The organism is Pseudoalteromonas rubra (genome assembly GCF_001482385.1).
In the GTDB taxonomy this organism is placed as follows: Bacteria; Pseudomonadota; Gammaproteobacteria; order Enterobacterales; family Alteromonadaceae; genus Pseudoalteromonas; species Pseudoalteromonas ardens.
Map to the genome: position 1 here is coordinate 3,741,354 of NZ_CP013611.1, position 115,343 is coordinate 3,856,696.

Sequence of the window (115,343 nt, forward strand, 5' to 3'; positions counted from 1 at the left end):
CTGAAACGCCTCCGTACTCATCAATGACAATGGCCATGTGGTAGCGCTTTTGCCGAAACTCATTGAGCAGTGCATCAACACGTTTACTTTCAGGAACCACAACCGCCGGACGCAGGTACTCGCGGATAGTTGGTAATTCACTGTCACGCTGAACAATCAGGGGTAACAGATCTTTGGCCAGCAAAATGCCTTCGACATGATCTTTGTCTTCGCAAATGACCGGGAAACGCGAATGGCTTGATTCAACCATTGCGGGTAACTGCGACTCCAGGTCCTGATCAATATCCAGCGTCACCATTTGTGAACGCGGGATCATGATGTCGCGGACTTTTAACTCAGAGACACTGAGTACGCCTTCCATCATGTCTTTGGTTTCAGGATCGATCAGGGCTCTTTCCTGTGCGTCGGCAATTACCTCTACCAACTCTTCTTTGTTTTGGGGTTCCCCTTGCAGCATCTGTGTGATGCGTCCCAGCCAGGTCTTGCTAGAAGAACCCTGACTACTTTGCGAGTTTTCGTCGCTCATTGCGGTGTGTTACTCCAGTCGGTTAAACGTCATCTCGATATGGGTCAGCAATACCCAGATCGGCTAAGAATTCTTTTTCAAGACTTTCCATTTCATCGGCGTCCTGTTCATTTATATGGTCAAAGCCCAACAAATGCAAGCACCCGTGTACCACCATATGGGCAAAATGATCGTGGAAAGTTTTTTCCTGTTCTTCGGCCTCTCGAAAAACAACCTGAGGACAAATAATTAGGTCGCCAACCAGTGGCAACTCAATCCCAGGCGGTGCTTCGAAAGGGAATGACAGCACATTAGTGGGCTTGTCTTTGCCACGATATTGGCTGTTCAGCTCCTGGCTTTCCGCTTCATCTGCAATGCGGATAGTGACTTCGGCCTCTTCCTTATACGCAAGCAATGCTTTTTCAGCCCATAGCTGAAACTGCTCAGCAGAGGGTAAGTTGGTGAATTCACAGGCGACCTGTAGATCTACCTCAAGCGACATTAGGTGCGCTCCTCATTGTTGGCATCTGATTGCGCATTGGCAGGCGCGGAATTGGCCTGTGCCTGTAATCTTGCCTGTTGTTTATTAAACTTTTCCTTTCGCTCGGCTTCTTCTTTTTTCTCGTAGGCTTCAACAATGCGCGCCACAACGGGGTGACGTACGACATCGTGAGATTTAAAGAAGTTAAACGAAATCTCGTCGACCTCACCGAGTACATCAATGGCATGACGAAGTCCGGAACGTGCGCCGCGAGGCAAATCCACCTGGGTGATGTCTCCGGTGATCACGGCTTTCGAGTTAAAGCCAATCCGGGTCAGGAACATCTTCATCTGCTCTGTGGTGGTATTCTGACTTTCATCCAGAATAATAAAGGCATCGTTTAGTGTTCGGCCACGCATGTACGCCAACGGTGCAACTTCTATCACGTTCTTTTCGATCAGACGCTCGACCTTTTCAAAGCCCAACATCTCAAACAGAGCATCGTAAAGCGGACGTAAGTAAGGGTCTATTTTTTGTGTCAGGTCGCCAGGTAAGAAACCCAGCTTTTCACCCGCTTCAACAGCTGGACGAGTCAATAGAATACGACGAATTTCCTGACGTTCCAGGGCATCTACCGCCGCCGCTACTGCCAGGTAGGTTTTACCTGTACCTGCCGGACCGATACCAAAACAGATGTCATGGGTCAGAATATTGGCCACATACTGACTCTGGTTGGGGTTACGGGGTTTGACCACACCACGGCGTGTTTTGATAAAGACTTCTTTTTCCCACACATCAGGGGCTTCTTGCTCCAGGCAGTTGGCCTCAGTGATAGCCAAATGAACCTGGTCTGGCTCAATATCGACAAACTTGCCGCGTACGGGCTGAGTTTCTACATACAGGGATTTCAAAATGTCGACCGCAGCCTTAGCCACAACCGGTTGACCGGTGACTTTGAACCAGTTATCTCTGTGGGTAATTTCAATGCCCAGACGACGTTCGATTTGCTTCAGGTTGTCATCAAAAGGCCCGCATAAAGAAGATAGGCGGTGATTGTCGGAGGGTTCCAGATAAAATTCGATATTCTTGACTTGGTTACTCAAAACAACTTCCTAATAACAAGACGCCAGCATCAGCTGGCGTCGAAATTCCAAGACTAAGGTGTAAAGGTCGCAACACCCAGTTCATTGGCTTCTGGTTCTGCTGGTGCACGATTTAAGATATCCGAAGGTGCAACATCCCGGCGTAGGTCCATCTCAGCTTCGGTTCTGATCAGTTCACCACGCAATGAATTGGGCAGCGCCTCAGTGATACGTACGTCAACGAACTGACCGATCACTGAGTGTGGACCTTCAAAATTCACAACCCGGTTATTCTCGGTGCGGCCACGTAATTCCATTGGGTTCTTTTTCGAAGGGCCTTCAACCAGGATGCGTTGCTCAGTATCATGCATTTTACGGCTGATGTCCTGTGCCATCTGATTGATGCGATTTTGCAGCAAGTACAAACGCTCTTTCTTTTCTTGCTCGGTTACATCATCAGGCAGATCCGATGCTGGTGTACCAGGACGGGCTGAATAGATAAAGCTGAAGCTCATATCAAAGCCAATGTCGTTGATCAGGTTCATGGTCGCTTCGAAATCCGCTTTGCTTTCTCCCGGGAAGCCAATGATGAAGTCTGAACTCATGCTGAGGTTCGGGCGGATCTTACGCAGTTTACGGATCGTAGACTTGTATTCCAGCGCCGTATGGCCACGCTTCATCAGGTTCAGAATGCGATCTGAGCCACTTTGAACCGGCAAGTGCAGGTGATCTACCAGTTCTGGTACGTCTGCGTATGCATCGATGATATCAGGTGTAAACTCAACCGGATGTGAGGTGGTGTAACGAATGCGATCGATGCCATCGATCGCCGCGACAAAGCGCAGTAGATCGGAGAAATAGCAAATTTCGCCATCATGCATTTCACCGCGATAGGCATTTACGTTTTGACCCAGCAGGTTCACTTCACGCACACCTTGCTCTGCCAGTTGAGCAACTTCAAGTAAAACATCATCAAGAGGACGGCTCACTTCCTCACCACGCGTGTAAGGTACAACGCAGAAAGTACAGTATTTAGAGCAGCCTTCCATTATGGATACGAACGCACTCGGGCCTTCTGCTTTTGGCTCTGGCAGGCGATCGAACTTTTCGATTTCCGGGAATGAAATATCGACCACAGAGCCTTGCTTGCTTTGGACCTGTTTAATCATTTCAGGCAGGCGGTGCAAAGTTTGCGGGCCGAAAACGATATCGACAAATGGCGCACGTTGGCGGATTGTGTCGCCTTCCTGGGAGGCCACACAGCCACCGACACCAATGACCAGATCCGGGTTATCGTCTTTTAGCAACTTCCAGCGACCCAGTTGGTGAAATACTTTTTCCTGTGCTTTTTCACGAATTGAACAGGTATTGAGTAGGATCACATCCGCTTGTTCAGCTTCTTCTGTTAGCTGATAGCCATTGGTGGAGTCAAGCAGATCCGCCATTTTCTGGGAGTCATACTCGTTCATCTGACAGCCCCAGGTTTTGATATGCAACTTTTTACTCATTGAAATAATGCCTCGTTTTCAACTCGGTGAATAGCACGATGTGCGACGCTAAAACAACTAATGCCACTAAGCCGACCCGCTCATCTCCTGAATCAATACAGAGCATAGTCTGTATCCTTGCCAGGATCTTGTGTGAAATTAGTTTAAAGGACGCGTATTTTATATGACCTAATGACACTAGCCAAGTATAGTTTTTAACTTTAAAAACCAAGATCAAGGCATCTTGTATTTGCTCAGCTACAATATGCAGGGCAATAAACCTTTCAGAACGAATTGGGTTACAATAGCGGGATATAACTTAGCAAGCTGAACTAAGGAAAAAGGGTATGAAAAACAAAGTGCTGATAGTCGGTGGTGGCATGGTTGGCGCAGCAGCTGCTGTGAAGCTCGCGCAGCAAGGTCTGGCAGTCACAGTGCTCGAAACGCACCCATTGGATGCCATGCAGGCACTGACAGACGACACCATTGATATTCGAGTCTCTGCCATTAATCGCTTTTCAGAAGCCTTGCTGGATGAGCTACAGGCAATGCCGATGCTTCGCAATGCCAGGCTGGCACCGTATCAACAGCTCGAAGCGTATGAGCAGGAAAATAACAGCCTGTTATTTGATTGCGAGGAGCTGGCTGCAACGCATTTAGGCCACATTGTCGAAAATCGTCTTATTCAGGCCAGTTTATGGGCACAATTCGAACGCCTTGGCATTCAGGTCGAGCAGGTTTCTGGCACGCCTCAGGCAATCAAGCAAGATACTGATTCGGTTGAGTTGATTTACCCGGAGCAAAGCTATCAGGCCGATTTACTCTTAGCAGCTGACGGAGGGCGCTCTGTGGTACGCAAACTGGCTGGCATTGGGGTGACCGGTTGGCAATATCAGCAGCATTGTATGGGTGTGCTGATCAAACTGGATGCACCGCAGCAGGTAAAAACCTGGCAGCAGTTTAAGCCGTCCGGACCGATTGCCTTTTTGCCTATGCAATACCCGTACGCCAATCTGATCTGGTATCACCATGGCAATGAGTTGGCGCAGATGAAGACGTTATCGAATGCACAGTTAAAGGAGGAGATACAAAATCACTTCTTCGATTTACCCGGTGAGTTTGAGGTGTTGCAAAGCGCGGTATTTCCGTTAGCCAGACAACATGCTAATCAATACCATCAGGGGCGCGTTGTCTTGATTGGCGACTCAGCACATACCATCAATCCACTGGCTGGGCAGGGGGTTAATTTAGGATTCAAGGATGTGGCTGCGCTGGCAAGCGTACTGGAAGGCGCTGACGACATTGGTAACGCCACCTTGCTGCGCCGCTATGAGCGGAGCCGTCGTAACGACAATCTGATGATGATGAGCATGATGGATGCGTGTTATTTTGGCTTCTCTAACGAAATCGCACCATTAAAGCATTTACGCAACCTGGTGTTAAAAGTGGCTAATCATGCCGGTCCAATTAAACGTGAAGTATTGAAACATGCAATGGGTGGCGTCGTTTAGACGTCATTCATAATAGGAACAACAGATAGCAAGGCAATAAAACTAAATGAAAATTATAGTGAAAATGAAAAAATAATTGGGATGTTTCTGAGGAATGAAAATGGAATTTTGGATGTATTAGAACTAAATGGTGCGGAAAGAGAGACTTGAACTCTCACAACCGAAGTTACAGAAACCTGAATCCTGCGCGTCTACCAATTCCGCCACTTCCGCATCGTATATTTAGCTTACTAATGAAAAAGAAACCTGAATCCTGCGTCTTAATCGACAACAACCAATTCTGCTACTTTCGCATCGAGTATTTAGTTTTAAAAAAGAAAAGTTTCAAGATAAGAGTTAAATGGTGCGGAAAGAGAGACTTGAACTCTCACAACCGAAGTTACAGAAACCTGAATCCTGCGCGTCTACCAATTCCGCCACTTCCGCATCGTATATTTAACTGAATTTTCATCTTGTGAAGAGATGGCTGGAGTACCAGGATTTGAACCTGGGAATGGCGGGATCAAAACCCGCTGCCTTACCGCTTGGCGATACTCCAGCAATAATTCAAATCTTGAATCCAGATAAATCTAAATCGATAATATCCTTCTTCTTAACGCTTGATACTACAGAAATAAAAAGCGTAATCAAGAGTTTTAGTTCTAACTTGAAGAACATGGTGCGGAAGGAGAGACTTGAACTCTCACATCCGAAGATACTGGAACCTAAATCCAGCGCGTCTACCAATTCCGCCACTTCCGCATATTTTTTCGCTTTGATATTGGAAACTAAACCCAGCGTCTAGTTCAAGACATCTGGCCAATCCCGCCACTTCCGCATTTTTATCTCGTAAGAGATGGCTGGAGTACCAGGATTTGAACCTGGGAATGGCGGGATCAAAACCCGCTGCCTTACCGCTTGGCGATACTCCAACGAAAACTCAAACCTAAATGTTGGTCCCAGGACTTTAATCTGGGGGTGGATGAGTGAGGGATCAAAACCTCTCTCTTCTGTCCTTACCGCTTGGCGATACTCCAACGAAAAGTTGATTATTTTAGTTCTTATCGAGAACATGGTGCGGAAGGAGAGACTTGAACTCTCACATCCGAAGATACTGGAACCTAAATCCAGCGCGTCTACCAATTCCGCCACTTCCGCATTTTTATCTCATAAGAGATGGCTGGAGTACCAGGATTTGAACCTGGGAATGGCGGGATCAAAACCCGCTGCCTTACCGCTTGGCGATACTCCAACGAAAACTCAAACCTAAATGTTGGTCCCAGGATTTGAATCTGGGGGTGGATGAGTGAGGGGTCAAAACCTCTCTCTTCTGTCCTTACCGCTTGGCGATACTCCAACGAAAAGTTGATTATTTTAGTTCTTATCGAGAACATGGTGCGGAAGGAGAGACTTGAACTCTCACATCCGAAGATACTGGAACCTAAATCCAGCGCGTCTACCAATTCCGCCACTTCCGCAACGTGGTGGCTATGCCCTGATTTGAACAGGGGACCCCATCATTATGAGTGATGTGCTCTAACCAGCTGAGCTACATAGCCATTGGCTGGAGTACCAGGATTTGAACCTGGGAATGGCGGGATCAAAACCCGCTGCCTTACCGCTTGGCGATACTCCAACGAAAATAAATCTGTTTTAGTTCTGACTTAAAAGAACATGGTGCGGAAGGAGAGACTTGAACTCTCACATCCTAAGATACTGGAACCTAAATCCAGCGCGTCTACCAATTCCGCCACTTCCGCGTCTTGCTAGCTAGATGAGTTTTGGTAGTAATTAAAGCATGGTGGCTATGCCCTGATTTGAACAGGGGACCCCATCATTATGAGTGATGTGCTCTAACCAGCTGAGCTACATAGCCATCTCTTTAATTTCTCATCATCGCTGATGCGGGGCGTATTATGCGTATATGGTCGTATGTCGTCAACACCTTTTTTGCAAAAAAATACCTAACATAGTTTGTTTGCAGATAAATTAAGCGAACCAGCGTGTTTTTAATGCAATTAGGCTAATAATTTCGCGTCCAGTGTAATAGAAAGACAAAAAAAGCGCCATGAGGCGCTTTTTGTTAGACAGGTTTTGCCTGTCAGTCTTGAGTGCGTTACTTAGACATTGAACAAGAAGTTCATCACATCGCCGTCTTTAACGATGTAATCTTTACCTTCCTGACGCATTTTACCTGCGTCTTTAGCACCGCTTTCGCCCTGGTATTCAATGTAATCATTAAAACCAATGGTTTGTGCACGAATAAAACCGCGCTCAAAGTCAGTGTGGATCTTACCTGCTGCTTGTGGCGCAGTTGCACCGACAGGAATGGTCCATGCACGTACTTCTTTTACACCAGCAGTAAAGTAGGTTTGCAGTTTTAGTAGCTCGTACCCACCGCGGATCACCAGGTTAAGCCCCGGCTCTTCCAGACCAAGGTCGGCCATAAACTCAAGCTTGTCTTCTTCTTCAAGTTCAGACAGCTCAGACTCAATCGCAGCACAGACTGGAATTACAACAGCGTCTTCCGCTGCGGCAATTTCACGTACTTTGTCTAAAAATGGATTATTTTCAAAACCATCTTCAGTGACGTTGGCGATATACATAGTCGGTTTGATCGTTAAGAAGTTCAGTGGCTTGATTGCAGCCAGCTCTTCTTTAGTCAGTTCCAATGAGCGCAGTGTTAAACCTTCATCAAGGTGTGCTTTGACTTTTTCCAAAACTTCGTTTTGGAATTTAGCGTCTTTATCGCCACCTTTGGCTTTTTTCGCATTGCGTTGCGCTGCGCGGTCGGCTGCTTCCATATCGGATAACACAAGCTCTGTGTTGATAACATCGATATCATCCGCCGGGTTTACCTGACCAGACACGTGTACGATGTTTTCATCTTCAAAGCAACGAACTACATGACCAATCGCATCGGTTTCGCGAATGTTTGCCAGGAATTGGTTACCAAGACCTTCACCTTTTGATGCGCCTTTTACCAGACCCGCAATATCAACAAATTCCATCGTTGTGGCAATGGTTTTTTGTGGATTAACAATCGCAGCCAGTTGATCCAGACGAGGATCCGGAACGGCAACAACGCCCGTGTTTGGTTCGATAGTACAAAAAGGGAAGTTCGCGGCTTCGATGCCCGCTTTGGTTAATGCATTGAATAGGGTTGACTTACCAACGTTAGGCAGGCCAACAATGCCACATTTAAAACCCATAGTTTAAAACCTTTAATTTGCTATCAATCGGACAAAATCCGGCATGGCCGGATTTTTATATCTTGCGACTGATATTAAGCGATCAATCACAGCAGTAACGGGACTTGTACGTCGGTGTTACGGCTTAAAAGAATGTAGTCTATTTTGTGCTTTTAACACACCGTCTTTGGCCAGGATTTCCATGCAACGTACGGCTTCATCCACCGCTGCATCTATTTTTTCCTGATCTGCCTGAGGCGCCTTGCCCAGTACCCAGCCTGTCACCTTATCTCGGTGCCCAGGATGGCCAATCCCAATGCGTAGACGCATAAACTCTTTGTTATTGCCCAGTTTGGCGATAATGTCTTTCAGACCATTGTGTCCGCCATGACCGCCGCCTTTTTTGAGTTTGGCGACACCGGGGTCCATATCCATTTCATCATGTGCAACCAGGATCTGCTCAGGCGGTATTTTATAAAAATTAGCCAGGCTACCTACAGCTTTACCGCTCAGGTTCATAAAAGTGGTTGGGATAAGAAGCTTAAATTCCTGATTGTTCAGGATCAGCTTGCCGCTAAGGCCATGATGTTTGGAGTCAGGTTTGAGAGGGACGTTGTAGCGCCTGGCCAGTTCTTCGATAAACCAAGCCCCGGCATTGTGACGGGTGTTTGCATATTCGGGGCCTGGATTTGCCAGGCCCACTAGCATTTGAATAGTATTCAAGGTGCTAACACCTTAAAAATTATTCAGCAGCTTCTTCAGCTGTTTCTTCAGCAGCGCCGCCTTTAGGTGCGTTTACAGTCACAACCGCTTGGTCGTGGTCTGCACCTTTAGCAAGCTCAACAGAAACTACACCAGCTGGAAGTGCGATGTCTGAAAGGTGTACAGTTGCGCCAACTTCGATAGCTGCTACGTCAACTTCTACGAACTCAGGAAGCTGAGCTGGCAGACATGTGATTTCGATTTCAGTTACGTGGTGAGCAATCGTGTTGCCGCCTTTAGTCGCTGCTTCTTCGTTGATGAAGTGAACAGGAACTTTAGTGTGAAGCTTTTGAGAAGCGTCAACGCGTTGGAAGTCAAGGTGAGTTACCTTAGGCTTGTACGGGTGACGTTGGATGTCTTTCAGGATAGCTTCAACAGACTCACCACCGATGTTCAGAGTCAGGATGTGCGTGTAGAAACCTTCGTCTTCTTGCATCTGGATAACTTTGTTGTGCTCAAGAGTAAGCGAAACAGCGTCTTTGCCTGCACCGTAAAGGATAGCAGGAACTTTCTCAGCGCGACGTAGGCGGCGGCTCGCACCAGTACCCAGAGTTTCGCGTACTTCAGCGTTTAATACGTATTGTGACATGAGTGTCTCCAATTATTTTAGTTAATACTTCGAAGGGCTCGCGACCAAGCCCTTCGGTAAATCACTGTACTCGCCTTGGTTGTATCCAAAGCAAGCCCAGTAAAAAGGCGCGCTAATATACCACTTACCAGCAGCCTTGCAAACCTTTGGACATAAAAAAAGCACCCTGAGGTGCTTTTTATTTGCGGATAAACACAGATTAGTGTTCAAACATCGCAGAGATAGACTCTTCATTGCTGATGCGGCGGATGGTTTCAGCCAGCATATCAGCCAGAGTCAATACTTTGATCTTGTCAACAGACTTCAGTTCGTCAGACAAGGTGATTGAGTCAGTGACAATCACTTCGTCGATCACTGAGTTACGCAGGTTTTCAGCTGCATTACCAGACAATACGGGGTGAGTTGCGTAAGCGAATACACGCTTAGCGCCATGCTCTTTTAGTGCCGCAGCAGCTTTACACAGTGTGCCACCGGTATCAATCATATCGTCAACGATGATACAGTCACGACCTTCTACGTCACCAATGATGTGCATGACCTGAGAAACGTTCGCTTGTGGGCGACGCTTGTCGATGATAGCCAGGTCTTTGTCATCCAGAAGTTTCGCGATTGCACGTGCACGAACTACACCACCGATATCCGGTGATACGACAACAACGTCGTCGAAGTCACGCTCTTTCATGTCTTCAAGTAGTACCGGGCTACCAAACACGTTATCAACAGGTACATCGAAGAAGCCCTGGATCTGCTCTGCGTGCAAATCAACGGTCAGTACGCGGTCAACCCCAACGCTTGACAAGAAGTCTGCGACAACTTTAGCAGTGATTGGTACACGAGCAGAACGTACACGACGGTCCTGACGGGCGTAGCCAAAATATGGGATAACAGCTGTAATACGACCTGCTGAAGCACGACGTAACGCATCCACCATAACAATGAGTTCCATCAGGTTGTCATTGGTTGGTGCGCAAGTGGACTGAACGATGAAGACATCAGAACCACGAACATTTTCATTAATTTGAACGCTGATTTCACCGTCGCTAAAACGGCCTACAACGGCATCACCTAATTCGATAAACAAACGTTTTGCAACTTTTTGAGCTAGCTCAGGTGTTGCGTTACCAGCGAAGAGCTTCATGTCGGGCACGGTAGGGTTCCTCAGGCACTGTAATATTATGTTATGCAATGACGTCGTCTGTGACAGTGTCAAAACAAGCTAACTTAAACTATTTTACTTCATCTTTACGCCATGCAGCCAATTGCCTATGGGCAATTGACTCGTAAGCGTTTTGGCTAATAAAGCCTGTCCAGGGAGAGGGGAGCTGTTCGAGGACACGCTGTGCGGCTTGCGCAGATTCAAATTCTGCAAAGCAACACCCTCCTGTCCCTGTCAATCTGGACGGCGCATATCTTAACAACCAGCTCAGGGTTTTATCAACCTCGGGGTGGAGCTTTTTAACTAATTCCTGACAGTCATTGTGTGTTTGCTCTAATGCCCAGTTAGCTGATAATTTGGGGGTTTTCCGGGGTAAATCCGGATGTGTAAAGACCTCTACGGTGCTGACGTGGACATTGGGAAATACCACCAGGTAGTATTTTTCGGCGATAGGGTATGGACTCAATTTCTCTCCAACCCCCTGAGCTAACGCGGTTTTCCCATGTACAAAGACAGGCACATCAGCCCCGAGCGTCAATCCAATATCGGCGAGCTGGGCGATTGACAGGTTACACTGCCACAAGGTGTTGAGGGCCAGTAATGTGGTGGCTGCATCCGATGAACCACCGCCAACACCGCCACCCATAGGCAGGTTTTTAGTCAAGTGAATACGAACCCCCTCAGTAGCGGATTTATACGGGCGCAGCGCGTCGGCAGCCCGAAAGATTAAATTATCCTGTAATGGGATATCCGCAACATCACCGTGGATCTCGATGGTATCTTGTTCCAGCGGGACGAAGGTTAATTGGTCGCCGTACTCCAGTAAGGTAAACAGGGTTTCCAGCTCGTGGTAGCCATCAGCACGGCGGCCATTGATGTGTAAAAACAGGTTGAGTTTTGCCGGAGCGGTTAATGTAAGTGTGTTCATAAGGTCTCAAAGTGCCAGTTACTGATACGGATTTTGATGGTGATGTCATTGTGCGTCAGTGTGAGTCGGGTCGGCAGTTCGAGTCCGTTGACGCGTTGATATGTCTGGTAGGCGACCTGCCAGCGCAAGCCCTGCTTATCTTGCCAGGTTGCCTGGATCAGTTGCTGTTTTTGATTATATTGGTTATCGGGGGCGTCTATTTGACCTGTTAACCATTGCGGCGCCTGTGATACCGGCAGTTGCCAACCACTTAGACGATATACCAGCTCACTACTGTCTTCGCTGGTGTAGGTTTTATCTTCGAGCGTGAGTGTGCTGTACTGGTCGCGTTCTTCTAATTTTAATACCTGGGTACCAATAAACGTATTCAGTGTCAGTGTTTGTTTTTGTTCGCGGTATTGCCAGTTAAAGTTGGCTGATTGGCGCTCCTCGGGAGAGATAAATGCGAGCTTACCCGTTGCCCGCCAGTTGTTGTAACTTTCGGGACGATTTTGCTGTGTACGCTCGTCAGGCGGCGTAATACGCTGTGCACATCCACCCAGAAACAATAAAAACATGAGCAAAATCAAATGAAACTGTTTCAAACTAAGTTCCTTACTTTCCATATTCGATTGATTTTTGGTAAAATTAGCGGCTTTAAAGCAGGGCTTGAGCAATACTGGCAGTTATGACCATCATCGCACTTGGGATCAATCACAAAACCGCGTCCGTCGAATTGAGGGAAAAAGTCGCTTTTTCTCCGCAACAACTAGCGGATGCGCTACAGCAGCTGTCTGAGTTACCGCAGTTTAATGAGTCCGTGATTGTTTCTACCTGCAATCGGACCGAAATCTATTGTAGCCTTGAGGACCCGAATTCCCAAGCGCTTCTGGGTTGGCTTGCGCAATTTCACCAGATAGAAGAGCACGAGCTGGCTGAGAATGTCTATGTGCACCACAATCAGGATGCCGTCAATCATCTGATGCGCGTGGCTTGTGGGTTGGATTCGCTGGTACTAGGTGAGCCACAGATCCTGGGGCAGATTAAGCAAGCGTATAACAGTGCAAAGGCACACAATGGCATTCAGCCTGTGTTTGAACGCTTATTTCAGAAAACTTTCTCTGTGGCCAAGCAAGTTCGCACCGAAACTGAAATTGGCGCCAGTGCGGTGTCTGTGGCGTATGCCGCCGTTAATCTGGCAAAGCACATCTATGGTCAGCTGGAAAAAACCAATGTGTTACTCATTGGTGCAGGTGAAACCATTGAGCTGGTTGCCAAGCATTTATCTCAACACAACCCTAAAGCCATCACTGTGGCCAATCGCACCATAGAGCGGGCGCAGCTGCTGGCTAATGAAATTAGCGCAAATGTCATTTCTTTGGCTCAGCTGCCGGAACAATTGCATCAGGCTGACATTGTGATCAGCTCCACGGCCAGTACTTTGCCTATCATAGGTAAAGGCGTGGTTGAGCAGGCACTGAAAAAGCGCAAACACAAGCCGATGCTATTTGTCGATATTGCGGTACCGCGTGATATCGAAAGTCAGGTGAATGACTTAGACGCTGCGTATTTATATACCGTTGATGATCTACAGGCGATTGTGAACGAAAACATGGCGTCGCGGGAGCAAGCAGCGCGTGAAGCACAGCAAATCATTGACGATAAAACGCATGAATTTGCGCAGTGGCAGCGTTCACTGACCTCTGTGGATGTGATCCGGGAATACCGTGAATCAGCACAGACGATTAAATTAGAGCTCGTGGAAAAGGCGTTAAATCAGCTACAATCGGGTAAGAATTCAGAAAAGGTCTTGTTAGAGTTGGCAAACAAGCTCACCAATCGGCTCACTCATGCACCGACCCGTGCCATTCAGGCGGCGGCAAAAGAGGGCGATATAGAGCGTATTGCGGTATTAAAACAAGCATTAGGTATTGAGCAGGAATAAAAGTTAAATGAAAGAGTCCGTCTATCGTAAATTGGAAACGCTGGTTGAGCGCCACGAAGAAGTGGAAGCCATGCTGGGGGATCCGGAAGTTATTGGCGATCAAAACCGTTTTCGCGCGTTATCAAAAGAATACTCAGAGCTGGAAGATGTCGTTAAGGCGTTCACTGCCTATCAGCAGGCCCAGGAAAACGTGGCTGCGGCTGAAGAAATGCTGAAAGACTCAGATCCTGACATGCGTGAAATGGCTCAGGAAGAATTCAAAGACGCAAAAGAACAAATTTCAGAGCTGGAAGAGCAACTCCAGATCCTGATGCTGCCAAAAGACCCGAAAGACGACAATAACGTATTCCTTGAAGTGCGAGCTGGTACCGGTGGTGATGAAGCCGCGATTTTCGCAGGTGATTTATTCCGTATGTACAGCCGCTATGCAGAAGCACAAAAATGGCAGGTCGAAGTCGTCAGTGCCAATGAAGGTGAGCACGGTGGCTACAAAGAGGTGATCGCCAACATCAAAGGGGATGGCGTTTACGGCAAGCTGAAGTTTGAGTCGGGCGCACACCGTGTACAACGTGTACCAGAAACAGAATCTCAGGGTCGTGTACATACCTCAGCGTGTACGGTTGCTGTGATGGCGGAAATTCCTGAAGCAGAAGCCATTGAAATTAACCCGTCGGACCTCAAGGTGGATACCTTCCGTGCATCTGGCGCCGGTGGTCAGCACGTTAACAAAACTGATTCTGCAATTCGTATTACTCACATTCCAACCGGAGTTGTGGTCGAGTGTCAGGATGAGCGTTCGCAGCATAAAAACCGTGCGAAAGCGTTGTCAGTACTGGGTGCCCGACTGCAACAGGCTGAAGATGAAAAGCGCCAGGCAGAAGAAGCCAGCGAGCGTCGTAACCTAGTTGGCAGTGGTGACCGCTCTGAACGTATCCGTACTTATAACTATCCGCAGGGACGTATTACGGACCACCGTATTAACCTTACGCTGTATCGCCTCAATGAAGTGGTGGCCGGTGACCTGGGTGCCGTTATCGATCCGTTAGTGTTGGAGTATCAGGCTGATCTATTAGCAGCCATGGGCGACGATTAATGGCGCAATATCCCAATCTTGCTCAGGCGATTGCCTGGGCGAGTTCGCAACTTCAAAGCAGCTCAGAGTCAGCGAAGCTCGATGCCGAAGTGCTGCTTTTACACATTCTTAAGAAGAACCGCAGTTACTTATTCGCGTGGCCAGAAGCCGAGCTGAATGCAGAGCAATATCAATTATTTGAATCACTCATTTTACGTCGAAAAGCGGGTGAACCAGTCGCCCACCTGACGGGGGAGCGTGAGTTCTGGAGTTTGCCTCTGTATGTCAATAACAGCACCCTCATTCCCCGACCAGATACGGAAACCCTGGTTGAGCATGCATTGACCCTACCCCTGCCAGCAGATGCCCGAGTCGTTGACCTGGGGACTGGGACGGGCGCAATAGTGCTGGCGTTGGCTTCGGAGCAGCCTGACTGGCAGCTTATCGGTGTAGACTACTCCCATGACGCGGTAGCCCTGGCAGAGAAAAACCGTCAACGGCTGGGTTTTGAGCATGTGCAGATCTGCCAGAGTGACTGGTTTTCAGCCTTGTCAGAGCAGCGTTTTGATTTGATTGTCAGTAACCCCCCGTATATATGTGAATCGGATGAACACCTGACTCAGGGGGATGTCCGTTTCGAACCTTTATCTGCCCTGGTGGCACCGGAAGAAGGTTATGCCGATATCCGTCATATTACTGAGCAGGCACTGCAATATCTGGCGCCGGATGGCTATCTGATGTTTGAACACGGGTATCAGCAAGCTGCTGGTGTTCAGCAGATTTTTGCACAAATGAACTATCGCAATATACTTACAATAAAAGATATGGCAGGCTGTGATAGGGTGACGATGGCGCAGAAGCCAAAATAATCGTTGCTGGTTATCTAAATTGCCTTGTGCAGGCATTAGGCATAGTGCATTGATACCGTATTGTGGTGAACAGCTCGGTTATCGCCAACCTGCTTCATGATCGTCAGCGCGCGCAATACTGGCGAGATACGAGTACAAAAAGAGTGTTAAGGACTCTCCAATGGATGATTTTTTGTTTTCAGATGAGCCAAGTGATTCGGAAGTACAGGAAAAAAGTGGCACCTGGAAGGTGATCATTGTTGATGATGAACCTGAAGTGCATGCGGTGACCAAGCTCGCGCTCAGCGACTTTGAGTTTCAGAAAAAGCGCCTGGAATTCCTCAGTGCCTATTCCGGCGAGGAAGCAAAAAAGGTGGTTATGGACCATCCCGACGCTGCGATTGTATTGCTTGACGTAGTGATGGAAACGGATGATGCAGGCCTGAGGGTCGCACAGTACATCCGCGAAACTGCCAAGAACAATAATATCCGCATTATTTTGCGTACGGGTCAGCCAGGCCAGGCACCGGAGCGTCAGGTTATTGTTAATTATGATATCAATGACTACAAATCTAAAACCGAACTGACGGCGCAAAAGCTGTTTACCGTGGTGATGTCGAGTTTGCGCTCTTATCGGGATATTTTGTCTATTGACCAGTCTCGTCAGGGGCTGGAAAAAATCATCACGGCATCTCGTAATATTTTTGCTTCTCATTCTATTGACCAGTTTATCGAGGGTGTTATTCAGCAGCTGACTTCTTTGCTGGGCACCGTGGATGAAGCGATTTATGCTACCTCTTTGGTGGCCAGTAATGATCCCAGCAATAGCAGTGATAAACTGGTGGTATTTACCGGCCGGGGTGAATTTGCCCGAAGTGAAGGCAAGCCCATAGAAGATGTACTAGATACTGAGCAAATGGTAGCGTGTCGGCAGGCATTGCAGGACCGAGGGATCGTATACAAGGACAACTATTTATTTGCCTATTGTTCAAGTGAATATAATCACGCCTCTATGCTGTTTGTTTCCGGGATCCCGGAGTTTCTGACTGACACGCAAAAACATCTGATCAAGATTTTCTCGCAAAACGTACAACTGGCGTATGAAAACGTTCAGTTGCAGGCTGAGATTGAAGACACTCAACAAGAACTGGTATACCGCCTGAGTGAAGCACTTGAACAGCGTTCTACTGAGTCGGGAAATCATGTAAAACGCGTTGCCACCATATGCTACGTAATGGCCAAGCACTATGGCCTGAGTTACCGTGAAGCTGAGCTGATCAGGCTGGCTTCGCCGTTGCACGATGTAGGGAATGTGGGTATTCCTGATGCAATTTTAAACAAACCTAACAAGCTTGCGCCAGAAGAATGGGACGTGATGAAATCTCATACTCAAAAAGGGTATCAGATCCTGCGCGACTCGCGTCGTGAAATCGTTAATGCCGGAGCGATGATTGCCCGAGACCACCATGAAAAGTGGGACGGCAGCGGTTATCCGAGCGGCAAAAAAGGCGAGGAAATCCATATTTTTGGTCGTATAGCAGCGATTGCCGATGTATACGACTCTATGCGTCATGAGCGCTGTTATCGCCCGGCATACAGTCTGGAAGAGGTGGTCGAAGAAATTAACAGCCAAAAAGGCAAACACTTTGACCCAAAATTGGTAGACGTATTTAATGAGGTTACAGACGAGCTGGAGCAGATCCTGACTCGCTTACAAGATTGATTTGAAAATTTAATAAGGGGCAATTTTGGATTACATGGCACTTAAACACACGCATGTGATGTTTGCAGTTTTAAGTATTATTTTGTTTTATACCCGCGCTATTTCGCGTCTGGCCAGTGGTAAACTGGCAGCCAATAAAGGGGTCTTCATTGCCAGCCACAGTGTTGATACTGTGCTATTGATTTCTGCGGTATCGCTGGCTGTGATGGCCAGTCTGAACCCGGCACAGCAACCCTGGTTGATGGAAAAAATTGTTTTAGTCATTGCATATATAGCGCTAGGTTTCGTGATTGCAAAATCCACAACAAAAGCCAAGCAGATTGGTGCACTGGTCATGGCAACAGGGACGCTGTTGGCCGTTGGTTACCTTGCCAGTGCTAAAAATGCGCTGATATTATGATAGACATGCGGGCAGCATCGTTGCCCGCTTTCCCTGCTCACTTCGTGAATTTTCCCCAAAATAAAAATCCCCTTGGGAATGTGTTGAAAAATGTTACACTAGCCCATTATGACTATAGACAGTAGAAAACAGTTCGTTATTTATGACTGATATCTGGTTCGATGAACACGACACAAGTACGGATCATTTTTCAACGCCTGCCTTGTTACGTTGTATCTGGGCTGAGCCGCACTGGGATGCTCAAGCAGATACTTCACACACGCTATGTTTGCTCGCTGAGCTGGAGCAGGCTGTTGACGCTATTTGCCATCAAAATGATGACAAACATAAGTGTGTAGATGCACTGCTTGATACGTTTTATACCCAGTGGTTGTTCAGCGGCACGGACCAAAAAGTGCCCGAACACCTGCTCAACAATGTGTGCTATGTGCTTAAAATGCACAGTGGCACCAGTATGGCACTGGCTCTTATTCTGGTGCATTTACTGGAGCGAGCTCGTCTGAACGCAAGCCTGGCCATTAATCAGGGTGATGTGCTGGTTCATATCGCGTTGAGTGATGAAGAGGGGTACATTATCGACCCAAGCTCCGGCCATCAGTCCTGGTATGTGATCCCGGAAAACGGCGACGACAAAGAGCAGGAACCCATGGAGTTGGTGTTTGGCGAGGAAGCGTTTAAGCTCTACCTGGCTCAACAAAAATGGTCCTTTATTGCAGCAGAGAAGTTTGGTCATGCACTGAGCTGTGTCGAGATGCTGATGGAGCTGCTGGGCGATGACCCCTATGAGCGCCGTGACCGTGGCTACCTGCTGAACCAGCTTAATTGCCCTAAAATGGCCAAAGATGACCTGCAGTTTTTTGTCGATGAGTGCCCGGATGACCCGACCATTGAACTCATTCAAAATCAAATCGCAGAACTGGCCGATCACAATAATATCCTCCATTAAGTGAGATCAGCGCACTCTGTATGATGGGATCTCTGGGTCAGTCAGTGACCCGGCAAGGTCCCCAAGCGGTTTTTGTATAATCAAGGAAACAGAGAGATCCTATGCAAGAGAGTAGTGTACTCATTACCAACAATGCCGTTGTGCTTGGCCTGCTGGCCGTCATTCTGGGGTTCGTATTTTATACCTCCAATCTGAAAACCGGGTTTTGGGCTAAGTTTTATCGCTATGTGCCCGCCTTATTGATGTGCTACTTCCTGCCATCTTTATTGAATACCTTTGGCATTGTTGATGGCAGTGGCAATGATGTGTATTCGGTTGCTAAGTACTTTTTACTGCCAGCTTGTTTGGTACTCCTGACCTTAAGCATCGACCTGAAGTCGATTATGGGGTTGGGTAAACGCGCGATTATTATGTTTCTGACCGGCACGGTTGGCGTCGTACTGGGCGGGCCTATCGCACTGCTCGTCACAGCCACGTTTATGCCTGAATTGCTTGGCGTTGCGGGGCCAGAAGCCGTTTGGCGCGGCATGGCGGCATTGGCCGGTAGCTGGATTGGCGGCGGTGCCAACATGGTGGCAATGAAAGAAATATATGGTGCTGGGGGAGAAATCTTTACCATCATGGTGACCGTGGATATTGTTGTTGCCAACTTATGGATGGCTGGGTTGCTATTTTTGGCCGCCAGACACAAAGAGATAGATGCGCGCACCGGGGCTGATACGGCATCGATTGAGCGGTTGATTAACAAAGTACAGGCCTTCGAGGCGGAACACGCTAGACGCCCGGAACTGCAAGATTTAATGTTGCTGATTGCCTTTGCCTTTGGTGCAACCGGCCTGGCACATTTTGCTGCCGATCTCTTAGTTCCTTATTTCGCCAGCAACTTCCCAGAACTGAAAAAGTTTTCTCTACATTCAAAGTTGTTCTGGATTATCGTGTTGGTGACAACCATCGGCCTGGCATTGTCATTTACCAAGGCCCGTAACTTCGAGGCTGTGGGGGCCTCCAAGGTAGGAAGTAGCTTTTTGTACATTCTGGTCGCAACCATAGGTTTGCACATGGACATTACCAAAATAGTTGAAGCGCCTAAATATGTGGTGATCGGCCTGATCTGGATGGCGGTGCATGTGGGACTATTATTTCTGGTGGCTAAACTCATTAAAGCGCCCGTGTTTTACGTGGCCGTTGGCAGCAAAGCCAACATAGGTGGCGCGGCCTCGGCCCCCGTTGTTGCGTCAGCATTCCACCCGGCACTGGCCCCGGTAGGCGTGCTGTTGGCGGTATTGGGCTATGCATTGGGTACCTACGCTGCCTGGCTGTGCGGACAAATTTTACGTGTGATTGGCAGTTAGCCCTGCCAGTTAGCGACTATTTTAGGAAAGACAATGAATACACAGATTATTAAAGTAGCAGACATCGAAGTTGCTAACGATAAACCTTTCGTGCTGTTTGGTGGCATGAATGTGCTGGAATCACGTGACTTGGCAATGCGTATTGCTGAGCACTATGTTGAGGTGACTAGCAAGCTGGGCATTCCTTATGTGTTTAAAGCCTCGTTTGACAAGGCCAATCGTTCTTCTATCAACTCGTACCGTGGTCCTGGTATGGAAGAAGGACTTAAAATTTTCGAAGAAATCAAAAGCACTTTTAATGTACCGTTGATCACTGATGTACATGAGCCGCATCAGGCAGCTCCGGTTGCTGAAGTCGTTGATGTGATCCAGTTGCCAGCCTTTTTAGCTCGACAAACCGATCTGGTTGTGGCGATGGCTAAAACAGGTAATGTCATTAACGTAAAGAAGCCGCAATTTCTGGCACCCCACGAGATGCGTCACATCATTAAGAAGATGAGTGAAGCGGGCAATGAGCAAGTGATCTTGTGTGAGCGTGGCACCAGCTTTGGTTACAACAACCTGGTGGTTGATATGCTGGGAATGGATGACATGAAGCATATGGCACCGGTGATTTTTGATGCCACGCATGCGTTGCAGCGCCCGGGTGGCCGCAGTGACTCCGCGGATGGGCGCCGTGCTCAGGCGGCGGAATTGGCACGCAGTGGTATGGCGTTAGGGCTGGCGGGCTTATTTATTGAAGCACATCCAAACCCAAACGAAGCCAAATGTGACGGCCCGTGTGCTTTACCTCTGGCTAAGCTGGAAGGTTACCTGCAGCAGATGAAAGCCGTAGACGATCTAGTCAAAGGGTTTGCTCCGTTAGATACCAGCGCAGCTGATCTGTAACCCGATAATTACAGGCGGAGCGTGCTCCGCCATTTCCATCAGCCTGGTTCGGAATTTGTGCCATGTCACGACGATTACCCCCATTAAATGCACTGAAAGCGTTTGAAGCCGCTGCCCGGCATCTGAGTTTTACCAAAGCCGCTGAAGAGCTGTTTGTGACTCAGGCAGCCATCAGCCACCAGATCAAGATTCTGGAAGAGCACCTTGGGGTTAAACTCTTCTTACGTAAAAACAGGTCCTTGCTGTTAACGGAAGAAGGACAGGGCTATTTTCTGGACATTAAAGAGCTGTTTTCTCAGCTGATCGATGCCACAGAAAAACTCCTGGCACGGGGAGCGAAAGGCTCGCTGACGGTTAGTCTAACGCCCAGCTTCGCGATTCAGTGGCTGGTGCCCAGGCTGAGTTTGTTTAATGAACTACACCCGGACATTGATGTGCGGATAAAAGCGCAGGATCTGGATGAGAACTCATTGACGGATGATGTGGACGTGGCCATTTATTATGGTCGGGGCAGCTGGAGTGGGGTGCAAACGCATAAGCTGCACACTGAGTATCTGGTGCCCATGTGTAGCCCTTTATTGCTCAATGGCCCCAAGCCGCTGGATCAGCCCAGTGACCTGGCGAATCATACACTGCTTCACGATACCACCCGACGCGCTTGGAAAGCCTGGCTCAAAACTGCGGGGGTACGGAATGTCCCTGCCAATACCGGGCCTATTTTTAGTCACTCTTCAATGGTGACTCAGGCGGCTGTGCATGGTCAGGGGATCGCGCTGGGCAACAGCGTGCTGGCAAAACCCGACCTGGATGCGGGGCGCTTGATCATCCCATTCAGTCACCACCTGGAAAGTAAGAATGCCTATTATTTGGTATGTCGTGAATCGCAGACGGAATTAGGTAAAATAGTGTCCTTCAAAAACTGGATGCTGGAAATGGTAGAGCAGGAACAACAATGACGCAGAGCGAAGTAAAGATTGATATCGAGTGGCACCACGCAGAACAACCTCAGGCGCAGTTGATCCTGGCTCATGGCGCGGGCGCAGGCCGGGACAGCGAGTTTATGCAGGATATGGCCACCCGACTGAGCACCCTGGGGATTACCGTCGGGCTGTTTGATTTTGGCTATATGCAGATAGCTAAGGCACTGGATAAACGCCGCCCGCCAGAACGCGCCCCTAAGCTGTTGGCACATTATCGGGATGTCCTGGGCGCTCAGCTGGATTCCTTGCCTGTGTTTATTGGCGGTAAGTCGATGGGCGGGCGCATGGCGTCTATGCTGGTGTGTGAAGAGAACATTCAGGTACAAGGTGTTTTTGCCCTGGGTTACCCGTTTCACCCACCGGGTAAGCCGGACAAGCTGCGTATTGAGCACTTTGCCGACATCCCTTGTCCATTTGTGGTCCTGCAAGGAGAGCGTGACACCTTTGGTAATCATGCCGAGGTCAATGCTTTGGCTGTGGAAGCTGAAGATCAGAGCTGGCCTGAGCTGGTATGGCTCAAAGATGGCGACCATTCCTTGAAGCCGCGCAAAGCCAGTGGTCTGACAGAGGCGCAAAACCGTCAGCTGGCAGTTGAGGCCATTGCAACTAAAATTGCGGAGATACTCAATGGCTAAGCTATTCTTATTGCTGGGCGGGGCATTTTGTATGCTGTCCGTCATGCTGGGGGCTTTTGCTGCTCACGGTCTGAAAAGCCGTTTGAGTGATTACGCCATTGGCATTTTTAAAACCGGCGCTGAATATCAGATGACGCATGGTCTGGCTCTGCTGGCCGTGGCTCTGCTGTTGAAGTGGGGCGTGAAAGTTCAGCTGTCGGGTTATTTATTTGCGACCGGGATTGTCCTTTTCAGCGGCAGCTTGTATTTGCTGGCGCTGACCGGCGCTAAGTGGCTGGGACCTGTCACACCACTGGGCGGATTGTGTTTTATTCTTGGCTGGGCCTGGCTGCTGTTTCAGGTTGCCCGCCAGCCCTTTTAATTGATTAGAGACTTTTTATCACTATGTCTAGTGTGGTTATTTATTGCCGAAGCGGCTTTGAAAGCGATGCTGCGGCCGAAATTACACATCACGCCGCGTTACATAATGTTGCCGGTTACGTGAAAGCTAAGCCTAATACAGGCTATGTGACCTTTGAGTGCTTCGACCCGGCTCAGAGTGAGCTGCTACTTAAGCAGGTTGATTTTTCTAGCCTGGTATTTGCCCGTCAGTGGTTTGCTGGTGTGCTGTTAAGCAAAATGCCTGTTGAAGACAGGGTGTCTGAGATCAAACAGGTGGTTGGTGATTTTCCTTTGTGTGGCGATCTACGGGTAGAAACTCCGGATACCAACGAGGGCAAGGAGTTGTCGAAGTTCTGTAAGAAGTTTTCGACGCCACTTGCCAAAGCGCTGGAGAAGCAAAATAAGCTGACCCGCGACCACAAGGCTCATAAGCCGGTGTTACATGTGCTGTTTCTGGCTAACGACACGGCGTATGTTGGTTACTCATTCAGTAACAACAATTCACCTTTCTTTATGGGGATCCCCAGGCTTAAAATGCCGGCCGATGCCCCCAGTCGCTCAACACTGAAACTGGATGAAGCCTTCAATGTTTTTGTCGGTAAAGAAAGTGAGCCTGATCGAATCCGCCCTGGTATGCGTGGCGTCGATCTCGGCGCGTGCCCAGGTGGCTGGACCTATCAGCTGGTGCGCCGTGGGTTATTTGTGGCGGCAATCGATAACGGCCCGATGAACGATGATTTGATGGAAACCGGGCAGGTAAAGCATTTCCGCGAAGACGGTTTTAAATACCGCCCAGAAAAGCGCAACATCGACTGGCTGGTGTGTGACATGGTTGAAAAACCAACCCGTGTCAGTGAGCTGATGGTCGACTGGATAGTAAATGGTTTTGTTCGCGAGCTTATCTTCAACCTTAAGCTGCCAATGAAAAAGCGTTTTGATACCGTCTATGAGTGTTTGACGCTGATCCGCGATGAGCTGAAAAAATACGGTGTAGGCTATGAACTACAGGCTAAACACCTCTATCACGACCGCGAAGAAGTGACCGTGCATATTCAGGTACTGAAAGTACCGCAGAATCTTTATAGCTAACCTCTGAGTGGCGGCAATAATGTGATTGTCGCTACTTTCTATAGTTTCAACTATGAATCATGAATCGTAAAAAGCGCGCTTTTGTAGGCTCACGGACATGCACAAGCATTGTTTAAGCTGTGATAGCTTCACTGCAACATTTCGTGCGTTTTAATTTTAAATTCTTATTTATCTCCCGCGATATTAAACACCCCCACATTTGTACACAAAAAAGTGTTGAGCGTGTGCTGTTGGATGGGAAATGAAAACAACCATTGAGAAGGGGGAAGCAGTGTCAATGTTCTTGTGCAAGGCGCACGTTGTAATAAAGAATTTATTGGCCTGGGATAAAAGAGAAAAGTATCCAGGTGTTGTAGCCGGCGCTTTTTGGCTAAATATGGTGATGCAAAGTATTGTTTATTTTGCTTATACATACTCGCCTTTTAATGGACGAGAGGGATTGCTAGACCTCGACACAATTAAAGTCTTGGCTTTGTCAGCTTTTGCTTTTTCAGTGATAATTTTTTATTTCTCAATTAGAAATGAAGAAAAGTACCAACAGGAAGAGTACTGGTTTACGAACAAAAGTGAAGAGGAACAAACATTTATCAAGGTTTCTGTTGGTTGTTTTATGTTGATTACTTTTTTTACTGGTGTTATTTCGGTGGTTTACCACACGTAGCGTGCGCTCGAAATAGGCAAAGTCACAACTAGGGTGAATTTCTCATTATTCAACTCTCAATAAACTAAATACGGTTGGTAAGCCTGCCAGGCTGGAGTGAGCAGGCCGGGTTTATCAGCGGCAGTTGTCAAAATGCGCGTGTAGAGGTGTGTTGCCACAGTGGTTGACCCGGTTACCTAATGTGTTAATACTGGTTTGTCGATTACATTAAACAAGGACGACGCAGTGACACAAAAAGCGACACTCTATTATTTATGCGGCAAGATGGGGGCTGGTAAATCCACTCTGTCACGCCAGCTGGCTCAGGACCATCAAGCGGTTGTGCTGTCTGAGGACGACTGGCTGGCAGCGCATTATCCGGCTCAAATAAATACCTTCGATGATTACATCGAGAAATCTCGCTTAATCAAACCCTTTATCAAAGCTCATGTACAAAACCTGTTGCAACTGGGGCTGAATGTGGTGATGGACTTTCCGGCCAACACCCGGCGACAGCGCGCCTGGTTCGTTGAGCTGAGTGAAGCGGTACAGGCCGAACATCAGCTTTACTACCTGGATGTCAGTGATACACAGTGCCTGGCACAATTGGCAAAACGCCGTATTGAACAGCCAGCGCGAGCACAGTTTGATAACGAAGCGGTGTTTTATCAGGTTAGCCAGTATTTTGAACCACCTGAGGCAAGTGAACATCTGATCTTAGCTCGCACGGAAAACATCAATGAGAGTTAGATTTATACTGCCAGTGACGCTTTTACTTTTGAGTTGTCATATAGCTAGTGCTAATGTGCCTAGGTTGAATAAACTGCAGGGCGAGTGGATTACGGTTGATGCTGGCCCGAGCCACAAAACGACTCAGGTTTGTGAGTTTTTTGAAAATACACAGCGTACATGTATTATCGAAAAGGCTTCTTTTTCTGCCAAGTTCGGGGAAGCACATATAAATAAAGTAACAGGGACCTGGCGTCTGGACGGGGAAATGCTCACGGTGACGGAGACGTTGACTCTCTCATCTGTGACGCATTAGTTTCAGTTTAAGGTGAAAAGCATCACCGCAAGCCAGTTAGTATTGGTTTCTGAGCACGATGGCACCACAACCTGGCACAGAGCGAATCACTGAGTATGACTTTGGATAACTACATACTCGTTGTTCAGTCTGTCAGCTGTTGATCCAGTGCCGTCAAAGTCTCATCTGCACCATCAAAATCAAAACCCTCAATCTGGGTAAACAGTTGTTCTGCCAACGCTTGTTGAGGGGTCCCGCTGAGCGCCTCGAGCAGTGTGTCAGCCCGGTCGCTGGCATCCATATCAGAATCACTGATCATACCTTTGAGCTCCGCGAGTAAGGCCGCGATATCAATATCCTGATGTGCGTTTGCTGGGAGACTTGTTTCGCTGCTGTGTTCACTGGCTTGCAGCTCATTCAATGACAGCTTAATTGCATCAATAAGTGCCGTCAGGTTGATCAATAGCTCATCCAATATGGGTTGTACAGGTGCATTGTTGGCACTGGCGGTTTCTAATTCAGCGGCCAGCTGTGCGACCTGGACTGCCCCAATATTACCAGCGCTGCCTTTGAGCGTATGGGCACACCGCATCGGTCCCTGTGGATCAACATCTGTCTGTGCTTGCGCGTCGGTGAAGGCGTGTGCGAATTGCGCCTGTTTGTCACAAAAACGCATCAGCAGCTTTTTGTACAGGGCTATGTCGCCTTCACTGATGGTGAGTCCTGCCTGGGTATCCAGCCCGGTAATCGTCGATAAGTTCCCTGGTTCATCTGGTTTTACTGAAGGCAGACGTTCGCTGCTGGTGGATATATTCGTTGGCTGTGCTGGGGTTATCCAGCGAGCGAGTGTGGCGAACATTTTGCGTGGATTCAGGGGTTTTTCAATGATGTCATTCATGCCACACTCCAGCGCCTTTTGACGATTATCGAGCATCACACTGGCGGTCATAGCAATGACTGGCAGGTCCTGCCATCTGGTCTGTTGACGGATAGCTTCGGTCGCGCTGTAACCATCCATCACTGGCATCTGGCAGTCCATGAGCACGCCGTCGTAATCACGCTGTTGCAGCATTTCCAGTGCCAGCTGACCATGTTCAGCGACATCAACCCGAATGCCATTTTTTTCCAGTAAGGCAATGGCCAGCTCCTGATTTAGGTCATTGTCCTCTACCAGCAGTAAGTGAGCGCCAGCGACAGAATCGGGCTGTTCATCAGTGGTCGTATCGTGTTGCTCGTAGGTACTTGTGTCGCCGAACAGACTGAGCAGGCAGGCGGCAAGCGGCTTGGGGAAAACTGGTTTTGATAGGGTATAGTTGACATCGGCTTCTTTGCTATCTCCGTTATGATTCAACAGCACAATGGGCAGCTTTGCGCGCAGCGGGTCGGGTAAAGCATCCACACAGCGGCTGTCTGCCAGAATGAATTGGGCGTTCACCAAAGCTTCTGCATCTTCGTTGAGGCAGTCTTTGCTGACAGGCTCTGCGCTGATCTCAAAGGCGTGCAGATAGCGTTTCAGGGTCGCCGCGGCATACTGATTGTCATCGACAATGATGGCATGCTGCACGGACAATGCCGGCAAAGTTGCGTTGTTGCAGTCACACAGTTGCACTACAATCTCAAACGCAAAAGTACTGCCTTCACCGGCAATACTCTGGCAGCTGATCTGACCGCCCATCAGCTCCACCAGCTTTTTACAGATGGCGAGCCCCAGACCGGTTCCACCATATTTACGGGTTGTTGAAGTATCCGCCTGGCTGAAGGATTTAAACAGTTTTTGCTGTTGCTCCTCGGTCATACCAATGCCGGTGTCTATGACCGCAAATGCCAGTGTGAGGGTTTCTTTGTCGCCTGCCTGTGGCGATACATCAATGATCACATCACCACCTTCATCGGTGAACTTGATGGCATTGCTACCTAAATTTAACAATATTTGTGAGATCCGCAGTGGGTCGCCTATCAGGCGTGCCGGGATCCCAGGATCCAGCATGACACACAGCTCAATGTCTTTTTCCCGGGCTTTGATGGCTAACAGATCAATGCTCTGAGTGAGGGTTTCTTCCAGGTCAAACTCGATGGCTTCAATATCGAGTCGGCCAGCCTCAATTTTAGAAAAATCGAGAATATCATTGATGATCCCAAGGAGTGACTCTGCACTGCGATTGATCTTCTCCACATAGTTGCGCTGCTGACGATTCAAAGTCGTTTGCAGTGCCAGGTAACTCATACCAATGATGGCGTTCATGGGGGTGCGGATTTCGTGCGACATATTCGATAAAAAGTCAGATTTAGCCTGAGTGGCACTTTCCGCTTTATCTTTGGCTTTTTGCAGGGCTACCTGTAGCGCTTTGGCGTCGCTGATATCCATGTGGATCCCAAATACTTCTTTGCCGTCTGGGCCATGTTTGGCCACAACACTGCGGCCAATGCTGAGGATCCATTTCCAGCTACCATCGGCACATTTCATCCGCATTTCATGGCGAAAGGTATTGCTGTCGCCCCGCGCATGGACCAGTAATGCGTCTTCGGTGGCACTCAGATCATCGGGGTGAATGAGTTGGTGCCAGCGGGCAATACTGGGGCCATAGCGCTGCTCAAGCTCCTCACACTGGTAGCCGAGCATTTCTGACCAGACCTCATTGGTGATCAGCTGGCCACTGCTGATATCCCACTCCCAGGTGCCGGCGTTGGCACCAGACATTGCCAGTTCCAGCCGTTGTTCCGCTTCTTTGAGTTCGCCATAGGACAAGGAATTGGCCAGAGCCACAGCGAGGTGATTGGCAACGACACGTAATATCGCGCGCTGTGCCCGAGTGAGCGCGTGCTGATGGTTAAATTGCAGGGTAAACACGCCCAGTACCTCACCGTCGACTACGAGCGGAGCACAAAAAACACTTTGCGTGGCAGTGCCATTAAGATTGTCCGCGGCATTCAGCGCCAGCTTCTGCCAGTCCTGTGGACTGGCAGCATACACTTGGGTGGCTTCTTGGACACAGTACACGTCGGCACCGCGGCTGGTGGTGAGTTTGCTGATCAACGCTGAAAACGGCTCATCATCCTGCACGGCATAGATGTAATCAATAGACTGCTGGTCACGGTGATAAATACCCACCGCGCAAAACTCGCAGGGTAAAGTCTGTTTTAAGTGCTGATAGATGGTTTCACAAATGACCTTCATGTCGTAAGTTGCGGCGACTTCTTTACCTACTTCACCCAGTACCACCAGGTCCTGAGTGCGCTGAGCAACTTTTTGTTCCAGTTTTAAGCTGGCCAGACGCAGCCTGCGCTCTCGGATGTGCACTATGGTGACAATCGAGATAATGAGCACAGCAGGTAACAGTACTTTAAACCACAAGGTTTCATACCAAGCTGGTAGCGAAATGATCTGTAGCCCAATCGGAGTGTCATTCCAGACACCGTGATTATTACTGCCTAATACTTGTAACACGTACTTGCCGGGTGGCAGTGATCGATAGCTGGCACGGGGCGTATCTGTGATGGCACTCCAGTCGGTATCGTGTCCCAATAACTTATAGCGGTAGCGATTATCCTCAGTCGCATGGTAATCCAGCGCTGCAAAATGTACGGCCAGATTTCTGTCTCTATGGGTAAACTCAATGCCGGTATCGAGTTTGTCCAGCCGTTCGCCATCCAAATCGGCATGAGTAAAAACCATCGGCGGCGCAGAGATGTTGACATAAACAGTAAGCGGGTTAAATCCGGTAATGCCGTCTATGCTGCCAAACAGGATCTGTTCATCAAAGGTCACAAATGAGCGTGCCAGGAAGTGGTTGTTACCCAGTCCATCATGGGTGGTAAACTGATGAAAGATCCCACTCAGCGGGTCAAGCTGAAATACGCCGCCAGAGGTTGCCAGCCACAACAGTCCCAGCTCATCAGCAACAATGGATTTCACTGCAAAATTGGCTTGTGAGGTGGTATTGTTAAAGCGCCGAAACTGCCCCTGATCGAGTGCATAACGGGTAATGCCGTTATTGCTGGCAAACCACAGGTCACGGCCGCTCTGAATACCCTGATTAATATGGCGACCACCCAGGCTAGTGGGGGTGTTATCGGGCAGATAGTGCTGTATTTGCGTTAAGTCCGGGCTCAGGCGAAACAGGCCATCCCCGTCACTGCCTACCCAGACCTGGTCATCGCTGTCAATCAACACAAAAGTGGGGTCTGTATTGGGTAAGAAATGCTGTACTTCACCGCTAGGTGGATGCCAGCGTGTGACTCTGCGTTCACCGGCAATGATTAACCACAGCCATCCATGAGTATCAAAATTAATATAGTCGACGGGGGAGCTCTCTCGCACGCCTGGTGGCATAAAGGGCGTTAAAACACGATTTAGCTCATCAACTTTAAACAGCCCAAAATTGGTACCGGCATAGAGCTGGCTATCCGTGTCCCGGTTGAGGTGGTGTACTCTGAGCCGATAATCGCCCGTCAACTCCTCGGGCGAAGCAAACGGGGTAAATTGTCCATGGCCATCAAAATGCACCAGACCGCGACCGGTGCCAAGCCACACGCCATCTTCAGTGGCCTGAGTCATACTCAGTACCTGATTAAATAATCCGGAAAGCTGCTGGTCTGCCAAAAAATGATGCCAGGCCTTAAAGGCGGGGGGGTGAGGAAAGACTTTAATGACCCCGGAATAGCGCGTTGCGGCCCACATCAGCCCGGTCTGATCAATTAACACCTGCCGTACGTCACGGTTTTGCAATAAGGCCAGCTTGCCATCTTGTGCGGTGGGAATGAACTTGTCCTGGATTGGTGAAAAGCGATAGATACCCGCAAAGGTCGATAACAGAATGTCACCCTGATGGTGCAACAGACTGGATACGCTCGGCAGGTTGTGTTCATTGAGCTGATAGGTATGAAAACGCTGTGTGTCCGGATCAAAGCGGCCAAAGCTCGTGCGCGTGGCTACCCACAGTCGGCCATCGGCGGCAACGGAAACCTGCCTGATCTCAGGATGGTCGAGTGAGTGGGGTGCCATTTTAAATGCACTAAACTGGCCACTTTGGCGGTTAAGTCGGTAAAGTCCATCTGAGGTACCACACCAAATATTGCCCGCATTGTCCTCTGTAATACTCCATACCCGGTTATTACCCAGGCTTGCGGGGTTGCCTGGCTCATGGATAAAACGCTCAAATCCGCTGCCATCTGCTTTGAGACGGTTAAGACCGCCGCCATTGGTACCAATCCACAGGCTGCCATCCGCACTTTCAAATAGGGCCTGCACTTTGTCTGCCCCAAGAGACTGTGCATCATTCGGGTTATGACGAAAGTGCTGAAATCCTAGCTGAGCCCCTAAAAACAGATTCAGGCCACCGCCCCAGGTGCCAGCCCATAAACGGCCACGGGTATCAAATAGTAAGACACTGACACTGTCAGCAGACAGTGAGTGAGGATCGTTCGGATTGTGTTTAAAGTTACTAAACTGATAGCCATCATAGCGTTTAATGCCGTCGGCGCTGCCAAACCACATAAACCCTTGCTGATCTTTACTTACAGCGTAAATCTGCGGGGTATTCAAGCCATTATAAGTGGCGATATTCTCAATTTTCAGTGTCGTGGCCAGCACTTTTTGAGCGAATAGCACACACAAGAGCAATTTCACCGCTAAACTAACAGTGAGTGAAAAACCGTAGCGCAGTGTTTGGGTCAGGCATAAAACTGAGGTGACGGGCATAGCGTTGGCCTGCTGGCTGGTCAGTTAATTCGTTGTACAAATGTTAGACAGATAATAATAACATGTGCACAATAACAGCAAATAAATTTTCTGACCTTGTATCACCTTAACTGTGCCGGCCTCATCGGGAGGCAGTTGGCTTTAGGAGAGAAGAATGGACAATGGCAGTGCAGTAACCACTATGACCATCCTGGTTGTTGAAGCGCACGAGACCATTCGCTCTATGGTGGCTAATATTGTGACCGGTCTTGGGCGGGTCAATGTGTTACAGAGCCCCAATGGTGCCGATGCACTCGATAAACTGCAATATCAGGATATTCACCTCATTATCGCCGACTGGATGCTGCCCAAGCTGGCGGGGATCGATTTATTAAAAGAAGTCCGGAAAAACCCTCGTACGGCTGCTATCCCGTTTGTCATGACTGCCACTTCTATACAGCAATCTCAGGTACTACAGGCCATTAAATGTGGCGTGTCTGAATATGTGGTAAAGCCTTTTTCCAGTAAAATCATGCTAGAGCGGCTGCGCAGAGCACTGAATAAACCCGTTCGGCCTTACCACGGCGAAATGGGCGAAGAGGAAGCGATCGTAGAGCAACCCATTCAGGTGCTGGTGGTCGATGATGTCGCAGACAATGTCAAAATTATTGGTGATGTACTGCGTAAAGAGTACAAGGTTAAAGCCGCGCTGAGTGGCGCAAAAGCCTTGCAGATCTGCGCTGCAGAACCGCAACCCGACCTGGTCTTACTGGATATTATGATGCCGGGTATGGATGGGCTGGAAGTATGCCGCCGCCTCAAAGACGACCCTCATACTCAGCATATTACCGTGATTTTTTTAACCGCGCTGGAACAAACCGAGCACGTTGTACGGGGGCTTGAGCTTGGCGCGGTCGACTACATTACCAAGCCGGCAAACCCATCTGTGGTAAAGTCTCGGGTCAGGGCCCATTGCCGTAATATTGAATCGAATCGCCTGATGCGTGCGCAGATAGATGCGATGCTGAATAATGCCAGGCTGCGGGACGAGTTTGACAGCTTGACCCAAACGAACCTTGCAAAACCGGTGTCGGATATTCGCAGTTCAACGGCGCTGCTGGCACGGCACATTAAAGATCCGGAGCGAGCAAAGCGGTATCTGAGCTATATTCAACATAGTTGTTTGCGTCTTCAGCATGCCATGGACAGCATGTCGGCACTGGCAAAAATTGAAGCGAATGAGTATCAGCTCAACCCGTTCAATCATCCCCTGCACAAAGTGCTCGAATCCGTGCTGGAGGACTTGGCTCCGTTGGTTGAAGAACACAAAGTTCAGTTACGTACGGTGGTGTCTAAAGATCTCATGTTTTTTGGTGAGCCGGCGCTGTGTTATACCTTATTTCATAACCTCATCACCAATGCACTTGAGGCGGTCAATGCTAAGCCCTTGGTGACTATCAGTGCGCAGCCAGCGGAGCAGCAGCTGACGGTGATCATTCAAAACCCGGACCCAATACCGGATGGCGTCAGAACACGTTTCTTCGATAAGTTTGTAACTTTTGGTAAGCCTGACAGAGCAGGGGTAGGCACTTACACCGCCAAATTACTTGCCGAAGCGCAGCATGGACAGGTAGCGTTTAATACTGATGAGCAACGCGGTACTGAGGTGACGGTGAGTTTGCCGTTAGGGGAAAAGGCGAGTTAGCCTCCCGAGCTGTTGATGTTAGCCGGGAGGAAAGTACTGGGAGTTAATTGCGATATTTAGGGCGATAATTCTCGACCCACAATTTCGTAGCCCCGCACACCGCGGCTGGCATCACAATCAGATTTACTATTGGAATGCTGGTCAGCACCATGACAGCAAACCCAAAGCCATACGACAGGCCCTGATGCGCTTTTAAGGTATCCTTCATCTCTTTGAAAGAGATTTTATGATTATCAAAGGGGTAGTCGTTATACTGCACATTGTACATCCAGCACGAAAACAACACCCAAAGTATCTGACCAATCAGCGGTAGCATCCACAACAAGATGAAAAAGCCAATGGCACGCGGCAGGTAGTAAACCAGCTTGCTCCATTCGCGCCCCAGCATACGTGGCACATCCTTGACTAAATCGGCAAAGCCGTCATCGTTAATCTTTTGCCCGGTGAGAAACAGTTCGACCTTCTCAGACAGCAAGCCATTGAATGGCGCAGCGATAAAGTTAGTGATCACCGAAAATACCAAACTGTAGCTGAATAAAATCACCAATATGGCAATCGGCCACATTAGCCATTCCAGCCAGCTGAGCCAGTCAGGTAACAAGCCATTAAGATAAGCAAAACCTTGTGTCAGCCAGTCATACAGGAAAAACAATGAGCCGCCAAACAGCATCACATTGATAAGTAGTGGAATAAACACAAAACGTTTAAGTCCTTTTTGGCTTAACAATGAAAAGCCGGCGACAAAATATTCCATCCCCTTGGTAAGTTGCATTGAGATACCTCTGTACTGAAAGTTCTGCCTTCATTATAAATCCGGGCAACATAAAAAGGGCAGTCTAATCAGTAACAAATTGTGCATGCTGTGCCATCTTATTGTGTTTTAGTTAGTTTTTTGAGTTGCTGGTGGTTTTGCTAAGAGCTCAGGCTGGTCCGGATAGAATTAATTTGCAGATTATTGCACTTTGCTGGTTGAAACCGCATCTGCTTGCCTATACATTCAAAATATCGTCCTGAGGGAGTTTGCCCATGCAATCGCGTTTTTGGTTATTAGCATTGTGTCTGATGGTGTCACTGACAGTGAACGCCGCTGGCAGCAGTGTGTCAGTCAAAACCACGCAGCTGGCAGAGCTTTTAACCGATCCGGACAAAGATAAGTTAGACAGTGATCTTGATATTCCTTTACCTGGCGCAGCCAAACAGGAACTTATTCAGCCTGTCCGTGATTTTCACGATACTGTTAGCTTATACCACCCGTTTACTCACTATCATCAGGGGATCCGAGCCCCACCTGTTGCCGTTTAAGCCACTCATTTTTAATTTGAATTTGCACGTCTGCGAGACAGGTCGTGCTGTGATGTGCTTAAAGTCAGCGCAGCTGTTTTGACAGCTAAACGACTGACAATTACCAATGTGAATACGCTTAGCCAAAGGCAAGCATCAATCGATTTGTTTAGTTGAGATTGATCCGTTGCCTGGCTGTCAGTGATAACGCACCTTGGTATATTCCCGAAACAGAGGTGAATAATGAATACGTTTAACAGACTCAATACGCTTGATGTGACCACCGACATGCCCGTACAGGCTAACCCATTGATAAATGACGTTGATAACAATGGACTTGATCGCTTGTCTGTATCTGCACAAAAATACATGCACAATCTGGATGGTCAGAATTCAGTGTGCCTGGACCCGGATACCAGTGTTGATGAAGCCACGCTGGTGCTGAACAAAACCCATGTGGCCTCAATGTTTGTCGCTCAGGATGGCGCATTACTGGGAATTATTTCGCAAGCCCGGCTAGGGAGTCGGCATATTTTAAAAGAAGCCCAGTTGAGAGGTTGTCAGCGCAGAGAGCTGGTCGCTACCGATGTCATGCTGCCATTGAAAACGCTCAAGCAGGTGAGTCTGACTGAACTGCGTACCGCGAGCGCTGGTGATGTACTGGTGACCATGGAAGCGCATGGCCTCGATTACTTATTGGTGACAGCGCCTGAAACCGGTCAGATTTGCGGTTACTTTGATTTGGTCGAGTTGATCAAGGCAGGTGGTCGTTCTGTTAATCAGCTGCGGCCAGCCGAACACTTTAACGACATTGTGGTGTCTTTGTTGCACCACAGTGAGCTGTAATTCCAATCAGTGCAGCCCAACAGATTTATTTCCTAAAGTTAATGTAAATTAACGCCAAGGCACCTGCGGGTGCCTTTTTTATTATTCTGGAAACTTAACGCCGTGGCGTTTGGCGTACCAGTAGCACAAAGGCAATTCAATCAGAGTAAAGGTAATAACGGTAAACCAGGCCCAATTGACCTCGAATAAGACCAGAGAAAACGACAACCCGGAGTTGTAGTAGACTGAGCCGACAATGGCCAGCGAGACGATGGTTGCGATCAAATCCTGAATAGAGACCTTTTTTAGATCATTACCAGCGTAACGAGGGTAAATGACAAAGTAGGCCAAACATAAAATGATGACGTTGAGCAGGATGACCTGAAGTTCAATGGACATAAATACAGCTTATAGGTATGAAGAAGTCCCTATTTTAAGGTGTGCAACGGGACTTTGGCAAGCAAGCTGATGGATGACTCTGCCTTTTCTGTGCCATTGCGGTTATACTTCGCAGGTAAACCAATGAGGTAGGTATGCTGTCGAAAAATCAACAAAAGCTGCTCCGTGCTCTGGCGCAAAAAAAATATCGAAAACAACATGGTCTGTACCTGGTACAGGGGGCCAAAAATGTTCAGGAGTTGCTCATTGCAGGCAAGCCGGTTAAACACCTTTTTGCCAGCGCTGATTTTATTGCCGACAATCAGGCTTTGTTGAAAGGTCATGACGTGGTGCTGTGTGATGAGGCTGAGCTGAGTAAGGTCAGCACGTTGGTCAGCAACAATGCGGCCATTGCCGTTGCCCAGACAGAGCCAGAGGCAGAGCTGAACACGCAAGGGTTGGTCCTGGCGTTGGATGATGTATCCGATCCGGGCAATCTGGGCACCATTATTCGAGTTGCAGATTGGTATGGTCTGAGCCAAATTGTGCTCAGTGAGCACTGTGCGGATCATCTGAATCCGAAAGTGATCAGTGCGACCATGGGCTCTTTTGCGCGTGTTGCGGTGATCAGAACGGATCTGTGTGCATTACTGAAAGATTATGATGGCCCGGTTTATGGGGCTTTTTTAGCAGGTGAGAGCGTGCATACAACGCCTTTTGCTGCACGTGGCATACTTGTAATGGGCAGCGAATCTCATGGCATTAGCGATGCAGTGGCGCAGCATGTCAATCAGCCCATTACTATTCCGGCATTTGGTGGTGCAGAGTCACTGAACGTGGCGATGGCGACGGGGATCATTCTTGATAACATCAAACGCCACAGCTAAGGTGGTGTGACTTTGAACTCTTGTGTTTGCACTTAAGCTATTGTTTATATGCGTCTGAGCAGCATCAAACTGGCTGGCTTCAAATCATTTGTTGAGCCGACTAAAATTCCCTTTCCAGAGCCGATGACTTGTGTTGTTGGCCCTAATGGGTGTGGCAAGTCTAATGTCATTGACGCCGTACGCTGGGTGCTGGGTGAAAGCTCCGCAAAAAACCTCCGCGGCGATGCCATGACCGACGTTATCTTTAATGGCTCAACCCATCGCAAGCCTGTGTCTCAGGCTTCGGTAGAGCTGCTTTTCGATAATACTCAAGGGCGACTTCCGGGCTCTATGGCTGATCGGACTCAGGTGGCCATCAAGCGTCTGGTTACCCGAGATGGCCAGTCACTGTATTTCCTCAATGGCAGTAAATGCCGTAAACGTGACATTACGGATATCTTTCTTGGCACCGGTCTTGGCCCGCGCAGTTATGCGATCATTGAGCAAGGAATGATTTCGCGACTTATCGAGAGTAAGCCGCAAGAGCTGCGTATCTTTTTGGAGGAGGCCGCAGGTGTCTCCAAATACAAAGAGCGCCGGCGGGAAACGCAGACTCGGATCAAAAGTACCCGAGAGAACCTGGAACGTTTGCTGGATATGCGTCAGGAACTGCAAAATCAGCTTGACCGGCTGTCGAAACAGGCAGATGCGGCCCGCCAGTATCGAGACCTTAAGGCACAGGAGCGGACTCTGAAAGGCCAGCTGGCGGTGTTAAAGTGGCAGGAGTTACATGCCAGGCAGCAGGAAAAAACCACTCAGATAACTAAACTGAATGAGCAATTGACCTTTTTGGAGCAAGCCCATGGCGGCCATGATGATGTACTGGTCACGTGTGAGCAACAAGTCACCCACTTCAGTGAGGCGCAAACCCAATTACAACAGCAGCTTCATACTACCCAAACTCAGTTAACCCGGTTGGAGCAGCAGAAAATCCATCTGAGCGAAAAGCGCCGTGACTTAGTGGATAAACAAACACAGCTGAACGAAGAGATTGCTCAGGCTCAGACGTTATATGAACAGCAACAACAACATTGTGCAGAATTAGCCGAGCAAGCTGAGATACATCAGGAGGCTGCGCAGATAAGTGCAGAGAAGCTGGCTGAAGCAGAAATATTAAACGAAGAAAAAACCCAGCAACTGCAAGCATCAGAAGCGGCGAATCAGCAGAATCAGCAGGTACTTGAGCAGGCACGACAGCATGTTCAGCAGTGTCAGTTAGCGTTGCAACGTTTAACTCAGCAACAACAGCACCTGACGCAGCAACAAGCACAACTGGCACAGCAACTGGCGCAGCATGGCACACAAAACCCGGCTGAGGCATTAGCACAGCAACAAAAGGCACATCAGGAGTTGGTGCATGCGATGGCCATCTCACAGCAAGAAAACCAGCGCCTGAGTGCCGAGCTACACCGTTTGAATGAGGCAAAAGCGGCGTTACAGCAGCAGGTTCAGGCGCAGCAGGTCAAACTTGGGCAGGTTCAGGCTCAGGTGCAGGCGCTGGAAAAACTCACCCATGCTCAGCAAGGTGACAGCGAAGACGCTCCAGGTGCGTCATTGCTCAGTGCTTTAAGGGTCGAACCGGGCCGCGAACAGGTTGTGGAACGTGCGATGCTGGGGTTGGGCTCGCTGCGGATCACCGAACAAGACTATGTCAACCGGATCTGGGCCAGTACAAAAAGAGAGAAAAGCCCGAACAGCGTGGCGATGTTAGTCCACTCCGACGTTTACCCGGAGTTTCTCAATCAGATTGAGTGGCTCGGTGAGGCGCGTCACTTCAGCGCACACACAGCGTTTTTTGCCGCAATTGATGATGCAGGCAACTTGTATGGGCATAACTGGCGGGCGCAAGAGACAGATACGCAGTCGGAGAACTTACTTGCCCATTATAGCGAGCTGCGTGCCCACCAGGCGGCACTGCCGGAAATTGAGGCGCGGCTTAGCGAACTGGAAACAGCGCTTGGGCCACTGGAAACGTCGGTGTTGCAATGTGCCGAGCAGCTTGAAACCAATAAACAGGGTGTCCATGAGGCGGCCAAACAGGTCGCCAGCAGCCAGACTCGGGTGGACATGTTAGTGGCTCAGCAAGCCAGCTGGCAACAACAAAGCCATCAGCTAGAAAGCAATCAACATGAACTGGCTGAACAGAGTGAACTGCTGGTGGCACAGCTCGAAGAAAGCGAGCAAACTTTGTGGCAGGCAGAAGAAGCGCAGGAATTGCAGCAGCAACAGGTGGATCAGGCAAGCGAGTCACTGGAAACGCTCAAACGGGCACAGCTTTATCAGCAGCAGCAACAACGTGACATTCAACAGCAGTATCATCAGGCGAAACTGAAACTTCAGCAAGTTGAAAGTGATGTTCAGCTTGGCCAGACTAAACTCAGCCACCTTGCCCAGGCCCTGTCGCAGGGCACAGAATCACTTGCGCAAGTGCAGCAACAATTACACAGCTGTGAAGAACCTGGTGTTGAGTTGGAGCAACAGCAAACAGAATTGTTGATCCGCCATACCGAGCTGGAGCAAGCATTACAGGATGGCGCGGTACAACTAAATGAAGCAAAGCAGCAACTGAGTGATAAACAGCTGGCGCTTAAAGATGCTCAGGCACAGAGCACGAAACTTAAAGAGCAGCGCCAGCAGTTAGCGTTGCAGGAACAAAGTTTAATGGTGAAGGCGCAGGCCGTACTTGAACCTTTGACAGAGCTGCGTCAGACCCTCAAAGACGTTCTGGCTCAGCTACCTGAAGACGCACAGGCCAGCAGCCATCAGGGTAAGTTGACTCGCATTGCCCAGCAGCTGAGTCTGTTGGGCGCGGTTAACCTTGCCGCGATTGAAGAATTTGATGAGGCCCAGCAACGCAAGCGGTATCTTGACGAGCAGCTGGACGATCTTAGTGCCGCGCTGGAAACGTTGGAAGGGGCTATTCGTAAAATTGACCGTGAGACGCGTAGCCGTTTTAAAACGACTTTTGATCAGGTGAATCAGGACCTGGCGGAACTGTTTCCCAAAGTGTTTGGCGGTGGCAGCGCTTATCTTGAACTCACTAGTGATGACTTGTTGGAAAGTGGTGTCTCCATAATGGCAAGGCCGCCGGGTAAGAAAAACTCGACAATTCATCTGTTAAGTGGTGGAGAAAAAGCCCTGACCGCATTATCATTGGTATTTTCAATATTTAGACTGAATCCGGCCCCATTTTGTATGCTGGATGAAGTAGATGCACCGCTGGACGATGCGAACGTAGGACGCTTCTGCCGACTGGTCGAAGAAATGTCGCAAACGGTGCAGTTTATTTACATCAGCCACAATAAGGTCGCAATGGAAATGGCTGGCCGGTTGACGGGGGTAACCATGGCGGAACCCGGAGTTTCACGTATGGTTGCCGTAGACATAGAACAAGCAGTGCAAATGGCGCATGCATAATAAGTAAAGGTGAGCAATGGCCACAGAATTAAGATGGGCATTAATCGTGATCAGTGCACTGATCATTGGTGGATTATTGATACATGGCTTATGGTCGGTGAGAAAAAAAGAGAACCAGGACACCACCGATAGCCCCGCACCCGCAAAAAAGCCGGAGACGGCCCCCACGCCACAGCACGAAGAAGAGCCTCAGCTGGGCGAAATGAGCTTTTCTGCTGTTGATGAGGATAAGCAACCGGCCTCTGCTGAAGCCGATACCGAAGCGACCGAGCAAGCGGAGACTGAGCAGCAGGAAGCACCGCAGGAAACTGCGCCACAGGACTTTATTATTCTGCATATTGATATGCCCGAAGGGTTAACCATGGCGGGCTCTAAGCTGCTACCTTGTGTATTAAGCTTGGGCTTTAAGTACTCTGATGAAGGCTTTTTTAATCGTCATGTTGAATCATCCGGCAATGGTCCGGTGTTGTTCCGTTTGGTCAATATGTACAATCCGGGCACCTTCGATATCGACAATATGGAACAATTCAGCACCGGTGGCGTGAGTCTGTTTATGACCTTGCCGTGTGAAGGTGACAGCATGGCAGCGTTCAATATGCTGCACAGTGCCGCGAAGAAACTCGCCGATGAATTTGGTGCCAGTGTGCTCGATAGCAATCGAGAGCCACTCACTGTGAATACCACCCGTGCCTATGTTGAAAAGGTACGAGAATATACCGTATAAGCGTTAAAGCTGCCTTCGGGCTCAAACGCGACAGAGCCACGGACCCGGGTCCGTGGCTTTTTGTGTTATTAAGAGGTTGTAATGTCAGAAACTATCAGCAAACAAATCAAAGAATTAAGACAGCAATTGGAAGCCTATAACTACCAATATTATGTCTTGGATCAGCCAACGGTACCCGATGCAGAATATGACCGTGTAATGCGTGCCCTGATCGAGCTGGAAACTCAGCACCCTGACTATGTAACCCCAGACTCACCGTCTCAGAAAGTAGGGGGTGCAGCGTTGAGTAAATTTCAACAGGTCACCCACCAGGTCCCTATGTTGTCGCTCGATAATGCATTTGATGAAGCTGAATTCACTGCTTTTAATCGCCGCATTAAGGAACGTCTGCTGCACAATGAAGAGTTGGATTTCTGTTGTGAACCTAAACTGGATGGTCTGGCTGTCTCTATCCTTTATCGGGATGGTGTGCTGGTCCAGGCTGCAACACGCGGCGATGGCCAGGTGGGTGAAAATATTACCGAAAACGTCAAGACCATCCGCAATATTCCACTGCGCCTGCGTGGCGATGATATTCCCGCAGAGCTGGAAGTACGTGGTGAAGTCTTTATGGACAAAGCGGGGTTTGCTCGCCTGAATGAAACCGCAGCGCAACGCGACGAAAAAACCTTTGCTAACCCGCGTAATGCTGCTGCAGGAAGCCTGCGTCAGCTGGACCCTAAAATTACCGCTAAGCGGCCACTGATGTTTTACGCCTATTCAATGGGTGTCGTACAGGGCGCTGAGCTGGCCGATACTCATTATGCTCAGCTACAACAGTTGAAAGAGTGGGGCTTGCCAATGTGCCCGCAGACAAAGCGGGTAACAGGCGCCAGTGCGGCTTATCAGTATTATGAGGCCATCATGGCTGAGCGTGATGCGCTGCCTTACGAAATAGATGGTGTAGTGATTAAGGTTGACCATAAGCCATTTCAGGAACAGCTCGGTTTTGTCGCACGTGCGCCGCGCTGGGCCATTGCGTTTAAATTCCCCGCACAGGAGGAGTTGACGCAGTTACTGGATGTCGAGTTTCAGGTGGGGCGAACCGGCGCTATTACACCGGTAGCGCGCCTCGAGCCCGTATTCGTTGGGGGAGTCACGGTTTCTAATGCGACCTTACACAACCGGGATGAAATTGAACGTTTGGGCGTAAGAGTTGGTGATACTGTCATCATTCGACGTGCCGGGGATGTGATCCCGCAGATCACCCAGGTAGTACTGGACAAAAGGCCTGCGGATGCCCGTGAGATTACTTTCCCGGCTACCTGCCCGGTGTGTGATTCCCATATTGAGCGGGTAGAGGGGGAAGCGGTTGCGCGTTGTACTGGTGGCTTAGTGTGCCGTGCGCAACGTAAAGAAGCGATTAAACACTTTTCTTCGCGTAAGGCGTTGGATATCGATGGACTGGGTGACAAGATTGTCGAGCAACTGGTTGAGCGTGAGTTGATCACGACGCCAGCCGAATTATTCACATTGCGTCAGGGACACTTTGAGTCGCTGGAGCGTATGGGCCCGAAATCAGCGAAAAATTTGGTTGCGGCATTGCAGGCAGCGAAACAAACGACTCTGGCCAAGTTTATGTATGCACTTGGGATCCGAGAAGTGGGTGAGGCCACGGCACAAAACCTGGCGAATCATTATTTGACGCTTGAAAACGTGATGAATGCCTCCATTGAAAGTCTACAGGAAGTCAGCGATGTTGGCGTAGTGGTCGCCCAGCATATCCATGCGTTCTTCTCTGAGCCTCACAACCAGAAAGTGGTGAGTGACCTGCTAGAGCAGGGATTGCATTGGCCTGATATTGCGGCGAAGGAAGAAAGTGAGCAACCGCTTGCTGGTTTAACATACGTTCTGACAGGTACTTTGAGTCAGCTAAATCGCAATGACGCCAAGGCACGATTGCAGGCGTTGGGTGCCAAAGTATCCGGCAGCGTGTCAAAGAATACCCATGCACTCGTTGCAGGCGAAAAAGCGGGTTCTAAGCTGACTAAGGCGCAGGACCTCGGGATTGATATCCTCGATGAGGCGGCGCTGATTGCACTGCTTGATTCACATCAGGGGTAGTTAACTGGCAGGCTACTGGCCTGCCACAGAATGAGAGAAGTGGTATGAGCAAGTTACAGGCAGGGTATGGACCCGAGTATTGGGATAAATATGGGGTATATCGCACGCCTGTAGGGTTTAACCTGACTTTGTTAGTGTTGCTCAGACCCTTCTTTCTGTGGCTGGTTTCAGCCCTTACATGGCGTCCTGATCTTGACCTCATGTCATTGTTTTTCCATTCAAAGCAGCACTTCTTTGTGGCAGTCATGATAGCGAGCCTGGCACTCATCCCGACTGTGCTGTTTTCATTACGCAGGCCAACGAGTTCTCTCAAACTAGCCAGTTTCTGGCGTTATATGCGCTGGCCACTACTACTGGCAGCCTGCCTTGACCTGACCTGGTTAGGGATGCAAATTGTTCAGGCGCAGTATCAATTTTCTTTCTATCTGGCCATTCAGGCTGTGTTGGTGTCCTGGGTAATTTTGTATTTGCTCAAAAGCCGATACTTAACGTGTTTTTTTGGGGATTGGCCTGAACCTGAAAATAATTGACTTGACGCTGACGGGCTAACAACTAAACATTAGGGCGATCGTGGCTTTCATATTGGCGTAAAAATAACACGCTAGTCTGATCCGGACTGGCTGTGTGACTCTATAACAATAAGACAAATCTCATGTGTTTGCCAATATGGAGTAACTCTACATCAAGCGGAGAAAGAGACATGTTAACTTGGCGAGATATACTGCAGTTCGCAGATAACGGCAATCCACAACCCCCCAGGCGCGTAGAAAAAAACCTGATGCAATGGCAGGCATTGCTGGAACCTTCTGTTTTTCACATTACCCGCAACCGCGGTACAGAGCGTCCATTTAGCTCGCAAAGCTGCACCGTATTTTCACCGGGTAAATATCACTGTGCCTGTTGTGAACAGCTGCTATTTGATGCGGAAGAAAAGTTTGATAGCGGCTCAGGCTGGCCTTCATTTACGCAGCCATATTGTGCAGATTCAGTCGCTTATCGGCTGGATCGCTCTCATGGTATGGACAGAGTGGAGATTGTTTGCAATGTCTGCGATGCGCACCTTGGACATGTTTTTCCGGATGGGCCAAAGCCCAGTGGTTTACGCTATTGTGTCAATGCACTGGCGTTGAAAAAACACGAAGAAGGCACCCACTAACTTAACTGGGGCGCTTTTGGTTAGGGTTTAAAGTCCAGGTTCATCTCTGCCAGCTGGGCTTGTAGCTTGTCGAAACGCTCTTGCTGCTCTGGTTCAAGTTGCGCTGTGCTAAGTGTTTTATAGCATTTTTCTGCCAGATTAGAGTTAAATGTGGTGGCTTTCTTTCCAGTTGCATCGGCCAGGCATTGCAGTAAATTGAGTGCGATACTGGCATTTTTAGGCATCACTCTGAATGCCTGTGTAAACGCTTCTAATGCCACGTCTAGCTGCCCCTTCTGGAACTGTTTTACAGCATGGTTATTGAGCTCTTTTGGCCCCATTGTAATGTTTTTGCGTTCATCTTGTTGTTGCTGAAGCAGATGCATTAAAGTTGGATCTTTCTGCTGCTGGTGGCGTTCGCAGTGCGTAATTATTTGGCCAAACAACGCTTCTGCTTTGTGCTGAAACCCCAATTCGTGAAAGGCTTTGGCTTTATCTAAAGCTGCATCAACCGAACGTATTTGAGGTTCATCTTCCAACTGCTCCATGAGTTGTCGCGCTTTGGTATGTTCATCTTTCAGATAGTGAAGTCGTGCATTTAATACGTCAATTTGAGTCTGGTTGTTGGCATTGGGAAACTGCTTTTTGAGATCACTCAGATATTGCTGTGTTTGCCGGGTGAGACGGGTGATCTGGTCATGCTGATCTGTGCTGAGTGCAAAGTCAATGCCGGCTCGAGCTGCATTCAAATAGACTTCAGGGCTGTCATGAATTGAAAAGCGGGCAAAATTGGCGATTTCTTTTTGTGCATTGTAACTGCATTCATAATCATGGTTAATACGTGCAACGGTACTGAGGGACTTCTGACGCTCAATATTACGCGGTGCAATCTGAGAGGCTTTTACCAATGACTCCTGTGCTTCTTCGAATTGGTTGAGTTTGAGCTCCAGGCGAGACAATAGATCTAATGCGGCAAGTCGGGTTTCGCTTTTTTCTATCAGTGACTTGAGCATCTTTTGCGCCATGATGTCTTCATTATTTGCAATCAGGGTTTCGACTAAACCCAGTTTGGCCCAGGTAAACTTTTGCAGCTCAAGTGCGGAGCGATAGAATTGTTTGGTTTCGTCAAACCGCTTAAGTTTTAACAGCGTCTCGCCTTTAAGCTTTAGCAATATCGGGCTGTAAGCGTGCTCACCGCTCTCAAGTTCAGAGTTAATTAGTTTGAGTGCCTTAGAGTAGTTTTCGTCGTCAAGCAGGTTATAGAGCGCCTTAAGGCTGCGTTTACGCTTTAACACCCGCTCAATACGCGCTTTAAGTTCCTTTATGCTAAAAGGCTTCACCAGGAAGTCATCTGGTTGCAACTCAACGATGCTGTGAACTAATTCTGGACTGGTTTCGGCGGAGGTGAAAATAAACCCGGTGCTTTGGCGGATCAGGCGTTTTTTAATCAACTCCTCATAAAGCTGATAACCATTTTGACGTTTGCTCAGATCAAAAGAGCAAATAATTAAATCGAATTTATGATGGATACAGCTTTCCTTTGCAAGCTGGGCGTTTTCGGCAAACTGGACGTTTTTGTAAGCCAGTTGGTCCAGCGACTGTTTAATGTAGCTCAGCGCCAGCTGCTGTTCTTCCACGATCAAAATTTTTGCATTTACAAAGGGTTGAACAGACATAGAGTAAAAGATAAAGGAATAAATTCTGCATACTTTTAGTCTAGACGTTTATTTTTTCTTTTGAAACATAAGGATTAAAAAGCTTGATAAGAAAACAGAGAAAATAGCGGGAACATAGCATTTAGATGATGGTGGGCTGTACTGGATTTGAATCGGTAATGCTCGCCTTGGTTAGGAATAAACGCGATGTGGCATCGATCAATGTACACGAGGTAAATAAAAGGAATTTAGATGATGGTGGGCTGTACTGGATTTGAATCGGTAATGCTCGCCTTGGTTAGGAATGAGCGAGATGTGGCATTGACCAAAGAATACGATATAAAAAAGGAATTTATATGATGGTGGGTTGTACTGGATTTGAATCGGTAATGCTCGCCTTGGTTAGGAATGAGCGAGATGTGGCATTGACCAAAGAATACGATATAAAAAAGGAATTTATATGATGGTGGGTTGTACTGGATTTGAATCGGTAATGCTCGCCTTGGTCAGGATTGAGTGCGATGTGGCATTGACCAATGAGTACGATATAAAAAAGGAATTTAGATGATAGTGTTTAGATGATGGTGGGTTGTACTGGACTTGAACCAGTGACCCTCGCCTTGTAAGGGCGATGCTCTCCCAACTGAGCTAACAACCCATGCATTGATGCAGGTAAATACTCTGTATTTCCGAGGAAATGGTGGGTTGTACTGGACTTGAACCAGTGACCCTCGCCTTGTAAGGGCGATGCTCTCCCAACTGAGCTAACAACCCATGCATTGATGCAGGTAAATACTCTGTATTTCCGAGGAAATGGTGGGTTGTACTGGACTTGAACCAGTGACCCTCGCCTTGTAAGGGCGATGCTCTCCCAACTGAGCTAACAACCCAGAGTATTATTTTGGCAAGAATTGAATATGGTGGGTTGTACTGACCTTAAATCAGCCCCTTGCCTTGGTAAGAATGAGCGCGATGCTGCATCGACCAAAGTTCACCAATTAATGGTGGGTTGTACTGGACTTGAACCAGTGACCCTCGCCTTGTAAGGGCGATGCTCTCCCAACTGAGCTAACAACCCATCTTAAATTTACAGCAGCATTCAAAGTTATGGTGGGTTGTACTGACCTTATATCAGCCCCTTGCCTTGGTAAGAATGAGCGCGATGCCGCATCGACCAAAGTTCACCAATTAATGGTGGGTTGTACTGGACTTGAACCAGTGACCCTCGCCTTGTAAGGGCGATGCTCTCCCAACTGAGCTAACAACCCATAACTTGTATATTCTGCTTTGTGCGTATTGAGCCATAATTTTTAATCTAGCTAGACCACTTAAATTATGGTGGGTTGTACTGGACTTGAACCAGTGACCCTCGCCTTGTAAGGGCGATGCTCTCCCAACTGAGCTAACAACCCAATACGCTGTTTCAAATGTGAATGACTATAGTGACTTTTCACCAAATTAGTGGTGGAGTTTACTGACCTTAAATCAGAACCCTTACCTTGGTAAGAATGAGCGCGGTGCTGCATCGACCAAAGTTCACCAATTAATGGTGGGTTGTACTGGACTTGAACCAGTGACCCTCGCCTTGTAAGGGCGATGCTCTCCCAACTGAGCTAACAACCCACATTCGAAACCAACAACACCTTGCCGTGTCGTTGTGGGGCGCTATTATATGTTTCCTTTCAAAGGAGTCAACACAAAATCCTGTTTTTTTATCTGTATGCTTCTTTTATGTTCACCCGTTCATTTTTTGGGTATTTCCCTTCATTATATGTCCAGACAATATATGAAGCCTAGATATCTTATGAAAGTGATAGAAATAGAATCGGGAGCAGTGGGGGAGATCAGGCTGTGGGTTGATTTAAAGAGGGGGTGAGTTGTCGGGCAAATTTGAAAAACTTATTTATGTGCTGAGTTTCTTTGAGCCTCAGCTCAAATCACTTGTTGCATTGCAGAGGCATTCATATGCGCTTTTTAATTGCATTACAACTTGGTGAGAGTTTTAGAGGATATGAGTAAAAGTGACCTCCAAATACTGGTGGGGAAGTGTCATGACTTGTGTTTGATAGGGTTAACTGGTTTTAAATTGAGCAAAAACATAGACTTCTATTGATTGCACCCAGACTTTCGCTTATATTCTGTTCTTTCGGGGTGTTTTTGCAGCAGTTGAGAAAAACTTGCTGAAAAGGTGTTGACTTTGTTTTCTGTGATGCATAGAATGCGCCCCGCACTCAGCGATGCAGCGGTGACGTTTCATTGTGAATAGGTGAGGGGCTATAGCTCAGCTGGGAGAGCGCTTGCATGGCATGCAAGAGGTCGGCGGTTCGATCCCGCCTAGCTCCACCAAACCTAGTGTAAACATGTCCTAGTGATATAATGTTCGGATGTGGCTTCGAATGCCATACTTCGAAATGTTGTGTCCCCTTCGTCTAGAGGCCTAGGACACCGCCCTTTCACGGCGGTAACAGGGGTTCGAATCCCCTAGGGGACGCCACTTACTCAGGTAAGTACCAAACTCATATGGTGAGAGTCTAAATAGCCAGTCCTAGTGACACATTCTGTGTCCCCTTCGTCTAGAGGCCTAGGACACCGCCCTTTCACGGCGGTAACAGGGGTTCGAATCCCCTAGGGGACGCCACTTACTTAGGTAAGTATCAAGCTCATATGGTGAGAGTCTAAATAGCCAGTCCTAGTGACACATTCAGTGTCCCCTTCGTCTAGAGGCCTAGGACACCGCCCTTTCACGGCGGTAACAGGGGTTCGAATCCCCTAGGGGACGCCACTTACTCAGGTAAGTATCAACTCATATGGTGAGAGTCTAAATAGCCAGTCCTAGTGACAAAAGATTTTGTTAAAGGAAGTTCGGTCTCGCTGGCTCGACTTTCACGCTAACAAAAAATTATTGAAGCGGTGCTTCAATAAGCAAATTTTTTGTCCCCTTCGTCTAGAGGCCTAGGACACCGCCCTTTCACGGCGGTAACAGGGGTTCGAATCCCCTAGGGGACGCCACTTACTTAGGTAAGTATCAAACTCATATGGTGAGAGTCTAAATAGCCAGTCCTAGTGACAAAAGATTTTGTTAAAGGAAGTTCGGTCTCTCTGGCTCGACTTTCACGCTAACAAAAAATTATTGAAGCGGTGCTTCAATAAGCAAACTTTTTGTCCCCTTCGTCTAGAGGCCTAGGACACCGCCCTTTCACGGCGGTAACAGGGGTTCGAATCCCCTAGGGGACGCCACTTACTCAGGTAAGTATCAAACTCATATGGTGAGAGTCTAAATAGCCAGTCCTAGTGACACATTCAGTGTCCCCTTCGTCTAGAGGCCTAGGACACCGCCCTTTCACGGCGGTAACAGGGGTTCGAATCCCCTAGGGGACGCCACTTACTCAGGTAAGTATCAAACTCATATGGTGAGAGTCTAAATAGCCAGTCCTAGTGACACAGGAACAACACCTGCGTCCCCTTCGTCTAGAGGCCTAGGACACCGCCCTTTCACGGCGGTAACAGGGGTTCGAATCCCCTAGGGGACGCCATTCTTATCTTTAGTAATTCCATTGTTTTTAATAATTCATCTTAAAAATATCCCATTAGATTTATTCTCCCATGTTTCTTTATTTTCAATGTTAAAATGAATTTTTTCATATATTTCATTTGCTTGAATTGTTTGATTTAAAACAAAGTTAAGGCTTTATTAACAAGCTCACCTCGGAAAAATGGGTTAGTATCGCGTCTTTTAGGTGAGTATCATGGCCAAAAGGTGTACCGATTATACGGATAAAGAAAATGATTATCCGGTCTCTTATAACCTCTTATCTACCACAGATACAAAAGGGCGGATCACATACGCGAATCAAAGCTTTTGTGACGTTGCTGGCTTCGAATTAGATGAGCTGGAAGGGCAGCAACATAATCTGGTACGTCACCCAACTATGCCCAAAGCCGCATTTAAAGATCTCTGGCAATTCATCGGGTCAGGCAAGCCCTGGATGGGCATAGTAAAAAATCGCTGTAAAAATGGAGACCATTACTGGGTCAATGCTTATGTGACGCCAATCAATGATGAGCTTGGTCAAACTGCCGAGTATCAATCCGTGCGAACCAAGCCCGAGCGGGAGGTGGTGAAACGTGCTGAAAACATTTACCAGCAACTTGATAAGGGGATTGGTGCGGCAAAATTGACGCGTTCATCTATGTCTTTGTCAGCTCAAATGATGTTGATCCTGTTGGTGTCCTATGTATTAAGCATGATTTTTACCAGCTTACCTGCACCATGGAACTATATCCTGGAGACATTACTACTCGTTGGCGTGCTTACGCTAACTTATCAAAGGTTGTCACCGGTGCGTCGTTTGAGCAAAAAAGCCAAACTAGTTTACGATAATCCCCTGATGCAAAAAATTTACCTTAATAAAGTGAATGACGTCGCGGCCATTGAGCTGGCATTGCTGGCACGCGGCTCCGAACTGCGCGCTGTACTGGGCAGGGTTCAGGATGCCAGTCAACTTGTTGACCAGCATGCACAAGCAACTGTGTCAGAATGCCACAGCAATACCGAACTATTACAGGAGCAACAAAGTCAAACTCGCTCTTTGGCGACAGCGATGAACGAAATGACCGCTGCGATTTCTGATATTGCGGGCAATACCAGTGATGCAGCGAACCGCTCTGAAGGGGCTTTGCGCTCAGTATTGGATTCGAACTCTGTGGTGCAGGCCAGTATGCAAACAAACCATGCTTTATGCGAAGAGTTGAGCCGCACTCAGCGTGATATTGCTGAGCTAAATGAACAAACCGTGCATATTGGGGGAGTGGTGGACGTGATACGTGATATTTCGGAGCAGACTAACTTGCTAGCTCTGAATGCGGCAATAGAAGCGGCCAGGGCTGGTGAGCAGGGAAGAGGGTTTGCTGTAGTGGCTGATGAAGTAAGGGCATTGGCACAGCGTACTCAGGATTCGACCAGAGAGATTGATGACATCGTGGCCGGGCTCAAACAACGGGCTGAGCGCGCTGTAGCGGCGATTCAAAATGGAGTTGAGAAGTCGACTGAATGCGTAGCCCTGGCTGAGCAAACGAGAGAAAACCTGGCCTCGATAGAGAATATGGTAAAAGATATTTCTGCACTGAATTACGAAATAGCCACTGCGACTGACCAAATGTCGGGTGCCAGTAATGAGATCAACGATAAAGCCGTGAATATCTCCGGGCTTGCGAATGCCTCAATGCAAAGTGCAGAGACAACTACAGTAGCGATGAAAAACACAGAGCAAGCACTGGCCGACCAGGCGGCACTGGTTGATCAGTTTCTGTTGAGGCTAAGTCGTTAGGCTTTTTGGTGACAGGCGCCAGGAGCCTGTGTGTTTTTCCCTCTCTGTGAGTTTACTTTTTGCCTTTTCTGGATTGTTCTTTCAGGACTTCATTGATGAAGCTCTTGCGTCCATACTGCTGGGTAATAACACACTTATCGAGCGAAAAGCCGCGCGCGGGACAGTACTCCCGGCCATAGTAGATAATTTGCAAATGGAGGTCGTTCCACTTCTCTCTGGGGAATAACCTTTTAGCGTCGCGCTCGGTTTGTTCAACACTTTTCCCGCTGCTTAACCCCCAGCGATACATAAGTCTGTGAATATGTGTATCAACGGGGAAGGCTGGCACATTGAAAGCTTGTGACATAACAACAGAGGCGGTTTTATGGCCAACACCAGGCATAGCTTCAAGGGCCGCTAAATCCTGAGGAACTGCTCCATCATGCAATTTAATGATCATATCTGAGAGATGCCAGATCCCTTTGGACTTCATCGGTGATAATCCGCATGGCTTAATTATTTCTTTGATTTCATCAATTGTCAGTTTCACCATATCATACGGGTTGTCAGCACGGGCAAACAACTTAGGGGTGATTTGGTTTACGCGCTCATCAGTACACTGCGCAGACAGTAAAACAGCGATAAGCAAAGTATATGGATCTTTATGATCTAAAGGAATGGGGGGGGCAGGGTACAATTCGTCCAAAATATCTATGATGGCCTGTACTTTTTCTGTCTTTGAAATCGGTGTATTCATATTGATGTTTTGATGTTTTGATGTTTTGATGTTTTGATGTTTTTAGGTTGTAAGTTGTTGCTTGCGATACTGCCCAGGTGTGCAACCTGCAAACTCCTTAAATGCGCGTGTAAAGGGCGCGGCAGAAGCAAAGCCACTTTCAATCCCAACAACCAGTACAGGCCAGTCACTTTTATCTGGTGCACTTAATATCGTTTTGGCATGTTCAATACGCATCTGGTTAACGTAATGATTAAAGTTTTTGGCATTGAAATGGTTGAGCATAATCGTGCGAATTCGATATTCGGGAACATCTAACTCCCGGGCAATATCAGCAACTCGCAAACTTGGCTCTAAATAGCGTTTTTCTTTAACCAACAAAGCATGTATTTGATGAGCAAGCGCATTTTCTTCCTGAACAGACGAATCAGTACGTTTTACTTTTTGATCAAACTGTTGCTGACGGTATCGGATCAATCCTTGTGTGCTGATTAATATCAATATATAGGCAAACGCAACAAGCCAGTCTCGTCCCTCTCCAGCCAGTAAATCAGCTGGCAGTGCAGCTGCAAATAGCATGACACTGGCACAGCTAATCACAAATGAGGTGAGGAAAATTCCAGCCATTTTACGGTATATGGCTATGGTACTTTGCAAGACTCGGTAGCCTTCCCAAAAAGCGAGAATGAGCATACCAGAAGATAATAAGGCAATGGCTTCCGATAAAACGGTTGTTAGCGCAGGGAGCCAATCGTTATCCAGCAGCCACATTTTCTCAGAAAAGCGCAGCAGGTGCCGTAATATCAGGCATACCCCTAGTAAGCCGACGAAAAGGAGGTGATGACGATTGATTGGGTTCGTTTTACGGAAAAAAGCGCGGGAAAATAACCAGTAACCGCTGCAGGTAGCAAAACCGAAAACACCTATCAGGTGGTGATAAGGGGCCCAATAATTACCTGCCAGTTTATAGCCAAGGTGCATAGACGAGGAGGCGCAAAACAGGGCAAAAACTATATGCAATACATGGCTTCTTCGCAGATGATAATGAATCGCAGCTAATACCAGACTAAGTAAAATAACAAATAGTTGCGCGATGCTCAGCAGGTCCAATGTTTACTCCCCCTATTCCTGCTGTGATTCTACATTAATTCCAATGTTTTTCGAGAATCTTCTTATTTTTCGTCCTTTCGTGCATCGATTTTCAAATTCGATCTTCCTTGAACTCGCATGCATGGCAGCATAGAGGTGAATTCTAGAAAACGAGGTGTTGCCATGCAAAATAATTCATCCACAGAGAGTAAATCTAATAACATAAACAATAAAATTAACAGCATGTGTGATTTTATAGAAAAGGACGCTCCGTTTGTACCGTTGTGGAAAACTTGGGGGCTTAGGATCATTTTTGCTGCAATGGTCATTGTATTGGGGTCAAAGCAATTGAACTACATACTGGAGGGAGCTTCTGAGTGGAACAACTGGAGAGGACTAGGACATTCGATGTTGGTAACGTTGGCTGTATTGGCAATTGGAGGTGTTTTTCGCCCTTTAGCCTTTTTACCTATTATGATCTATGAAATTGCCTGGAAACTCGTTTGGCTGACTGTTGTCGCTTTGCCACCATTTCTCGCAGGTCAGGATGTTCCGGGTATCGTAAACGCAAAATCATCAATGATTGGTATATGTGTATTGATTGTTTTGATCCCATGGAAGTATATCTGGTGGAGATACGTTACTCTGCCTATTGAGCCATGGAGACGCAAGAAGCAAATTAATGATAAGAACTCATAGCAGAATAAGTCAGCAAAACCGGAGATATCGAGGTGGTACGTATAACTGTCCCCACGATGTTTCCGGGTGCTATAGGGCAACGGAGATAGAATGAATAGTCGCTGGGCTAATAGTGAGCAAAGATCGTGACAGGCTTTGGGCGAACAACAACCTTATTTGTTGAAACTGACAGAGGCCTTCAACAATACAATGACCATACGAAGGAGTTCGGGAAAGCGGTTTGGCATAGCAAGTTTTGATTAAAAAGCGATGACACTTTGGTACCTCTATTCCTGCTTCTCTTCCTCGGCTGCCACGCTCTTGTTCACACAGTGCGATCCTTTGAGATTTGGCGTACCCTCAAGCACAGGGGGGCCAGCCGAACTATTGTTAGAGTAGATCCTGTGAGGTGAAATTCTTGCTTTAAAAGCATAGTCATTTCGTACTTTAGAACTATACTCACGTTATGCAATCACCCGCCTCTTCTTAGATATCTATGGATGAAAAAAAGGCTTACCTGCTTAGCGGACAAACATCTTCGCTGAACTTAGAGTCAGCCAGATATGCACTTGATAAACACTCGCTGGTATCGGTAACCGATTTAGAGGGGGTTATTGTTTACGTTAACGATTTGTTTTGTCAGGTTAGTGGTTATTCGAAAGAAGAAATCCTGGGGAAAAAACACAATATCTTAAACTCGGGTGCGCAAACCAAGGCTTACTGGAAAGCCATGCATGACAGAGTGCTGTCAGGACACGTTTGGCATGATGAAGTAAGAAACCGCGCGAAAGACGGGCATTATTACTGGGTAGACACCACGATTGTGCCCAACTTTGATAGTAACAAACAAGTTATCGGTTTTACTTCGATAAGAACTGATATTTCGAAGCAAAAAGAAACGATAGAACAGCTCGAAATCGCAAAGCTACAGGCGGAAGCTGCTAAATTTGCGTTAGATCAGCACTCATTGGTTCCTATGGCTGACATCGATGGAAAAATTAGCTATGTCAATGAGCAGTTCGTCAGGGTAAGCGGCTATTCACGCGAAGAGTTAATAGGCAGAAAGCACAGTATTTTAAATTCAGGAAACCAACCCAAGTCCTACTGGCAAAAAATGCATGGAACCGTGTTATCCGGTCAGGTATGGCAAGACGAAGTCAAAAACCGAGCGAAAAACGGACAGTTTTATTGGGTAGATACAACCATAGTACCCAATTATAACTCGAAAAATGAGGTGGTTGGCTTTACCTCGATACGGACAGACATCACGCATCAAAAAGAACATTTAGAACAAATTGCTATTGCTAAACAGCAGGCTGAGGCCGCGAAGTTTGCGCTAGACCAGCATTCACTAGTATCTATTGCAGATATTCAGGGAAATATCACCTACGTCAACAAACAATTTGAAAAGATAAGCGGGTATACCAAAGAGGAGCTCTTAGGGCGAAAACATAATATTTTAAATTCAGGTAATCAACCCAAATCCTACTGGCAAAAAATGCACGGAACCGTTTTGGCGGGGAATGTATGGCATGATGAGGTAAAAAACCGTGCAAAAGATGGCACATTTTACTGGGTTGATACAACAATTGTTCCAAACTTAAATACTCGTAATGAAGTGGTAGGGTTCACTTCAATTAGAACAGATATAACACAGCAAAAGGAAAACATTGAACGTTTAGCCAAAGCTAAAAAAGAGGCCGATGCGGCTAACCAAGCCAAAAAAGATTTCCTGGCGAATATGAGTCACGAAATTCGCACGCCAATGAACGGAGTGTATGCCTCTTTACAGTTATTAAGTCGCAACGAAATGCCATTTGAGCAGAGGGAATTAGTTAATCAATCATTGTTTTCATGTGAGTGTTTGCTAACTATCATCAACGATATTCTGGACTTTTCTAAAATTGAATCAGGCGAGCTAAAAATTGAGCAAATCACTTTTAGTATGCGCAATACCATAGAGTCGGTTTTAAGCGATGTCATGCCAACTGTAAACAAAGATAAGGTGGAGCTCACCTTTTCTTATGCTGATAATTTATGGGATACCTGGTTAGGTGACCCAGTTAGAGTCAAACAAGTTATCCTGAATATTGTATCTAATGCTGTGAAGTTTACAGAAAGTGGTGAAATATCAATTTATGCAGCGCCCGAAGAGGTTAACAATGGCGGTTCAGGTATTTCGGTTGTGATAAAAGATACGGGCATAGGCATGTCGCAACAGATGATAGATAATTTGTTCCAGAGGTTTTCTCAGGCCGACAACTCTACTACCAGAAAGTACGGCGGTACGGGGCTCGGAATGTCTATTACCCAATCTCTGGTGGCTCAAATGGGCGGAAAGTTATTGGTAGCAAGTAAGGAAAGGGTTGGTACTGAATTTCGGGTGTTTTTACCGCTTAAAAAAAGTGAAGAGCGAACAGTGGTGCACAGTAACCCGACACTTGTGAAGTGCCCCAACCTGGAAAATAAAACGGTTCTGGTTGCCGATGATAATACTATTAATCGAGTTATCATTAAAAAGGCGCTCGCTCCTAGTAAAGCGAATGTCATTGAAGTAGAAAATGGCGAGTTAGCGATGGATATGGCCCTTAAGCACGGTCCTGATATTGTGTTGATGGATATTCAAATGCCGGTGATGGATGGCATTACAGCTTTTAGGATGTTAAGGCAAAAAAGCTTCAATGCCCCCATTGTTGCTTTCACAGCTAATGTATTAAAACATGACGTTGAAAGATACCTTGATGAAGGCTTTAGTGCATGTATTTCTAAGCCGCTTGATATAGATGCTTTTTATAAGGTCATTACAACGTTCTTTGAATAAAATTCAGTGTAAACAACTTTCACTTTGATGTAGACGCCCATGCTTATGAAGTCTGTGCACTAAAGAGCTTTAACTTTTAGTCGAATGCTAATTGATAATAAAAATGAGTGTAGAGTAAATGATTATACCTCGAGCCTGGCGTCCGCTTTCCTGATTACAGGAGGTGGCTCTACATCCTTTAATATGATGTTGAAATGATATAGGTATTTTGAATACTTCCGAGTCGTATTCTAGCTAAATTTTTGATAAATCAATGCCATAGTCTCCCGGTGGGGCTTGTTTGTTTCTGGTCGTATGTCACCTGTTTTATGGTCACATCTGTTTGACTAGCGTGCTCGTATCCATCGACGAGGTGATCCGGAGGGAGTGAGAAATACAATGGGCGTTTCAGCGCCCTGGAGCTTCTGGGCGCAATCAGTTCAGACAAAGCCCTGCTGCGACAAGTGCTGATCCAGTTCATAAGGGATGAAAGCACGGTGATTCAGGCAAAAATAACTTTGCTAAATTATCATATGTCCTGGCAAATGAGCTACGTATCGACTGACGTTGTCTTAGCCTGTAGTGCAAAACTCTATTAACTTACTTAGGCGACATGATATCGCGCTGAAATAAATTTTATCAAGAGACCCTTTTATGTATCGCTTTGTTATAATATAACATTGTCAAGTTCAATGTTCTGACAAGGCACCTTTATGCAAGCACTTAATTCCACTCCCTCAACGCTCACAACTGAGCAAATTCTGGCAGCACCTGAATCCGATTATATGAATGCCGAACAATTGGCATTTTTCAGACAATATCTGATTGAGTTACATGACTCTACCAGAGCGCGTATTCGCGACACCAAAGCACAAATAATGGATCCGCCTGAATTGGTTGATTTGAGTGACAGAGCATCATGGGAGGAGCAATGCATGATCCTGATGCGCATTGTTGACCGTGAGCAAAAGCTGTTACCTAAAATTCAGCAGGCGCTGGAGCGGATCCGACTCAATGAGTATGGCTATTGTCAGGAAACGGGTGAGCCGATCGGCATTGCCCGCTTACTGGCAAGGCCCACGGCTGAATTATGCGCTGACGTAAAACTGTGTTCTGAACTGAAAGAGCACATGTACGTTAAAGACAGAGATGCCTGACAGAACTAGAACCCACACAAATCTACCGTCAAAAACTGTGTAAGGTAATCAAGCAATGGCTAAGTTAAATACATCAAATATATTGCCCGTAACCGTGTTGTCAGGTTTTCTGGGGGCAGGAAAAACCACGGTACTGAACCATATTCTGAGTAACCGGGAGGGGCTAAAAGTGGCCGTTATTGTCAATGATATGAGCGAAATCAACATTGATGCTGCGACGGTTCAGAATGAAGTGAGTCTCAATCGGGCCGAGGAAAAACTGGTTGAGATGAGTAATGGGTGCATCTGCTGCACACTCAGAGAAGACCTGCTTGAAGAGGTTAATCGGCTCGCGAAGTCGGGTAAATATGATTACTTGGTAATTGAATCAACCGGCATTTCTGAACCATTGCCCGTGGCTGAAACCTTCACCTTTGCAGATGAACAGGGGGTAAGTTTATCTGACATCGCCACTTTGGATACCATGGTCACAGTTGTGGATGCGGTGAACTTTCTGAACGACTACGATAGGGCTGAGGCGTTGCAGGATGTCGGCGAGAGCTTGGGTGAGGAAGATGAGCGCAGTGTGGCCGATTTACTCGTTGAGCAGGTTGAATTTGCCGATGTACTGCTGATCAGCAAAACAGATTTGATCTCAGGTACTGAGCTTAAACGTTTGCAAAGCATTTTACGTACGCTTAATACCGATGCTGAGCAAATACCTATGGCGCATGGCAAAGTGCCTCTGGCACAGGTGTTAAATACCAAAAAATTCAGTTTTGAAAAGGCTCAGCAGGCACCCGGCTGGCTCAAAGAGCTCAGGGGCGAGCACATTCCGGAAACGGAAGAATTTGGTATCAGCAGTTTTACCTTTTGTGCCAGAAGACCCTTCCATCCGGAAAAGTTTTATGACTTTTTACATAGTGACGAGCTGGCCGGTAAGCTGATTCGCTCAAAGGGGTTTTTCTGGCTGGCAACTCGGCCTCATTTTGCCGGTAGCTGGAGTCAGGCTGGGGGGATTGCCAGACATGGTGCGGCAGGATTATTTTGGAAAGCCGTACCACGAGATCAGTGGCCAGAAGACCCGGAATATATTGCTGCCATTGAAGAGCACTGGGTTGAGCCGTTTGGTGACATGCGCCAGGAATTAGTGTTTATTGGTCAGGGGCTGGATAAAGAAGACATTATCCGCCGCCTGAACGCGTGTTTGTTGAGTGAAGAAGACGTGCTAAAAGGCCAGCAAGCGTGGAAAACGCTGCCGGATCCTTTCCCTTCCTGGGAACACTAAACAAAAACCAACCAGGCAATCAGGCTGGCCGTCAGACAGTAATAAAGCATGGGAACTAGGGTGTAGCGAATAATATCGCCCTCTTTGCCATGCAGGCCGACGACACTGGCGGCTGCCACCACATTGACTACCGCAATCATATTGCCACCATTCGCGCCGAGCATTTGTAGTGCCAGCACCAGCTGCATATCCAGCCCGGCTTCTGTTGCCAATGCTTGCTGAAAGCTGGCAAACATCAGGTTAGAAAAGGTTGCCGAGCCCGCGATAAACGCCCCTAACGCACCTACCAGGGGGGCAATCAATAGCCAAAAGTCACTCAAGTGTAACGCAACAGATTCAGCCAGTGCCATTGGCATGGCAGGCAGGTCTGCATCATTTATTTCTGAGTGAAGAAAGATGCGTACCATAGGCACGGCTGCGCTCAGTGTGATGACAGAGGGCAATAGCATACTGGTACTGTTTTGCAGCGCGAGACGAAAGTGTGACACCGTGCCGCCTTGAAACCACAAGGTAAAAAGCGCGATTACGACAAACACACTGCCAGGCAGGTACAGAGGCATGACATTAACTGAAATGGCTGATCCCAGGATATGGGCCCATTCAAACTGAACGTTTTGTAGAAGGGCCTTGAACGGCAATGAGGGGATCCGGGTTAGCACGAGCAATGCGGCAACTAATACATAGGGCAACCAGGCACTGCTCAGGCTCAATGAAGGAGTGTCAGTATTCGACGTCGTTGATATTGTTGTGTTTTCAGGTTTAGGCAATAGAAACCCTTTTTGCGCTAAGGGGCAGACAATAGCTAACCCAGCCATAGCGCCCAGCACAGAGGGAAACTCTGGCCCCAATAACCAGGCGACGCTATACGCGGGCAGGGTAAAAGCCAGCGCACTGAATAGCGCAAAAGGCGCCATCGCAAACCCGGACCGCCAGCTAGGGGCGTCGCTGAAAAAGCGACAATACAGCATAACTAAAATCAAAGGTAATAGGGCTGCAACAGCAATATCAATACCAATGGCGGTTAGTGCAATGTGCTTCACCTGTGTGTAATCAATACTCGCGGCGCCCTGACCAATTCCGACAATCGCCGGTGTACCAACGGCACCAAATGAGACCGCACTGGAGTCGGCTACCAGTGCCAGTACCACTGCGCTCAGCGGCGTAAACCCCAGGGCAACCAGCAAAGGCGCAGCGATGGCTGCGGGTGTACCAAATCCGGCTGCCCCCTCCAGAAAGCTGCCAAATAACCAGGCAATGATAATCAGCTGTACCCGTTTATCTGGACTGATCCGGGCGAAACCGTGTTTAATGGTGAGGATAGCCCCGGTGTGTTGTAGCACCTTCAGTAAAAAGATTGCCCCGAAAACAATCCATATTATGGTTAGTGCGATGATCAAACCTTCCAGCGCGGCGGCTGAGATTTGTTGCCAGGGAACTTGCCAGACAAAATAAGCGGATAAAGTGCTAAGCAGTAAACTAAATGGCATAGCTTGCCTCGCAGGCAACCGAAATAATACCAGCAAGAGAAACACGCTAAGGATTGGCACCAGGGCCGTGAGTAGTTGCGGCAGCGTCATCAGAGATTTACATATCCGTTGCTTAATAAAGTGAGCTTAGCACGTCAATAAGACACTGAATATATGGAGTTTGCATGACTTGTTCTAGAGGTAACGCAGGCAAGCTGCGCAAACAAATGGGTCAGGTAAGACATAAATGTAATGGTTTGTAACACTTCATTTGGGCTTATCGTGCAATTGATGTACTCGATTAACATACGTCTTGTTAGTATGAATTTTAGTCAGGGAAGGCTTGTGTAGCTCCTGACTTTGGCGAGCAACGGCGCACAAAAGCAATGCTCACAGGTATCAGATACAACAAGGAGGCGACATGCTGACGTTGCATATTATTGCTGGGTCATTTTTATTGTTGTTTGGCATAGGCGCGTTGAGTTTTGCCAAAGGAACGACCAGACACAGATGGTCCGGAAATCTATTTTTCTTGTCTATGTTAATCATGGCGGGTAGTGCTGCATTGTTTAATGGCGGTCTGACGATGGCGTTACTGACTTTGTACTATGGCTCAACAGCCTGGGCGGTTGTGTTGAGGAAAGAGCGCTCAGTGGGCGCTTTTGAGTTCATTGCAATGCTGGTGATAATCTACATCAGCTTTGACCTGTTTTACTTCGTGTATACCACCACCGAGCTTTCGGCAACTTTCAAAACCATATTTACCCTTCATGCGGTGATTGCTGCGATGGCTGCGTGTCTGGATGCCAAAATGATATTAAGTGGTGGGCTCAGCGGCAAGCACCGCATGGTCAGGCATACGTGGAGAGCGTGTTTTGCGTTATTAGGTGCGGTGATGTCTTTCTCGGCCAATACGTCAGACAGGTGGCCGGATTTCATAGACAGTAATGCGCTGATATATCTGATGATAGGTGTACTTTTCTACTGGGTGATCAGGGTCTTGTTCACCAACTGGTACAATCAAATCACAGATGTGCTGGGCAGCAGTGTGTTGCTTAAAAGACTAATGATGATCAGGCGACCAGCAAACAGCGACTAGCTTTAATGGCTGTGATGTATGGTGGGCTTAGAGTTGTGCCCACTGTGCACCAAGGTTTTTTACTCTGTTTTCTCTTTAAACTCACATAAGTCTTCAATAATGCAGCTGCCACATTTGGGCTTGCGCGCGGTGCATACATAACGGCCCAGCAAAATCAGCCAGTGGTGGACATCGACTTTAAACTCTTTGGGCACCACCTTTTCTAGTTTCTCTTCAACTGCGACCACATCTTTACCCATGGCAAATTTGGTGCGGTTTGAAACGCGAAAAATGTGTGTATCAACAGCAATGGTTGGCCAGCCAAAAGCACAATTAAGTACCACGTTAGCGGTTTTACGACCGACGCCGGGCAGGGCTTCAAGGGCCTCTCGGTTCTCCGGGACTTCACCACCATGCTGCTCCATCAGAATATGGCACATCTTGTAGACGTTATTGGCTTTGGAGTTAAATAAGCCGATGGTTTTGATGTAGTCCCTCAGGCCGTCGACACCCAGATCGATAATTGCCTGTGGGGTGTTGGCTACGGGAAACAGCTTGCGAGTGGCTTTGTTGACACTCACATCAGTGGCCTGAGCTGACAAAGTGACGGCGACTAGCAGCTCGAATGGCGAGGTGTATTCCAGTTCAGTCTCCGGGTTAGGGTTGTCATCCCGCAGACGGGTGAGGATGTCGAGTCGTTTTGCTTTATTCATAGTACTGACTTACTTGCTGTATGGTTGTGCTGTTGATTTTATCGGTGTTGAGCGGGAAAGTGACGGCTTTCCCGCAGCGAATTAATCTAAGCTGGTGACTCTGGCTCGTGGCGCCTTTTCAGGGTTGCTGACAGGTTCTGCCTGAGCTTCTTTGCGTGCATCGACATAATTTTTGGCTGCAATGATTAAACCGAGTCCTAAAAATGCGCCGGGCGGTAAAATGGCTACCAGGAATTGACTGTCGAACTCGATGACTTCGATCCGCAGTGCCGTAGCCCAGTCGCCCAACAACAAGTTTGCACCATCAAACAGGGTACCTTGGCCAATTAACTCGCGCATGGCGCCAAGTAATACCAGCACAGCACCAAAGCCTAGTCCCATCATAATGCCATCCCATGCTGAAAGCAGGGGCGTATTTTTAGAGGCGTACGCTTCGGCGCGGCCAATGATGGCACAGTTGGTGACGATAAGCGGAATAAAAATTCCCAATGACTGATACAGACCGAACGTGTATGCGTTCATGAGTAGTTGTACGATAGTCACGAAGGCGGCAATGATCATCACAAAGACCGGGATCCGGATGTCTTTGGGGACCCAGTTTCGCACAATTGAGACTGTGACATTGGAGCCAACCAGTACCAGTAAAGTGGCCAGCCCCAGGCCCAAAGCATTGGTTATGGTGCTGGTGACGGCCAGCAATGGACACAGGCCCAGCAGCTGCACAAGTGCGGGGTTGTTTTTCCACACCCCTTCGTGGGCGAGTTGTTTAAATTCACTCATCGATGGTCTCCTGACAGTGGTTTGGCGCGGCAAAGAGTGTGTCAAAATTGCTGCGGGCATACCAGGCTGCGGCATTAACGCTCTGAACGACAGCGCGAGGTGTGATAGTCGCACCGGTGAATTGGTCGAACTGCCCGCCATCTTTTTGGACATTAAAAGCGGGCTCTTTTTCCTGCGTTACGATTGTTCCACTGAAACGGGTTATCCAGTCAGACTTTGCCAGCTCGACTTTATCGCCAAGACCGGGGGTTTCTTCATGGCGCGTGACGCGTACGCCGGCGATCTCACCATTGTTGTAGACTGCGCTCAGAATGTCGATATTGCCGCTGTAGCCACGCGGTGTGATATGTTGTACCAGCAAGGCGACAGGGGTATCTTGCAAGCGCGCTCGGTAGATGACATGTGGTCCGTTAGGACCCAGCTCCGGCGCACTACTTATCGTGCAGTCCAGGTAGAGCTCGTTATCATATTGCGCCTGTGGAATGACCTGAGTGAGGACGCGCATCAGGTGACGTTGTTCCTGTTTGGCAATTTCTGGCGCTGTAAAGGTTTGTACCAATGCGACGCTACCAGTGGTCGCCAGTGCAAAGGCGGTCAGAATAAAGCCGTTTTTCTTCATTGATGACAGGATCATGAGCTTGCTCCATGCCCGTAAGTACGAGGCTGCGTGTAGTAATCAATCAAAGGCACCGCCATGTTCATGATCAATACGGCAAAGGCGACGGCGTCCGGGTAGCCACCAAAATGACGGATCAGATAAACCAGCAGCCCAATGAGTGCGCCATAGATCAGACGGCCGCGGTTGGTGGTACTGGCTGACACCGGATCGGTGGCGATAAAAAAGGCGCCCAGCATAGTCGCACCGCTCAGCAGGTGGAACAGGGAACCTGCTTGCGTTGCCGGGGACAGAGCAAACCCCAGACCGCTGCATATTGCCAGTGTCACAATAAACGCCACCGGGATGTGCCAGTTAATGATTTTGGCTTTTAGCAGGTACAAACCGCCTAACAAGTAAGCCAGGTTAACCCACTGCCAGCCTTGTCCTGCATATTCCCCGAACGCGGCACTATCAGTGGCTTCTGAGACAGTCAGATTTTGCGATACGGCCGTTTTGACATGATCAAGCGGGGTAGCTGAGGTAGTACCGTCAATGACCTGGCGTGCTTCCGCAAGCGGCACTCCTGCAAGGGTCTGTTCAGTAAATATGAGTGCCAGTTGATCGAGTATTGACAGGGGCGTTACTTGTACGTCGATGATTGGCGTCCAGCTGGTCATCTGCACCGGAAATGAGATCAACAGCAAAACGTATGCAGCCATCGCGGGGTTGAACAGATTAAAGCCCAGACCCCCATAGAGCTGTTTGACCATGGCAATGGCAAACACGCAGCCAATCACAGTGATCCACCAGGGGGCCAAAGGCGGAATACTTACCGCCAGCAGCACTGCGGTCAGCCAGGCACTGCCATCGCTGAGTGTTGGCCAGACAGGGCGACCACGCAGTTTCATCATAGCGGCTTCGGTCGCACTGACCGTAAGCAGCGCCAGTAATAGCTGGAATAGGGTGCCAGGACCGAAAAAGTAACTTTGCACTAAAATGCCCGGGACACAGGCAGCGATCACTGTCAGCATCAGATGGCTAAGTGTTTTATGGCTGTGATTGTGGGGCGATGAAGCCATGGTTAATTTCATGACAGATCATTTCCTTCTTGGTCTTTGGCGGCGGCCTGCTTTTTCGCTTTTGCGCGTGCCACCGCGGCTTTAATTGCCGCCTGACGTTTTTCTTCCGCGCTCAGGGGCGCATCATTTTCGGTCGCTGAATCGGCCGTTTCTGCGTCTGCTTGCTGCTCGGCCTCTTTGGCTGCTTTCTTCGCCTTGGCACGGGCAATGGCAGCTGCAACGGCGGCCTTGCGAGGATCTTCCGGTTCAGCGTCAACCTCTGCAGGCTCAGTGTCTGTTTGCTGCTCAGCTTCTTTGGCGGCTTTCTTTGCCTTAGCGCGGGCAATGGCAGCTGCAACAGCGGCCTTGCGAGGATCGTCCGGTTGAGCGTCAACCTCAGCAGGCTCTGCGTCTGCTTGTTGCTCGGCCTCTTTGGCGGCTTTCTTCGCCTTAGCGCGGGCAATGGCAGCTGCAACGGCGGCCTTGCGGGGATCCTCCGGTTCAGCGTCAGTCTCTGCAGGCTCTGCGTCTGCTTGTTGCTCGGCCTCTTTGGCGGCTTTCTTCACCTTAGCTCGGGCAATGGCAGCTGCAACAGCTGTCTTGCGAGGATCGTCCGGTTCAGCGCCAGCCTCTGCAGGCTCTGCGTCTGCTTGTTGCTCGGCCTCTTTGGCGGCTTTCTTCGCCTTAGCGCGGGCAATGGCAGCCGCAACAGCGGCCTTGCGGGGATCCTCCGGTTCAGCGTCAGTCTCTGCAGGCTCTGCATCTGCTTGTTGCTTGGCCTCTTTGGCGGCTTTCTTCGCCTTAGCGCGGGTAATGGCAGCTGCAACAGCGGCCTTGCGCGGATCTTCCGGTTCAGCGTCAGTCTCTGTAGGCTCTGTGTCTGCTTGTTGCTCGGCCTCTTTGGCGGCTTTCTTCGCCTTAGCACGGGCAATGGCAGCTGCAACGGCGGCTTTGCGCGGATCGCTGTCTGCCTCGTCGCTTTGTTGTTGCGCTGGCTGATCATCCTGTTGCGCCGCTTTTTTGGCTTTAGCACGTGCTATTGCAGCAGCGACAGCTGCTTTACGCGGGTCGTCGGTTGCTGTTTGCGGTTCAGCTGTATCACTTTGTTGGGCTGCTTTTTTGGCCTTGGCGCGTGCTATCGCGGCAGCAACGGCATCTTTGCGCGACCCTTCTCCACCGGCATGCATCTCAGGTGAAGCCTGGGCGTCTTTTTCTGCTTTATACTGACGCGCTTTTTCTTTTCGTTTAGCGCGCTCCAGCGCGACCTCTGAATTGTCTGGTTCCAGTGTGCCATCGGCGGCTTTTTTAGCTTTTGCTCTTTCGATGGCGGCCTGCACTGCCGACTGACTGTCTTTTTTCTGTTTAACGCGTTCCATTGCCGCACTGACTTTGTCTTGTTGCTCGGCATTGCGCGGGGTGCTGCGTGCTGGCCGTTTATGACGATTCTGGCGTTCTTCCTGATCGCGTTCCAGTCGCTCTTTACGTGCTTCAAAGCGTTCTTTGGCTCGCTCAGCCTTCACTTTTTCGAGCTTTTGTTCGCGGATCTCGGCTTTAGCAACACGATAATATTGGACCAGTGGAATTTCACTCGGGCAGACATAGGCACAGGCACCACATTCGATACAGTCGAACAGGTTGTGCTCTTCGAGTTTGTCGTACTCTTTACCTTTGGCAAACCATTGTAACTGCTGTGGCAGCAGTGTTTGCGGGCAGGCGTCAGCACAGGCACTACAGCGAATACAGGCTTGCTCGGGGCCGGCAACGGCCAGCTCCTGGTTATCCGGAGCCAGAATACAATTGGTGGTTTTTACCACCGGGATCCGTACCGTTGGCAGAGTAAAGCCCATCATAGGTCCACCCATGATGACGCGTTGCTCAGTAACGGGCTCAAAGCCCTGGCAGGTAAGTAAGTGCTTAATTTCAGTGCCCAGCAAGGCCCAGACATTTTGTGGGGTCTGGATGGTGTTACCGGTAATCGTTACTACACGTTCAATCAGAGGTTTGCCTTTAGACACGGCTTCGCTAACAGCGAACAAAGTGCCGACATTCTGCACCAGAACACCGACATCTGCTGGGATCCCGCCACTGGGGACTTCTTTCGAAGTAAGTACTTGTATTAATTGCTTTTCACCACCCGAGGGGTATTTGACGGGCAGGCTGCGGATGAGAATCTTATTGTTGTGTGCCGCAGCGGCTGTCATGGCCTCTATGGCTTCGGGCTTATTGATTTCGATACCGACCAGGACATATTCAGGATTAAGCAGATGCTGCATAATCTCGATGCCCTGCACAATTTGCTTGGCATGTTCGCGCATCAACAGATCATCGGCAGTGATATACGGCTCACATTCCACGCCATTGACCACTAAAAACTCGATGGGTTTATGCTTGGCGCTGTCGGCCTTTACATAGGTTGGGAAACCTGCACCACCCATTCCGGCAATACCGGCATGGTGAATAATATCAATTAAGGCCTGATTGTCTAACTGCTTATAGTCTGCCACCGGGTTAAGCTCACACCAGCGGTCCTCGCCATCAGGGGTGAGGACGATACTTAGCTCAGGTAGCGCAGAAGGGTGCGCAGAAGGCATTGGCTTGATATCACTGATCACACCGGACGTCGGGGCATGTACCGGTAATGACCAGTTTGCGCCCGGGCGGGTTAATGCCTGGCCTTTATGTACGGTATCTCCCTTATTGACCAGCAGCTGGCCATTAGCACCTATGTGTTGCTTCAGGGGGAGCACCAGATAATCGGGCAGGGGAATACGACCAATACTCGCCTGGTTTGACACAGATTTTTGCTCCGGTGGATGAATACCACCGGGAAACTGCCACAATTTACCGTGTTCAATTTGTTCAAGTAAAGTTTCCACTTAACCCTCTTAGTCGATTTGCTTTACAGGAATAGCATCTATCTGCCATTTCCAGGTTTGTACGGTTTGTGCCACCGGGATCATATCAATACAATCGACAGGGCAGGGGTCAACACACAGGTCACAGCCGGTACATTCATCGGCAATGACGGTGTGCATTTGGCGAGTCGCACCAACAATGGCATCAACCGGGCAGGCCTGAATACATTTCGTGCAGCCAATGCATTCATCTTCACGTATATAGGCGACTTTTTTAATGGGCTCTGCCTCTTCACCACCTGCCAGTGGTTTGGCTTCAACCCCCATTAAGTCGGCAAGCTTTTTGACCGTCGCTTCACCACCCGGTGGGCATTTATTGACATCGTCGCCGTTAGCAATGGCTTCTGCATAAGGGCGACAACCCGGATAGCCACATTGACCACATTGGGTTTGTGGCAAAATGGCATCTACTTGGTCAACAATGGGGTTGCTTTCAACCCGATACTTTACGGCTGCGTAGCCGAGAATAAGGCCAAATACCAGTGCCAGCGCGCCGATGGCGATAAGTGCGTAAAAAAATAGTGTCATCTCAGAACTTCACCAATCCAGAAAAACCCATGAAGGCCAGTGACATTAGTCCGGCAGTGATCATGGCAATCGATGCGCCTTTAAATGGTGTAGGCACATCTGCGATAGCCAGGCGTTCCCGCAACGCGGCAAATAAAACCAGCACTAATGAAAAGCCCACAGCGGCACCGAAACCGTACACTGCGGAGCCGATAAAAGTGTGATCATTTTTGATGTTAAGTAGTGCGACTCCTAATACTGCGCAGTTGGTGGTGATCAGAGGTAAAAATATACCGAGTAATCGGTACAAGGTTGGGCTGGTCTTGCGAACGACCATCTCTGTGAATTGCACTACCACAGCGATTACTAAAATAAAGCTCATTGTGCGCAGGAAGGTAAGATCCAGGGGAAGCAAAATGTACTGATTAACCAGATAACTTGTGACAGATGCTAGTGTCAGTACAAAGGTTGTCGCAAGTGACATGCCGATGGCAGTCTCCAGTTTGCCCGACACACCCATAAATGGGCATAAACCTAGGAATTGCACCAATACAAAGTTATTTACCAACACTGTGCCAATAAGCAACAGAATATACTCTGTCATGCTTGCCCCTTAGTGTGAATGAATTTACAGAGAACTAGAATAGATTGAGAATTCTAACAATTTCGGGCCAGAGATCACAGTATTTAGCCAGGTGAGAGGAGGGAAAGTTTGTTAATAATGGCTATTAAAGTTGACAATAGGGCAATAAACTCGCCCCATTGTCATCAGAGTGTCAAACTTCTTTTGGCTTTTCGATGTAGTAACCCTGAACGCCGTCAAGGCATAAGGTCTCAACAATGTGTTTTTCTTCCTGGCTTTCGACCCCTTCGGCAAATACACTGACCCCAATGCGATGCGCAAGGTCGACCATCAGACGCATGAAGTACTGGTTATTTTTGTCTTCTTCCAGGCCTCGGGTGTAGCTTGCATCCATCTTAATAAAGTCAGGTTTGAGGTCACGGAAGAACTTAAAGGAAGTGAGTCCAACCCCGAAACGTTCAACCGTGATACGGGCACCAACCCGATGTACCATATCGATAAAACGCTTACTGGCTTTAATATTCTGCTGCAAGCCGAATTCGCTGACTTCAAAGATAAGCTTAGATGCCAGGTTGGCTTCTTTTAACAGCCGGCGCTCAAGCCAGATAACAAACTGATCACTGTGGGCACTGGACGCTGTGACATTAATGCCGAAGAACTTCTCATTGAAATTGCGGGATTTAATCATCTCAATCGAGGTATCAATGATGAGCTGATCAATTTCTACAGCCATTTCCAGCTTTTCGGCCATCGCCAGGAAAGACGCGGTAGGCAGCATTTGCCCGTCCTCGGTTTTAAAACGTGCCTGAATTTCGGCATACGCTTTAACATTTTTCCCAATTGGCATGATGTTTTGCATCATTAGCATAACGCGACGGCTTTCAATGACTTCACGGATAACACGTCGCCAGTTTTGGTTACCAAATCCGGCACCAACATTATTAACCAAGTCCGTTTCTCGCTGCAGATGCCAGGCGTTAGCTTGCTTGCTCTGTGCCATACTCATGGCGTTATCCACCACAGATAGCAATTCACCTAATGGCTTACCTGATTCGTAAGGCACAATACCGGTGTTGGCGACTGAACTTAATTCTTGGTTTTGCTGATACTGAGTAAATCTGGCTTGCAGGGTTTCGCCAAAACGTTCAGCTTCTTTTGACGGGATATTCGGCAAAATAACCGCAAAGTCAGAGCTGTTGAGACGGAACACCTGACTGCCTGTATAGGTACCACTAACGTGCTTAACAATGTCAGCAATCCCTTTAATATATAGGTCGCCTTTTTGATAACCTCGGGTCTGGTTAATCATTTGCAGCTCGCTGCAACGCACCATGGCAAGTGAGCCAAAACTCTTATCACTGGCAGATTCGATCTGGTGTTCGTAATATTCAACAAACATATTACGGTTACCAAGACCGGTCACCACATCTTTATAGGCTTCTTGCTTGATTGTTTGGGCAGCAGACTTAATGTCTTCCTGTTTGCTCTTCAGAAAGTGAGCAAGTCGGTTGAATGAAGGAGCCAGCTCAGCGCCCAAATCAGCCACTTTATTGGTATTGAAATCCTGATCTATGCTTTCCGACACTTGGTTTTGGGTGATATAGATGTCAACCGCATCGGCAACTGTCATACTGACATTACGATTTAGCTTGCGATAAATCGTCTTCATATAAAAGATAGGGAAAAAGGCCATCAGTGCTGAGATGATGGTCATAAAAATCAATGCTTGCTGCAGCAGTGCAGCCTGACTTTCTACATTGATGAGGAATTCTATTTTAATGTCTTTACTTTTGTTGACCGCAAATTGCGGGCGTATAGAGTTCATTGTATCTGCGATGATACCTGCCAGTACTGGCATTTTGCTCTGAGTATTGATGTTCAAAACGGTTTGTCCGGCAAAGTCGCGGACAATAAAAGAAGAAAATACGTTGCCACTGCCCAAAGATAAGCGTATATGCTCAGGCGTGACATCCGCCATGGTTTTTTCCTGAATATAGTTACTCACCATGCTTTGTGCATTTTGCTGGGCTCTGCTGACGGCGTTATCAAAGCTGCTTGCGATCAAGAAGCTACCAAGCGCAGAAAAAACAATCCAGGAAATGAGCTGGAGAAATATAAGTTTTTTAAAACCTGCCATTGTTATTCATCTACCTGAAATTGGGATTAAATTCCATTCGTCGACTGACTTGCATCAGCAGCTTTTTTTGAGGAGTGAAATAGCCGCCTAGAATGCCTGTAGGGTAGAGCATTCATTAGAAAAAGTCTAATATATTCGAACAATTGAAAAAAGATATACAAGAGAAACAAGAATAATTAGAAGGGAGTAGTAGGTTGGCTCCCCCTCCCCGACTCGAACGGGGGACCTGCGGATTAACAGTCCGTCGCTCTAACCAACTGAGCTAAGGGGGAACAAATAAGAACTTACTCTAAATGGCTCCCCCTCCCCGACTCGAACGGGGGACCTGCGGATTAACAGTCCGTCGCTCTAACCAACTGAGCTAAGGGGGAACTTCTAGAGTATAAACGATAAGCCAATGAAATATGGCTCCCCCTCCCCGACTCGAACGGGGGACCTGCGGATTAACAGTCCGTCGCTCTAACCAACTGAGCTAAGGGGGAATCGTTTTATATTGAAAGATTGGCTCCCCCTCCCCGACTCGAACGGGGGACCTGCGGATTAACAGTCCGTCGCTCTAACCAACTGAGCTAAGGGGGAAGCATGTCTCTCAACGGGGCGAAATATTAATGACCGCTAGGCAAGGTGTCAACAATAAAAATCATTGAATTGTAAAAAAGCAGTCCGTTCGTTGAATTAATGCGCGATTTGCCTCTTTTTTAGCTGCCTGTCCAGCCTCTGGATGGCCATAGCAGTCATTGTGAACGTTGAGCTGGGGATTCGGCCCAGCCACGAAATGTATAATTTTTGGTGCTTATGTCTTATTTTTGTTCGAAGAGAGCTTTTTTTACACTTTAGTTGGGATCAATAATGATTGTCTTGTGAGATCCGGGAAAGATCCCGAAAATGATCGAATAACAATCCAGTATAATTGGAATTTATTGCACAAAAATTACTCAATATATACAGAATTATTGCATATTAATGTTGTGAAATAATAAGAGTTCCTATATATCAACTGGTTATGATGTTTTTGAACGTTTAGCCTCAAATTTGCAATATTTTAATATTGGTCTAGTGAGGTGTGATCCTGCTCTGAATTGTGGCCTGATCCCAGCCTGGCAGTTACAGGATCATCGCATATGTCGCGATCCTTTGTCTGGATCGTAGGCTAGGCCTTTATTTTTAAAGGCTGAGATAAGTTATCCACGGAATCTGTGGATAACATTGTTTATTAAACTTTAAAAAGTCTTACAAAGCCAGTTATTCCGGGGAATAGCGACGATGCAAGGGTTTTGGTGAAAAATATTTTGTTGTTATTATTCAATTGCTTATTAAATTTGCGCCAATCTGGAATGAGAAATGCACAATATGACGGATTTATTTCTTACCAGCACCAACAATGTGCAAAAAGTGACCCGAATCAAGTTCTGATACGATAAAAAACTGACTTTTTCCTAAATATGTTTGAGTTGGTGTGAAATACCCCAATAAAACAATTTTATTGGCCTATCTGGGCGTGGTAAGCATTCTGGCATAACTCGCTTTCTTTATTGCATGCCCGTGAATGAGCAATTTAGTGTAAGCGCATTGAGATAGAGGCAAAATGCAACAAGGTGTGACATCTAGATAGGCAGGGTATGCGTATAGCATCTACCTATAAATGGCTGTTTAATTGAGTGCATCCCAGAGGGTGATCCATTAGAATACCCGCTTCTACATGAGGTAAAGCAAACTATGTCCGCAGTTAGTCAATCAAGTCCAGGTAGTGATATTCTCAATGGGTCAATCGCCCTAACGCTCAGACGTATGACCGTCCCTATGATATTTGGCATGATCACTCTGATGAGTTTTAACTTAATTGATACCTTTTTCATTAGTTTGCTAGGTACAGAGCCGCTGGCAGCAGTCAGTTTTACTTTCCCTGTTACCTTTACTGTCATCAGTCTTGCAATCGGACTTGGTATTGGTACGTCTGCGGTCATTGCTAAAGCTTTGGGCGCTAATAATATGGATGAAGCTAAGTTTGATGGGTTTGTCGCTTTATTAGTCTCCGCGGTGATGGTTGCTGTTTTGTCGGTCATTGGCTATGTGTTAATTGAGCCTATATTCACTTTACTGGGCGCAAGTCCGCAAACCATGCCTTATATCTACGACTATATTTCGATTTGGTTTGCTGGGGCTGTGTTCTTAATCATGCCTATGATAGGCAACTCTATCCTCAGGGCCAGTGGAGATACTAAAACACCAAGCCTGATTATGGGCTTGGGTGGACTTATTAATGCGATCCTGGACCCTTTGCTTATTTTTGGTTACGGTCCATTTCCTGAACTCGGCGTGAAAGGTGCTGCGATAGCCAGTGTGATAGCCTGGAGCGTTGGTGTTGTATTTATTCTATATTTACTGGCGGTTAAGAAGCGTTTACTACAATTCACCAGTCCCCAGCAGAGCATTTTCCAGGCGACCAGTAAAATACTCAAGATTGGCTTGCCTGCGGCCGGAGCGAATATGCTCACGCCAATTGCCATGGCAGTCATGACCGCAATTATTGCCACTTATGGCGCAGAAGCTGTGGCAGCGTTTGGTGTTGGCAGTCGTATAGAATCTATTGCCAGCCTCGTGGTCTTGGCGCTGTCTATGACTTTACCTCCTTTTGTTAGTCAGAACTTCGGTGCTCAGAAATATCAGCGTGTTGAAGATGCCTATCGGACTACCTTGAAATTCGTGATGGCATGGCAATTTGCTATCTACATCTTGCTTATTGCAGCTTCACACTGGATCAGTCAGGCATTTGGTGATGAACCTCAGGTGATAGACATTATTAAACTATTTATCTATACCTTGCCTCTGAGTTATGGTTTACAAGGGGTCATCATTCTCACTAATTCGTCGTTTAATGCATTACATAAGCCAATGCGGGCATTAGTATTGAGCATAGTTCGTCTGTTTATATTTTATGTGCCTTGTGCCTACCTGGGGTCACATTTTGCTGGTATTCAGGGGCTGTTTATTGGTGCTGCAATTGGTAATCTGTTCACCGCTATGTTGGCGTATAAATGGTTTACAAGTACCCTAAATGCGATGCAAGTGAGCCAACCTCAGGAGAAAACAGTATGAGTGATGTCTTTGACCTGGTTTCCGAGTTTTCACCCAATGGCGATCAGCCTACGGCCATCGCACAGTTATGCGACGGATTAGAAGCCGGCCTGGCACATCAGACCTTGCTGGGGGCAACCGGTACAGGTAAAACCTTTACCATGGCCAATATTATTCATAACTTGAATCGGCCAACCATTATTATGGCGCACAATAAAACACTCGCGGCGCAGTTGTATGGTGAGATGAAAGAGTTTTTCCCCAACAATGCGGTCGAGTATTTTGTCTCTTATTATGATTATTACCAGCCTGAAGCCTATGTCGTTGCCAGTGATACCTTTATAGAAAAAGACGCTTCAATCAATGAACATATTGAACAGATGCGTTTGTCTGCGACAAAAGCCTTGTTGGAGCGCCGGGATACGATCATTGTTGCTTCGGTTTCGGCGATTTATGGTTTGGGCGACCCAGACTCATACATGAAAATGATGCTGTTGCTCAAAGTGGGTGAAACCATGGAACAACGGGCTATGTTGAGGCGCCTGGCGGAACTTCAATATACCCGCAACGATATGGATTTTAGTCGTGGCACATATCGGGTCAGGGGGGAAGTTATTGACATCTTTCCGGCAGAATCGGATACCTATGCGATCCGGGTGGAAATGTTCGATGAAGAAATTGAACGCATCAGTATGTTTGACCCGCTCACCGGTGCTGTTGAAAAGCACTTAGTACGCGCCACGATTTACCCAAAAACTCACTACGTCACGCCGCGCGAGAAAATCTTAGATGCGATTGAGAAAATCAAACTGGAACTCAAAGAGCGTCGCAATAAATTGTTGACTGACAATCGGCTGGTAGAAGAGCAGCGGGTTGCTCAGCGTACGCAATATGATATTGAGATGATGACGGAGCTTGGATATTGCTCAGGCATTGAAAACTATAGCCGTTATTTATCTGGACGAGCTCCCGGCGAGCCACCGCCAACCTTACTGGATTATTTGCCAGACGATGCGCTCATGATCATTGATGAATCTCATGTCACGGTGTCACAGATAGGTGCTATGTATAAGGGAGATCGCAGCCGTAAAGAAAACCTGGTTGAATATGGATTCAGATTGCCCTCTGCCATGGACAATCGTCCCCTCAAATTCGAAGAGTTTGAGGCGATAGCACCGCAAACGATTTATGTTTCGGCGACACCTGGTGATTATGAAATTGAGCGATCGAGCGGGGAAGTGGCTGAGCAGGTGATCCGTCCGACAGGACTACTCGATCCTATATTGGAAGTGCGCCCGGTTACGACTCAGGTTGATGATCTGCTCTCGGAAATCTATCGACGGGTTGAGCTGCAGGAGCGGGTTCTCGTTACAACGCTGACCAAGCGCATGGCGGAAGACTTGACCGACTACCTCAATGATCATGATGTTCGGGTGCGTTATTTACACTCGGATATAGATACTGTGGAGCGTATGGAGATTATCCGTGATTTGCGCAAAGGCGTCTTTGATGTGTTGGTTGGTATTAACTTACTTCGAGAGGGCCTGGACATGCCGGAAGTGTCATTGGTGGCGATTCTGGATGCAGATAAAGAGGGCTTTTTACGTTCGACTCGCTCTCTGATCCAGACGATTGGTCGGGCTGCGCGACACATTAATGGTAAAGCGATTTTGTATGGTGACGTGGTAACTAAGTCCATGCGCCAGGCAATCGATGAAACTGAGCGACGTCGTGCTATTCAACATGCATATAATGAAAAGCATGGTTTGAAACCACAAGCTCTGGTGAAAAAGATCACTGATGTAATGGACTTAGGTGAAGAAGTGTCGTCGGAACAAGCTGCGAAGATCTCGAAAGCACAGAAACAACCGATGGTTGCCAAGCAGAGTCAGAGTGTGACTGAACTCACAGAGCAGATAAAGCAATTAGAGGCTCAGATGATGCAGTATGCGCGCGAGTTGGAGTTTGAGAAAGCGGCGAGTATACGCGATGAAGTGCAGCTATTGCAGCAGCAATTATTACAGAGCTAATACTAAACGCGCAGCCTGTAGCTGCGCGTTTTACTTCTTTATTTAGAAGCGATAGCTGATACCTACACCCAAACTTGAGGTATCTAGGTCGCCCATATCCATATATTGGATAGCCGCATTAACTGACAGACCACTGTCCCAGTCGTATTGCCAGCCGGCCTCTGCTAAAAAGCTGACACCATCTTCTTCGACCATGTTTTTACCTTTGTAGCCAATTTCGTAATCGTAATAGTGTGCACCGACCTTACCGTATAAGTAGTTATTCTCGGTGAGCTGATACTGGCCTTTTACTGCAAGTACAAAGTTGTCATAGTCCAACTCGTTTGCGCCAATTTCAAATAGCGCCTTGTCATTGCGTGTACAGGTAAATTTGTCGTCGTTGTCATCTGTACATTTCCACTCATCCGCTTCCATACCTGTATTGATACCCGCTTCCAGGGCCCAGGTAGAATCATACTGATAGTTATAATATGCATAAACATGCGTAACGCCATCCCCATCCTGATCAGAGCTTTTATAAGAAGCGCTGCCGCCGAATAGTTGTGCACCTACGCGGTGTTGTTCATCATGTTGTGCAGCCTGTGATGCGAACGAGGCTGAAACTGCAAAAACGAGTGTGAGGAGAGATAAAGATTTCATTGCTGTCATTCCGTTTGATTAACTTGCTGACAAGTTTAAGCAGACTCCTTGTGAGAGTCTGTTTGTGGCCTGTCATAAAATGTAAGCGCATGTAGGGTGATTGTGAGCAAAGATTAATGGACTAATCAATAAGTTGGATTGCATCACAGATAGTGCGTAGATCATCTTCTTTCACCGGGTTAGCAGTCGTATTGCTTCTGATCAGCACCACTTCAATGGCTGGGAGTGCAGGAAGGCCTGAGTGTGTAATGACATTAAGATCCTGTGCGCTACTTTTTGCCAATGCGCCTACCGCCAGGTCTGCTTTTACCAACGCGCGTAAAGCCGAAGCGCTGCCACAATTTGCAATGACTTTAAAGGGGCGTTCCTGCTTCATCAGGCCTTCGGTGGCTGCCTGATGAAAGCGGCAATCTCGCTGAAATATGGCCAGTGGCATTGGGACTTGGGAGCTTGGTGTCCCTACCCAGACACCTTGATCATGATAGAGGAGTAACCCTTCTTCAGAACCCGGGCTGCGCGTAATGATGCCTAAATCCAATTCGCCCTGATCCAGCGCATCTTTTATTCGATTGCTGGACATACAGTGAATATCCAGTTCCAGGTTTGCCCAGTGTTGATGTAGCTGGTTAACGAGTGCAGGTAAAATAGTCTCAGCGTAGTCGTCAGGACACCCAAGCCTGAGCTGAGTTATGTGTTCGCTGCTGCGCATGGAGGCCAGGGTATCATCGTGTAAACGCACTAACCGTCTGGCATAGCGCATCAAAGTGTGCCCATCCTGAGTCAGGTGTAGTTTACGACCAGACTTTTTAAATAAGGGTTTCCCTACGTCCTGCTGGAGTTTTTTCATCTGCATACTGATTGCTGACTGAGTTCGGTGCAGCTGGCTGGCCGCACGGGTAAAACTGCCGTTTTCGACACAGGCGATAAAGCTACGAAGAGATTCTATGTCCATATCCATAAGAGATATTGATGTTTGATATCAGAATTATCCGCTGGTTTAAGATTAATATGCAACCTAAAGTAGAGCAGCTAACAAATATATGTAATGACTTGAGGACGACAATGAAACTCTATATCGGAAACAAAAACTACTCCACCTGGTCACTAAGAGCTTGGTTAATAATTGAAAGGCATCAACTAAATTTCGAGGAGGTGGCGCTTAAGTTAGAGACTGAGGGATTCTACAAAGCGCTGTCCGGACTTAGCCCGACACAGAAAGTACCAGTATTGGTTGATGGTGAATTGGTTGTCTGGGAGTCACTGGCGATTTGTGAATACATCAATGAAGCTTATCTTTCAGGAGAAGTCTGGCCTGATAGCCCTAAGCTGCGCGCCAGGGCACGAGCGCTGAGTTCAGAAATGCACAGCGGTTTTTTGGCACTCAGAGCGGAAATGCCAATGAATATTAGAGCACAAAGACAAGTACAATTATCGGCAGCGGCGCAAAAAGACATCGAGCGGATCGGTCAAATTTGGCAGACGCAGTTAAGCGAATTTGAAGGGCACGGTGGTTGGTTATTTGGCAGCTGGAGTATTGCTGATGCCATGTTTGCACCTGTCGTGATGCGCTTCATCACCTATGGCGTTGATCTCGGGCCGCAAGTCAAAGCTTATATGGACAAAGTAGCGGCATGTCCTGCGATGCAAAAGTGGTGTGCCGAAGCGCTGCTTGAACAGGATGTTGTCCCTAGTGATGAAGCAGGCGTGCCACGTTAATAACTCAACCTGAGTTCCATATGCCGGAGTGTGCTGCACATTGCATCCTTAATTTCGTAATATACTCACCGTTGTATACTAGTTAATAACGGAGGTGCCGCATGCTTATTCCGGTTGACACTCATAGCCAGCCTGTTTATCTGAACTTAGCCCAGGCTTATGAGGCTGAGTTTTCAGTACTCACACATAAAAGCCCCGACGCGGATGGCTTGTTCGCACTAGATACTGTTTTGGAAGGAAATGTCATAGGTTATCTATGGTATGACAATGAAACGCCGGTCGGTCTGGCGGCAATCGCACAGCATCAGAAAGACGAATTTGAGGTGTGTGAGTTTTATATTGTGCCGCGATATCGTAAAGCAGGACAAGGTGCTCAATTTGCTCACACACTCTGGGCTAAACAGCCGGGTCTGTGGACAATTAAACAAATCGTTGGTGCTGAGTACGCAACCCAGTTTTGGCGCCGCGCAATTGCGTCTGCCGGGGTAGAGGGCATGCAAGAAGACACGTATCAAGATCCATACTGGGGTAAAGTGACGCGTCAGCGGTTTCGCAATGATACTAACCTGATAAGCTAATTAATCGCAGATCAGGCGCGGACCTGGCTCAGTATATGCTGACAATCCGGGAGCGCCATAAAGTGCGGTACCGGGTAATCCGGGTGTGCTTCGTCGAGTGCCATTCTTGCCAGTGATTGAATGTCGTCTTTGCGTACTTCATTAAGTTGAGTCTGAATATTCAGTTGTGCAAGTAAGTGGGTGATATGCGTGATGAGGTCCTGCGCCTGTTGCGCTTCGGGGTAGTCCAGAGAAGTCAGACTACAGTGGCAAGCAATCTTTGCCAGCTGAGGGTGTACTCTGCTGCCATACCAATGCAGCACAGGTAACAACAAAACGGCATTTGCAAGGCCGTGTGGGGTGCCGTATCTGGCGGTAAGCTGATGTGAAATGGCATGAATATAGCCCACGGAAGTTCGGGTAAATGCTTGTCCGGCCAGAAATGAGGCATATAACAGCTTTTCTCTCGCATTCAAATCCTGACCATCCTGATAGGCTGTCGGTAAATGGGCAAATATGAGTGCACATGCCTCAAGTGCTTTGCTATTGGTGTGCTTAGTGGCATTGATACTTAACAAGGCTTCAATGGCGTGTGTCAGTGCGTCTATCGCTGTGGTGGCGGTGATCCCGGCGGGTAAGCTTTTGGTCAGTTGGCTGAGTAACACCGCACGTTGAGGTACCAGGCAAAAATCGGCTGCGGCGAGTTTTTTATTATGTTTATCGTCGTTAAATACCGCTGCAACTGTGGTTTCTGAACCAGTGCCAGCAGTCGTTGGTATTGCGATGTTGGGTGGCAGGGTTTTAAGTACCTTAAACAGCCCAGAGAAAGCATCGACTGGGCGATTTGGTCTGACAACACGGGCACCGATTAATTTCGCGGCATCCAGTACAGATCCGCCTCCAACACTAATGATTGCCTCACAGCGGTGTTGTTTATAAGTCTGATATCCTTGTTCAATATTCTCTATCGTGGGATTGGCCTGGACCTGATCGTATATAACAGGGCACAAGTTGCGAGTGTGCAGGGCATTGAGTACAGGTTTAATGACCTCTAACTCGTTCAGTACAGTGTCTGTGACGACCATAACCTGCGCCTTACTGGGTAAAGATAAGTCAGCAATGGCATCATCTAGTCCCTGTGTACCTTGATATAGCTTAGGTGCTGGAATACCGAAAAATCTGACGATCGACTTCAGTAAAAAATGATAGCAGCGGTATAGAAGGTACATTGCTTACTTTGCTCAAGTGATGTTTTATTGCACAAAAGCATAGCCGAGGTTATTAGGAAATAGCAAAGTTTTAGTGATAGGTAACTGAATTGTCGAAACTTTAGAAGGTAATGAGCCAGCGAGCGCTGGCCCACACAAAAGGTAATTACACAATGCCACGTGGCAGGCGGCAGTCGTGATCCTTTTCAGCCAGCTCAATGATCCAAGCTTCTTCTGCGGTATAGCCATCATCATTGGCTTTAACAACCGTGAACGGTGCCGCTTTTTTAACAGCAGGCGCAGTGGCCTTCGTTGTCGCTTTTTTCGTTGGCGCAGCTTGTTCTGTTGCGGCTGTTCCTGAAGTTAGCTCTTCGGTCAAAGCTGCTACATCTGCCAGACGCATATTTTTACCACCGTCAATGCTGTACCAGCCAGGCTTAGTGGTGATCTCAGGCTTCGTGCCGTTTGCGGCTTCATATGCGGCTTCAAATGCACTTAAAACTTCAGTTTTATCTAGTTTACTCATCGTAAATCCCAGTCGTGTTATACGCGGATACGCAGGTTAAGATTAAACGATATTTATACCTATTTTTGAGGTATTTTTCAATTTTTTGCGCTTTTAAGCTCTGATTCATCGCAAATCAGTATGTGATTAGGTGTAATGTGTCCGACTTTTGGACTAGTTCATATCGACTGAGGGTCAATCATACGGCGCAACGCAATCCACTGCTGCCCCAACACTTCATGCGCATAGGTGGTGACGGCTTGCAGTACGGATGCACTTGCAATATAGCGTTTATAGCCAGGTGTATTCGTGAAACCATAAAATTGCACCGGTGCCGCAATGGTATCAATGCCCTGGGCTGCGAATAAATCCTGTGCCCGTGTCATATGGCTGGCGGATGTGACTAATGCTACTTTACTATCAACCAGTTTGCTTGCAAGTAACAAAGCCTCGTCTGCCGTGTCTCTGGCCCTTGGATTTTGCATTATTTTGTTTGCAGGCGTACCTAAAGCGATTGCGGTGTTAGCCATCAGGCGGCTGCTGGTCGTTTTGCCGTGACCTGCGCCTGATACAATCAGATAGGCTTTCGGATAGTGATGACTGAGTCTCAGGCCTTCTGTGAGGCGAGATAAGGCACAACCGGATAGCTGTAAATTGGCTGTCAGCCTGTCATTCGGGTTAAGGCCACACCCAAGTACCAGGATATAATCGACATCCTGATGTTGATGAATGGGAAAAGGGTGCAATTTTGCTTCCATGGGGCTTATCAGTTTGTCTGCAACAAAAGGGGTGCTGAAAGCCCAGAGGCTTATCATAAGCACCCAGCTGAGCAAATAGGATTTACGATGTGTTTTTGCAATAAACAGTAAAGCAAGCGCAAGTAATAGCAGCGTCAGTGGTAAAGGCATCAATAATGAGCCAATGACCTTTTTCACTTCAAACATAAAATTATCCGTTTATGTAGTTTGCGCTTAGTTTACTCCTATTGCTGTACAATTGCGTAGTGTAAATCCGCTCGATTGCGGATTAACGACTTACAGATTGCTTGCAGGTGTTCAGGAAGTGTCTGTATACCGGGTTATCCTTCATGTTCTTTTTCATTGCTAAGTACATAGGGCGGTTCAACCCAAGCGCACCTAAAGGAATTGATTTGATCAGACCCTGACTCTCGTAGGGTGTAACCAGCCAATCTGGCAGGGCCGCAACACCCATACCGGCACTGACCAGCTGAAATATCAATAACCCTTGATCCACGGTTTTTAACGTGCCGTCAAAGCGGGCGTTTTGGATGAAGTGTTTGAAAATATCCTGTCGCTCTTTGGGAATAGGGTAAGAAATAATGGTTTCGTCTTTCAGATCAAGGGCAGTGACATAAGCTTTTTTAGCAAGCTCATGATCTGGGGCCACAATAAGCTTAAGTTTGAAATCGAAGATATGGGCATACTCAACTTGATCGGGTTCACGAATATCTGAAGTCAGAACCAGATCAAGCTCATCGCTGAGCAGCTCTGGAATTGCGTCATAACTAAAGCCGCGCTCGTAATCGACTTTTATGTCAGGCCAGAAATTATTAAACTCTTTAATCGTTGGCAGTAACCAGTGGAAACAAGCATGGCATTCGACACTGAGGCGAAGTTGTGAGATCGGTTGATTCAGGCTTTCTTTGAGGCGACATTTGGTCGCTTCCACTTTGGGGAGTACGTCATTTGCCAGTTCCAGCAATAACATCCCCTGAGGCGTAAATCGCACAGGTTGTGTCTTACGTTCAAATAACTGGCAATCCAATTTGTTTTCCAGGTCTTTGATCTGGTGAGAAAGTGCTGACTGAGTGAGGAATAACTCACGCGCTGTATTGACCAGTGATCCGGTTTCTTTCAGGGTCGCTATGGTTTTTAAGTGCTTTATATCTATCATCATCAACAAATCTCATTCTAAACGTGAGTAAAACTCAGATTACACCCATATTACGCTGTGAACCCTAGCTATTCAACGTCTAGACGTCTACAAATCCAGCAGCGATTGACTTAATATTTACAAAATTACTATAGCATTATTTTTGACAGCGTTGTCATTCTTTATTTGACTTTTTTTTAAAAAAATACAATTTAATTTTACTCATGTTAGCTTCGAGAGGCGCTTGGTGGGAAAATAATCACTCACCCGTGATCTTTGCGTCATCTGATGGAGTTGCAGGGGCTGTTCTGAGGCTTGGTGAATATCTAAGGTGGTGCGCTTTAATGCCCATGGTAGTCATACATTTTTTGTGTCGTTAGTGCAAAGAAAGCTGGTTTTTGTGTCTGAGGTATAGGGTACCGGCTCTTAATCTGAGTGATGATGTTACAAACCTGGAGGAGACGACATAAAGGCTACGGTGATTGGGTAGTTGGCATAAGCTACCCAGCGTTGATCTTATCGACATACTGTCGCCAGTTTCTCTATGCCTTATGTAGGGATATTTTTTGTGGCGAATTTGACCTGCTCCGATTGTAAAAAGGCCAGAGCCTGGTCTGCCTGAAGGGGATGAGAAATCAAAAAGCCTTGCCCGTACTGACAGGCTTTACCACTGAGTGTCTGAAATTGTTTAGGTGTTTCGATCCCTTCGGCGACGACTTCCAGGTCCAGAGACTTTGCCAGCGATAAAATGGCATCAACCAGGGGGTTGTCCTGATCTGTGAGTTGTTGAATGAAGCTCTTGTCAATTTTAAGAACATGAATAGGCAGCTGATGCAAGTAACCCAGCGCAGAGTATCCGGTACCAAAGTCATCAAGGTAAAGCTTCACCCCAAATGGAGACAGACCATGGATAACTTTTGTTGCCAGGTTGAGGTTTTCAATCAAGCCTGATTCGGTGATTTCGAGACTGAGTGCCCCCTGGTGCAGGCCGTAGGCGCGATATAAATTGGCAATCTGATCCACAAATTCCAGGCTGGCGAAATGACGTGATGAGACATTCACTGTCAGGCTGATGTCGCTGATCCCGATACTCTGCCACTGTGCTACCTGTTTTGCTGCTAATTCGAGTAAGTGCAAATCGAGCTCAATGATCTGGCCGGTTTGTTCTGCAATAGGAATAAAGTTATCAGGCGTGACCAGACCGTTTTTTGGGTGGTGCCAGCGTACCAGGGATTCAAAACTGACAACCCTGGGCCGGGCCAGTGTGAATATGGGCTGGTAATACAGTTCAAATTCACCATTTTCAATGCCATTTTGCAGATCGTTTTCAATGTCAGCCTGCTGCTTCAACTTCTTACGCATCTCATTATTGAAGTATCGGATCTGACTGCGTCCTGCCGATTTCGCTTCATACATGGCTGCATCGGCTTGTTGTAGCAGCGCGATGGCGCTGTCCGAATCACTGGAGGTGAATGCCACACCAATACTGCTGGAGGCTTGCAGCAGGTGACCATCAATTTGGATGGGTTTAGCAATGGCGTTTGTGATCCGCTCCAGCGCTAATTCAACCTGTTGTTTGTCGCCTATATTCTCCATGAAAATAGCGAACTCATCACCGCCCAGGCGCGCAAAGGTGTCCGTTTTTCGAATACAGGTCTGGATAAGGTTAACAATGGCTACGAGAAAGTGGTCGCCGACATCGTGTCCCAGTGCATCGTTAATGCTTTTGAATCTGTCTAAATCAAGGTACAGAAGGCAATGCTGATGTGCCGGTTTACTTCGTCCCAGAGATAAAATGGCATGTTTTATCCGTTCCAGCATTAAATAGCGGTTTGCCAAGCCGGTTAGATCATCATGCAATGCCCGGTGTTCCAGGGCGTGGCGGGCAAGGCGTCTGTCTATGGCCATACTGAGCTGACGACTAATATAAGTCAAAATGGCTTTATGGTGGCGGCTAAATGCCCGATCGTTGTCATAGCTTTGTAGCACAACGACACCCTGGTATTGGTCATTTACCACAAAGGGGACACCAAGCCAGGAGCGTGGAGAGCGGCCAACCATTTTAAAATTTTGTTTTTTAATGTGGCTCAGAAACTGCTGGTGGTCGCACAGTAAAGACTGCTGTTGTTTGATGATGTAGTAAGAGGCGGTGTGTTTTATCTGCTCTTTAGACACTCTCTGATGTGCGCTGCATTTGACACCGGCTTCTATCAGGTAATCAATCTCGAGCACATCCTGCTGGGTATCGTAGAGTCCGATAAAGCAGTTCTCGGCAGGGAGTTGTGAACAGATGATGCTGTACAGCTCATCATAAAAGGCTTCAAGGTTACGGGATTGATAAGTGATGTTGGCGATTTTTAGCAGACACTTTTCCAGCTGTTGTGCTTCATGTAACTGCGTCACTGTGGCGGTCAGATGGTCTAGTGTTCTGACCTGATGAATTTTAGCACTGAGCAAATGTGCTACGGTTGACAGGATCTGCAAATGTGCCTGGGTAAAGTAGTCCGCTTCAGGGTGCTCACAGTCGATAACACCCAGCAGGGTGTTTTCATACACTAAGGGGACACATAATTCAGAGAGCGCTGGTCGGGTGTCGGCAATATACATAGGCTCCAGCGCAACGTTACCCGAAAGGAAGGGTTGCTTAGTTCTCGCAACACGACCTGTAATCCCGGCGGCAACGGGGATCCTTTGCTGGCTGACCTGGTGACTGATGTCCTTATGTGCAACGCCCATACTGGCGACGACATCGAGATATTCGCCAACAGGATCAGTGAGGTAAATCACACAATCTACAAATCCGAGGCGGCTGACCACCTGGCTGGTAACATAGTCAAAGAGTTCATCGAGGTGGGTTATCTGAAGCAGCGACGATGAAAACTGGTTAATGATGCTTAACTGTTCGGTTTTTGATTCTAGTTTTGTTTCTGACAGTATTGGCATGGCGCGGGCCTGATTACTTAATCTTCGACTATGTTAACGCTCTTAAATCATGCGTTACAGTCAATGTTGCAATTTAATTGCTATTTACTGTAAACCTGATGACACTTTTACGACACGGACTATTAGGCGTAAAAACTTTACTAACCTGCTGGCTCAGCCTATGATCGGGCAAATTCAGTAGTGGGAAAGAGCAATGACAAGTAAACAGACCTTAACAATCACTCGTCCGGACGACTGGCATGTGCATCTTCGTGATGGCGCTGTACTCGTTGACACTGTGCGCGATATCAGTCGTTATATGGGTCGGGCAATCATCATGCCAAATTTGGTACCACCTGCAACTTGTACACAGAGTGCATTGGCTTATCGGGAGCGTATTTTGGCTGCCCAGCCAAGCGGGCAGTTCGAGCCTTTGATGGTTTTATATTTGACTGATAACACCAGTGCTGAAGAGATCCGAGCGGCGAAAGCCAGTGGTCATATTGTCGCTGCAAAATTATACCCGGCTGGCGCAACAACCAATTCAGATTCGGGTGTAACCGACATTGAGAATATCTACCATATTCTGGAAGTCATGCAGGAAGTTGGTATGTTGTTGCTGGTACACGGTGAAGTCACGGATTCTTCGATCGATATTTTCGACCGCGAAAAAGTGTTTATTGAAACCAAGCTTAAAAAAGTGGTTGATGCATTTCCTAAGCTCAAAATTGTACTGGAGCACATCACGACACAAGATGCAGTTGAGTTTGTTGAGTCAGCGCCAGAGAATGTTGCGGCGACGATTACGGCGCATCACCTGCTGTACAACCGCAACCATATGCTGGCAGGTGGCATTCGCCCACATTATTACTGTTTGCCTATTTTAAAGCGTAATACTCATCAACAGGCGTTACTGCGCGCAGCAACTAGTGGCAGTAAAAAGTTCTTCCTGGGTACTGACTCAGCACCTCATGCGAAGGATAAGAAAGAAGCCGCGTGTGGATGCGCAGGGGCTTACACGGCACATGCCGCAATTGAGCTTTACGCCGAAGCATTTGAAGAAGCGGGTGCGCTGGATAAACTTGAGGGCTTTGCCAGTCACTTCGGTCCAGATTTTTACGGGTTACCTCGTAATACAGACACCATTACTTTAGAAAAAAACAGCTGGCTGGTGCCGGACTCTTATCCACTGGGTGATACTCAGGTTGTACCAATTAAAGCTGGTGCCAGTATCGACTGGCAGGTAGTTTAAGACACATTTATGAGGGCAGCCTGGCTGCCCTTCCTTTTGCGTTATCACTTCTTACCGAACGAAAAGCTGTCACATTGGTACTCGCCGCAATACGTGGGCACCTATTTCCAGATAATTAGAACGGGCTCGCACAGTGCGTGACTGGCGTCAAAAAAGTTGAGATTGCATACTCATGGCGGCGGACTTTTCTGTAGTACGGTGCTTAATGCCTTATCCATTTTCTCGATGAAGTCAGATTTAAACGGATATTGGCCTTCATACCCTTTGAGGTATCCGATATGGGCACTGCGACTGAGGACTACACGGTCTTCGACAAATGACTGTGCGTTTATGCCTGGCAGCTGATCTTGTAGCTCACTGATACCTATCAAAGTTGAGAGTCTGTCATTGATGTAGCAGTCGACTCTCTTTTTATAAAGTTTGATGATATTCGCTCGGGTATTTTTGTTTTCCCAGACAATAACCCGTCCGGTTTTTCGTGCTTCTTTGAGTGCATCATCAAGGATGAGAAAGCCAGCGTTCAATCCGATATTTATTGGCGCCTGTTGGTCATCACGCTGGGTGACGTTTTGTAACGTGATACCTGGATTACAAAATGCAACAACCTCTTCTTGTTTCAGAGCAACGGAATAAGGCCAAATAAAGGGTCGGGTGTCACGATGGATATAAGGTGGCATCAGTGCGAATGCTTCTCCATTTGCGAGCGCGGAAACGCCTCTTTTCCAGGGAATAGGGCGAAGCTCCACAAGGTAATCTTCTTTGATCAGTTTCGCAGCTTCTCGGATCAGTGTTGGGTATATGCCAACTAATTTACCTTCCTGAACATAAGAATAAGGCGGGTAGCTGTCGTCAGCTAATATTGTGACGTTTATCGGGGTGGCTGCACGCACTATAAAACACGCAAACAAGCCCAAAACACAAGCCAACTGCTTCACTCGGTGGTAACCAGAACCGCTGTTTTCTTGTTTTCTGCACTGTCTTGTACTAACTACTCCTGACACTGCTGTATTTCCTGTAGGAAGTCCTAGTCTAAATGTAGATAAGATCTATTCAGATGTCAGCAGTAGATCTGACGGCATACCCGCTTTGGAGAAAAAGAAAGCTGTGTAAGGTCGCGTAATGTCATCATTATGACTCAAGGATTACAATCTCATGCTCAGAAGTCGAGTATTTCTTCTTCCCGAGATACGCACTGTAGCAGAATTCGACGTCAGGACACTCAGATAGGCACAGGCATGGCACATCTTTTATTAGCGCAAACCAATGATCACATTCTTCTTAATCCAAATCACCGTTTTGGTCGAGCAGAGGGAGAGGTAGATACCCAGGTGTTAGGAATAGAAATCTCACGCCATCATGCCGTTATTGTCTGGACGGGGGAGCAATGGGTACTTCATGATACCAGCAAAAATGGGGTGTTTGTAAATCAAAATAGAATAGTGCCAGAAATGGATTGGGTGTTGAGTATAGGCGATGTGATCACTTTTTCAGAGCTCCACCCTCATAGCTTTATCGTGAGCTCTTTGGCCCCGCCAGAGTAAAGTCCTTTGCGGTTGGTATTCTAAAAAGAGGGATTAAGCAGGTGTGCTGAACACCTGCTTAGAACACGATTAGCTATGATAATTTTCACATGCTTCGAGTGTGTTCTCGATGAGACTTGCGACGGTCATAGGTCCAACACCGCCTGGTACTGGTGTAATGAAGCTAGCCCGTTGTGCGGCAACGTCATATTGTACATCACCTACCAGTTTGCCAGATTCTAGCCGGTTAATGCCCACATCTATGACCATTGCGCCTTCTTTGATCCAGTCGCCAGGGATGAACTCAGGTTTGCCCACAGCAACGACCAGCAGATCGGCGCGGCGTACATGCGCCTCAAGGTCCTGGGTAAATTTATGACAAACGGTTGTGGTACAGCCTGCCAGTAGCAACTCTAGTGACATTGGCCGACCAACGATATTGGATGCACCCACAACAACAGCATGCATGCCTTTGTACCTGACACCGGTTGAGTCAAGCAATGTAATTATCCCTTTTGGTGTACATGGGCGCAATGCTGGCATACGTTGCGCTAGTCGTCCGACATTATAGGGGTGGAAACCATCAACATCTTTATGTGGGTGGATTCGTTCCAGTACTTTCTCTGCATCTAGTCCGTCTGGCAATGGCAACTGGACCAGGATACCGTCAACGTTTGGATCCTGATTGAGCGTGTCCACCAACTCCAGTAATTGCTCTTCACTTGTGTCTGCGGGTAGATCATATGACTTAGATACGAAGCCTACTTCTTCACACGCTTTGCGCTTTGAGCCTACGTACACCTGGCTGGCGGGGTCCTGGCCAACCAGAACAACTGCTAGTCCTGGTGCTCTGAGGCCCTGATTGATCCGCGCTGCAACGCGGTTGGCTACGGTATTGCGAACTTGTTTCGCAATGACTTTACCGTCGATGATGTTTGCCGTCATGACTGACCTTTAAATTTAAGGGTTAATTACTTGAACGATTATAGAGTGTATTAAAGGGGGTACTCTATTTTTTAGAGGTTCACTGAGTCATCTGTATCAGCGCGAGGGCTTGCTCAGAACTGAGTACCGAAAAACTTAGGAAGCCGACTACTATTTTCGCAAAAAACCCCTAAATAGCCAAGCTGGATCCGACACTGGGCAACGTTATTATCTCGGTTAGAAGTAAAATTGCTGAAAAACCAGTCGTCTTGTTATATAAATTAAACGTTTTGAAGTAAAAATAGTCAGTTGGCATGATTTTGAAAAAAAATGTTTGACCTCATCCGGGCAAATCACTATTATGCACCCCGTTGTCAACGAGGGGCTCGCAAGAGAAACTCTGAAAATAACACAGTCGGCGATTAGCGCAGCTTGGTAGCGCACTTGGTTTGGGTCCAAGGGGTCGCAGGTTCAAATCCTGCATCGCCGACCACTTTCTTTCCTACTTGGAAGAAAGTAAATCAACGAAAGTTGGTGGTATGCACGAAGAAGCATTCTTTGCGCCGCGCCCGTAGCTCAGTTGGATAGAGCAACGGCCTTCTAAGCCGTCGGTCGAAGGTTCGAATCCTTCCGGGTGCGCCATTTTAAAATCCACATTGTAGTGGCGGCTGTAGCTCAGTTGGTAGAGCCCCGGATTGTGATTCCGGTTGTCGCGAGTTCAAGCCTCGTCAGTCGCCCCATCTACAAAACCTATATGTTCGGCGATTAGCGCAGCTTGGTAGCGCACTTGGTTTGGGTCCAAGGGGTCGCAGGTTCAAATCCTGCATCGCCGACCACTTTCAAAATTTATGCATTCGGCGATTAGCGCAGCTTGGTAGCGCACTTGGTTTGGGTCCAAGGGGTCGCAGGTTCAAATCCTGCATCGCCGACCATCTCTTCTTTTCTTAATTTTCCTAATTCCATTTTATATCTCTAAATTTTGTCCTTAGCTACATCAATTATTTGCCGTGATTGCTCGACTCTCCCGTTTTATAGGTTATAATGCCGCGTCTATTATTTAACATAGCGCCCTGTCTGGGCAGGCAGCAAGTCAGACAGAGATCAGCACTGGTTTTTAAACACCAAATGTTAGGATGTTTTAACGGTGATCTGCTTAATCGATATTGAGCAAATATGATGGTCTGCTGTCATCTGATCGGATAAAAAGTCGACTTGTTTGTAAGGAAGGCGCGTAGTCGCCAAAAATGAAAATTGAGGTTATATCATGCAAGTTTCTGTTGAGACGACTCAAGGTCTTGAGCGCCGTCTGACTATCACAGTTCCAGCTGAGAACGTTGAGACTGAAGTAAAAAAACGCTTACAACAACTGGCTAAAACACAGCGTATCGACGGCTTCCGTCCGGGTAAAGTACCAGTTTCTGTTATCAAAAAGCGCTACGGTGCTGCTGTGATGCAAGAAGTTGCTGGTGAGTTGATGCAACGCAACTACATCGAGGCAATTGTATCTGAAAAGATCAATCCTGCTGGTGCGCCTAGTTTTGCTCCTAAGTCACTGGAAGTTGGTAAGGACCTTGAGTTTGATGCGACTTTTGAAGTTTACCCAGAAGTTGAACTGAAAGATCTTGAAAAGATTTCAGTAGAGAAGCCAGTCGTTGACGTAACAGAAGATGATCTGGCAAACATGCTGGAAACTCTGCGCAAGCAACACGCGAGCTGGACTGAAAGCGATGCAGTTGCGGGTGAGAAAGACCGTGTAACAATCGACTTCTTGGGTACAGTAGAAGGTGAAGAGTTCGAAGGTGGTAAAGCAGAAGACTTCCCACTAGAGCTTGGTCAAGGTCGCATGATCCCTGGTTTCGAAGATGGCATCATCGGCAAGAAAGCAGGCGAGGAAGTGGTTGCAGACGTAACTTTCCCTGAAGAATATCACGCTGAAAACCTGAAAGGTAAAGCAGCGCAGTTCAAGATCTCAGTGAAGAAAGTTGAAGTTCAGGAACTACCTGAGCTAACTGACGAGTTCGCAACTAAATTCGGTGTTGCTGAAGGCGGCGTTGACGCACTGAAAGAAGAAGTGAAGAAAAACATGACGCGTGAACTTGGTCAGGCTGTGAAAGCTCAGATCAAAGATCAAGCGATTAAAGGTCTACTAGAGACAAACGAAGTAGAAGTGCCAAAAGCACTTATCGACCAAGAAATCGATGCACTTCGTCAGCAAGCAGCACAACGTTTTGGCGGCGACGCGAAGAACATGCCTGAGCTTCCAGCTGAGCTGTTCCACGAGCAAGCTGTAACACGCGTTAAAACTGGCCTTCTGTTAGGTGAAGTGATCAAAGCGAACGAGATCACCGTAGATGATGCAAAAGTTGAAGAGTTAATCGAAACGGTTGCTTCTGCTTACGAAGATCCAAGCGAAGTGGTTGCATACTACAAAGGCAACGATCAGTTGATGCAACAAATGCGCAATGTTGCAATGGAAGAGCAAGCTGTAGATGCGATTCTGGCAGCTGCTGAGGTTGCTGATGTTGAGAAGTCTTTTGACGACATCATGAACCCACAACAGGCTGCTCAGTAAGCACTTTTGATCTCGTCAAAGACGAAATCATTGACTTACTGTTAAGCTAACGTTTAAATGGCTCGTATTGCTCTGTGTTTTGCAGTGCTGCGAGCCATTTTTGTTTTATTTGCTCAAAGCAACACGGTTGTGCGTATACTTTTGTTTATCAGCATCTTTTGTATAAACTTACGTCTATAAACTTCTTGTCACTTGAGTAAACAAATCGTGCTTGTCCTTTGAATGAGACAGGCGGCCAGGTTTTGCAGTGCACTTCCCTGCTTATAAGGAATCTATAAAATGAATGACGGTATGTTTGATCCTCTAAACGCATTAGTCCCTATGGTTGTTGAGCAAACAGCGAAAGGTGAGCGTTCTTATGACATCTATTCTCGTTTGCTTAAAGAGCGGATCATCTTCCTGACCGGTCAGGTTGAGGACCATATGGCAAACCTGATCGTTGCTCAGCTGCTGTTCTTGGAATCAGAAAGCCCTGAAAAAGACATTTATCTATACATCAACTCACCTGGTGGTTCGGTGACCGCGGGTATGTCTATTTACGACACGATGAACTTCATCAAACCAGATGTCAGCACTGTGTGTGTTGGTCAGGCAGCCAGTATGGGCGCCTTTTTACTGTCTGGTGGTGCTAAAGGTAAACGTTACTGCCTGCCAAACTCTCGCGTTATGATCCATCAACCTTTGGGTGGTTTTCAGGGGCAGGCGTCGGACTTTGAGATCCATGCAAAAGAAATTCTGACGATTAAAGAAAAACTGAATCGTCTGATGGCTGAACATACAGGCCAACCTTATGATGTGATCGCAAACGACACTGATCGCGACAACTTTATGAATGCCGAACAAGCCGTGGACTACGGTTTGGTTGATGCTGTTCATAGCAGCAGAAATATCAAGTAATCTATATTGGGCTGGCGTGTTTCTGATCACTGTTAGATAAATGCATCTGGCCCGGCTATACCAAAGGCAAAATTCTTTGGTATAGTTAAAACATGTATTGTGTTATCGAAGTAGATAACTGACCAAATTTAAGAGGTAGCTGAATGTCAGACACTCCTACAGACGGCGACAAGAATAGTAAGCTCTTATACTGCTCATTTTGTGGTAAGAGCCAACATGAAGTACGCAAGTTGATCGCTGGACCGTCAGTGTACATTTGTGATGAATGCGTCGAACTGTGTAACGACATCATTAGAGAAGAAATCAAGGATATAGCGCCGCAACATGATTCGTCTGATAAATTGCCGGTACCAAGAGAAATCCGCAATCACCTTGATGACTATGTGATTGGCCAGGAGCACGCGAAAAAAGTGCTCTCAGTTGCTGTTTATAACCATTACAAGCGACTGAAAAATCAAGGCTTAAAAGGCGATGTTGAGCTTGGTAAGAGTAATATACTGCTAATCGGTCCAACAGGTAGTGGTAAAACACTGCTTGCAGAAACACTGGCACGCTTACTGGATGTGCCTTTTACTATGGCGGATGCAACTACATTAACTGAAGCCGGTTATGTGGGCGAGGATGTCGAGAATATTATCCAGAAGCTTTTACAGAAGTGTGACTACGATGTAGAAAAAGCACAGCGTGGTATCGTTTACATCGATGAGATCGACAAAATTTCGCGTAAGTCGGATAACCCATCCATCACGCGTGACGTGTCTGGTGAAGGCGTTCAACAGGCGCTACTGAAACTCATCGAAGGCACGGTAGCTTCGGTGCCGCCACAAGGCGGACGTAAGCATCCTCAGCAAGAATTTTTACAAGTAGACACATCGAAAATCTTGTTTATTTGTGGTGGTGCCTTTGCCGGTCTGGACAAAGTCATCGAGCAGCGCAGCCATACTAATACGGGTATTGGTTTTGGTGCTCAGGTGAAATTATCTGACAGCGAAAGATCTTTAAGTGAAACATTCAAAGATGTTGAGCCAGAAGATCTGGTCAAATACGGTCTAATCCCTGAGTTTATCGGTCGATTACCTGTAGTTGCGACTTTAGCTGAACTCGATGAAGATGCGCTCATTCAAATTCTCAATGAACCTAAAAACGCATTGACCAAGCAATACGGTGCGTTGTTCAAAATGGAAGGAGTTGAACTTGAGTTCCGAGAAGATGCACTTAAGGCTATCGCGCACAAGGCAATGGAGAGAAAAACAGGTGCCCGTGGACTGCGCTCTATTGTTGAGGGCGTGTTGCTGGATACCATGTACGACCTGCCTTCGATAGAAGATGTAAGTAAAGTTGTGGTAGATGAAACCGTCATTAAAGGTGAATCTGACCCAATTTTAATCTACGAAAATAACAGTCAGGATAAAGCTGCGTCGGAGTGACGACCAGGTTTTATCGCAAAAAGGAGCCTCAGGCTCCTTTTTTTGTCTACAGTTTAGTTGTACCAGCAATCAACAAACTCAAACTAGAAATTGATATGGATTGGTATATAGGTTGAACTTTTTGAAGGCAATCCCCATATACTTCCCTAATCCTTGAAACTAATGAAGTGCGAAGAGAATATAATGACGCTTGAGAGAATGGATCGAGTCGAGATACCCGTATTGGCACTGCGTGATGTGGTCGTATACCCTCATATGGTGATCCCGCTGTTTGTAGGCAGAGAAAAATCAATAAAATGCCTCGAAGCAGCGATGGAAAATGACAAGCAAATTTTTTTGGTGGCGCAAAAAGAAGCGTCAATTGATGACCCCGACACGGATGACATTTATCAGGTCGGTACTGTCGCCACTGTGCTGCAATTACTGAAGCTCCCTGATGGTACTGTTAAAGTACTGGTTGAAGGTACCCAACGAGCCAAAATCGAACGATTTTTGGTGACTGATGAATACTTCCTGGCCGAAGCGCAGTTTATTGCCTCTGAGAACATTGAAGGTCCTGAGCAGGATATCTTTATCCGCAGTGCCATCAGCCAGTTTGAAGGGTATGTAAAGCTTAATAAGAAGATCCCGCCAGAAGTACTGACTTCCGTTTCCGGCATCGATGAAACCGCACGTCTTGCGGACACAATGGCAGCGCATATGCCAATTAAAGTACCAGAGAAACAAAAGGTACTTGAGTTGTACAACGTCACCGACCGGTTAGAATATCTGATGGCCCTGATGGAAGGTGAGATTGACCTGCTTCAGGTTGAGAAAAAGATCCGTTCGCGGGTCAAAAAACAGATGGAAAAGTCTCAGCGCGAGTACTATCTCAATGAACAAATGAAAGCCATTCAGAAAGAGCTGGGTGAGCTGGATGATGTGCCTGATGAATTTGAAGCGCTGAAAAAGCGTATCTCAGAAGCACAGATGCCTAAAGAGGCGGAAGAAAAGGCAACCTCTGAGCTTAATAAACTGAAGATGATGTCACCTATGTCGGCCGAGGCGACGGTGGTGCGCTCTTATATCGATACGCTGATTGGCGTCCCCTGGAAAAAGCGCTCTAAAGTTAAGAAAGATTTGGCTAATGCCCAAAAGATCCTGGATGCTGACCACTATGGTCTGGAAAAAGTTAAAGAGCGCATTATCGAGTATTTGGCAGTTCAGCAACGAACAAACAAGCTGAAAGGACCTATTTTGTGTCTTGTGGGACCGCCTGGGGTTGGTAAAACCAGTTTAGGGCAATCTATCGCACGCTCAACAGGGCGTAAATATGTGCGTATGGCGCTGGGCGGCGTACGTGATGAAGCCGAGATACGCGGCCACAGACGTACTTATATCGGCTCAATGCCGGGTAAGCTGATCCAGAGTATGACCAAAGTGGGTGTAAAGAACCCGTTGTTCCTGCTAGACGAAATCGACAAAATGTCTTCGGATATGCGCGGTGATCCGGCTTCAGCTTTATTAGAAGTGCTCGATCCGGAGCAAAACAGCAGTTTTGCTGACCACTATTTGGAAGTTGAGTATGACTTATCGGATGTGATGTTTGTTGCTACGTCCAATAGCTTCAATATTCCGGGTCCACTGCTTGACCGTATGGAAGTGATCCGCTTGTCGGGTTATACAGAAGACGAAAAGCTCAACATCTCTAAGCAGCATTTGATCCCGAAGCAAATCAAGCGTAACGGATTGAAGGAGCACGAGATTGAGATAGAAGACAGTGCCATCATTGATACAATTCGCTACTACACGCGAGAAGCGGGTGTTCGTAACCTTGAGCGTGAACTGTCAAAATTGTGTCGCAAAGCCGTTAAGAGCATTTTGCTGAGCAAGTCAAAAGACAAAGTCGTGATCAATGCAGAAAATCTGGAAAGCTATCTGGGTGTGCAGCGTTTTGATTATGGTAAGGCTGAAGATGGCGACCGCGTTGGTTTGGTTACAGGATTGGCCTGGACTGAAGTGGGTGGCGATTTGCTGACCATCGAATGTGCGGCAGTGCCAGGTAAGGGCAAGCTGGCGTATACTGGCTCTTTGGGTGATGTAATGCAGGAGTCGATCCAGGCGGCGATGACCGTGGTACGCAATCGTGCTGAAAAGCTGCGGATCAATGGTGATTTCTACGAAAAGCGTGATATTCACGTACATGTTCCTGAGGGGGCAACGCCGAAAGATGGCCCAAGTGCAGGTATTGCTATGGTAACGGCGTTAGTTTCAAGCTTAACGGGTAATCCGGTGCGCAGTGATGTTGCAATGACAGGTGAAATCACTTTACGTGGCGAAGTACTACCAATTGGTGGACTTAAAGAGAAGTTGCTTGCAGCTCACCGTGGTGGCATCAAAACGGTAGTCATTCCGAAGAAGAATGAGCGTGACCTTAAAGAGATCCCGCAGAATGTCTTGGAAGGCCTTGAAATCCATCCTGTGAGCTGGATTGACGATGTTTTATCTCTGGCACTCGCTCATCCAGTAGACAGTTTTACGGTTGAGTCGCAAAAGTCGGTTGGCTAAAGCAGAAAAAGTACATAAAAGTGCGTAAAAAGGGTTTTCAAATCTACATGGTATGCTAACTTAAGCACTGTATTAGCCTGGTGGCCCACAACCCCCGTGGTTACTAGGCTTTGAGACATTAGATGAAATAGAGAATCGTCAGATTTCTCTGAGTTAACTACAAAAGTGATGTTAGTGGTAAGCCCTCATCGCTCTTGATAATAACAATGTAAGAGGATGATATTGTGAATAAATCTCAATTAATCGATCAAATTGCAGCTGATGCTGATATTTCTAAAGCGGCTGCTGGTCGTGCTCTGGATTCATTCATTGAGTCAGTAACTGGTGCGCTAAAAGACGGTGACTCAGTTGCCCTAGTCGGTTTTGGTACTTTCTCAGTGCGTGAGCGTGCAGCACGTACGGGTCGTAACCCACAAACTGGTGCGGCAATCGAAATCGCTGCAGCTAACATCCCATCTTTCAAAGCCGGTAAAGCTTTGAAAGACGCGGTAAACTAAGCAGATTTCACTCAGTCTGCCCAACGACCTATGTTAAGATAGTGTGATTGGGCCAGATAAGCTTCAAGATAAAAAGCGTATCTGCTAAGATACGCTTTTTTTATATCAGCTGGATAATGCCGCATATTGGCGAGGCTAATGGAGATGAAGCTAAGTGTGATACATCGCATAGGCGCTTCAATAGCCTGCACATAGATACTTGCAATCGCCGCGCTTATCCATATTAATAGGTACAGAGACAGGACGCTGGTGTGTCACATTCAGCGGATCTGGGTACGCAGTTAAACCCAAAGTACTGAGCGTGCTTTGACTTAGATAAGAGATAGAATAAATGCTAGAAAAGATTAGAGAAGGCTCACAAGGCCCGGCAGCCAAAATTATTCTTGGCGTAGTGATCTTGTCTTTTGCGTTGGCAGGGATCGGTGGTTACCTAGGTCAAACCACAGAGCAGGCCGTAGCAGAAGTAAATGGAGTCAAGATAACGCAAATGGAATTTTCCCGCGCTTATGAAAATGAGCGTGCACGTCTGGAACGTCAGTTTGGCGAATATTTCACACAAATCTCAGCAGATCCAGCATACATGGCTCAGATCCGCAGCGGCGTGATTGACCGTCTGGTACAACAAGAACTACAAAACCAGTTAGCCATTGAATTAGGACTGAGAGTGAGTGATGAGCAAGTTAAGGAAGCGATTTTTGAGCTGCCTTACTTTCAGCTGGGTGGCGAATTTAGCAATGACAGATATTTACAGCTGATCCGTCAGATGAACTTTCAGCCAGATACTTTCCGTGAGTACATGCGTGAAGAAATGACTCGTAACCAATTGGTTTCAGCGGTTGCTGGCTCAGATTTCGTTTTAGATAACGAACTAAAGCAAACACTGGCATTGCAGCAGCAAACACGTGACATCGACTTCATGCTGTTAAGCAAAGAGACAGTTAAAGGTGAAGTGGCTGTGACTGAGGCAGAAATTTCTGACTATTATGAGCTTAATCAGGAACAGTTTCAGGCACCAGAGCAAATTGCATTGCAGTACCTTGAGCTGAAATCTGACGATGTGACTTTGGATGAGCCTGTGACGGATGAGCAAGTTCGCGCTTACTATGAAGAGAACCAGGCTCAGTATCTGGAAGAAGAGCGCCGTCGTGTAGCGCATATCCTGATTGAAAGTGCTGAGGATGCGCAAGCGGCAAAACAAAAGGCGGATGCTTTATACCAGCAATTGCAAGAAGGCAAAGATTTTGCGGAGCTTGCTTCAGCTGAGTCTGACGATATTGCGTCTGCAGAAGTCGGTGGTGATCTGGATTGGATCGAGCGTGACATGATGGAGCCTGAGTTTGAAGAGGCTGCATTTGCACTTACTAACGTCGGTGACTTTTCTCCTGTGGTTGAAACTGAGTTTGGTTTCCATATTATCCAGTTAACCGATTTACAGGCACAGCAATCAAAAGCGTTTGAAGAGGTTGCCAGTGAATTGCGTGCTGAGCTGGAAAGCACAGCTAAAGCCAATGCATTTTATGAGAAGCAATCGCAAATCGCAGAGTTGGCGTTTGAAGTGGCTGATTCATTGGAAGATGCGGCAGCTGTGGCAGACATCGAATTGAAGAGCACTGAGTTGGTATCACGCATGGCGTTGCCTGCTCCGTTAAATGATCCCAGTATCGCGAACGCGATTTTCACACCTGAGCTGATCGAAGACAGAGTGAATTCAGAAGTGCTGGAAGCGGGGAATGAGCATATTGTTGTTGTGCGTGTTCTGGATCATAAGCCAGCTAAGGTGAAGCCTCTGGAAGAGGTTACAGCGCAGATCAAAACGCGTCTTGAGAATGAAAAAGCGTCAGAGCTAATCAAAGAGAAAGCTAACACCTTATATGCACAGCTAGAAGACGGCAAAGCACTGAGCGACATCGCAGCAGCTGAATCTATAGAAGTTAAAACGGAAGCAGCTCTGAAGCGTCAGAGCTTCACCGTTGCGCCAGAAATCGTTCAACAGGCATTTAAACTGGCACATCCTGATGGTGAGCAGACGCAGTCTGCCCTGGTTGAGCTAAACAGCGGTGATGCTGCGCTATTGGTATTGAAAGCCGTTACGGTTGCACAGGTGACAGGTGAGGTTGAGCCACAGCAGAAGCAAAATATCACGATGTCAGTGGTGAATAAGAACTTCCTGGCCCTGTTAGGTGCACTGGAGTCTGATGCTGAAGTTGTACGTCCAACGCTGCAATTTAGCGACGAAATGCAATAATGACCGTACTCGCTTGCGAGTTGTGAGTGCCTGAGTTTCTCATACCAGTACTCTCAAGTAAGCAGTGATGACTGAATAAATAATCCGATACCAGTGTTCTGGTATCGGATTTTTTTATGCCTTCTGCCTCGTGAGCCTCCAGACGCGTCAATTCAATGGATAATTCCCCCTCATTTTGGAGGGAAATAATGAATACGCTCAGCGAGCCGGAGAAGTCTGCAACTATCACACAGCACTGACATTGCGCTTGCTGGGTCCTTATGCTCCCACATTTTCGCTTTCCTCTATTTTAAAGCACAGATATGGCACAACGAGCACGTGCTCACAGTGTAATTGCAATAGCTCTGACAGACACCTTTATGGTTTCTACGGCACTATGTATTGAGGCAAAAAACGCATTGTTTTCAGCTTTAGCAGCCACTTCAACATAGGGTGAGCGCCTTGAAACAGTGGCTTTTTTGAACATTATGTGTCTTTAAATCTGTGTTTTTATTTTTATTTCTTTTTTAATCATGTGTTTGTGAGTAATTGTTATGAAAAACGATAAGGTTTGATAATTAGTGTATTTCTGAGGTATTCGCTAAGGTTAATCAGGTCACCACGAAGGTGAAAACGATACAGCTAAATTGCTATAACAACAGGAAATCTGGTCATGCTTAAGTTGAAAGCCAAAAAGTTAAAAACCCTTACTGCAAAAGAGCTGCTGGCGCCTGGCCAAACACAGCATGTGGCTGGCGGGGCTGCCCAACAAATAGATACACATAGCATTACACAAATAGATACCACAACAAATCCCTGAACCTGACGCCCACCAAGGCATGTGATTGGTATGGTAGTGAAGGTAATTGTATAGTCGGTCAGTAATAAAGCCGGGTAGTCAATTGTCAGGAACGCATCGACGACACACTCTAGGCAATGTATAGAAGCAAAATGTCCTATCTGCCCTGAGGAGGTAATTAAAGTTCGATAGTCAGTCTCTGCCACTTTTGGGAGCGTCTCATGCGTGTTATCAGGACGAGCAAGTCCACCATAATGAGCTGAACGGCCATTTTTAGATAGCTGTATGAATACACTAGAAATCACTTTAATGGGGAACCCTGAGATACCACACTGTATCGGGAAGCCTAACTAAATTTACTCGGCTGCGAATCTGTAACTGGACTCAAGCCTACTTCTGAACTACTCCGCCAGCTGAATTACCTCGACATTTGTACCACCTCGACAGCTGGATCACCTCGACAGCTGAATCACCTCGACAGCTGATGCACCTCGACAGCTGATGCACCTCGACAGCTGATGCACCTCGACAGCTGATGCACCTCGACAGCTGAAGCTCCTCGACAGCTGAATCACCTCGACATCTGAATCACCTCGACAGGTTAATCAATCGACACCTGAATTACCCCGACTTAGAAACCAATTCGACATCCGAACCAACGTTCTATTTAAACCTAAACGGACATCGAGACTTTATTCGTTTTAGGCTCGAATCTGGAATTACTTGGGAGAGGTTGCATTAAACGTTAAGCCAGGGCGTGACTTTGCCTTAAACGAAGGTGGAAATTCAGTTGTTGCAAATCAATGCCAGAGGGCGGACAGAGAAGCACATTGTTGAGTCTGTCAGTTCACATGATACTTGTTTCTTTGGGGTCAGTGGTCTCCAGGCTTCGAGTGTGAGTCGAACGAGATTATCTGTCCCTGTTGTTTGGTTCGGGTGTGTAAAAACCCCTAAAGATAACCCATGTAGTAAGTGATGTACTTTTCCATGTGTCACAGGACTCGGTTATTTCTTGTGTTTTTATTTTAAAATGTCTGATTAGAGTGTTTTTATATTTTGATTTTTGATTTTTGATTTTTGATTTTTGATTTTTGATTTTTGATTTTTGGTTTGTCTTTGTGTGGAGAGTTAATTCTGGTTTCTTCGGTTTTTTAAATCATAGGTTTTCTTTGTTTTTAACTGGTTTTTTATGCTTGCTTACTCTCGTTGTTTTTTGTTTTTTCGCGTTTTTATGTGTGATTTTTCTGCTTTTTTTTCATTGTTGGTCAATACAAAGCTTACTATGCGGAAAGGTCTGGGTAATAAGTTTTTTTATCTAATTGAATCAGTGTTTTATGTTAAGTTGTTATCTCTAAGAATAATGTTTCATAACTAGGTTTTTTAGCATCTCTGGTCAATGATAGTTGCATCACTACAACGGTGCTTCACTTTTAAAAATTAATTAGATAAACATTAAATAGAGATTGTCACGATGCTTAAACTTAAAACAAAAAAACTAAAAAAACTTACTAATAAAGAAATTAAAGATAATCGCCAAACAAAGTTTATTGCAGGTGGAACAGATACACATAGCATTACTCAGGTAGGATTTATTAACCCTAAAAACATCACTGGTTAATTAGAGTATAAAGCGTAACAGGAGTTGATAAATTGATGGGATCCTATCTTGTATTAGCAATGGGGGCCGGATTACAGTCTGTTTCAGGTAATCTCGTATTGCAAGAGCCAGCCAGTGAGTACCATTACTCCAGGGAGAATGGGCGTGTTGTCGAGTTGGCTATTGAGGTTGGCAGTGAAGTAGCCAAGAAAAAGATGATGCTTCAATATGTCTCTGAGGATAGCAAAAAAACGAAAGCGCTGATCTCTAACGAAAACGGGTACGTTGACTATATAAATCCTAATGCCGTACCCGGTAACGTGTTCGAACCCGGCGAGTTGTTGCTGAGAGTGCAAAGCAACCGCGTTTTTGGTGCTCATTACTTTGAACAGCAAGAAATTGATATTATGAAGTTTGCCCAGGAGATACAGGCAAAGACTCGCTTATGGTTGTGCTCGGATGAACGACCTATTGAGGTCAGGGTGGACGATATTGCAAAAAACAGCCTGCTGGTCTCAATGAAGCTAAAGAAAGAAGAATATAGTCAGCTACAGCATACCATCAGCGAGGGCAGTATTGCTCTGCATCAGTCAATGCAGGCTTGTTTATAACCCCTTTTCCCCTTAGGTATGACTCTGTAGCAGCTAACGCATGTACTGCCAGTATGCCGTTCATAAAGCCATTTTCACGTGCATTCGTGCTTCTCATATGGATTCACTTTTAAGCCGTGGGTCCTTTTCCCTTTTGACAACCTATGTTGATTTGAATAAATCGAACCGACAGGGCAGTGAGCGCGTAAGTAAAGTCGGAAACGTTTGTATCTGTCAAGACGAGTGGCTTAGTGCCTGTGCCTGGCCTCATTCGTTGTTGTCTAACCGAATCACCAATCCAACCGAATTACCAATCCAACCGAATTACCAATCCAACCGAATTACCAATCCAACCGAATTACCAATCCAACCGAATTACCAATTCAACCGAAGTACCAATCCAACCGAAGTACCAATCCAACCGAAGTACCAATCCAACCGAATTACCAATCCAACTGAATTACCAATCCAACTGAATTACCAATCCAACCGAAGTACCAATCCAGCCGAAGTACCAATCCAATCGAAGTATCAATCCAAACGAAGTACCAATCCAAACGAAGTACCAATCCAAACGAAGTACCAATCCAAACGAAGTACCAATCCAAACGAAGTATCAATCCAAACGAAGTACCTACCCAACCAGATCTTTGGCAGTCAATCCATTCGATTTTCCACTTAGTGCAGTGAAACGTACTTTGCTCACATCATTATCTCGTATGCGCATGCTGCCATTGGATTGTTGATGTGGGTATGTTCGGTTGACCGATGTTTGCAATACGTTGATTTTCCAGAGCCAGCGCTCAGCTTTGCAATTGCCGTTCACATCACCTTGGCTAACTCGGATTTTTAATTATCACAGTTAGCGAGTTTCCCTCATATCACTATGCGGGTTGATTTGACTTTACTGACAAGTGCATTTTGACAGTGTCCCGTGCTCGAAAGGTCAGAATTGATGGCGCAGCCTGAGTGTATGTAAAGTGGGAAAATTAGTAGCAAATAAGGTGTGATGCACAGACGTTACGGGACCCTCCGCAGGGTGGTATTAATCAATATATAGCCGGTATTTCGCAATAATGTAGTTAGTTATGCTATTGTTTTAAAAGGTTATATTTGTTTTTTCTGTGATTTGATTGCACATGTTTGCTGGGGCAATATGAGTTCCATCAAATGAACGAACATTCTCTGCTTACCTGGTGCAAATTGAGGAGCTAACAATGCAACAAAATACGACCCTTGGCCTGTTTGATACGCAACACGAAATAAAACAGATGATTGCTAAATTCGAGGAAGTAAACATCGCCGAAGAGCTAACAAATACATTGAAGTCCATTTCAAAGGAGTCAGGCTATAACTGCCTCGGCTTTATCGACTTTTGCCCGGTATCTGCATCTTCATATGAAGAAAAGGTTTATGGTGAGATTTCTGCTCAGTTGGCAGATGAAATGTCAGATACTGCGATTTATGAGCATTGTAAGTCAGGTATTCGCTTGCTGCCGCTACACAGCATACTCAATCATAGTAGCGAGCAAGGTCAGGTGTATGTGATGCCTATGCGCGGTGTGACAGGTATTTATGGGGGCTTAGTGTTCGATATTCCTGAAAGCTTTTGCCAGCAGAAGAGCATTGAATTTGTCGACTGGTGCTGGACGATTATCTCACCTTACTTGCTTCAGGCCGCGCTGCGCTGCAGGGATAAAAAGTTACATATTACAAAACGGGAAAAAGACTGCTTAATGTGGGCTTGTGAAGGTAAAACATCATGGGAAATTAGTCAGATACTAGGTATCTCTGAACGTACAGTTAATTTCCATCTGTCTAATTGCATTGTGAAAACAGATAGCACAAACAGGCAGCAGGCGATCGTAAAGTGCATTATCAACAACCTGATCTAATTACGATGACTGGCGAGTGTCATGATGTTGCTTATCAAAGTTCCTGGCTGGGGAGGTGTCCTCCCCGGTATGTCAGATTATTCAGGTGGGGTGATTTGTGCTTTGACCAGCTGATTTTCAACGACTTCAATTATGTCTAGGTAAAGCGCATTGGTTTTTTTAGAAAAACTGATTCTGTCTATGACGTAGCTGGAACTGTCAATTTTGTATATTTCCTGCCTGGGCTCTGGATGGCCAAAATTAATTTTAAAGACGGTTTCACCGTCCGAGTGATACAAGGACCCGTTACCCGCAGCAATCGAGTGCTTATATTTGGCTTTTGACAGCTCAATTCTGTCAGTCTTTTCACCTGTATTGATATTGTATAAAGATACCTCATCATGCGATGACAAACTCGCATAAAACTGACTATCAAGTTGTCCAAACCACAATGGCCGTTCAATCGGCAATGGAATGCTTTTGTCCGAATCCAGAGAGTGCATAAAAGCTTTTCCTCTCAATGTTCTTGCATCCACAACGGTATACCCGATGTTATTCTCGCCAAGGTATTCAGCCGACACTATGGTGCCGTCAACCTTGATAGAGCCAGTAAGCGTCAGGGTGCTGCTATCATAGGTTTCTAGCCTATCCTTGTAGTGGAGCAATAATTCTTGTCTTTGCGCACTATAATGAATTGATTCATAAGTCGACGCCTTAAGCGAAAGCGGTTCGTGCCGGCCATTGGGCAAAGTGCGGTAAATGGATCGCAGTCCGCCTTCCTGACGCAAAAAAATCACACTGTCTTCAAAATCTGAAGCCTGCACGTCATCATATTCACTTTTAACTATCGGCTGCAGCTCGCCGCCCCCTGTACTTAATTTATATATATCCTGTAAAAATGGATAGGTCACTGCAAGTAAGGCATCGTGGGATAGCGGCTGATTACTGGCGTATTTAACATTATTAGGCAATTTAACCGCTGAGGTAATGGTTTTCTTATCGAGTGAATAAGTAAACAAAATGTTTTCAACATTATCCAACCAAATCAACGAGTTAATCTTCTTTTCATAAGATAATGTCCAGATCCGGTTATCAGTGTCATGTAGTTTGACCTGATTACCACCGTCCAGGTCCGTCATGTATAGCTCACTGCCCTGATAGTGATGTCTCTCAAAAATAATAACTTCTATATCAGGGATATAAGTCAGAAACCTATCTCCATATGAATTCAAATTTGGTGACGTAATTTGAAATTCCTGGCCTGTTTCTAAGTCACGGCTGGCAAGCGCGGCGAGTTCATCTCTGTCGCGATAACCGCTCTTTGAGTAAATTAGTCTGCCATCGCTGACACCTGCACCAGTGAAACCTTGCAAGCTACAGTCAAACAGATATTTATTTGTACCGTCAAAGCTTGTGTTGATCAGCCACACTTCGCATTGTTCATTGTTAATGGCCCGATAGAACACTTTATTTGAATCTGCCGACCAGCCGATTGGGAAGTAGTTCGTTCCTTCTTCTGCCAGGCGCTTTTCGTGACCTGTTTGCAGCGTTTTTACCACCAGAGAATAATTCTGGCTATTTTTTTGGATAATTGAGAAGGCAACAAAGTTTTTGTTGGGAGAGATATTAGGCCTGGTATACCTGCCGTTGACCCATGACAAGACCGTTTCCTGTACTTGCTTTTCTATGGGGCTTACGGACGCGTCGCTCAGCGCATTGTCTTGATTAATAAATGCCAGGCTAATACCAGCTGCCAGAGTACTGATAACAGCACCTAAAACCCAGGGGGCTTTCTTCCGCTTTACTGGCTGTTCTAGCGGTGTTGTTTTAGGTGTTAATTCGGTTGTAACCGCAGGACTGGGCTTAGCTTTGTCTGCGGATTCAGTTTTGTGGTACTCAACAAGTGGCTCTATGGCTAAGCTGTAGCCTTTTCTATAGTGAGTTTTAACGATAATGCCCTTTTGGTTCTCAGATTTCAGGGTTTTTCTGAGTTCAGAGATGGCCCGATTTATTGCATTATCATCAACATACTTTTGGCACCAGACATCGTCCACCAGATTTTGTCGGGTGATGATAGTGTCTGAATTTAAGATCAAATAACTAATGATGCGAAACAGCAGCGGTTCGAGTTCTTTCTCGATGTCGCCGTCAGTGAGCACCTGCCGCTTTGGGTCAAGTTTCCAGGATCCAAGTGTGATCGATTTAACTGTTCTAGAGAAGCTGACTTCGTTCATTGTCCTGAATTTGTTGTTATTAGGAATATGTCAAGCGTTCAGACTATATCTATAGTCATTTAAAAACTCAACAGAAAGATGGGAAGGCTTTTTTAATTTACAAGTGTTTTTTTCATTGTAGACCAATGTTAAAAAAGTGAGAAAGTAAAGAGGGGTTTTCTTAAGTTGTTGATTGATAGGTGATTGTTCTGTTTTTTTGAATGGAATGGTGGACACCGTGCGTGTGACGTTGAATATATAATTTCTTACAATATCGGTATGGGGTAGGCTCGAAGGCCGCTAAACGACCATCAGTATTTAACAAAGCCAGAGGTAACTATTGCGATACACGAATCATTCTATGCTTGAAAAATCGCCCGTCAGCAACGTCACGTCTGTCGCAGGGTGAGTCATTACATGCCCCTGTATGTTCAGTTGTCAGTGCCCTTACTTTTATTGTCGAGTACTTCAATGACTTTAGCCAGGGTGTCCGTCACGGCTTTTCGATTACCCCAGTCTACAGCCTGCCAATCTACCTCATCCACTAATTCTGTAATGTTGTGAGTCAGGAGCATTTTAATTGTTTCCACATGCTGAATGGGTTTCACTCTGAAAGCCTTTGTCTTAGGTTTGGTCGTTAACTTTTGTCCCGTGAGTTTGGCATGGATCCGTTTATTGATCTCGGCTTTGTCTGTTACGGTTAGCAGGGTTTTATCAAACTCGCTGTAATAGTCATTCTCAACCTGTTTAACGACTTTTTTAACGTTGATAAAAGGCATCGTGACCAGCCCCTGTTCATAGGCCTGAATGACACATTTATAGCGGGTAAGGACATTGTAGTTATCAAAGCTCCCCATGGAGATACCTAAATTGGCCGCCATTTCTTTAACGGTTAGCTTTTTCTCACCGACTTTTAATCTGGCCTGGCTGAGGCTTTCTAATTCCTGCATCGCGCTGAGAAAAGCTTGCAGCTTGCCATATTGTGGCAGGTCGTCTCTGCTGGCATTTTCCTGAAACTGTTTCACTTTCGATAGCAGTGGTTTGGCGTCATATACCTTGAACTGAGCGCTTGAGTCATAGCCATTGCTGTAAACCATAGCAAAGAAACGTCGATGTCCGGTTAGTATTTGATACTGGCCGTCTTCTAAAGGATAGACTGTCGGCACTTGAATAACCTCGGCAACAGAGATGTTTTCAGCCAGTTCAAGTACGGATTCCAGTGTTTGGTTCGCTTTTTTCCACTGCGCTGTGCCATACGCAAAGCAGTTTACAATACAGTTCTTTCCTATTAGTACATGATCATTTGCATCGTACATTTCAACTAGCTGGTTCTTGGTGAGCCAACGTGACGTGAATTGTCTTGCATGATCATCTTCCATGAACTTGGCTGGCAGAAATCGTGCATTGTGTGGATCGGGCGTTACAGAGGATAAGAATAAAGAGGTGTACTCAAATGTTTCAGAATTCAGCCCTTTTCGACTGTTCACGTTAGCCAGCATCAACTGATCTAATTTTAGCTTATTCATAGGGTTAGGAACCTTTTACTGCACTTAAGGTTAGTGGTGAACACCTTAGTTGGTAGATCTAACAGGTATACACTCAAGGGTTATCGATGCACCATGTGAACCATACTAAGTAATCGCTCTGGTGTGAAGTCTTAAATCGACGCACAGCACAGCACAGCAGAATAAATTTAAAGCGCAGTTTACAAGCGGTGGAGTGAAGGTATGAATATTGATTTGAGCATCATTGAATGGGCGTTTGAGAAGGGATACAACCTGGGCTCTGCAGATATGAGAGAGGGCGTTTATATCTCAGAGGAGGGCAGACGCTCTCTGTTAATGGCTGACATTAAGGCATTTGTGGAAAGCCATCAGGTGATTGCCACAGAGCAGGAAGGCCTTGCCTCAAGCCTGAATTGACAATGACTGCACGCTGACGCATATCCGGTCGATGTCAGCGTGAGACTCATTCCGACCTTAAACCTTGTTTTAATCAGTAGCAATGATCTCATGCATGAGATCTCAAACTTCTGTTGGTAGTGAATACATGCAAATAAGAAATTGGTTTACACGACATCCTCTGTTGTGCCGATTTGGCACCTTTATTTTGGCACCGTCGGTATTGTGTGCTTACGTGGCATATCAGCAACAGGTCATTTCAGCGTTACCGCAAACGGGGGCAAATACGGTCTCGGCTGCTGTTCTTGAGCAGGTAACGGTAACGCGCGACGCACATGGTGTGCCATATATTGATGCGGATTCAATGGCAGATGTTTATTTTGCTATGGGTTATCTGCATGCACAAGACAGGTTGTGGCAGCTGGAGTTACAACGTCGACTCAGTGCTGGCACGTTGAGTGAGGTGTTTGGCAAAGAGAGCGTGAATTATGACGTTTGGGTCCGCACGCTGGGGCTCTATGAGGTGGCAGAACAAAGTAAAGCCTATTTGTCTGAGCAGGCTTTGGCGTCATTGCAGTCTTATACGGCTGGGATCAATGACTTCCTGCGTGGGCAGCCCACACTGCCGGTTGAGTTTACTCTGCTCGGGATTACGCCAGCGCCATGGCGTGTTGAAGATTCACTGGCATGGATGAAAATGTTCTCTCTCAGCATGTCGGGTAACCTGGAAGAAGAAATCCAGCGTAGTGTGGCATTAAAAACGTTACCCAAATCCTTGTTTGCTGAATTCTTTGGATCTGAATTGGCACCATCAGAGTCCCTGGACGATGGGCAGGTCGCCAGCCTATCCGGGTTACACCATACAATTAAGCAATTGGAAACGGATTATAAGATTGGCGGTAAACACATAGGCAGTAACGCTTGGGTGGTTTCTGCTGAAAAAAGTGCATCTGGCAGTGCCATCTTGGCCAATGACCCGCATCTGGGCCTGCAAATTCCCTCTTTGTGGTATGCGGTATCGCAGCAGTTACCAGACTCTCAGTTGCAGGGCATGAGTTTGGTCGGGTTACCTGTCATTGTGTTTGGTCAGAACAACCATATTGCCTGGGGCGGCACGAATATGGAGGCTGATCTGCAAGACCTTGTGATGGAGGAAATCCATCCGGAAGACCCCACTCTGTATCGTTACCAGCAACAGTGGCTACCTTTTACAGAGCGTACTGAATATATCAAAGTGAAAAGTGATTTTCCGAGCTTGCTTAAACCCACCTATCGGGATGTTGAACTGAAGATCAAAGAAACGCTGACCGGTCCCGTGATCAGTAAAGCTGGCTTGCCTCAGGCTGTGTCTCTACGCTGGACGGCATTGCAGGAAAAAGACACCACCTATGAAGGCTTTTTTCACATTAATCATGCCGAAAACTGGCAGCAGTTTAAGCAAGCAGCGGATAAAATCGCATCACCCAGCCTGAATCTGTTTTACGCAGATAAGCAAGATAACATTGGCTTTACCGGCGCGGGTAATATTCCGGTTCGGGAACGTGGCACAGGTATTTTACCGGCTAAACGAGGCGTTGAGGGAGATGTATGGCAAGGGTTCATTCCCAAGGATGAAATGCCAAGTGAATTTAATCCACCACGCGGTTACATCATCAATGCCAATAATAGAAATGTGGCATCGAGTTATCCTTACCATATTTCTTCCAGCTTTGCGGATCCTGCCCGTGCAGAGCGCATTGAGCAGTTACTGAATACCCAGTCACTGGATCTGGATTACATCAAACAGATGCAAATGGATGTCAAAGACCTGACGGTGAGCAAGCTAAAAACCGTGATGGAAACGGTTGTCGCTGAAGATCTGTGGCAACAAGAAGCACTCGACCACCTGAAAGCCTGGCAAGGAAACGCACACAGCGACAGCATTGCCGCGACTGTATTTTATACCTGGGCAAGGCAAATTTACCGAGTCTTACTCAATGATGAGCTTATCCCGGCATGGAATGAGAAAGCGGCGACACGTCAGCTACTGGGTCTGCGTGGCAGAGTGAGTTACGACCAACTGGCTGAGCTGCTGGCGCAAAACTCCCCGCTATGTGATGACACCAATACGATAGAAACAGAATCCTGTGAAGAAGTACTACTCTCGGCACTGGACAGGACGTTAATCCTGAATAGCAAGTTACAGGGAGATGAAATTGATAACTGGCAATGGGGTAAGTTTCAGACGACTCGCTATGACCATATGCCGTTTGGCAAGGTAAAGCACCTCAATAAGGTGTTCTCACGAGAAGTGGCGACCGGCGGTGCTACCAATACGGTCAATGTCGCGGCAGGTTTTTACGAAAAAGACAATGGCTTTATTCAGAACTATGGTGCCGGGTTCAGACAGGTGATTGATATGGGCGGGCGCTATCAGTTTATGAACTCCACCGGGCAGTCAGGCCAGCTCGCCAGCGCGCATTATGATGACATGATCACCTTGTTTGCCCAGGGACAGTATGTGTCATTTGAATCACCCAAAGAGGCATCTCGCAAGCTAACGCTAACCCCGAATCAAGGGCAGGAGTAAACCGTGAATTTATTAAAACTATTTAGTGAGAGCTATCCCAACCGTGTGTTTATCTCGGTGTTGTTGGGAGCCATTTCAGGGATTTTATATTCGGGGCTTATTCCCTTTGTACTGATGAGTATTGAGAGTCCGACACCCGGATTGCAGTTGGCTGAAGTCCCCCATGCACGATATGGGCTACTGGAAGTCGCAAACTATAAACTGGCCGCGTTGTTTTTCCTGGCCTGTACATTCATTCTGATCATGAGAAGCCTGTCAGAGATTTTACTGCAGCGCGTTGCAACGGATGTTGCCAGAAAACTTAGAGTGAGTTTTTACGATAAAATTTCCAGAACGCCTTTGTATGCCATTGAGAAAATGGGCTCGTCTAAACTGGTTGCTTCAGTGAACCTGGATGTACCAAGGATCGTTAATGGCGCACGGGCATTACCCCTGTTGCTGATCAATTTGGTGACTCTGGTTGGTATGTTGGGCTTTCTGGTCTATCTCAATAGTGAAGTGTTTAAGATGGTGATGATCGCCATTGCGTTTGGCGTCCTGGCGTATCAAGTCCCTATGTATTTTGGCAACAAGCTGCTGACGCGTTCACGAGAGTACCGCGATGCAATTCAGGAGGGGGTGAATGGTTTGCTCTCTGGTGCAAAGGAGCTCAAGCTCGATGCGCAAAAGCGTGCTTATTTTCATCAGGACGCTTTACTGAGCAACGAAAAGAACATCCTTAAAAATGAGAAAGCCGCGCAATCTGTGCTGATATCAACCATCAACTTTGGTGATTTAATTTGTTTTTTTGTTATCGGCGCGCTGTGTTTTATTTTCGTGAATTACCACTCCATCAGCAATAGTGAACTGGTCGCGGTGATCATGGCTTTATTGTACGTGACCGGCCCCATCGCAGTCTTGCTGAACGCTTTGCCTCAGATGATGATGGCGACGATTTCATATAAGAAGTTCAATACGCTGCTCAATGAACTACCTGAAGAGCAAATTGACTATCAGATTTCAGAAGTGCCCAGCTGGCAGACGCTGCGCTTCGACAATGTTGAGTTTGCTTACCCCAGTGATCAGGATGAGGCAGGCTTCGCTGTTGGCCCAATCGACCTGACACTGAAGCGTGGCGAAATAGTCTTTATTGTTGGCTCGAATGGTTCTGGTAAATCAACCCTCAGCAAGCTGTTGACGCTGCACTATCAGGCGGTTGGTGGACACATTTATTTCGATGATGCGGCACTGAACAACGCCAACATCGAAAGCTACAGGCAAGGGATCAGTGCTATCTACTCCAACTACTACCTGTTCGCAAAAATCCTTAAAGACCTGGATGACGCAACGATGGAGCTGATCCAGCACTATCTGAAGTTGTTGCACCTGGACCACAAGGTCACGATAGAAGACGGTTATTTTTCTACCGTGTCGTTATCTGATGGTCAGCGTAAACGTCTCGCTTTGCTGGTGGCCTTTTTAGAAGACAAGCAGGTGTATTTGTTCGATGAATGGGCTGCCGATCAGGACCCAATTTTCAAAGAAGTCTTTTACAAACGCATCTTGCCCAGCCTCAAAGCAAAGCAGAAATTGGTCATCGCCATCACTCACGATGATAAGTATTTCGACCTGGCAGACAGGGTCATTGTGATGGAAGGCGGCAAGGTCGTAGAGCAGGCCTCATACACACAATACTTTGACAAATTACAGTTAAACCAGTCCGCCAAAAACGATTTTCTGGCAGAGGTAGGAGCTTAAGATGACACACTCTCAATGGCAATTAACCGCTTCGCAGCGCGACATACTATTAGATCAGCTCTATTTCCCGGATAGCCCTATTTACAACATTGGTGGCTATATCGTGTGCGACAACATTGACTGCACCCAACTGGCACAGGCACATAAAGCACTGATTCACAGTCATGAAGCATTTCAAATGCGTATTAGTCAGCAAGGAGAGGAATTCACCGCTTATCTGAGCCAGGACCTGGATGACAGCCTGCCGGTGATCGACTTTAGTGCCGAAGCAGACGCTGAGCGCAGTGCTAAGGCCTGGCTCGAAACGCAGTTTGCTCGCACTCAGGCGGTGTTTGATACGCAGCTGGCCAGAGGCTTCGTGCTTAAAATATCTCAGCAACAGCACTGGTATGTTGGCTTAAGTCATCACCTCGCTATGGATGGTTTCGGATTTGCGATCTGGGTTCAGCAGCTGGCTGATTTGTATAACGGTGAGCAAACACAGGACGATGCCAGGTTATCGCTCGATGAGATCGCACAGTTAGATAATACTTATCGTGAGAGTGCTAAGTATCAAAAAGATGCTGCATTTTGGCAAGCGTATCTCGATGATTATCAGGGCGAACGCCTGCCTGAAGGTTACTTTGATAATACAGATCAACAACGCAGTACCCGGGCCATTTATCCACTTTCCAGAACGGTTTTCGATAGCCTGAATGCGCATGCTGGTCGTCATAAGTTAGGGGCCGCTCAGGTGTTACTGGCAACGCTGGCTTACTACTTTTCTTTGCATACCAATCAGGCAACCCTATTGTTTGGTAATCCGAGCCACAACCGTAAAACGGCGCTGCAAAAACAAAAACTGTCGGTCTTTACCAGCATTAGTCCATTGCTGATTTCAACGCAAGGCGTGGATGTTATGAGTGAGCTGGTGAAACAGGTCGCACAGACGCAAAAAGCAACCTACAGACACCAGAAGTATCCACTGGGCCAGCTCCTCAAAGACCAGCAACACAGTGGTGAGCAGGGTAGCTTCTTTGATTTTAGCTTTAACTATCTGACGCTGGATTTTGCCGATATTCACTTTTCAAATCAGGCTGCACGTTTTCATTACCTCAATGCCAATGCTGAAAAGATCCCATTCACTCTGACGGTATGGGATAACAATGACACTGACCTGGAACTACAAATTGATTTCAACCATCGTTACTTTGCTCAGGCTGATATTGATGCCATAGAGCAAAGATATCAACGCGCACTGGCCTATCTGGGTGAGCATGGCCTCGATTGTGCGCTGACCGACTTGCCATTTTCGAGCCCGGCGGAGCAGCAAAGGTTGCTGGGACGTTCGGCCAGCCCACTTAGTTATGACACAGAGCTCAGCCTGCACGAACAAATCAGTCGTCAGGCACTGCTCACGCCGGATGCCATCGCCATTGATATGCCCGGCGGTCGCACGCTGAGCTATGCCCAGCTGGATGCCGGTGCCAATCGCATTGCTGCGTACTTGCAGCAACACTATACACTCAACGCCGATAGCATGGTGGGCGTCAGCACTGAGCGACATGCCGAGATGGTGATGGCCATACTGTCCATCCTGAAAACCGGTGCCGCCTATTTACCGCTCGACCCGAGCTACCCCAGTGCCCGACTGGCACAGATCATTGACGATGCAAAGCCGGTCGTGACCCTCACCGATAACCCGGTCATCCTGCAAGGCTTAGCCACCGACACGCTGAGTCTGGCTACGCTGAATGATGCCGCTGTCTCTACTCCTTACCAACCGGTGGCACATCAGGGCGATAATCTGGCCTACGCCATTTATACCTCGGGGTCGACCGGTAAACCTAAGGGCGTGGCGATCAGCCACCGTAACATCAATGCACTGCTGAGCTGGGCTGACACGGTCTACAGCCGCGAGGATTATGCCCGGGTGCTGTGCAGCACCTCCATCAACTTTGACCTGTCGGCGTTTGAATTGTTTTTTACCCTCACTCGCGGCGGCACCTGTGTACTGGTCGACAATGCCCTGAGCCTGCTGACGCAGCCGGTTGAGGTTTCCCTGATCAATACGGTGCCGTCGGCCATTAAAGCCCTGCTGGAGCAGGCGGGCATTCCGGCTGGCGTGCGGGTGGTGAACCTGGCCGGTGAGCCGCTGGGGCGCAACGTGGTTAATCAGTTACTGCGCGACGGACACTGCAAGCGGGTCTATAACCTTTATGGCCCGTCGGAAGACACCACCTACTCAACCTGTGCCTGCTTCACCGAGGAAATCGACCATGCGCCGGGGATCGGCCAGGTGATCAGCAACACCCAGGCGTTTATTCTGAATGACCAGCTGGCGCTGCTGCCGTATGGCGCAACCGGTGAGTTGTACCTGGGCGGTGACGGACTGGCACGAGGCTACCTGAACCAGCCTGCGCTGAGTGCAGAGCGCTTTATTGATAACCCTTTTTATGACCCTGAGGTGGCAGGCAGTTCAACACGCTTGTACCGTACCGGCGACTTAGTGCGCTATCAGAGCGATGGTACGCTGGCGTTTGTGGGCCGGGCAGACGATCAGGTTAAAATTCGCGGCTTCCGGGTGGAGCTGGGCGAGATAAGCGAGCAGCTGAGTCGTCAGGCGGCCATCGACAGTGCCGTGGTACTGGCGAAAAGCGGGGCCAACGGCACTTACCTGGTAACCTATGTTCAGCCGACAGAGGCGCTGGACGAGGCAGCCCATTCTGACTTTATCAGTGCGGCACTGAGCGCACTGGCAACGTGTTTACCCGATTACATGGTGCCTAAACTGGGCCGGGTGATCCCACACTGGCCACTGACCGCCAACGGTAAAATTAATAAAAAGGCGCTGCCAGAGGTGGACCCGGGGGGGCAGCAGGACCACTACGTTGCCCCGCAAACCGACCTTGAGCAGGCAGTGTGTGAGATCTGGGCTGAATTACTGCACCTTGATGCGACACAGATCAGCACCACTGCGAGTTTCTTTGCACTGGGCGGACACTCCCTGTTATCGGTTAAGCTGGCCGCCGCACTGCGCACACAGCTGGCAGTGGAGCTGCCACTGAGCACGTTATTCAATGCCACCACCGTGGCTGAGCAGGCCAAAGCGGTTGCTGCGGCCGAGGGACAGACACTGTGCGAGGACATTAAAGCCCAGCCCAGAGTGATGCAGGATGACCCTCAGCTGGGTCAGCATCGTGTTGCCCCGTTGTCTTATGCTCAGCAGCGGTTATGGTTTATCGACCAGCTGGAGCAGGGCACACCACAATACAATATGCCGGCGGCCTTTGCGGTTGACGGCGAGCTGGACCTGACGGTGGTTGAGGCCGTCCTGCAAACCATCATTGCCCGTCATGAGGTGCTCAGAACTGTGTATCGCGATGACGCGCAGATCATCCGTCAGGACGCC

Annotated in this window: 87 protein-coding genes and 36 tRNA genes (2 of these 123 cut by a window edge); 63 read left to right on the forward strand and 60 right to left on the reverse strand. The window is 47.4% G+C overall.

The annotated features are described in order from the left end of the window. The 4 genes in view from corC to miaB are tightly spaced (at most 53 nt apart) and all read right to left on the reverse strand, a layout consistent with a single transcriptional unit that may run on beyond the window. Positions 1-526, reverse strand: partial view of a CNNM family magnesium/cobalt transport protein CorC gene (corC, locus tag AT705_RS16210; protein ID WP_058797374.1) — the 5' portion only. The gene continues 353 nt to the left of window position 1, outside the view; only the first 526 of its 879 coding nucleotides appear in the window; the start codon lies at positions 524-526; the stop codon falls past the left edge of the window. 22 nt (positions 527-548) lie between these two features. Next, the gene (gene ybeY / locus AT705_RS16215) at positions 549-1,007 is read right to left on the reverse strand and encodes an rRNA maturation RNase YbeY (protein WP_049864746.1); all 459 of its coding nucleotides are present in this window, start codon (positions 1,005-1,007) and stop codon (positions 549-551) included. Beyond that, the gene (locus AT705_RS16220; protein WP_058797375.1) at positions 1,007-2,089 is read right to left on the reverse strand and encodes a PhoH family protein; all 1,083 of its coding nucleotides are present in this window, start codon (positions 2,087-2,089) and stop codon (positions 1,007-1,009) included. Before AT705_RS16220 ends, ybeY begins: the two co-directional genes overlap by 1 nt. A 53-nt stretch (positions 2,090-2,142) precedes the next feature. After that, positions 2,143-3,576, reverse strand: coding sequence for a tRNA (N6-isopentenyl adenosine(37)-C2)-methylthiotransferase MiaB (gene miaB / locus AT705_RS16225; RefSeq protein WP_010386551.1), 1,434 nt, complete (start codon positions 3,574-3,576; stop codon positions 2,143-2,145). Positions 3,577-3,902: 326 nt separating this feature from the next. Here miaB and AT705_RS16230 point away from each other — a divergent pair, with 326 nt between their 5' ends. Beyond that, the gene (locus AT705_RS16230; RefSeq protein ID WP_058797376.1) at positions 3,903-5,066 is read left to right on the forward strand and encodes an FAD-dependent oxidoreductase; all 1,164 of its coding nucleotides are present in this window, start codon (positions 3,903-3,905) and stop codon (positions 5,064-5,066) included. A 128-nt stretch (positions 5,067-5,194) separates the two neighbouring features. Here the strand turns inward: AT705_RS16230 and AT705_RS16235 are convergent. From AT705_RS16235 to lolB, 18 genes are all read right to left on the reverse strand, one after another. After that, positions 5,195-5,279, reverse strand: a tRNA-Leu gene (locus tag AT705_RS16235). A gap of 128 nt (positions 5,280-5,407) precedes the next feature. Further along, positions 5,408-5,492, reverse strand: a tRNA-Leu gene (locus AT705_RS16240). A gap of 37 nt (positions 5,493-5,529) precedes the next feature. Further along, positions 5,530-5,604, reverse strand: a tRNA-Gln gene (locus AT705_RS16245). A gap of 118 nt (positions 5,605-5,722) precedes the next feature. Next, a tRNA-Leu gene (locus AT705_RS16250) sits at positions 5,723-5,807 on the reverse strand. A 95-nt stretch (positions 5,808-5,902) separates the two neighbouring features. Further along, a tRNA-Gln gene (locus AT705_RS16255) sits at positions 5,903-5,977 on the reverse strand. A gap of 141 nt (positions 5,978-6,118) precedes the next feature. Further along, positions 6,119-6,203 (reverse strand) — tRNA-Leu (locus tag AT705_RS16260). Between the two features lie 19 nt (positions 6,204-6,222). After that, positions 6,223-6,297 (reverse strand) — tRNA-Gln (locus tag AT705_RS16265). 141 nt (positions 6,298-6,438) lie between these two features. Next, positions 6,439-6,523: transfer RNA gene (locus AT705_RS16270), tRNA-Leu, on the reverse strand. Between the two features lie 4 nt (positions 6,524-6,527). Next, positions 6,528-6,604 (reverse strand) — tRNA-Met (locus AT705_RS16275). A 2-nt stretch (positions 6,605-6,606) separates the two neighbouring features. Beyond that, a tRNA-Gln gene (locus tag AT705_RS16280) sits at positions 6,607-6,681 on the reverse strand. Positions 6,682-6,720: 39 nt separating this feature from the next. Then, positions 6,721-6,805, reverse strand: a tRNA-Leu gene (locus tag AT705_RS16285). Positions 6,806-6,844: 39 nt separating this feature from the next. Next, positions 6,845-6,921, reverse strand: a tRNA-Met gene (locus AT705_RS16290). Between the two features lie 244 nt (positions 6,922-7,165). After that, positions 7,166-8,257: a redox-regulated ATPase YchF gene (gene ychF, locus AT705_RS16295; protein ID WP_049864749.1), complete on the reverse strand. Its 1,092-nt coding sequence runs from the start codon at positions 8,255-8,257 to the stop codon at positions 7,166-7,168. 117 nt (positions 8,258-8,374) lie between these two features. After that, complete coding sequence (pth, locus tag AT705_RS16300; RefSeq protein ID WP_049864750.1) at positions 8,375-8,959, reverse strand: aminoacyl-tRNA hydrolase; 585 nt, start codon at positions 8,957-8,959, stop codon at positions 8,375-8,377. Between the two features lie 19 nt (positions 8,960-8,978). Then, positions 8,979-9,587, reverse strand: coding sequence for a 50S ribosomal protein L25/general stress protein Ctc (locus AT705_RS16305; protein WP_058797377.1), 609 nt, complete (start codon positions 9,585-9,587; stop codon positions 8,979-8,981). Positions 9,588-9,786: 199 nt separating this feature from the next. Then, entirely contained in the window at positions 9,787-10,734 is a 948-nt protein-coding gene (locus AT705_RS16310) for a ribose-phosphate pyrophosphokinase (protein ID WP_010386544.1), read from the reverse strand. 79 nt (positions 10,735-10,813) lie between these two features. Then, complete coding sequence (ispE, locus tag AT705_RS16315) at positions 10,814-11,671, reverse strand: 4-(cytidine 5'-diphospho)-2-C-methyl-D-erythritol kinase (RefSeq protein WP_058797378.1); 858 nt, start codon at positions 11,669-11,671, stop codon at positions 10,814-10,816. Further along, positions 11,668-12,255, reverse strand: a complete 588-nt coding sequence (lolB, locus tag AT705_RS16320; protein WP_082669019.1) for a lipoprotein insertase outer membrane protein LolB — start codon at positions 12,253-12,255, stop codon at positions 11,668-11,670. The genes ispE and lolB overlap by 4 nt, the downstream gene beginning before the upstream one ends. Positions 12,256-12,338: 83 nt before the next feature. Between lolB and hemA the strand changes: the two genes are divergently transcribed. The 14 genes from hemA (at position 12,339) to AT705_RS16390 (ending at position 25,299) form a co-directional block, all read left to right on the forward strand. Further along, complete coding sequence (hemA, locus tag AT705_RS16325) at positions 12,339-13,595, forward strand: glutamyl-tRNA reductase (RefSeq protein WP_058797380.1); 1,257 nt, start codon at positions 12,339-12,341, stop codon at positions 13,593-13,595. A gap of 7 nt (positions 13,596-13,602) precedes the next feature. Beyond that, positions 13,603-14,688, forward strand: a complete 1,086-nt coding sequence (gene prfA, locus AT705_RS16330; RefSeq protein ID WP_010386540.1) for a peptide chain release factor 1 — start codon at positions 13,603-13,605, stop codon at positions 14,686-14,688. After that, on the forward strand, positions 14,688-15,536 hold the full coding sequence (gene prmC / locus AT705_RS16335) for a peptide chain release factor N(5)-glutamine methyltransferase (protein ID WP_058797381.1): 849 nt from the start codon (positions 14,688-14,690) through the stop codon (positions 15,534-15,536). The genes prfA and prmC overlap by 1 nt, the downstream gene beginning before the upstream one ends. Positions 15,537-15,696: 160 nt before the next feature. Continuing rightward, positions 15,697-17,238, forward strand: a complete 1,542-nt coding sequence (locus AT705_RS16340) for a DUF3369 domain-containing protein (RefSeq protein ID WP_058797382.1) — start codon at positions 15,697-15,699, stop codon at positions 17,236-17,238. 25 nt (positions 17,239-17,263) lie between these two features. Continuing rightward, positions 17,264-17,638 carry a SirB2 family protein gene (locus AT705_RS16345; protein WP_058797383.1) on the forward strand — a complete coding sequence of 125 codons (375 nt, stop codon included), beginning with the start codon at positions 17,264-17,266 and terminating at the stop codon, positions 17,636-17,638. Between the two features lie 142 nt (positions 17,639-17,780). After that, positions 17,781-18,584: a tetratricopeptide repeat protein gene (locus tag AT705_RS16350; protein WP_058797384.1), complete on the forward strand. Its 804-nt coding sequence runs from the start codon at positions 17,781-17,783 to the stop codon at positions 18,582-18,584. 101 nt (positions 18,585-18,685) lie between these two features. Next, positions 18,686-19,936 (forward strand): DUF819 family protein, encoded by a 1,251-nt coding sequence (locus AT705_RS16355; RefSeq protein ID WP_058797385.1) that lies wholly within the window; start codon positions 18,686-18,688, stop codon positions 19,934-19,936. Positions 19,937-19,969: 33 nt separating this feature from the next. Beyond that, positions 19,970-20,824: a 3-deoxy-8-phosphooctulonate synthase gene (kdsA, locus tag AT705_RS16360; RefSeq protein WP_010386533.1), complete on the forward strand. Its 855-nt coding sequence runs from the start codon at positions 19,970-19,972 to the stop codon at positions 20,822-20,824. Between the two features lie 62 nt (positions 20,825-20,886). Then, positions 20,887-21,780 (forward strand): transcriptional regulator GcvA, encoded by an 894-nt coding sequence (locus tag AT705_RS16365; protein WP_058797386.1) that lies wholly within the window; start codon positions 20,887-20,889, stop codon positions 21,778-21,780. After that, positions 21,777-22,439 carry an alpha/beta family hydrolase gene (locus AT705_RS16370; RefSeq protein WP_058797387.1) on the forward strand — a complete coding sequence of 221 codons (663 nt, stop codon included), beginning with the start codon at positions 21,777-21,779 and terminating at the stop codon, positions 22,437-22,439. The genes AT705_RS16365 and AT705_RS16370 overlap by 4 nt, the downstream gene beginning before the upstream one ends. Further along, positions 22,432-22,800 (forward strand): DUF423 domain-containing protein, encoded by a 369-nt coding sequence (locus AT705_RS16375; RefSeq protein WP_058797388.1) that lies wholly within the window; start codon positions 22,432-22,434, stop codon positions 22,798-22,800. Before AT705_RS16370 ends, AT705_RS16375 begins: the two co-directional genes overlap by 8 nt. A 23-nt stretch (positions 22,801-22,823) precedes the next feature. Next, on the forward strand, positions 22,824-23,909 hold the full coding sequence (gene rlmM, locus AT705_RS16380) for a 23S rRNA (cytidine(2498)-2'-O)-methyltransferase RlmM (protein ID WP_058797389.1): 1,086 nt from the start codon (positions 22,824-22,826) through the stop codon (positions 23,907-23,909). Positions 23,910-24,150: 241 nt separating this feature from the next. After that, on the forward strand, positions 24,151-24,570 hold the full coding sequence (locus AT705_RS16385) for a hypothetical protein (protein WP_058797390.1): 420 nt from the start codon (positions 24,151-24,153) through the stop codon (positions 24,568-24,570). 225 nt (positions 24,571-24,795) lie between these two features. Beyond that, positions 24,796-25,299, forward strand: a complete 504-nt coding sequence (locus AT705_RS16390) for an AAA family ATPase (protein WP_082669020.1) — start codon at positions 24,796-24,798, stop codon at positions 25,297-25,299. Between the two features lie 419 nt (positions 25,300-25,718). On the opposite strand, the gene AT705_RS16400 is transcribed toward AT705_RS16390, so the two are convergent. Then, positions 25,719-31,271: an ATP-binding protein gene (locus tag AT705_RS16400; RefSeq protein WP_058797392.1), complete on the reverse strand. Its 5,553-nt coding sequence runs from the start codon at positions 31,269-31,271 to the stop codon at positions 25,719-25,721. 154 nt (positions 31,272-31,425) lie between these two features. On the opposite strand from AT705_RS16400, the gene AT705_RS16405 reads away from it, so the two are divergent. Further along, a complete protein-coding gene (locus tag AT705_RS16405) occupies positions 31,426-32,955 on the forward strand; it encodes a response regulator (protein WP_058797393.1) in 1,530 nt (509 codons plus the stop codon). Positions 32,956-32,998: 43 nt separating this feature from the next. Here AT705_RS16405 and cysZ read toward each other — a convergent pair whose 3' ends face one another. Then, positions 32,999-33,727, reverse strand: coding sequence for a sulfate transporter CysZ (cysZ, locus tag AT705_RS16410; protein WP_058797394.1), 729 nt, complete (start codon positions 33,725-33,727; stop codon positions 32,999-33,001). A 254-nt stretch (positions 33,728-33,981) separates the two neighbouring features. On the opposite strand from cysZ, the gene AT705_RS16415 reads away from it, so the two are divergent. After that, positions 33,982-34,257 (forward strand): hypothetical protein, encoded by a 276-nt coding sequence (locus AT705_RS16415; RefSeq protein WP_058797395.1) that lies wholly within the window; start codon positions 33,982-33,984, stop codon positions 34,255-34,257. A 222-nt stretch (positions 34,258-34,479) separates the two neighbouring features. Further along, complete coding sequence (locus tag AT705_RS16420; RefSeq protein ID WP_058797396.1) at positions 34,480-35,082, forward strand: CBS domain-containing protein; 603 nt, start codon at positions 34,480-34,482, stop codon at positions 35,080-35,082. An 81-nt stretch (positions 35,083-35,163) separates the two neighbouring features. Here AT705_RS16420 and AT705_RS16425 read toward each other — a convergent pair whose 3' ends face one another. Then, positions 35,164-35,460 carry a hypothetical protein gene (locus AT705_RS16425; protein ID WP_058797397.1) on the reverse strand — a complete coding sequence of 99 codons (297 nt, stop codon included), beginning with the start codon at positions 35,458-35,460 and terminating at the stop codon, positions 35,164-35,166. 134 nt (positions 35,461-35,594) lie between these two features. Between AT705_RS16425 and AT705_RS16430 the strand changes: the two genes are divergently transcribed. The 6 genes from AT705_RS16430 to msrB all read left to right on the forward strand — a co-directional run bounded on the left by AT705_RS16430 (position 35,595) and on the right by msrB (position 43,765). After that, complete coding sequence (locus AT705_RS16430) at positions 35,595-36,326, forward strand: TrmH family RNA methyltransferase (RefSeq protein WP_058797398.1); 732 nt, start codon at positions 35,595-35,597, stop codon at positions 36,324-36,326. A 48-nt stretch (positions 36,327-36,374) separates the two neighbouring features. Beyond that, positions 36,375-39,782, forward strand: coding sequence for an AAA family ATPase (locus AT705_RS16435; RefSeq protein ID WP_058797399.1), 3,408 nt, complete (start codon positions 36,375-36,377; stop codon positions 39,780-39,782). Positions 39,783-39,798: 16 nt separating this feature from the next. Further along, the gene (gene zipA, locus AT705_RS16440) at positions 39,799-40,506 is read left to right on the forward strand and encodes a cell division protein ZipA (RefSeq protein ID WP_058797400.1); all 708 of its coding nucleotides are present in this window, start codon (positions 39,799-39,801) and stop codon (positions 40,504-40,506) included. Between the two features lie 81 nt (positions 40,507-40,587). After that, positions 40,588-42,609 carry an NAD-dependent DNA ligase LigA gene (gene ligA, locus AT705_RS16445; RefSeq protein ID WP_058797401.1) on the forward strand — a complete coding sequence of 674 codons (2,022 nt, stop codon included), beginning with the start codon at positions 40,588-40,590 and terminating at the stop codon, positions 42,607-42,609. A 44-nt stretch (positions 42,610-42,653) separates the two neighbouring features. Then, entirely contained in the window at positions 42,654-43,139 is a 486-nt protein-coding gene (locus AT705_RS16450; protein WP_058797402.1) for a DUF2919 domain-containing protein, read from the forward strand. Between the two features lie 170 nt (positions 43,140-43,309). Beyond that, a complete protein-coding gene (msrB, locus tag AT705_RS16455; RefSeq protein ID WP_058797403.1) occupies positions 43,310-43,765 on the forward strand; it encodes a peptide-methionine (R)-S-oxide reductase MsrB in 456 nt (151 codons plus the stop codon). A 20-nt stretch (positions 43,766-43,785) separates the two neighbouring features. On the opposite strand, the gene AT705_RS16460 is transcribed toward msrB, so the two are convergent. The 8 genes from AT705_RS16460 to AT705_RS16495 all read right to left on the reverse strand — a co-directional run bounded on the left by AT705_RS16460 (position 43,786) and on the right by AT705_RS16495 (position 47,022). Next, positions 43,786-45,420, reverse strand: coding sequence for a response regulator (locus AT705_RS16460; protein WP_058797404.1), 1,635 nt, complete (start codon positions 45,418-45,420; stop codon positions 43,786-43,788). Between the two features lie 561 nt (positions 45,421-45,981). Continuing rightward, a tRNA-Val gene (locus AT705_RS16465) sits at positions 45,982-46,057 on the reverse strand. Positions 46,058-46,097: 40 nt separating this feature from the next. Further along, positions 46,098-46,173: transfer RNA gene (locus AT705_RS16470), tRNA-Val, on the reverse strand. A 40-nt stretch (positions 46,174-46,213) separates the two neighbouring features. Continuing rightward, positions 46,214-46,289, reverse strand: a tRNA-Val gene (locus AT705_RS16475). A gap of 112 nt (positions 46,290-46,401) precedes the next feature. Further along, positions 46,402-46,477, reverse strand: a tRNA-Val gene (locus tag AT705_RS16480). 114 nt (positions 46,478-46,591) lie between these two features. Continuing rightward, positions 46,592-46,667 (reverse strand) — tRNA-Val (locus AT705_RS16485). Positions 46,668-46,735: 68 nt separating this feature from the next. After that, positions 46,736-46,811: transfer RNA gene (locus AT705_RS16490), tRNA-Val, on the reverse strand. 135 nt (positions 46,812-46,946) lie between these two features. Continuing rightward, positions 46,947-47,022, reverse strand: a tRNA-Val gene (locus tag AT705_RS16495). A gap of 647 nt (positions 47,023-47,669) precedes the next feature. Between AT705_RS16495 and AT705_RS16500 the strand changes: the two genes are divergently transcribed. The 9 genes from AT705_RS16500 (at position 47,670) to AT705_RS16540 (ending at position 50,726) form a co-directional block, all read left to right on the forward strand. Continuing rightward, a tRNA-Ala gene (locus tag AT705_RS16500) sits at positions 47,670-47,745 on the forward strand. Between the two features lie 72 nt (positions 47,746-47,817). Continuing rightward, a tRNA-Glu gene (locus AT705_RS16505) sits at positions 47,818-47,893 on the forward strand. 68 nt (positions 47,894-47,961) lie between these two features. Further along, a tRNA-Glu gene (locus AT705_RS16510) sits at positions 47,962-48,037 on the forward strand. A gap of 68 nt (positions 48,038-48,105) precedes the next feature. Next, positions 48,106-48,181: transfer RNA gene (locus AT705_RS16515), tRNA-Glu, on the forward strand. 151 nt (positions 48,182-48,332) lie between these two features. After that, positions 48,333-48,408: transfer RNA gene (locus tag AT705_RS16520), tRNA-Glu, on the forward strand. A 152-nt stretch (positions 48,409-48,560) separates the two neighbouring features. Then, positions 48,561-48,636 (forward strand) — tRNA-Glu (locus AT705_RS16525). Positions 48,637-48,704: 68 nt separating this feature from the next. Next, positions 48,705-48,780, forward strand: a tRNA-Glu gene (locus AT705_RS16530). Between the two features lie 76 nt (positions 48,781-48,856). Continuing rightward, a tRNA-Glu gene (locus AT705_RS16535) sits at positions 48,857-48,932 on the forward strand. A gap of 213 nt (positions 48,933-49,145) precedes the next feature. Continuing rightward, complete coding sequence (locus tag AT705_RS16540) at positions 49,146-50,726, forward strand: methyl-accepting chemotaxis protein (RefSeq protein ID WP_058797405.1); 1,581 nt, start codon at positions 49,146-49,148, stop codon at positions 50,724-50,726. Between the two features lie 52 nt (positions 50,727-50,778). On the opposite strand, the gene nth (AT705_RS16545) is transcribed toward AT705_RS16540, so the two are convergent. Together nth (AT705_RS16545) and AT705_RS16550 are read right to left on the reverse strand one after the other, a co-directional pair. After that, complete coding sequence (nth, locus tag AT705_RS16545; protein ID WP_157576816.1) at positions 50,779-51,462, reverse strand: endonuclease III; 684 nt, start codon at positions 51,460-51,462, stop codon at positions 50,779-50,781. Positions 51,463-51,504: 42 nt separating this feature from the next. Beyond that, positions 51,505-52,551: a helix-turn-helix domain-containing protein gene (locus tag AT705_RS16550; protein ID WP_058797406.1), complete on the reverse strand. Its 1,047-nt coding sequence runs from the start codon at positions 52,549-52,551 to the stop codon at positions 51,505-51,507. Positions 52,552-52,713: 162 nt separating this feature from the next. On the opposite strand from AT705_RS16550, the gene AT705_RS16555 reads away from it, so the two are divergent. The 4 genes from AT705_RS16555 (at position 52,714) to zigA (ending at position 58,432) form a co-directional block, all read left to right on the forward strand. Further along, positions 52,714-53,229: a hypothetical protein gene (locus AT705_RS16555; protein ID WP_058797407.1), complete on the forward strand. Its 516-nt coding sequence runs from the start codon at positions 52,714-52,716 to the stop codon at positions 53,227-53,229. Between the two features lie 475 nt (positions 53,230-53,704). After that, the gene (locus AT705_RS16560) at positions 53,705-56,029 is read left to right on the forward strand and encodes a PAS domain-containing hybrid sensor histidine kinase/response regulator (RefSeq protein ID WP_058797408.1); all 2,325 of its coding nucleotides are present in this window, start codon (positions 53,705-53,707) and stop codon (positions 56,027-56,029) included. Between the two features lie 692 nt (positions 56,030-56,721). Then, the gene (locus tag AT705_RS16565) at positions 56,722-57,165 is read left to right on the forward strand and encodes a TraR/DksA C4-type zinc finger protein (protein ID WP_058797409.1); all 444 of its coding nucleotides are present in this window, start codon (positions 56,722-56,724) and stop codon (positions 57,163-57,165) included. Positions 57,166-57,220: 55 nt separating this feature from the next. Then, positions 57,221-58,432, forward strand: a complete 1,212-nt coding sequence (zigA, locus tag AT705_RS16570; protein WP_058797410.1) for a zinc metallochaperone GTPase ZigA — start codon at positions 57,221-57,223, stop codon at positions 58,430-58,432. On the opposite strand, the gene AT705_RS16575 is transcribed toward zigA, so the two are convergent. Continuing rightward, on the reverse strand, positions 58,429-60,009 hold the full coding sequence (locus AT705_RS16575) for an L-lactate permease (protein ID WP_082669021.1): 1,581 nt from the start codon (positions 60,007-60,009) through the stop codon (positions 58,429-58,431). The two genes, zigA and AT705_RS16575, sit on opposite strands and share 4 nt — an antisense overlap. Before the next feature lie 310 nt (positions 60,010-60,319). On the opposite strand from AT705_RS16575, the gene AT705_RS16580 reads away from it, so the two are divergent. Beyond that, positions 60,320-60,997, forward strand: a complete 678-nt coding sequence (locus AT705_RS16580; RefSeq protein ID WP_058797412.1) for a hypothetical protein — start codon at positions 60,320-60,322, stop codon at positions 60,995-60,997. Between the two features lie 59 nt (positions 60,998-61,056). Here the strand turns inward: AT705_RS16580 and nth (AT705_RS16585) are convergent, their stop codons facing one another. The 12 genes from nth (AT705_RS16585) to AT705_RS16640 all read right to left on the reverse strand — a co-directional run bounded on the left by nth (AT705_RS16585) (position 61,057) and on the right by AT705_RS16640 (position 70,846). Beyond that, positions 61,057-61,689, reverse strand: coding sequence for an endonuclease III (gene nth / locus AT705_RS16585; protein ID WP_058797413.1), 633 nt, complete (start codon positions 61,687-61,689; stop codon positions 61,057-61,059). An 81-nt stretch (positions 61,690-61,770) separates the two neighbouring features. Beyond that, the gene (locus AT705_RS16590) at positions 61,771-62,469 is read right to left on the reverse strand and encodes an electron transport complex subunit E (protein WP_058797414.1); all 699 of its coding nucleotides are present in this window, start codon (positions 62,467-62,469) and stop codon (positions 61,771-61,773) included. After that, a complete protein-coding gene (rsxG, locus tag AT705_RS16595; RefSeq protein WP_058797415.1) occupies positions 62,462-63,103 on the reverse strand; it encodes an electron transport complex subunit RsxG in 642 nt (213 codons plus the stop codon). Before rsxG ends, AT705_RS16590 begins: the two co-directional genes overlap by 8 nt. After that, positions 63,100-64,158 (reverse strand): electron transport complex subunit RsxD, encoded by a 1,059-nt coding sequence (rsxD, locus tag AT705_RS16600; protein WP_058797416.1) that lies wholly within the window; start codon positions 64,156-64,158, stop codon positions 63,100-63,102. Before rsxD ends, rsxG begins: the two co-directional genes overlap by 4 nt. After that, positions 64,155-67,001, reverse strand: coding sequence for an electron transport complex subunit RsxC (rsxC, locus tag AT705_RS16605; protein WP_058797417.1), 2,847 nt, complete (start codon positions 66,999-67,001; stop codon positions 64,155-64,157). The genes rsxD and rsxC overlap by 4 nt, the downstream gene beginning before the upstream one ends. 9 nt (positions 67,002-67,010) lie before the next feature. Further along, complete coding sequence (gene rsxB, locus AT705_RS16610; RefSeq protein ID WP_010386489.1) at positions 67,011-67,568, reverse strand: electron transport complex subunit RsxB; 558 nt, start codon at positions 67,566-67,568, stop codon at positions 67,011-67,013. 1 nt (position 67,569) lies between these two features. Continuing rightward, the gene (gene rsxA, locus AT705_RS16615; RefSeq protein WP_058797418.1) at positions 67,570-68,151 is read right to left on the reverse strand and encodes an electron transport complex subunit RsxA; all 582 of its coding nucleotides are present in this window, start codon (positions 68,149-68,151) and stop codon (positions 67,570-67,572) included. 172 nt (positions 68,152-68,323) lie between these two features. Then, positions 68,324-70,267 (reverse strand): EAL domain-containing protein, encoded by a 1,944-nt coding sequence (locus tag AT705_RS16620; protein WP_058797419.1) that lies wholly within the window; start codon positions 70,265-70,267, stop codon positions 68,324-68,326. 195 nt (positions 70,268-70,462) lie between these two features. Then, positions 70,463-70,539 (reverse strand) — tRNA-Asn (locus AT705_RS16625). A 22-nt stretch (positions 70,540-70,561) separates the two neighbouring features. Next, positions 70,562-70,638, reverse strand: a tRNA-Asn gene (locus tag AT705_RS16630). Positions 70,639-70,672: 34 nt separating this feature from the next. After that, positions 70,673-70,749 (reverse strand) — tRNA-Asn (locus AT705_RS16635). A 20-nt stretch (positions 70,750-70,769) separates the two neighbouring features. Continuing rightward, a tRNA-Asn gene (locus AT705_RS16640) sits at positions 70,770-70,846 on the reverse strand. A 1,137-nt stretch (positions 70,847-71,983) separates the two neighbouring features. Between AT705_RS16640 and AT705_RS16645 the strand changes: the two genes are divergently transcribed. Then, positions 71,984-73,363, forward strand: a complete 1,380-nt coding sequence (locus AT705_RS16645; protein WP_058797420.1) for an MATE family efflux transporter — start codon at positions 71,984-71,986, stop codon at positions 73,361-73,363. Continuing rightward, entirely contained in the window at positions 73,360-75,372 is a 2,013-nt protein-coding gene (gene uvrB, locus AT705_RS16650) for an excinuclease ABC subunit UvrB (protein ID WP_058797421.1), read from the forward strand. The genes AT705_RS16645 and uvrB overlap by 4 nt, the downstream gene beginning before the upstream one ends. Positions 75,373-75,414: 42 nt before the next feature. Here uvrB and AT705_RS16655 read toward each other — a convergent pair whose 3' ends face one another. Both AT705_RS16655 and AT705_RS16660 read right to left on the reverse strand, forming a co-directional pair. Then, complete coding sequence (locus AT705_RS16655) at positions 75,415-76,011, reverse strand: porin family protein (protein WP_010386480.1); 597 nt, start codon at positions 76,009-76,011, stop codon at positions 75,415-75,417. 121 nt (positions 76,012-76,132) lie between these two features. Further along, positions 76,133-76,969: a LysR substrate-binding domain-containing protein gene (locus AT705_RS16660; RefSeq protein WP_082669022.1), complete on the reverse strand. Its 837-nt coding sequence runs from the start codon at positions 76,967-76,969 to the stop codon at positions 76,133-76,135. A gap of 104 nt (positions 76,970-77,073) precedes the next feature. Between AT705_RS16660 and AT705_RS16665 the strand changes: the two genes are divergently transcribed. Then, positions 77,074-77,727 carry a glutathione S-transferase family protein gene (locus AT705_RS16665; protein ID WP_058798036.1) on the forward strand — a complete coding sequence of 218 codons (654 nt, stop codon included), beginning with the start codon at positions 77,074-77,076 and terminating at the stop codon, positions 77,725-77,727. A gap of 101 nt (positions 77,728-77,828) precedes the next feature. After that, on the forward strand, positions 77,829-78,305 hold the full coding sequence (locus AT705_RS16670) for a GNAT family N-acetyltransferase (RefSeq protein ID WP_058797422.1): 477 nt from the start codon (positions 77,829-77,831) through the stop codon (positions 78,303-78,305). 11 nt (positions 78,306-78,316) lie between these two features. On the opposite strand, the gene AT705_RS16675 is transcribed toward AT705_RS16670, so the two are convergent. From AT705_RS16675 to AT705_RS16695, 5 genes are all read right to left on the reverse strand, one after another. Continuing rightward, positions 78,317-79,513: an iron-containing alcohol dehydrogenase gene (locus AT705_RS16675; RefSeq protein WP_058797423.1), complete on the reverse strand. Its 1,197-nt coding sequence runs from the start codon at positions 79,511-79,513 to the stop codon at positions 78,317-78,319. Between the two features lie 145 nt (positions 79,514-79,658). Next, entirely contained in the window at positions 79,659-80,018 is a 360-nt protein-coding gene (locus tag AT705_RS16680) for a hypothetical protein (RefSeq protein WP_058797424.1), read from the reverse strand. Positions 80,019-80,176: 158 nt separating this feature from the next. Beyond that, complete coding sequence (locus tag AT705_RS16685; RefSeq protein ID WP_058797425.1) at positions 80,177-80,941, reverse strand: YdcF family protein; 765 nt, start codon at positions 80,939-80,941, stop codon at positions 80,177-80,179. An 82-nt stretch (positions 80,942-81,023) separates the two neighbouring features. Continuing rightward, on the reverse strand, positions 81,024-81,911 hold the full coding sequence (locus AT705_RS16690) for a LysR family transcriptional regulator (protein ID WP_040645583.1): 888 nt from the start codon (positions 81,909-81,911) through the stop codon (positions 81,024-81,026). A 528-nt stretch (positions 81,912-82,439) separates the two neighbouring features. Then, positions 82,440-84,833, reverse strand: coding sequence for an EAL domain-containing protein (locus tag AT705_RS16695; RefSeq protein WP_208856744.1), 2,394 nt, complete (start codon positions 84,831-84,833; stop codon positions 82,440-82,442). 193 nt (positions 84,834-85,026) lie between these two features. On the opposite strand from AT705_RS16695, the gene pyrC reads away from it, so the two are divergent. Beyond that, positions 85,027-86,064, forward strand: coding sequence for a dihydroorotase (gene pyrC / locus AT705_RS16700; RefSeq protein ID WP_058797426.1), 1,038 nt, complete (start codon positions 85,027-85,029; stop codon positions 86,062-86,064). 170 nt (positions 86,065-86,234) lie between these two features. Here pyrC and AT705_RS16705 read toward each other — a convergent pair whose 3' ends face one another. Further along, positions 86,235-87,065: a substrate-binding periplasmic protein gene (locus AT705_RS16705; RefSeq protein ID WP_058797427.1), complete on the reverse strand. Its 831-nt coding sequence runs from the start codon at positions 87,063-87,065 to the stop codon at positions 86,235-86,237. 129 nt (positions 87,066-87,194) lie between these two features. Between AT705_RS16705 and AT705_RS16710 the strand changes: the two genes are divergently transcribed. Next, the gene (locus tag AT705_RS16710) at positions 87,195-87,605 is read left to right on the forward strand and encodes an FHA domain-containing protein (protein WP_082669023.1); all 411 of its coding nucleotides are present in this window, start codon (positions 87,195-87,197) and stop codon (positions 87,603-87,605) included. Positions 87,606-87,674: 69 nt separating this feature from the next. Here the strand turns inward: AT705_RS16710 and folD are convergent, their stop codons facing one another. After that, on the reverse strand, positions 87,675-88,529 hold the full coding sequence (gene folD / locus AT705_RS16715) for a bifunctional methylenetetrahydrofolate dehydrogenase/methenyltetrahydrofolate cyclohydrolase FolD (protein WP_049864601.1): 855 nt from the start codon (positions 88,527-88,529) through the stop codon (positions 87,675-87,677). A gap of 395 nt (positions 88,530-88,924) precedes the next feature. Between folD and AT705_RS16720 the strand changes: the two genes are divergently transcribed. The 14 genes from AT705_RS16720 (at position 88,925) to AT705_RS16775 (ending at position 101,679) form a co-directional block, all read left to right on the forward strand. Further along, positions 88,925-89,001, forward strand: a tRNA-Pro gene (locus AT705_RS16720). Between the two features lie 72 nt (positions 89,002-89,073). Further along, positions 89,074-89,150, forward strand: a tRNA-Arg gene (locus tag AT705_RS16725). 22 nt (positions 89,151-89,172) lie between these two features. Next, positions 89,173-89,248, forward strand: a tRNA-His gene (locus tag AT705_RS16730). A gap of 19 nt (positions 89,249-89,267) precedes the next feature. Beyond that, a tRNA-Pro gene (locus AT705_RS16735) sits at positions 89,268-89,344 on the forward strand. Between the two features lie 19 nt (positions 89,345-89,363). Continuing rightward, a tRNA-Pro gene (locus AT705_RS16740) sits at positions 89,364-89,440 on the forward strand. A 332-nt stretch (positions 89,441-89,772) separates the two neighbouring features. Then, positions 89,773-91,080: a trigger factor gene (gene tig, locus AT705_RS16745; RefSeq protein ID WP_058797429.1), complete on the forward strand. Its 1,308-nt coding sequence runs from the start codon at positions 89,773-89,775 to the stop codon at positions 91,078-91,080. A 279-nt stretch (positions 91,081-91,359) separates the two neighbouring features. Then, positions 91,360-91,977: an ATP-dependent Clp endopeptidase proteolytic subunit ClpP gene (gene clpP, locus AT705_RS16750; RefSeq protein WP_010386465.1), complete on the forward strand. Its 618-nt coding sequence runs from the start codon at positions 91,360-91,362 to the stop codon at positions 91,975-91,977. A 143-nt stretch (positions 91,978-92,120) separates the two neighbouring features. After that, on the forward strand, positions 92,121-93,404 hold the full coding sequence (gene clpX / locus AT705_RS16755; protein ID WP_049864603.1) for an ATP-dependent protease ATP-binding subunit ClpX: 1,284 nt from the start codon (positions 92,121-92,123) through the stop codon (positions 93,402-93,404). A gap of 183 nt (positions 93,405-93,587) precedes the next feature. Then, a complete protein-coding gene (gene lon / locus AT705_RS16760; RefSeq protein ID WP_058797430.1) occupies positions 93,588-95,951 on the forward strand; it encodes an endopeptidase La in 2,364 nt (787 codons plus the stop codon). 224 nt (positions 95,952-96,175) lie between these two features. Then, complete coding sequence (gene hupB, locus AT705_RS16765; protein WP_010386462.1) at positions 96,176-96,448, forward strand: nucleoid-associated protein HU-beta; 273 nt, start codon at positions 96,176-96,178, stop codon at positions 96,446-96,448. A 331-nt stretch (positions 96,449-96,779) separates the two neighbouring features. Next, entirely contained in the window at positions 96,780-98,693 is a 1,914-nt protein-coding gene (locus AT705_RS16770; RefSeq protein ID WP_058797431.1) for a SurA N-terminal domain-containing protein, read from the forward strand. Positions 98,694-99,345: 652 nt separating this feature from the next. Continuing rightward, positions 99,346-99,492, forward strand: a complete 147-nt coding sequence (locus AT705_RS25315; RefSeq protein ID WP_156202337.1) for a hypothetical protein — start codon at positions 99,346-99,348, stop codon at positions 99,490-99,492. A gap of 1,450 nt (positions 99,493-100,942) precedes the next feature. Continuing rightward, positions 100,943-101,089: a hypothetical protein gene (locus AT705_RS25320; RefSeq protein ID WP_157576818.1), complete on the forward strand. Its 147-nt coding sequence runs from the start codon at positions 100,943-100,945 to the stop codon at positions 101,087-101,089. Between the two features lie 35 nt (positions 101,090-101,124). Beyond that, a complete protein-coding gene (locus AT705_RS16775) occupies positions 101,125-101,679 on the forward strand; it encodes a hypothetical protein (RefSeq protein ID WP_157576820.1) in 555 nt (184 codons plus the stop codon). Between the two features lie 613 nt (positions 101,680-102,292). On the opposite strand, the gene AT705_RS25325 is transcribed toward AT705_RS16775, so the two are convergent. Continuing rightward, positions 102,293-102,484 (reverse strand): hypothetical protein, encoded by a 192-nt coding sequence (locus AT705_RS25325; RefSeq protein WP_157576822.1) that lies wholly within the window; start codon positions 102,482-102,484, stop codon positions 102,293-102,295. Positions 102,485-102,875: 391 nt separating this feature from the next. Here AT705_RS25325 and AT705_RS26020 point away from each other — a divergent pair, with 391 nt between their 5' ends. Further along, complete coding sequence (locus tag AT705_RS26020) at positions 102,876-103,553, forward strand: helix-turn-helix transcriptional regulator (RefSeq protein WP_058797433.1); 678 nt, start codon at positions 102,876-102,878, stop codon at positions 103,551-103,553. Positions 103,554-103,630: 77 nt separating this feature from the next. On the opposite strand, the gene AT705_RS16785 is transcribed toward AT705_RS26020, so the two are convergent. Both AT705_RS16785 and AT705_RS16790 read right to left on the reverse strand, forming a co-directional pair. Continuing rightward, positions 103,631-105,766 carry a winged helix-turn-helix domain-containing protein gene (locus AT705_RS16785; RefSeq protein ID WP_058797434.1) on the reverse strand — a complete coding sequence of 712 codons (2,136 nt, stop codon included), beginning with the start codon at positions 105,764-105,766 and terminating at the stop codon, positions 103,631-103,633. A gap of 410 nt (positions 105,767-106,176) precedes the next feature. After that, positions 106,177-107,271: a hypothetical protein gene (locus AT705_RS16790; RefSeq protein ID WP_058797435.1), complete on the reverse strand. Its 1,095-nt coding sequence runs from the start codon at positions 107,269-107,271 to the stop codon at positions 106,177-106,179. A 201-nt stretch (positions 107,272-107,472) separates the two neighbouring features. Here AT705_RS16790 and AT705_RS16795 point away from each other — a divergent pair, with 201 nt between their 5' ends. The 4 genes from AT705_RS16795 to AT705_RS16810 all read left to right on the forward strand — a co-directional run. Further along, a complete protein-coding gene (locus tag AT705_RS16795; protein ID WP_058797436.1) occupies positions 107,473-107,667 on the forward strand; it encodes a hypothetical protein in 195 nt (64 codons plus the stop codon). Between the two features lie 94 nt (positions 107,668-107,761). Further along, on the forward strand, positions 107,762-110,215 hold the full coding sequence (locus AT705_RS16800) for a penicillin acylase family protein (RefSeq protein ID WP_167551993.1): 2,454 nt from the start codon (positions 107,762-107,764) through the stop codon (positions 110,213-110,215). Between the two features lie 3 nt (positions 110,216-110,218). Further along, positions 110,219-111,952, forward strand: a complete 1,734-nt coding sequence (locus AT705_RS16805; RefSeq protein WP_058797438.1) for a cyclic peptide export ABC transporter — start codon at positions 110,219-110,221, stop codon at positions 111,950-111,952. A gap of 1 nt (position 111,953) precedes the next feature. Next, positions 111,954-115,343 carry the 5' portion of a non-ribosomal peptide synthetase gene (locus tag AT705_RS16810; RefSeq protein ID WP_058797439.1) on the forward strand. It continues 3,021 nt past the right edge of the window, so the window shows 3,390 of its 6,411 coding nt (coding positions 1-3,390); it begins with the start codon at positions 111,954-111,956; the stop codon falls past the right edge of the window.

Coding starts and splice junctions, on each gene's coding strand:
- AT705_RS16800 (WP_167551993.1), top strand. CDS start 107,762: ATGAGATCTCAAACTTCTGTTGGTAGTGAATACATGCAAATAAGAAAT.
- AT705_RS16645 (WP_058797420.1), top strand. CDS start 71,984: ATGTCCGCAGTTAGTCAATCAAGTCCAGGTAGTGATATTCTCAATGGG.
- AT705_RS16620 (WP_058797419.1), bottom strand. CDS start 70,267: ATGGCAGGTTTTAAAAAACTTATATTTCTCCAGCTCATTTCCTGGATT.
- AT705_RS16350 (WP_058797384.1), top strand. CDS start 17,781: ATGACTGATATCTGGTTCGATGAACACGACACAAGTACGGATCATTTT.
- uvrB (WP_058797421.1), top strand. CDS start 73,360: ATGAGTGATGTCTTTGACCTGGTTTCCGAGTTTTCACCCAATGGCGAT.
- AT705_RS16540 (WP_058797405.1), top strand. CDS start 49,146: ATGGCCAAAAGGTGTACCGATTATACGGATAAAGAAAATGATTATCCG.
- AT705_RS25315 (WP_156202337.1), top strand. CDS start 99,346: ATGCTTAAGTTGAAAGCCAAAAAGTTAAAAACCCTTACTGCAAAAGAG.
- zigA (WP_058797410.1), top strand. CDS start 57,221: ATGGCTAAGTTAAATACATCAAATATATTGCCCGTAACCGTGTTGTCA.
- pyrC (WP_058797426.1), top strand. CDS start 85,027: ATGACAAGTAAACAGACCTTAACAATCACTCGTCCGGACGACTGGCAT.
- miaB (WP_010386551.1), bottom strand. CDS start 3,576: ATGAGTAAAAAGTTGCATATCAAAACCTGGGGCTGTCAGATGAACGAG.
- AT705_RS16795 (WP_058797436.1), top strand. CDS start 107,473: ATGAATATTGATTTGAGCATCATTGAATGGGCGTTTGAGAAGGGATAC.
- cysZ (WP_058797394.1), bottom strand. CDS start 33,727: ATGCAACTTACCAAGGGGATGGAATATTTTGTCGCCGGCTTTTCATTG.
- AT705_RS16670 (WP_058797422.1), top strand. CDS start 77,829: ATGCTTATTCCGGTTGACACTCATAGCCAGCCTGTTTATCTGAACTTA.
- AT705_RS16690 (WP_040645583.1), bottom strand. CDS start 81,911: ATGATAGATATAAAGCACTTAAAAACCATAGCGACCCTGAAAGAAACC.
- AT705_RS16770 (WP_058797431.1), top strand. CDS start 96,780: ATGCTAGAAAAGATTAGAGAAGGCTCACAAGGCCCGGCAGCCAAAATT.
- AT705_RS16430 (WP_058797398.1), top strand. CDS start 35,595: ATGCTGTCGAAAAATCAACAAAAGCTGCTCCGTGCTCTGGCGCAAAAA.
- ychF (WP_049864749.1), bottom strand. CDS start 8,257: ATGGGTTTTAAATGTGGCATTGTTGGCCTGCCTAACGTTGGTAAGTCA.
- AT705_RS16340 (WP_058797382.1), top strand. CDS start 15,697: ATGGATGATTTTTTGTTTTCAGATGAGCCAAGTGATTCGGAAGTACAG.
- AT705_RS16695 (WP_208856744.1), bottom strand. CDS start 84,833: ATGCCAATACTGTCAGAAACAAAACTAGAATCAAAAACCGAACAGTTA.
- AT705_RS16565 (WP_058797409.1), top strand. CDS start 56,722: ATGCAAGCACTTAATTCCACTCCCTCAACGCTCACAACTGAGCAAATT.
- rsxA (WP_058797418.1), bottom strand. CDS start 68,151: ATGACAGAGTATATTCTGTTGCTTATTGGCACAGTGTTGGTAAATAAC.
- AT705_RS16425 (WP_058797397.1), bottom strand. CDS start 35,460: ATGTCCATTGAACTTCAGGTCATCCTGCTCAACGTCATCATTTTATGT.
- clpX (WP_049864603.1), top strand. CDS start 92,121: ATGTCAGACACTCCTACAGACGGCGACAAGAATAGTAAGCTCTTATAC.
- AT705_RS16375 (WP_058797388.1), top strand. CDS start 22,432: ATGGCTAAGCTATTCTTATTGCTGGGCGGGGCATTTTGTATGCTGTCC.
- AT705_RS16775 (WP_157576820.1), top strand. CDS start 101,125: ATGGGATCCTATCTTGTATTAGCAATGGGGGCCGGATTACAGTCTGTT.
- rsxD (WP_058797416.1), bottom strand. CDS start 64,158: ATGAAATTAACCATGGCTTCATCGCCCCACAATCACAGCCATAAAACA.
- AT705_RS16460 (WP_058797404.1), bottom strand. CDS start 45,420: ATGTCTGTTCAACCCTTTGTAAATGCAAAAATTTTGATCGTGGAAGAA.
- AT705_RS16680 (WP_058797424.1), bottom strand. CDS start 80,018: ATGAGTAAACTAGATAAAACTGAAGTTTTAAGTGCATTTGAAGCCGCA.
- nth (WP_058797413.1), bottom strand. CDS start 61,689: ATGAATAAAGCAAAACGACTCGACATCCTCACCCGTCTGCGGGATGAC.
- AT705_RS16655 (WP_010386480.1), bottom strand. CDS start 76,011: ATGAAATCTTTATCTCTCCTCACACTCGTTTTTGCAGTTTCAGCCTCG.
- AT705_RS16365 (WP_058797386.1), top strand. CDS start 20,887: ATGTCACGACGATTACCCCCATTAAATGCACTGAAAGCGTTTGAAGCC.
- AT705_RS16555 (WP_058797407.1), top strand. CDS start 52,714: ATGCAAAATAATTCATCCACAGAGAGTAAATCTAATAACATAAACAAT.
- AT705_RS16435 (WP_058797399.1), top strand. CDS start 36,375: ATGCGTCTGAGCAGCATCAAACTGGCTGGCTTCAAATCATTTGTTGAG.
- AT705_RS16370 (WP_058797387.1), top strand. CDS start 21,777: ATGACGCAGAGCGAAGTAAAGATTGATATCGAGTGGCACCACGCAGAA.
- AT705_RS16575 (WP_082669021.1), bottom strand. CDS start 60,009: ATGACGCTGCCGCAACTACTCACGGCCCTGGTGCCAATCCTTAGCGTG.
- AT705_RS16400 (WP_058797392.1), bottom strand. CDS start 31,271: ATGCCCGTCACCTCAGTTTTATGCCTGACCCAAACACTGCGCTACGGT.
- prmC (WP_058797381.1), top strand. CDS start 14,688: ATGGCGCAATATCCCAATCTTGCTCAGGCGATTGCCTGGGCGAGTTCG.
- AT705_RS16710 (WP_082669023.1), top strand. CDS start 87,195: ATGACTCAAGGATTACAATCTCATGCTCAGAAGTCGAGTATTTCTTCT.
- lon (WP_058797430.1), top strand. CDS start 93,588: ATGACGCTTGAGAGAATGGATCGAGTCGAGATACCCGTATTGGCACTG.
- AT705_RS16420 (WP_058797396.1), top strand. CDS start 34,480: ATGAATACGTTTAACAGACTCAATACGCTTGATGTGACCACCGACATG.
- tig (WP_058797429.1), top strand. CDS start 89,773: ATGCAAGTTTCTGTTGAGACGACTCAAGGTCTTGAGCGCCGTCTGACT.
- rsxG (WP_058797415.1), bottom strand. CDS start 63,103: ATGATCCTGTCATCAATGAAGAAAAACGGCTTTATTCTGACCGCCTTT.
- AT705_RS16685 (WP_058797425.1), bottom strand. CDS start 80,941: ATGTTTGAAGTGAAAAAGGTCATTGGCTCATTATTGATGCCTTTACCA.
- AT705_RS26020 (WP_058797433.1), top strand. CDS start 102,876: ATGCAACAAAATACGACCCTTGGCCTGTTTGATACGCAACACGAAATA.
- AT705_RS16305 (WP_058797377.1), bottom strand. CDS start 9,587: ATGTCACAATACGTATTAAACGCTGAAGTACGCGAAACTCTGGGTACT.
- kdsA (WP_010386533.1), top strand. CDS start 19,970: ATGAATACACAGATTATTAAAGTAGCAGACATCGAAGTTGCTAACGAT.
- AT705_RS16785 (WP_058797434.1), bottom strand. CDS start 105,766: ATGAACGAAGTCAGCTTCTCTAGAACAGTTAAATCGATCACACTTGGA.
- nth (WP_157576816.1), bottom strand. CDS start 51,462: ATGAATACACCGATTTCAAAGACAGAAAAAGTACAGGCCATCATAGAT.
- AT705_RS16790 (WP_058797435.1), bottom strand. CDS start 107,271: ATGAATAAGCTAAAATTAGATCAGTTGATGCTGGCTAACGTGAACAGT.
- AT705_RS25320 (WP_157576818.1), top strand. CDS start 100,943: ATGCTTAAACTTAAAACAAAAAAACTAAAAAAACTTACTAATAAAGAA.
- zipA (WP_058797400.1), top strand. CDS start 39,799: ATGGCCACAGAATTAAGATGGGCATTAATCGTGATCAGTGCACTGATC.
- AT705_RS16415 (WP_058797395.1), top strand. CDS start 33,982: ATGCAATCGCGTTTTTGGTTATTAGCATTGTGTCTGATGGTGTCACTG.
- rsxB (WP_010386489.1), bottom strand. CDS start 67,568: ATGACACTATTTTTTTACGCACTTATCGCCATCGGCGCGCTGGCACTG.
- rlmM (WP_058797389.1), top strand. CDS start 22,824: ATGTCTAGTGTGGTTATTTATTGCCGAAGCGGCTTTGAAAGCGATGCT.
- folD (WP_049864601.1), bottom strand. CDS start 88,529: ATGACGGCAAACATCATCGACGGTAAAGTCATTGCGAAACAAGTTCGC.
- hemA (WP_058797380.1), top strand. CDS start 12,339: ATGACCATCATCGCACTTGGGATCAATCACAAAACCGCGTCCGTCGAA.
- AT705_RS16230 (WP_058797376.1), top strand. CDS start 3,903: ATGAAAAACAAAGTGCTGATAGTCGGTGGTGGCATGGTTGGCGCAGCA.
- AT705_RS16450 (WP_058797402.1), top strand. CDS start 42,654: ATGAGCAAGTTACAGGCAGGGTATGGACCCGAGTATTGGGATAAATAT.
- AT705_RS16405 (WP_058797393.1), top strand. CDS start 31,426: ATGGACAATGGCAGTGCAGTAACCACTATGACCATCCTGGTTGTTGAA.
- prfA (WP_010386540.1), top strand. CDS start 13,603: ATGAAAGAGTCCGTCTATCGTAAATTGGAAACGCTGGTTGAGCGCCAC.
- AT705_RS16590 (WP_058797414.1), bottom strand. CDS start 62,469: ATGAGTGAATTTAAACAACTCGCCCACGAAGGGGTGTGGAAAAACAAC.
- msrB (WP_058797403.1), top strand. CDS start 43,310: ATGTTAACTTGGCGAGATATACTGCAGTTCGCAGATAACGGCAATCCA.
- ligA (WP_058797401.1), top strand. CDS start 40,588: ATGTCAGAAACTATCAGCAAACAAATCAAAGAATTAAGACAGCAATTG.
- ybeY (WP_049864746.1), bottom strand. CDS start 1,007: ATGTCGCTTGAGGTAGATCTACAGGTCGCCTGTGAATTCACCAACTTA.
- AT705_RS16675 (WP_058797423.1), bottom strand. CDS start 79,513: ATGTACCTTCTATACCGCTGCTATCATTTTTTACTGAAGTCGATCGTC.
- AT705_RS16660 (WP_082669022.1), bottom strand. CDS start 76,969: ATGGATATGGACATAGAATCTCTTCGTAGCTTTATCGCCTGTGTCGAA.
- AT705_RS16665 (WP_058798036.1), top strand. CDS start 77,074: ATGAAACTCTATATCGGAAACAAAAACTACTCCACCTGGTCACTAAGA.
- AT705_RS16580 (WP_058797412.1), top strand. CDS start 60,320: ATGCTGACGTTGCATATTATTGCTGGGTCATTTTTATTGTTGTTTGGC.
- AT705_RS16355 (WP_058797385.1), top strand. CDS start 18,686: ATGCAAGAGAGTAGTGTACTCATTACCAACAATGCCGTTGTGCTTGGC.
- AT705_RS16385 (WP_058797390.1), top strand. CDS start 24,151: ATGAAAACAACCATTGAGAAGGGGGAAGCAGTGTCAATGTTCTTGTGC.
- AT705_RS16560 (WP_058797408.1), top strand. CDS start 53,705: ATGGATGAAAAAAAGGCTTACCTGCTTAGCGGACAAACATCTTCGCTG.
- clpP (WP_010386465.1), top strand. CDS start 91,360: ATGAATGACGGTATGTTTGATCCTCTAAACGCATTAGTCCCTATGGTT.
- ispE (WP_058797378.1), bottom strand. CDS start 11,671: ATGAACACACTTACATTAACCGCTCCGGCAAAACTCAACCTGTTTTTA.